We start from the raw sequence: 114,482 nt of genomic DNA on the forward strand, positions 1-114,482 counted from the left end.
TAAATCCAGCTTTTCTGAGATCATCTACACCAGATCCGGAAGTGCTGTATTGATCTACAGCTGATCTCCAGGGAGTGATTCCTGCGATTTCATCAGGTGGATTGGATGACACAAAGTCTTTGGGTCTTTCAGGATCTTCAGGTTTGGTAACACCGGCATCACTATTTCCAGCCAGGAATCCTGGATAAATATAAAGTGAGTCACCTGCGATTACCCTTGCTTCGCTTGGGATACTGAGGTTGGCACCCATTCCTGCTATGATGCCATTTCGCATCAAAACAGTAGCTTTCATACCCTCCTTGCCGGGGGCTGTAAAGACAGTTGCATTTGTAATGGCATAGGTGTCCGTAATCCTACGCATTCCAGTTGGATCACTTTGAGCCCAAGAATTTTGGGAGGTGAACCAAATTGAAAGCATCAGGGTAGAGACAACTAGCCTAGATAGAGTTTTTTTCATGTGTAAACTGATGGTTTTCTTTGCAAGCGAAGCTACGAAATTGACTTCCCGATTTTAGGACTATTATATTTTAAGCGGCTATTTTTTGATCAATGGCTACCAAAGTTGTTTGAAATGCTTTTAAGTGACTTTCAAAAAGACCACAACTCAATTACTTTTACGTCAGCGGTTATCACCACCATTTGAATGGATAATTCATTTAACTGCACCCAACAAATTCTGAAATGAAAAAAATTTTAGTAATAGAAGATGATGCCCTTATTTCCAGCTTGGTTCAGTTTCGCTTGAATAAAGAGGGATACCACATCGTACTGGTACAAGATGGTAATGCAGGTATTCGTGAAATAGAGGAAAATGAATACGATCTGATCATTACAGATGTGATGATTCCTTTTAAAAGCGGATTGGAGATAATTCATTTTGCAAAAAAAATGAGACCGGAAACGCCTATTATTGTTTTGAGCGCATTAGGAGACGAGGAGCGAACGGTTATTGAAGCTTTCCATCTAGGAGTCACAGATTTTATATCCAAGCCATTCAATCCCAATGAGCTTGCGATACGAATCAAACGAGTATTGACTTGATCGCTACTCGGATCATAGTTGGTTTTATGTTGAGCATATGTTTCAGCATATTAATCCAGACCTCTGGTTTTGCACAAGAGGCAGAATATGCTTTTAAGGATCCTGAAGAATTTTTGAATTTTCTTGAGAATCAAGGTGAGATAACCGGGCTCAAGTCCTTTCTTTTAATCCCACATCAAGAAATCCAACAAGATTCGATTTCTCAATTTTTTACTGCTGAGGGCGAAAATTTAAAAAGTCAAAGTTTCGGAAGCATCGACTCGACACTTTCACTGCTGAATTACTTGGAGCTTCCTGTCGATTCAGATTATTTGGTTTTTAAAATTTATCAGGAAAATGGTGATCTCGCTACTGCACAAGAGTTTGTGACTAATCTGCTAAACAGTGAATTGCTATTTCCCAAAGGAGCGAGTGACCAAAGAGACTATATAGGTTTGGCAAGTCGCCAGCCGTACGAACCCGCATTTAGGGAAGGCTTTGGGTTTTTTACCAATTTCAAGGTCTTTTTAATTACAGCAATCACTGCAATACTCTTTGTCGTGGTTTTTGGTATGATTGTTTTTATGCTGATTTTTAAATCAAGGATCAACAAGACTGATCAATTAAGGAAGGAATATGAAGGGCAGATTGCAAATCCACTTTCAGTAATACTTTTTGAGCGGGATTTAGGAGAAATAGAAAGTATTTCTGATGAGGAGCTCTTTACATTTTTCCCCAAGGAAAAAATGAAAAAGAAGTTATACCAAAAGGTGCTTGTGGATCAAATTTTAAGATTAAATAAAAAACTAAGAGGCGAATCAAATGACAAATTAAAAGCCCTTTTCAGGCGATTAGGCTTGCCCAAGACCACTTCAAAACTGCTTCAAGATAGCCAATGGGATTCTAAAGTTTCCGCTTTAGTTCAGATCAATGAAATGGCACTTTACGAGTTTTTGCCAGAAGTAAAGAAGTTTGTCAATAGCCCCAACTTTTACATACGATCTCAAGTGAGTACCACGCTGATTCACCTTTCAGAGGAAGTTGATTTATCTTTTTTAAAGGATATGAGCTATCCACTTTCTGATTGGCAGCAGGTCACGCTACTTCGAACGATCAAATATTCTTACTCTGATAGATCTTTGAGAATCAAAACCTTATTTAACTCTCAAAATCAGAGTGTTAGGCTGTTTGGTATCAAGCTGGTTAGACATTTAGGTAAACTAGAATACCTTGAGCAACTTATTGGACTAGTGCCTACAGCTAGCCCAGTAGAACAAATAGAAATCATCGAAACATTTCAGCAATTAGGTGCCCCATTAGATATGGAGCTGATTGTTTCATTTATGAATTCATCAGTAGCAGACGTTCGTTTGGCAATGGCACGGGCACTTGGTACCGTTGGCGATGAATCCTGTTTGCCTTTTCTCTATAAGGGCTTGGAAGAAGAAGTTTCATTTGATATGAAAAAGGCCATGCTCTCAAGTATGAAAACACTGAGTCAGGGAGGTTATGAGGAGTATGGAATCATTTCTGATGATCCCGAGGTATTGAAAATCCAGCGGCATTTAGACAATAAAATATTGACGCATGTATAACTATCTTTTCTATTTACTCATAGAGTTTTTGGGGATCTTTTTCCTAGTGATGAGTCTCTCTGTGGTGGTTGTGTATGTGATAATCATGATTCTGAGCGCCATTGAAATGAGAAATCATAGACGGAGAAATCGTTTTACTGATTATGAGGATATTATTTCTTCTCCTTTAGTACCCGAGGTTTCCATTGTAGCGCCTGCGTTTAATGAGGCCGAGAGTATCGTTCAAAATGCCAAAAGTCTTTTGTCACTTCATTATGCCAAACTAGAGGTAATTATTATCAACGATGGGTCAAAGGACGATACTTTGGCACGTTTGGTAGAAGCCTTTGATTTAGTGAAGGTGCCTTTTGCCTATGAGGAGTCTATTCCTACGGCACGGGTTAATGGAGTATATAAGTCGCCAAACTCTTCTTTTGAAAAACTCATAGTAGTCGATAAGGAGAATGGAGGTAAGGCGGATGCACTAAACGCCGGAATCAATGTCTCCTCTGGAGAGTTATTGGCTTGCATAGATGTGGACTGTATCCTATCCAGTGACTCTATTCTTAAGATGGTTCGCCCATTTATGTCGGAGGTGAATCGTAAAGTAATTGCCGTGGGAGGAGTGATTGGAATCGCAAACAATTGTGATATTACGGACGGAACGGTAACCAAATATCGCGCCCCTGATTCCTTACTAGGTAGATTTCAAGTCATCGAGTATTTTCGGGCTTTCCTGATGGGTCGAATGGCCGCAAATCGAATAAACGGGTTAATCCTGATTTCTGGAGCTTTTGGTTTTTTCAGACGAGACTTGGTCTTGGAAGTTGGAGGCTACTTGACCAAGACAGTTGGAGAAGACATGGAATTAATAGTTCGTATGCGACGGCATATGGAGGAAAAAGGGGTTCCTTACAAGGTGGATTTTGTGCCAGATCCTTTATGTTGGACCGAGGTACCCGAGACAGTTGATATCCTTTCCAAACAACGAAACCGATGGATTAGAGGCACGATTGAGACTCTTCAACTTCATCAAAAAATCAAATTGAATCCAAAATATGGCGTAATGGGAATGGTATCCTATCCCTATTGGTCGCTCTTTGAGAAATTTGCCCCGATCATTGAAGGGGGAGGAATATTATACACACTCCTTTTAATTTTATTGGGAGATTTTAGCGTCTTCTTTTTCATAGCATTATTCATAGTAATGTACTTGCTCTTCGTGATGGTTTCGAGTTTTAGCATTCTCTTCGAGCAGATTTTTTACAATAACTATAAGGATAAAAAGGACCTCAACAGACTAATAAGAACCATTTTAGTAGAGCCTTTTGCTATTCACCCACAAATAATTTGGTGGGGGATTCGAGGACATTGGGATTTCATAAAAGGCAAAGGCGGCTGGGGTAAGATGATCCATGGTGGATTCAAAAAAGCTGAGGATAAGAAGAAACTTAAAACCACCCAGTTATGAAGAGAATTATAGCTTTTTTCTTAATGGTTTTAGGATCCCAATTAGTTTGGGCACAGGATTCCTTTGATCCTGATCAGATGCTTCTCGACGCTAGGGAGTTGATTTTTGATGGAAAATACGATGAGGGTCGAAAAATTGCCTTCAGAGCTCTGAATGGGTATCCAGATTATGCGGATATCTTGATTTTGGTAGGAAGAAGTTATGCCTGGGAAGGAAAGAACGACTCAGCTAGTATTTATTTAGAGCGCGCCATTGTTGCCGCACCAGCTTATGAAGATGGTTATTCGGCATATCTTGATAATCTGATGTGGGCAAGTGAATACGATGCGGCAAGTCGAATTCTAGATCGAGCGAAAGGTAGTTTAAATCCATTGCCCACTAATCTTAAATATAAAGAAGCTCGACTTTTTTACTACCAAGAAGATTATGATGCTGCCTATGAGATGGCGGACAGTCTTTTTGAGACTGGATATGAAAACAAGGATTTATTAGCCTTTATGAGTAATCTTCAACGCTTGAGGAGTACAAATGCTTTCGGTTTCACCTACGATTACGATAGTTTCTTTGGCGATATTAGTAATTGGAATACAGCGTCGATTTATGGTCGAACTCGTACTAAACTGACTGGAGCATTGATTGCCAGAGTAACTCAAAGCTGGCGATTTGATGATACAGGTACTCTTTTTGAATTAGATGCCTATCCCGCATTATGGAAGAATTCATATGCCTATATCAACATAGGTGGCTCTTCCACAGATTTCTTCCCAAAGTTCAGAACGGGGATATCCATTTATCAAAACCTTCCAAAAGCTTGGGAACTAGAGCTTGGATATCGCTACTTAGGTTTTACAGAGGCGACCCATATTTATACCTCATCTATTGGCAAATACGCGGGAAATTGGTGGATTAATATGAGGGTGAATGTGATACCTGATGAATCAAGTGTTGGAGTATCTGGCAATTTGCAGGCTCGATATTATTTCAGAACAGCGGAAGATTTTTTCAGTATTCAAGGAAGTACAGGAGTATCACCTGACGAAGAAAGCCGTGATCCCTCTCAGCTTTTGAATTCATATCGAGTACGTTTAGGCTATCAGGAATTGATCCGACCTAGGTTTATGATTTTTGGCTTTACAGGCTATAGCCGAGATGAATTGTCAGAAGGTAGATTTAGAAATAATTTGAATATTTCTGTGGGAGCAGAGTTTAGATTTTGATGAGATCCATGATAAACGAAGAATCTAAAGTTTATTTCAAGCGATTTATACCCTTCATTGTCATTTTGATTGGAATTCCTCTGCTGAGCTTTGCATTTTGGTATTTTTATCCAACCACTAAATTCCAAATCCTTGTGGTTGATAAAACGGTTGCTAGCGAAATGCGGCGGGAACATTCTTCTTTTTTCTGGATTCTTGATCATCTGAGATTTGTTAAAGAGGATGGTAATAAATATAATTCCGACAAAGATTATTTTGGTTTTTTTCCAGATGGATCGGCCACTTTTGGTGAATCCAAGGGGTTAGGAGTTTTATCGGAGGCCGAGGTAGTTGAATTAGCCAGATCCAAGGACTTTATATTCTTTGCAGATACCTATGGTGTATTCCAGGATGATTTCATCGAAGGGGAATCTGAGGATATATCGTCTAAGATCTATGGAGGACTATCAGCCAAGGATATTTTACTGATCCGTGAGGCAAGAGCAAATAATAAGACCATAGTGGCAGAATACAATACTATGGCTTCTCCGACTTCACGAAAAAATAGAGTCGAATTTGAAAATCTGATGGGGATCAAGTGGACTGGATGGATTGGTCGATATTATGAGACCTCTGATACCATCCCTAATCCTGATATTCCTGATTGGTTTATACGAGAGTATAAAGCACAAAATCAAGGGAATTGGCTGCCAGAGGGGTCAGGAATCATCTTTGTTCATGAGGATGGACGACTTTTTGCCCTTCAATCAGAAACTGATTATTTAAATAACATTCCAGAAATCCGGACACAGCCCATTAACAAGCATGGTTTCGATCTTCCGGAGATAATGCCGTATCCGGATTGGTTTGATATTGTATTGGTTGAAAGAAGTTATGAAGTGATCTCCTATTATGATATTAATCCTACATCCCAAGGCATGCAAAAGCTAAGAGATATGGGATTGCCTCGGTTCTTTCCAGCGGCGGTTGTCCAGGATACGAGCGAAGGTCAGTTGTATTACCTGTCTGGTGATTTTTCGGATCTGCGCCAAGACCTCGGTTCATCTCACTTTACTGGACTTCCTGGCTTATGGAGAGGATTGCACCTTATTTCGAATTATAATGATCGTGAGGCATTTTTTTGGAACTATTACTACCCATTGATGTCTCAGATTTTAAAAAAGAGCGCATTACGAAAAGCAGAAAAGAAATTACCGAAGAGGTAATAACCTTCGAGTCTCCATCATGTAATTGTTTTTGTTTTTAAACTCCTCAAATTCTCCTAAGAGCTGATTCGATATATTTGGAGCGACTGCGGGATCTATATTTAGGTTGTCTGAGATAACAAAAAGTTCTCCTTCGGAAAGCATATATTCTCCACCTATGTAGTCCAAAAGCTGATTTTTATTCCTCATCAGTGGCATAGCAAGCTTTGCCTGAAAATTAGCCGCTGTATCTAGAACTTGCCCCATCCACGCCATCGAAGTTTCCATTTCCAAAAACCCTTGCCCTTCTAAAAAGGCCAAAAGCGATGGAGTCACCTCAAAGTGGCTAATCATTCCTTTAAAATAGCTAGGTCGATTGATTTTGGGAGAATAAATCATCAGGGGAACATGAAATCGATCCAATCTGGACGCCATTGGGATTTCCGGAAGTCGATGGTCTCCAGTAAATATGAAAATCGTATTTTTAAATTCCGGTCTTTTTTGATATTCATTGATGAATTCTTTAACTGCGTCATCTGCATAAAGAATGGTCATGTAGATATCTTGATAGACTCTGTAATCTTCAATTTGGTCTATAGATAGGCGAAGTTTTTCACTAAGATGTTTTTGGAATTTCTCTGAATAATACGGCCGCTCAGGGACGATGTAAGGGTCGTGTGAAGTTTGGGTCTGAATAATTCGAAGTTGAGGTTTATTAGGAGCTAAAGGTAATTTTTGTAGTGCATCTCTAATTAACTCTTTATCAGCGTACCCCCATGAAAAGCCGTTGTTACTTGGGGATTTTTCAAATTTTGAATCAAACGTACGGATATCATTCAAGTGATCTATTCCTTGGTAATTCAAAAAGGCTCCTTGATGATCAAAGTTGCGATCGGCGCCAATAAAGTAATGTGATTCATAGCCAGTTTTGGCTAGTTGACTAATCAGTGAGTTATGATTTGGGTAATTCTGTTGTAATTCCAAAAATCCCGTGTTTCCATAAGGAAGTCCACTTAAAATTCCCGGAAGTATCCCGAAGGTTCGGCCTGTTGACGAAATCGCATTGGTCCAAACCAAGCTGTGATTCTCCAGACTATCCAAAAATGGAGTAAAGCTTCCCAGATAGGCATCTTTGCCCGAATAGGCCTTGCCTAGACTTTCAATCAAAACAATTACAATGTCAGGAGCCTGATCCAAGCTGTCAAAAAATGGACTCAGTACATCTGGGTAATCTGCTTCAAATGCGAAAGGATAGGAATTGTCTTTAAAATCTTTTTGGACAAAGAGTGCATCATTTGCAGACCGAAGAAAGAAATCAAAGTAATATTCTCCCGGATACATAAAGTAGTCGAAGCTCTCGAAGGCTAAGTATTGAACCTTATTTAAGGTTATATTCTTTCTGTTCACGTTAAGTTCGTCTTGCTGGTATTCCTTTAGCGCAAAACTTGAAATCAGAATAAAAAAAATAGTAATAGAGAGGGTGAGAAGCACTTTAGGCTTGAATTTGAACCATCGAGTCCCAAGATTCAAAAGATAGAAAAGTAGGCCAAAGAGTAAGACGAAAAGGACTCCATTGACAGCATTTAGCTGCCCACTTGCTTGAACTGTGAGGATCAGGTCCTTTCTGCTGTAAGCGAATAAATCCTGTCCTAGGGGTAATAAAGTTTTGGTAAAGTAGAAAGTGAGTAATCCCTGAACAACAAGCTCTAAACACAGGGCTAGCTGAACAAAGAACTTGGCGAATACCGGCGAAATAAAATCGAAAAAAAAGTACAATATCAGCAGCAAACCCAGAAAATATGCGGTCCAATTTATGTCATTCAACAGACATGAAATGAATACCTCAGAAAAGCTGAAATCCAGAACATGGTTTTGAAATACTAGGTAGCTTTCTAATAATCTAAGTGCCAAAGTCAACACTAAGAAAATCAGGGCCATACCCCAAAATTTCTGAAAACTATGTGTGAGTTGAGAAGGAAGCTTTGAGCGGATAGCCGCAACTTGAGCCATAAAAACGGGTCATTTTTTGCTAAAAATAAAGAAAAGAAAGTTCAATGAAGTATCTTCATGTTAATTTAATACACCCATGGGCAAGTCCAATCTTCTGCTAGAGCTATATAGTAATTTATCAACCACAGGAGCATTAACCTTCAGTTCAAAGGCTCTCGTGCAAAAAATGGTAAATACCGTTAGTCTGGACGACGCAAAGGTGATAGTAGAACTGGGTGGGGGAGATGGTAGTATCACTCGTGGCATTGTGGAGCGTCTTCCCACAAATGCACGACTCCTAGTATTTGAAATCAACGAGTCTTTTTGTGAAGTCATGCGTAAGGAGTTTTCGCAAGAAAATGTTGAGATCATTAATGACTCGGCAGAAAACTTGGCCAATTATCTCAATGGAGAGGAGATTGATTTTATTTTCTGTTCTCTTCCCTTTACCCTTATTTCTAAAGAAGCTACTACCCGAATTCTCTCTCAATCGGCCACCCACTTGTCTAAAAAGGGATTTTTTGTCGCTATTTGTTATTCCTATGTTTTGAAGAATCTGTTCAAAAAACATTTCAAAAAGGTGAATGTAGAGTTCACTTTAAAAAACCTGCCACCTGCTTTTGTCATGGTTTGTAACTCTTAGGCGAAAGTTTCTTGGTAGATGCAACTTATCGGGGCAGTAACTAGTTAATTACCCAACTAATTTTCGGGAGTAATGAGTGATTTCTTACCAAAGACTGAAGTAAATGTACCTGCGGGAAAAGAACTGGCTACGTTTGGAGCTGGATGCTTTTGGTGTATTGAGGCCGTTTTTCAACGAGTAAAAGGAGTTGAATCAGTAGTGTCTGGATATTCAGGCGGTTTTGTCCCTGATCCTCCATACCGTGAAGTATGCAATGGTACTACTGGCCATGCTGAAGTTTTGCAAATTGTCTTTGATCCCAAAATTGTAAGTTTTGAGAGCTTGCTTGAGATTTTTTGGGGAACACACGATCCTACTACGCTAAATAGACAAGGGAATGATGTAGGTCCGCAGTACAGATCTGCCATTTTTTATCATTCTGAAGAGCAGCGGGCATTAGCTGAAGAAATCAAACTTTCTTTAGATCAGAAAAATATTTTTCCAATGCCAATCGTAACTGAGATTACCGAGTTTGCCAATTTCTATCCTGCTGAAAATCATCACCAAGACTTTTACAATCAGAATGGGGTTCAACCATATTGTCAATTTGTGATCAAGCCAAAGGTCGATAAACTGAAACGATATTTTACTGATCGTTTGAAGTAGGCAAATTTGCCCTAATTTTGCAGCATGAGAACAAGAGCCCAAGAATCCAGAGCGGCGATAGAACGCCTATATATCACGATGAGACACCTTTTTACCCGGGGTGTTTACAAGCCCATGGGTATTTCTGGTGAAAGTCTCGTAAACTCTCTAATGGTTCTCAGTCCAGAGATTTACGGATCCATCACAGATGAAGAAAAGCTGGAGCTCGATGGTCTACTTTATGTAATGGAAAGACTTCCGAGGGGAATAGAGGAGTGCAGATACATTCGCTTTATCAGTAGAGAAGGCTTTGAACGAACAGATATAGAGGCGATTATTCCACCAAAGCGAAGAAGAAACTGCTATCGCCTCGACGAAGAAGTGATGTATGTGGAAATGACTCGAGGTCGATCGGATATATACGATATCATGACGCACCTGACCTTTCTCTTTATCGAGTCAGCTACAATTCTCAGAAATGCTACAGACCCAAAAGGGAGAATTTCTTCTAATTGGAAGATGTTGGAAAAGATTGTGGCTCAAGAAAAAAGTGGAGAGCCGATTGATAAGGAAGCAGCAAGCGCTTACCTCAGTCATCTTATTGGGCGAACGTTTGAAGAAACGATTCGTGCGGTGGATAAATTTGAAAAAAGCCCAAATTCCAATAGTCTTTTTTCAATAGTTTACCACTTGGGTAAACTTGCCTGGGCTGAAACTCATGATGGTCTTGATCGTGAGATTTCCTTTTCAGCGACCCTACGGGAAAGAATTGGGCATCACGTTTATGGTGAGCAATGGGCGGACAAGATTAAGCAAACCCTAGAGTCCAATGATTTGCTAAACCGTGAGCTACATGTCATCTCTGCCAACCTACATTCTGTAAAGAACACAGTCTATGGTTTTCAGACTTTAAATCTAGCTGGATACGATGATCTTGAGGATGTAGCGATGGACATAAGTCTAGGAGACAAGAAAAAGAATGGCTCGACTATCGATAAATTTGCTTCCAAACATGGCTTTATCAATTTGCCAGATAGCACAGGTACCAATATCGGTGTTCAGATCATCGACACAGCGAAGCTGCCAAAAGCAGAGCTGATTCCAGGTGTGAATTTGGTTGAAGATCTTAAAAAACGGCCAGTGTTTGTCGTAATGGATTACGCTTTTGGCGAGCAGGCGTACGAGTGTTTTGATGAACTTTTAAAGCCTTATGTAACTAAGGGAAAAACCATTCCACTGAATGTAGCTTCGACTGCTATTATGGGTAAAGCTGGGATTTTGCGAGGTGGAAAAGGTGATTTGATGATTCCTGATTCACATGTTTTTGAAGGGACAGCAGATAATTACCCATTTAAAAATGAGTTCAAAAAATCTGATTTTGAGGGGTTTGGATTAGGTGTTTATTCAGGATCCATGGTCACTGTGCTCGGCACATCCCTCCAAAACAAGGACATTTTGCAATATTTTATGGAGTCATCATGGAATGCTTGTGGACTGGAGATGGAAGGTGCGCATTATCAAAAGGCCATTCAATCGGCTTCGAAGATTAGAAAAAGCATCAAATCCAATGTTCGTATATTGTATGCATACTATGCCTCTGATAATCCATTAGAAACAGGTAGCACTCTAGCTTCAGGAGCCTTGGGAATGGAAGGAGTAAGACCGACTTATCTGATCACCTTTAAGATTCTTGAGAAGCTCTTCAAAAAGAAGTGAGTTTCTAGAGTTCCGCTTCCACTTCAATTTCTACGAGGTACTCATCACCGATTAGATCTGCTCTGACCATGGTATTAGCGGGTTGGATTTCACCAAAACGCTGTCCATGAGCACGGGCTATTGCTTCCCAATCGTCTATATTTTTGATGAAAATTCTTGTGCGAACGACATCATGTATCGTTGCCCCTAAGGACTGCAGTGCACCTTCAATTTTATCAATAACAAAATGAGTCTGAGCAGATGGATCTTGTCCACCCATTGCTTTAGTGCCGTGCGTAGCGGTAGTACCTGAAATAGAAATTCTATTGCCTTTTCGTACTGCGCGACTGAATCCTGCGATGTCCTCCCAAACTGTGCCGCTCAGGGCCTTGATTCGGCCATTGCTGCCATGATAGATGGGATAAGGGGCAGGAAAGGAGGAGAGATGATCAGAAAGATCACCAGAAGCCGTTAAATAGGGAGGTTTACGATATTCGTCTCCACAATCACCTGGAATTGCTGAAAACCCTGAGATTAATCCTCGAATTTCAGTCAATTCTTCGTTACTCAGCTCTAGATTCAAAATCCGCTTATTTTCAGCGATATGCTCGCTTTTTCCAAGTCTGGCTCCAATGATGACTGCGCTAACGCCAGGCTGGTTGAGGATAAATTTACTGGCCACATTGGCTAGACCTACTTCATGTTTTTTAGCGATACCATTGAGCCCTTTGAGTAGTCTTTGGAAACCTTCCCAATCACTTGCAGAATCAATGAAGCGCTTATATTTCATTTGCGACCAAGTAAGGGATTCGTTGATTTTTGGTTCAGGAACATCAAGCCATTTTTCCGAAAGAAAGCCTCCAGCAAGCGTTCCGAAAGCAAGAAGATTGATGCCATTGGCTTGGCAAAACTGCCCCATTTGAGAGGCGGCTCTTTGATCCAAAAGAGAATAGCAAACTTGATTGGAAATCACCTCTATTCCACTATTTAACACAATGGAAAGATGTGCAGTGTCAAAATTGGTCAGACCGAGGTTTGCGATGAGACCTTCATTCTTGAGTTCCTGAAGCCAAAATAGCGCATCAACCCAGGATGGGTCAGAGTAATTCCAAGCATGAAATTGCATCAAATCAATTTGATCGGTTTTCATCCGGCTCATTGCCTTAGCTACGGCGGCTTTCACAGTATCCTTGGTAATTGGTCCAGGTTCTGGTACCCATTTGGTAAAGTGCTTGCCGGCATTTTTACCGAAGGTTTGTGCAAACTCTCCTGCAATTTCTTCAGCAGATCCATAATGATCAGCCATATCAAAGGTTTCAAAGCCTTCATCCGCATATTTTTTCATGGCATTTGCCCCGAATTTGGGATCTACCATGGTTCCGTTTCGCTCTAAATCTGCGATTTGCCAAAGGCCAGTGATAATCGGACTGAATGCTTTCTGGTTCAAGTTATTTGTCATTTGAATTACAATTAGGCTTCTGGAAGCTTTGAAAATCTTGATTTTAAATCCACGGATTTTGATTTAAGCGCATTCCAACGAAATGCAAAAATCAAACTTCCTAAACTCATCACCAGTAACCAAACCCAAGTCGACTGGAAATACCAGGCTGAAACATCCGCAGAAAGGTCTTTAGTGATATGGATGAAAAGGAAAAGTGAGAGTAGAATGGACCCTCCAAAGGCCACAAGAATCTGGCTCATTCTGGATTTGAGTAAATGGAACCCAGAAGCGAGTTTTGGGTTTTTGCGCTGAAGAAAAAATAAGGAAAGACAAATCAAAAGAAAGTTTACGAGCATGGAGGTAACCATGATGTCAATTCCTAAAAAGAAATCTCCAGCAAAATGGCTTCCTAAAATCCCAATGGTTGCGACTCCAGTGCTCAATAATATTGCACGCACCGGCGTCTTGTACCGAGGGTGAATTTTAGCCAGAGCAGGAGGGAAGATCTCATCCTCCGCCCAAGAAAATACAAGTCTTGAAACAGATAAAATCATGGCAGGAAGGTCATTAAGCAGGGCAATGGCTGCACCAAAAAGGATAAGTATTCCCAGCCAAGAGGGAAGCAAGTAACTCAAAAGTCCAGCTGCAGTAAGATCAGTCTTCATGGCTTCCTGGGCTACAAACTGCCAAGGTACTGTATGGTACACAGCTAGGGTAAAAGTGAAGTAAAACCCACCTACCACAAGGATGGCCAAACCTATAGCCCGAGGTAGGTTTTTGCTTGGGTTTTTAGCTTCTCCACCTGCTTGTGCGATAGCATCAAAACCTATAAAACTGGAAAAGAGCAATGCCGCAGCTGCTAGGAAGGTTTTCCACTCAAAGGAGGACTCTACTTCCATAAAATCCATACTAGCTTTGGTATCCAATGCTGCAATAAACTCATCTTGTGAATAGCTAAATCCTGAAATAATCACCAAGCCGCCTAGACCAAACATCAGTAGCATGAGTGGGATTAGAGTTTTCTCATAAGTCTTTATTCCTAAGATATTTATAAGTCCAAAGGTCCATAAAAGCATTAAGGAAATACTGACTCGGATCCAACCGATTTCTAGCCAATTAGCTAGTTCCTCTAAACCAAGCCCAAAGAAAAAATCCCGGATAAACGGCACTAAAACATATGAAATCACTCCAATAACAATAGATAAGCCAAACCACTGGGAAAAGCTGGCTATAAAACCCAGATATGGGTGAAGTGCTCGACTCGCATATAAGTAAGAGCCACCTGCTCGAGGCATGGCAGAGGCAAGGGTAGCATAAGCCATTGCAGCAAAGAGAGCAGGCAGTGCTGCAAATAAAAAAGCTGGTAGTACGAAAGGACCGATGCCAGGAACATTTCGCTGAATCATAAATGGAATGACGTAGATCGAGGCTCCAATCATAGAGCAGACGCCAGTAGACATCAGGCCCAGTAGCCCTAGATTTCTAGAAAGATGAGGATGTGATTGTTGCGAACCTTTTTTACTCATGTTATTCTACCTCCACTCTTGTAGAATGAAGCATATCTAGTCTCCAACCGTCTTTGGTTCGGACTGCCGTTGCGCTTTCTAGCCATTTAATATCACGGATGACCTCTCCGTTTTTGCTGATGGTGGCGTAGTTCCAATAGGATGTCCAAGCTCGATTTCCGTCTACTCTGGTTTCAATAAATTCGAAGCGATTTACTCTCTGGTTCGGGTTTGTTTGAGTGGCCCCTTGTTTAAAATAGTTATTGATCATATCCATATCCCAAACCTCTCCTTGTTCTAACAAAATGAAATCATCAGTATAATAGTCTGGGACCTTTTCTATCTGAAAGCTGGAAAAGAGATCATCAAATGAATTTTGGATGAGGTCTTCAACTTGTTTTTGATCTGATTTTTGTTGGGCAAAAGCCGAAAATCCAATGCTTAATATTAAGGTGAAAATGAAAAGTCTTTTGGTCATGATTGTACACGTTCTGGCTGCTTAAAAGTATTAAAAATTCTCAGGTTTTGTTTCTATGCCAAAACCACACTTTCTAAAATAGGGTTTGAATTATTCTTCCTTACAGATTCAATTTATTTGAACCTCGGTTTATAACCGTTGGTAAACAATTATTTATCATTTATTTTTTATAATACTTAAATTAGCTCTGAAGAAGTTTTAGTAAAAAGTGACTTTTATCATGCCAATTGAGTAAACCAATCAGCATTTATTGGTGTTCGTTTAATGTAGGAAGCCCAATTTGATTTGATTGATTTTTAACACCCTTCATAGGTTTTATCAATCGAATTTTGAATTGTATAAACAAGCTTTTTGCTAACTTCAATTTTTGAAACTTTAAATCAAACAATTTTATAAATATGGAAAACCCACATAACGGCTCTTCAAATGGCAACGGAGCCTACAACATGAATGAGGCGGACGCTTCAAAGTGTCCTTTCATCGGTGGCGCAGTAAGTAAAGCTGCTGGAAGAGGTACAAGAAACACGGATTGGTGGCCCAATCAATTGAATCTTTCCATCCTTCGTCAACATTCTGATAAGGTGAATCCAATGGATAAGGATTTCGACTACGCTAAGGAATTCCAGTCTTTGGATTTGGCGGCAGTTAAAAAGGATTTGGCTGATTTGATGACGGATTCTCAAGATTGGTGGCCTGCAGATTATGGTCATTACGGTCCATTTTTCATCCGAATGACATGGCACGCAGCTGGTACTTACCGAATCGCTGATGGACGAGGTGGTGGAAATGCAGGAACGCAGCGCTTTGCCCCACTAAATAGCTGGCCAGATAATGCAAACTTGGATAAGGCGAGACTTTTGCTTTGGCCAATCAAGCAGAAATATGGCAGAAAACTATCTTGGGCTGATTTGTTGATCCTTGCTGGTAACGTGGCCTTAGAAACCATGGATTTCAAAACTTTTGGTTTTGCTGGAGGTCGTGAGGACGTTTGGGAGCCAGAGGAGGATATCTACTGGGGTTCAGAAGGTGAGTGGCTAGGAGATAAGGAGAGATACAGTGGTGATCGTGAATTGGAGAATCCGCTGGGTGCTTCACACATGGGATTGATTTACGTTAATCCGGAAGGTCCAGAGGGTAAGCCAGATCCACTTCGTGCAGCACATGATATTCGTGAGACATTCGGTAGAATGGCTATGAACGACGAAGAGACTGTAGCATTAATTGCAGGTGGTCATACTTTTGGTAAGACTCACGGAGCTGCAAATCCAGATGAATATGTTGGTCCTGAGCCAGAAGGCGCAGCCATCGAAGAAATGGGTATGGGCTGGAAAAACACTTTCGGTTCTGGAAATGCTGGAGATACCATCACTTCAGGATTGGAGGGTGCTTGGACTACAACTCCAACTAAATGGTCAAACAACTACTTTGAAAACCTATTTGGTTACGATTGGGAATTGACCAAGAGTCCAGCAGGTGCACACCAGTGGAAGCCAAAAGGTGGAGCAGGTGAAGGTTTGATTCCTGATGCTTTTGATCCAAATAAAAAGCATGCTCCATTTATGCTTACTACGGATATCGCTTTGAAAGAAGATCCAAAGTATGCGAAGATTTCAAGAGATTTTTATGAAAATCCGGACAAGTTTGCTGATGCTTTCGCTAGAGCTTGGTTTAAGTTAACGCACAGAGATATGGGTCCTATCCAAAGATACTTGGGTCCTGAGGTTCCAAAAGAAGAATTGCTTTGGCAAGATCCAATCCCAGCTGCTACTTATGCTACAATTGATGATGCTGATATGAAGACCTTAAAAGGTCACATTGCTGATTCAGGACTTACAGTGTCTGAATTGGTTGCGACAGCTTGGGCTTCTGCTTCTACTTTCAGAGGATCAGATTACAGAGGCGGTGCTAATGGAGGTCGACTTAGACTTTCTCCACAGAAATATTGGGAAGCAAACAACCCAACTCGTTCTGCAAAAGTGATTGAAGTGTTAGAAGGAATTCAATCTACTTTCAATAGTTCTGCTTCAGGCGGTAAAAAAGTATCAATTGCTGATTTGATCGTTCTTGGTGGTGCAGTTGGTATTGAAATGGCAGCCAAGAAGGCAGGTCATGATGTAACTGTTCCATTTACTCCAGGTCGTACAGATGCTACTCAAGAGCAAACAGATGTGGAATCTTTCGCAGCGTTAGAGCCAGCAGCTGACGGATTTAGAAATTACTACAAGCCAAAGCACAAAGCTTCTGCTGAAGAAATGCTTGTGGATCGTGCTCAGTTGCTTCGATTGACAGCTCCTCAGATGACTGCTTTGTTTGGAGGACTTCGTGTAATGGATACCAACTATGATGGATCCAAGCATGGTGTATTTACCAATAAGCCAGGAGCTTTGACCAATGATTATTTTGTCAATGTATTGGACCTAGGAACTACTTGGGCAGCAGCAGACAGTGGAAAGCATGCCTTTATCGGCAGAGACCGCAAATCTGGTGAGGTGAAGTGGACAGGTACAAGAGTTGACTTGATTTTCGGTTCAAATTCCGAGTTGAGAGCACTTGCTGAAGTTTATGCTTGCGCAGATTCAGAAGAAAAATTCATTCATGATTTCATCGCTGCATGGAACAAGGTGATGAATGCAGACAGATTCGATCTTAACTAATCAAACTTAACACAGCGAAAAGGGGCTTCATTTTGAAGCCCTTTTTATTTTGCTTTATTTCTGGAGCTGTTCGCAAAAAATAAGACTCCTGCCAGCTATTAATTATTTTTTTAAAAAACCCGGATATCAAGGGAATTCAAAAGTGGCTCTTTTTACTTACTCCACCATCAATTTTATACCTTCGTAAAATGAATAGTTCAGATGATCGGCTCATGTTTGACGGCAGAGATTTCCCAAAGCCATTGCGAGAGTCTATTTTTCAATCCTGGTTAGAGAAAGGGCGCGAAAGCAAAATTTCTTATGCCTACATGCTGGTGGTTTGGGATGAAGGCGAGGAGGAGTACATTCCAGTCTACACAGAAGATCGAGCAGATATTAATAGCTACGAAAGATTAGGGAATTCCTATGGAAGGCAATCTTTGGTAGCTGCCTACGACCTATTTTCTGAAGGAAAAGTGGCTTAATGCCACTTTTACGGTAGGGGACACTAAGCCATTAAATCTTTTCTATTTGGTAAATCCAACAGGACTTACTGCAAATTGGAATTTATCGGAGGAGGACCATCTGGTACAAAACCTTTATAGATATAGTCTCCTTTATTTTCTTTGAAATCAGCTTTCACAGCTTCTAATAATTCTGGATTGGTAAAGAGATCAATCATGGTCATCGAAAGCGCTTTGCCAGCGTAGGCCATTCCTTTATGCCCAATGGACATCCCACCTGCAGCCACTACGGCCCAAGAGTGCCAAGGTGTACCGTTGGGTGCGGTTGTGGCACGAAGTCTAATGGTGGGTACCACCCAACTTACATCACCAACATCTGTACTTCCACCCATGGAGTGCTCCTGAGTTTCCTCCATAGGCTCAATTTTGGAGACCAGACCAATTTGAGGCTTTTCGGTAGCTTCTTGAATTTTTCGGGCAAAATCCTGCTCTTCATCCGTATAGCTGATCGGCCCTAAGGTTTCTAGATTATTTTGTAAAGCTGCTGATCCTGTTCGATTCACTAACACTTCGTGTACTCCAGAAATGAGGTTCACCTTGTAGTCTACATTGGCCATAATAGCAGCACCTTCAGCCATGGCTTGAATCCGCTCATAGACTGGAATTAATCCATCCCTGCTGCTATCGCGAACTCTTACCCATATTCTGCTGTAATCTGGTACTACATTGACTACTTCACCGGCAGTTTGGATATGGTAATGAATTCGTACGGTAGGCTTCACGTGTTCGCGATAATAATTTATCCCCGTAGTGTACAGCTCCAGTGCATCTCCTGCACTTCGGCCATTCCATGGGTCGCTGGAAGCATGAGCCGCCTGACCAAAAAACTCGACTTGAAAGTCTACTAAAGCTAATCCTTTTTGTACTGCGGTTTGTGTTTCTGGTCCAGGATGCCAATCCATCACAGCATCCACATCGTCAAAAAGTCCAGCTCGAACCATCCATAGTTTGCCAAAGAATTTCTCTTCTGCGGGAGTACCATAAAAACGAACTGTTCCTTGAATTTCACCCTTGTCAATTAGGTCTTTGATCGCCGCTGCAGCACCAAGACTTGCAACACCGAATAAATTATGGCCGCAACCGTGACCTGGTGCGCCTTCATTTAATGGGCTTTTGTAGGGAACTTTGTTTTGAGAAAGCCCGGGAAGAGCATCAAATTCTCCCAGAATTCCAATAACTGGGCTTCCACTGCCATATTCTGCGACGAAAGCCGTGGGAATTTCAGCTACTCCGCGAGTTACCCGGAATCCTAGCTCTTCCGCATAATCCGCAAGTGCAGCAGAGGATTGGGTCTCCTGAAATGCAATTTCCTCAAAGGCCCAAATTCGATCGCTTAGATCGGTTAGTTCTTTAAATCGCTGATCGATGGAAGCCTGAACTTCCTTTTTCAGGCTTGCTGGGCTTTGACTTTGGGCGACTGTAATGTTGCTTACTCCTAAAAGGAATAAAAAAGGCAAAGACTTTGAAATGTGTTTTAGCATGTGTTCTGAGTTAAGACAGTTTCTAATCTACTATTTTTCGATTGGATTGAGTTTTTTTAATGGGCTCAAAATTTAAATAATTCGCTCTAGGGGACGGGTCAGGCAAGTAGGACCACCACATCCTTTTTGACTAATTTCTTGTCCTTCATATTCTATAACCTCGCATCCTACTTCTCGAAGTCTTTTTGTTGAAATGGGGTTTCCTTTTACAATCAGGCATTTTCGTGGTGCCAAAGCGAGGACATTACAGCCCATACTTTCAAATTCTTCCTCTGGACATTCCACGAGTTGGAATCCTCTTTTGAGCAACTCCTCTCTGAAGTAGATTGGCATCAAAGCAGAATAAACCATAGCCAAATCCTTGTCTAATGGACTGATGATGGACATCAAATGAAACACGTCCGTCGGACCTTTGTAATGTGGCAACTCCACCGTTAGCACTTCTATGCCTTTTGGCTCCAAAAGGGATTTGATTTGTCGGATTCCTTCGAGATTGGTCCGGTAAGTATGTCCTATTGCCAGCGTTTTTTCGTCCAGCCAGCACATATCTCCTCCTTCACAAGTTCCTGGCGATGTTATTTGTCCTAAAACAGGTATGCCCTTTTCTTCACAAAACTCTTGGATGGCTTTTGGTTCGGGTAGTCTTGCCTTTTTTCCCATGGTGCAAAAAATCATTCCATAGTCTGTGGCAAGAGAAGTGTCTCTGCAATAGATCGAATCCAGGCTGGTTTCAGAAGGAGGAAGTGCTAAAATCTGCGAGCCTTGAACTTGAAAGAAATCCATAAAATTTCGGTACTCTTCCAAGGAATCTTCAAAAATAACGGGAGAGAGGTAATTCAATTCCTTCCATTCATTATTGATTTTCATTTGATTCTTGAAAGCAGAATCTGCTGGTTTTAGAATGACTCGATCAATTTGACCGTACTCAGAATGACAAGTTTTCATTTATTCTTTTTGGTATAGTAATAGTAAATAGGAACTCCAGCGAGCAGACACACGCCTGACCAGACTAATATTTCAAGACCTGAGCCTAAAAATACCAGAAGGCAAAAGGCTAAACCAATTAGTGTGATAAGTCCATTTTTTAGACTTCGCGTAAAACCTCGTTCTCGACGATAGGCAAAATACCCATAAACCAAGACTGCTGACAGGTAAAATAGCAAAGAAGTTATGGTGGTGAGCTCAACCATGAATGTGTAGAGGTTTGTCAGCCCTTTGGTCACATTGAGAAGCAAGAGGATAGTGATAAAAACACCTGATACTACAACGGCCACGGCGGGTGAGTCTTGGTCATTCAAATAGGCCATGGGCTTGGCGAGCATTCCATCTTTTGCCATGGATTGGGCAAGTTGTCCTTGAAGGAGAATGTAGCAATTCAATGCCCCAAAGGTGGATATACATGCACCGATAGCCACAAGATAACTTGCCCAAGATCCAAATATCCGGGTGGCTGCATCGCTCAGTGGCGCCGTACTTGCAGCTGTTTCTTCGGGAGATAACACCCCAAAAATCGAAACAGTACTCAAGACATAAAGAAAGACCACTACTAGGACCCCGATAAGGGTTCCTCTAGGGATATTGATACTTGGATTCTTGATATTATCTGCAGGAATAGTGGCAGCTTCGATTCCTAAAAAGGCGTAGAAGCAGAGCAAGGAGGCACCAGAAACTGCTGTAAATGCGGATTCTCCCGAAAGGTTGAAGGGAGTAAAGTGCTCGACATTAAAGAAGAAAAAGCCTCCAATGGCTACGACGATTACAGGGATTATTTTTAGGATAGTAGTGGTGACCTGGATATTCCCTCCAGAACGAACTGAGCGGCTATTTACATAGGTTAAGGTCCAAATAACTACAAGAGCTACTATAGGTGCAAAAAGAGGGGATTGAGAGGTCGAAGGAAAAAACACGCCTAAGTAGCCAGCAAAAGTTAGAGCTACGGCTGCATTGGTACTCCACATGGAAATCCAGTATCCCCAGGCCACAATGAAGGCTGGGAAATCCCCAAAAGCCGCCTTGGTGTATGCGAAAGATCCACCATTTTCTGGGATAACTTCGCTCAGTTTGGAAAATGTCTTGGCAAGTACAATGGCTCCAATGGCGGCAATCAACCAACCGAAGAGGCCTATAGAACCAAATGATGCTAGGGAGGCAGGAAGCATAAATATTCCAGAACCAATCATTCCTCCTGCGACGAGGGAAATAACAGTGATAAGGCCAAACTGTCGCGAAGGAGTTTTATTCAATTGAAAAAAGGTATTGAACCGAAATGATTACTTTAGATCAATTGAAGATAAAGGAAATCTATGAAGAAGTATCAAATCCACGAAGACATAGCCCAGGCAGAGACTTTGTCATCGGATTTCTATAGATCACAAGACGTATTTGACGCACTGATTGAAAAGGTTTTTGCCAAGTCTTGGCAGTGGATAGGGGATGATGCCTCATTGAATTTAGATGGTATTTGTAATCCGAGGGTGTTTTTAGAATTTGGCTTAGAAGAACCCATGCTATTGACGCGAAATAATGGGGAGCTCCATTGTCTTTCAAATGTCTGTACCCATCGAGGGAATATCCTCTGCCATTCGTTGACTAAGGCCAAACAGATCACTTGTGCCTATCATGGCCGAAGGTTTAATCTTGAGGGTGAGTTTTTGCACATGCCCGAATTCAGGGATGCTAAAAATTTTCCTAGAAAGGAGGACAGCCTTCATCGCTTTCCTTTAAAAAAATGGGGGACTTGGCTTTTTACAGCCTTGGAAAATGTGATGGATTTTGAGGTGGTTTTAGAAGCTATGAACGGAAAAGTAGGCTTCTTGCCTTTGGCAGATATGCGCGAGGACAAAAGCCGAAACAAGGATTACCTTGTAAATACGCACTGGGCACTCTATTGTGATAATTATTTGGAGGGGTTTCATATCCCATTTGTTCATGAAAGCTTAAATGCGGCTCTGGACTATGGGAAGTATAAAACGGAACTTTACCCACTTTGTAATGTGCAGATCGGATACTCCAAAGGTGGAGAGCATGTTTTTGACTTACCTCCCGATCATGAGGATTTTGGTGAGCAAATCTCGGCCTACTATTTTTGGGTTTTCCCCAATATGATGTTCAATTTTTATCCTTGGGGTTGTTCAGTCAATGTGGTGAAGCCAATATCCCTTAATCGAACCAAAGTCAGCTTTTACAGCTACGTTTTAGATGAACCCAAATTAGATCTTGGAGCAGGTGTTTCCTTGGATAAAGTGGAAAGGGAGGATGAGTTTGTGGTGGAAGGAGTTTATAAGGGAGTGGGCTCGCGAGTGTATAAAACGGGTCGCTTTTCACCGAAAATGGAAAAGGGTGTTCATCAGTTTCAAAGATTACTCGCCCAATATTTGAATGACTAGTTTTTCGAAAATTTAGATATGTCTAACCAAATGTGTTGATTCTACCTCAGCCTTGGCGAGTTGAGCAGTTTTTTTCTCCGCTTGTAAACTTTTCTTTTTTGCTGCGGCATTCTTCTTCTAATTTCCCGATCTAAACTTTAGACAAATGAAAATTCTATCTTCTTTATTCCTTTTGGGGGCTTTTTTTGTTACAGCTAATGTCACTTTTGCGCAAGAAGCTCCTCCACAAATAGATACCCGGATTTATGAGATTATTGAAAATACATCGGCCGAACGGATTGAGGCAGATATTCGAAAACTGGTGAGCTTCGGTACGCGAAATACCTTTTCGGACACTCTTTCTGATACTCGGGGAATAGGCGCGGCCAGAAGATGGATCAAAGCAGAGTTTGAGAAGATTTCGGCAGAATGTGGCGGTTGCCTAGAGGTTTTTTATCAGAGAGATCTGGTGACAAAAGAAGGAAATAGCCGTGTGCCCAAAGATGCCTATGTGGTAAATGTGGTGGCAGTACTGAGAGGAACTGATTATCCTAACTCCTATGTGATGATGTCAGGAGATATCGATTCCAGAGCTTCCAATACCATGGATTTTGAGATCGATGCTCCCGGAGCCAATGACAATGCTTCCGGAATGGCAGGAACCATTGAGGCTGCTCGAGTGATGTCCAAATATAAGTTTAAGCATAGTGTGGCTTTCGTGGGGCTGTCTGGAGAGGAGCAGGGGCTATTTGGTGGAGCAGGCTTAGCGAAATATGCTCAGGAAAATGAATGGGAAATCGTGGGTGTTCTGAACAATGACATGATTGGAAATATTCAGGGAGTGGATGGTGTGATTGACAATAGAGCATTCCGAATTTTTTCAGAACCTACTCCTGCCAATGAGACTGAGCAGCAAAGAAGAGCCAGAAGATTTACAGGTGGTGAAGTGGATGGAAACTCAAGACAATTAGCGCGATATATCCATAAACAAGTAAAAACCTACATGCCAGAAATGAACCCAATGATGATTTACAGACTAGATCGTTTTGGGAGAGGCGGACATCATCGACCATTTAATGATCTGGGATATGCAGGAGTTAGAATCATGGAAGCGCATGAAAACTATACCCAACAACACCAAGATATCCGTGTGGAGGATGGCATTGAGTATGGAGATGTAATCAAATGGGTAAATTTTGACTATGCAGCAAAATTGACTTCTGTAAACGCTATTTCACTTGCAGGTCTTGCTTGGGCGCCAGCTGCACCTAAGGATGTGCGAATTGGTGGTGCCGTAAGACCAGCAACAACTCTCGCTTGGGAAGCCAGTGAAGATGATAATGTAGCAGGATATAAAATCTATTTTAGAGAGACTACCTCACCTACTTGGGATAATTTTGTGTACGTTTCTGGAGTGAATGAGCATACCTTAGAAGGTATAGTGATCGATAATTATTACTTCGGTGTAGCTGCTGTAGGAAAAGATGGGAATGAATCTCCAGTCGTTTTTCCATTACAGCAAATTCGTAGGAGATAAGAAGCTTTTACTGGTAAAAAAGAGGAAAGAAATTTAAACCTGCTTATGGTAATTTCTTTCCTTTTTTGATAAGCTTCAGACCCCAATCATAGTGACTGGAGGTGGCGGAGATCAGGTAGGCAGCCAAAGAAGTACTTCCAGTCCAGTGATATCTTTTTTTCTTAAAGAGCTCTTCATCACTGTGTTTTTCAATCAAGGCTCTTATCTCTTCATGGGATTTTAGGAAAGCATTTTTCACCTCGTTTAAGTTCGATTTCTGGTACTTCTCAAGAATCCATTTATTCATGTCAGAAGTAGTTTTCCAAGTGTATCCTTTGGCTGGCATTTCGGGTTTTTGCCCTGACATTCCTATTTGATACCATTCTAACATCATCAAGTGCCAGTGATGTAAATGAGCCAAAACATCCCGAATATTTCGATTCATTGTTTCACCATGAAAATCAGTAAGTTGATCCTCCTTGGATAATGCATTGATATAATCTAGAAGCTTCTGAAAATTTTCATGACTTTGAGCTAGTAATTGAACTTTGGTTTTCGGTCTGGGCACACTTAATGGACTTTTTGTTTAACTCCCCAAATAAGTATAAGATTATTTTCCGATAGAGCCAGCATAGACAACAAAAGCTTTACCAGGGTAAGGGTATCACTGGAGCGACGGTCACGCGAAAATGATGTTGAGGACCAAAAGTGTCAGGTGATGCAATATAGTACCAATACTGAGCACCAAATCGAACAGGAACCTTTCCGAATAGAACAACTTTTTGAAATCCTGTCCCCAATGGTAGAGTTAATTTGTTTCCTGATTCTGCTCTATGATTGTAGGCATAGGTAGGAGTGGCATTTATTTGCCATCCATTGGATAGATTGATTGTATAAAAGTATTGACCCGCTGTCACACTTGTATTGGCAGTGCCGTCCGATGCTACCCAAAAATCATCCGGGAGAATAGTAGTGGTAGATGGGTCGGCATCGGACAAATTACCGACTCCAAATGCATGACTAGCTATAAATCCTACGGCTCCAAAATTGGTCAATTTGGCGATCATCATTTCCGGACCTAACGTATTTTGGCGGGATTTTAAGGCTTCGTTAGATGCTGTTCGGAAGCCGGCAAAAACCCCTACAAGCGTGATCCACTTTGAAGGCCATGTCTTTCCTATGGCCAAATCCGCACTTATGTTTCCCAAACCACCTTTTGATTCAAAACCATTGTCTCCAATTACAGGCTGAGAAAGGTAGATTGGGATTAATGGTCTTAAATAGAGGTTTATACCTTCTGAGATAGGAAAAGGTAGCGATGGTTGAAAATTAAGAACATACCCATTTTGCGCAGCATTATCCACTTCACCATTGTATCGAATATAGTCGATCGGAAAAAGCATTTGACCTAGCGTAGCATTAGGGTTCGCTAATTGTTTGGCTAGATCAGCTGAACTCTTTCCTTCTGCGTTTTCAGATTGAGAATATGCGGTAAGACTTATTATAAAGGAGAAGAGGATTAGTCCAAGTGGTTTTAGCTTTTTCATCTGTACTTAAATATTTGTGCCGAAGTATATTTTTAAAACTCAAATTTTGCCATAAACTGAAGGCGAGCGGCATTCCCAAAAGCGTCATTCGCGGTTCTTTGTGCTCCCCACATATATTCTATGCCGGTTGAAAAATTTTTATCATAGTGCTTCACCAGGTTCAAGTGACCGATTCCACCTCTTTTTAAAGCAAAAGGAGCTCTCTCATCTGGTGCTTTAAGCCAGCCATATGCATAATTAAAGTTAGACTCTAACGTGGGTGCCCATCTATGCATAAAACCCACCATGGCAGAAAGCCCTGCTATGGCATCTAATTGACCATTTTCCTTTAAAACCGCATTAGCATTGCTTCCTGCAAATGCAATTATATTTTCCCCATAAGCGTCGCCTGCGCTCACATTAAAGGTGAAATAGTTGTTTTTACTTTTTCCAAAATATTGTCTTCCAGCGATGACGAAAGACAGCTGTGGGATTTGATCACTTGGACCAGTATCACCACCATCCCAGCGTAATTGTGTCAGACTTGCTCCTAGGAAAAGTACTCCTGTTTTCCATCTTTTGTCCAGTCTGAGCGCAAATAGGGGAGTTTGAATGTTAGCTTTTCCATCAAGATTCGTTGGATTTTCGATACCAAGTGAAGCAAGGTATTCTAGACCCACATAAAATTTTACTGACTCGCTTAGAGGTTTTTGATATCTAATCTGTACACTTCTGCCACCGAAAAGCGCATCCCCCGCAGCAAAATCAATCATAAAAGCCATTGATTCTAAGAAAGAAAGCGTAGTCCAAGTCTGACCAATGATAAAACTACCTGCTGTGATATAAGCATGTCGTAATCGAAACCGATTACCCTCTGTGAAGAAATCTCCTTCAACAAAGGCTTGTAAGGGAATCTTATCCTCTGCAAATCTCCTTAAATCAATATTCACCCTGGTTTCTTTTGCAAAAAAAGAAACGTAACCCTCGTCTCCGAACTCTTCTTGTCCTTCGACAGGAATCGTTGACATTAAAAACTGATTCGGATCTCGTGTCCCATCAAAATCATAGACAAAATCTGTTTTCAAGTAACCACCTATTTTCACCCGAATGGCAGTCCCAAACATGGGCCAAGAGCCTTTGAATTCTGGGTATGCCAGCAACTCGCTGGCGGTAACTAAAATTGATTCTTTAAGGTCTCCTTCAGGAATAATGAGGTTTTTCACAGTATCGGGGACCATTCGATTCTGAGAAAAACCATAACCACTTAAACTGTAGATAAGAATCAGTATCGGGAGTAGAATTGATAGTTTTTTCTTGATCATGATTTTGAGTCAATCATACCCAAAGTAAAAAAGGATTTAACTAGGGTTTGAATTTTAGAGGATGCAAGAAAATCGTTTAAAACTCCTCCAGATTATCAAATATTTGATAAAAGAAGCCAATTGATTTTGCATATTCTTCCACTAGAATACGTTCATTGACACCGTGAAATCCTTTAAACTCTTCGGTATTCTCTAATTGGATAGCCGTGATCGTATAGACATCAGGAGCAAAATCTCTCGCTTGAAAGTGCTTTGAATCCGAGCCACCGACCACAAAGAACGGTGATACTATAAGGTCGTTTCCGTAAACCTGGCGGATGGTTTTTTCTAGCATAGTGTAAGCGGCGTTGCCCACCTCGGCAATATTGGTAGCTGGAGTGGAGGCGGATATATCACGAATGCTGATGCGATCGTCTTGTATAGCATTTTTTACATGCTCAATGATTACTTCTGGTGTATCTCCCGGCATGGGTCTGAAATTAACTACAGCAGTAGCTGCAGGAGGGAGGACATTATCCTTAACGCCAGCATTGAATATGGTGGTTGCAATAGTCGTATGCAGCATGGCTCGTGTAACTTCATTTTTTGACATAACATCAATGAATTCTTGTTCCAGTTCGGTCATTTCATCATCTTTTCCGAAAGCCACAGCAGCATATAGAGGCTGATTCGCTTCGTCCAACTCTGGGCCCATGTAGAGATATTGTGAGCGAACGGCTGGATGAATTTTATAAGGAAACTGGGCATCTTCGAGCTTCACTATGGCTTCTGCTAGAATACCAATATTAGATTCCTCTGGTGGCATAGATGAGTGACCTCCGATACCATTTATAGCCAACTCTAGACTGATAAATCCTTTTTGAGCGATCCCAATAAGAGCGGTATTAGCATCAATTCCTGGGAAAATACCAGGGGTTAAAGGAGCTGACTCATCCATTACATAGGCGAATCGCTCAATTCCACGAGCTTCTAGTACATCTGCGATGGCTTTTGCACCTTCTGCACCACCTACTTCTTCATCTTGTCCAAAAACAAAATAAATAGTTCTGGATGGTTGCCAGCCCTCTTTTATTTTCATTTCTGCAGCTTCTAGAATAGCGTGCACCTGATTTTTGTCATCTAAGACACCTCTTCCCCAGATATAGCCGTCTTTTACCGTTCCAGCAAATGGATCTACTTTCCATTCATCTCTGGAATCTTCAGGTACCGGCACCACATCCATATGGGCATAAAAAAGTGCAGGCTCAAGTGATGGGTCTTTGCCTTCCCAGGTATATAATAAACTATAAGGCCGAGGATCTCCGTGAACCTCTTTGCTCAAAGTCTTATGAACTTCTGGATAAGAATCTTCTAAGAATTGATGATAGCTGAGGAATGCCTCGGTATCAAAATCCTCTCTGTCTTGGTTCGAAATGGTTTTGTAAGTTACTGCCTTCGAGAGCCGATCTATGGCAGCATTCAAATCAACGTCTATTGAAATCTGCTCTACTCCTGTCATCTGCTTCGAGGTAAATTCCTCTAGATTAATGGTTTCAGTTTTTTCTGGCTGGCTGCAGTGAAATAAACAAATCGAGATTAGTGAAATGAGTATTTTGCTTTTCATGATTACTATATGTTGCGTTTTCAAAATTATTAAAAATAATGCCTAATAAGTATGACATTTATCAGTTATACCCATTACCTCAAAAATTAAGACAGCAACCTATTAGTGATTTGCACAGCAAAAGGAATAAAAATTACTCATGAGCTAAAACAAGTAGCATTTTTTAAGATAAGATTAAGAGAAAAACTATTTTTCACCGAAGAGCAAGATAATCTAGATCTGACAATGTTTCTTATGTAGAAACAAACAATCACAATTGTTCACTGAATTATTGGATGAATTTTTTGAAAAAATAGCTATTCCCACGGATAGCCGTCTTCAGGGCATAATTTACCAAGCAATCCCATAATCATCCCCATAGTTTGAGCTTCCGCCCCAAAGGGTGCCGTTTTCCCAATCAAACCAAATTCCATTGATCGGACCTGATGTTTTGGACCAAAAATCCATGAGATAGCCCATTTTGGCTAGTTCATTGCGAACCCATGGAGAGGTATCCTCACGTAAGGTCATGGCTCCGGGTTTGATCGCATGATCTCCAAAAGAGCTTTGCATCTGGTAGGTATTGAAGTTGGCAGCTTCGGTGGCCTCTTGTACGTTCATTCCAAACTCCACCACATTCAAAAACATCTGGAGAAGATTTTGATCTTGGGAATCCCCTCCTTGTACAGCAAAGGATAGAAATGGTTTTCCGTCTTTCAAAGCTAGGCTAGGTGTGAGGGTAACTCTTGGTCTTTTACCGGGTTCCACTAGATTGTAGGGATTCAAATTCTCATCCAAAACAAAGCTCTGCATCCGCTGACTCATGCCCACCCCTGTGTTTCCTGCAATTACTGCCGGTACCCAACCGCCGCTTGGTGTGATGGAAACTACCCATCCATCTTTATCAGCTGCTTGAATGGATGTGGTTCCACTTTGGAACTCCAATAAATAGGGATCATCTGGCCCTTGGATGGGTTCTCCGGGAAGATTTACCGCGACGGTTTCCCGCTGTTTGGCCAGTAGATCTTTGAAAGGATTTACACCTCCTTGGAATGGGTAAGGATCACCTGGCCCAATATTAGGGTCATTTGCCTCCATATTGATTTGGGCAGCTCTGGCTTTTGCATATTCCTTCGAAAGAAGTCCTTTCATGGGGGATACTGGATCAAAAGCAGGATCCGAGTAATAGAAGTCCCTGTCTGCGAAGGCCATGCTCATTGCCTGGTAAAGGGTGTGAATGTATTGTGTGGAATTATAGCCCATTGACTTAAGGTCAAAATTCTCCAAAATATTCAAAGACTGAAGTAGCGCAGGTCCCTGAGTCCATTCCTGTAGTTTATAAACTTCGATTCCTTTGTAATTGACCATTAATGGTTCTTCGATTTTCGCTTTCCAAGTAGCCAGATCTTCCTCTGTGAAAAGCCCACCCTGCTCACGAGCTCCACGGACAATTTCTTTGGCGATATCACCTCTATAAAACCGATCATTTGCGGCATAGATCGCTTCAGAGCGACTCTTTCCTGCAGCCAAGGCTGCTCTTTCGGTTTCAACTAGTTTGGAGAGAGTTTGATACAGGTCGTTTTGGATGAAAATTTCTCCAACTTGTGGACCTTCTCTTTCTTCACCCAAGTGAGGCAAAAACACTTTTTTGGAGTAAGGCCATTGTTTTATTCTTTCCTTGCCTCCTTCGATAGCATTCGCAGTTTGGGCTTCTATTGGATAGCCCTGTGCAAGTTTCATTGCTGGCGCCAAAACTTCCTCAAGACTTTTGGTGCCATACTCTGCGAGCATGGTCATCAGGCCTCCTGCAGTTCCCGGAGTCGTTGCCGCTAATGGTCCAAAAGCCGGCGGATAGTCCATTCCTTCAGATTTAAAAAACTCAACAGTCGCACCCGTCGGCGCTACACCCATTGCATTGATGGCGATGACTTTTTTGAGTGTGGGATGATAGATCAAAGCTTGTGTTTCACCGCCCCAAGAGAGCACATCCCACATGGTGGCTGTGGCTGCGAGCATCGCGCAGGCAGCATCCACGGCGTTTCCACCCTGATAGAAGAGTTGTGCACCTGCGGTTGCCGCTAGCGGTTTTCCTGTAATAGCTACCCAATCTTTTCCATGAAGGACGGGTTTCTGAGTGGGCTTGCTACCAGGTGCTTCATTGGGAAGTCGCTGTGCAAAAGTGATGGATGAAGTGATGCAAAGCAGGAAAAGTAGGTACTTTTTCATAGTTCAAATTGAGATTTATTTATCCTCGATTAATTGGGTGATAATAGGGCTAAAGCCAGGAAATAAGGAATTGTATCGGGTGAAGAGCTGAAAAATGTGATTAGGCTCTCGGTGATTCAATCCGTTATCATTTGCAAAGGATTCCATTTCTTCAGCTTTGTCCCCAAAAATTGCGTAGAATTTTTTTCTATTTTTTTCGATTTCTATTACTTCTTTTCCTTTGAGGTAATAGTAATAATTCCTTTTCAGCAGTTGGTCATTTCGTTCACCAACCATGAGGGCCGTGTTATAGTTGGATTCCTTTAAAATGACTTTAGTTCTTCGCATCAGTGGTAATTCACCATCAACCAGTACCTCAAAGAAACCGGATATTGGAGCACCCTCTTCTTTAAAATCCATTCCATTGACAAAGTACCGAGGTACTTTATATGCAGAGTCAACCCAAACGATATTTTGAATTCTTAGCCCAGGCATGATGGAAACCAGATTGTTTTCAGGCTCCATGAGTTCAAACATATTTGAAATCACATTGTAGCGGGCCCGAAAACCCTCTAAAAGTTGCTGATCTCTGTAAAGTAGGATAGAGGCAGAGTTCCATTTATCATCGATATAGGAAGTTCCGACTAATTTTTTTGGTTCGGGAGGAATACCATACACCATATTTCCTCCAATCATATTGGGACGTTCGTTGAATAGTGATGTGATATTGTTTGCGCGGATGGTTTTTTGAATGGCCGCGCCTGTGCCTTCAGCTCCAAATTTCACCAAGAAAATGTCACCCAAATCCAAATCAGATTCTAGTTTTACCACCTGCTCATACAAATTGTATCCATTAAATCGAATAGATAAAACGTAGCGATCAGCCAGTAAGTCAGGGAGCTCAAAGAAACCCCCAGAACTGGTGAGTTCACCATCAGCGTTTCCTCTGATAGTGACACTTGCCCCATCGATAAAATTCTTTGTATCAGCATCCAATACTCGTCCTTTTAGGGTGAATTGCTGGGCCATTCCAGTGAATCCTAGGAAAAAAGCGAAAATAAAAATTGTAAGAATTCGGGCTTTTGAATCAAATGGGTGCCTGATCATGCGATTGATGGGTTATACTATGTAATATAGAGTAAATGTATGGAAGGGGAAAAAAGTTTTTTATTTCTCCTGACAAGTAGTAATCGAGCGCTGAAGCATAGAATTATCTGGTAAAGTGAGTTGAAAATGGTATCTTTGATAGCTAAACTTCTTGTTTAGACGTTTTTTTCGATTATTACCTAATCACCATAACCTTTGGATTTCTCTTCATTCAACTTTGAGCCTTCTCTTCAAGAAGGACTCGATGCAATGGGCTTTGAACAGCCTACCACTATTCAGGAAAAAGCAATACCTGTCATTCTTGACAATAAAGACTTGATCGCTTGCGCTCAAACGGGTACGGGTAAGACCGCTGCTTTTGTACTTCCTATTCTAAATAAAATATCAAAATCAGAGGTTGGAAAGCTAAATACGCTGATTTTGGCTCCCACGCGTGAGCTCGCTTTACAGATCGATCAGCAAATACAAGGCTTTGCCTATTTTCTAGGAATCAGCTCCATTCCCGTCTATGGCGGTGGAGATGGGATCGTTTGGGAGCAACAAAAGAAAGCCCTCGAAACAGGTGCTGAAATTATCGTTGCTACACCAGGTAGACTAATTGCATTACTTGCCGGTGGCAAAATGGACCTCAGTAGTTTACAGCATTTGGTGCTTGATGAAGCCGATCGAATGATGGATATGGGTTTTTCGGATGATATCCTGAAAATCGTCAATTACCTACCGAAAGACCGTCAGACCATTCTCTTTTCGGCAACTATGCCACAAAAGATCAGGCAGTTTAGCATGAAGATTCTCCGAAATCCTGAGGAGATCTCTATTGCCATAGGAAAGACGGCTGCTGGGGTGACTCAGTCTATGTATTCAGTATATGATAACCAGAAAGAGGAATTGGTTAAGCATATCCTTTCTCAGAAAGCCTATGAGGCAGTAATTATTTTCTGTTCGACCAAAGACAAAGTCAAGGCACTCCATCGAATTCTCCGAAGGAAGTTTGACATCGAGGCCTTTCATTCGGATTTAGAGCAGCTCGATCGGGAGAAAATCATGTCTGCTTTCAAAAATAAAACCTTGAAGATTCTGGTAGGTACAGATATTATCTCACGTGGAATTGATGTAGTTGGAATAGAACTCGTAATCAATTATGATACCCCTGGCGATCCAGAAGATTATGTTCACCGCGTGGGACGTACTGCTCGTGCAGATAAGGAAGGAGAGGCGATCACATTTGTCAACCCAAAGGATCAGCAGAAATTTGATCGAATTGAGGCTTTGATAGGTATGGAAGTAAACCGAATGACCTTGCCAGAAGGCTTTGAAGAAGGTCCAGTTTATGCACCAGGCCAGAAAAAAGGTAAAGGCTCAAATTCCAAAGGGAATCATGGAGGACAAGGTCCTCGTAAAGCTGGGCCTAAAGGAAAGCGTCCACCACATCAGAATAAGGGTGGACAAGGCTCAAATAAGCGGAATCATTCTCAAAAACCTCCAAATCAATCCAATCAACAGACTAGTAATTCTCCGAAACCCACTTCAAAGGATAAACCTTCAGAAGGAAGCAAATTTGGGAATCGTAGGAATGTGATTGATTAAGAAGTTTCACTCAAAGCATTTACTTATGATTCAGGATTTGAAATTTTTATTTGACCGTGAGCTGACCAAGCTAAGTCAGGAGATAGAAAGCTATCAAAGTGAAGAAAATCTTTGGAAAGTGGATGGACAGATTACTAACTCGGGAGGAGCACTCTGTGTGCACCTTTGTGGTAACCTTCGGGCGTTTATCGGAAAGGAAATAGGAGGAATCGACTATGTTAGGGATCGGGAATTTGAGTTTTCAGGTATTCCTGTCCCTCGCGAGAAATTAATTGAAGAAATTAAAGAGGCTAGAAGCTGTGTTTCCAAAAGTCTTGATGGGTTGAGCGAGAATCAGCTTCCAGATAAATTTCCTATTCAACCCTTTCCACGAGAATTGACCTATCAAAACTTTTTACTGCACCTGTATGGTCATTTGAATTATCATCTTGGCCAAATAAACTATCACAGGAGATTATTTGATCAAAATTAATCTAAACTTTTATGCATTTGGGCTGTTTTAATTTTATGGAAAGCAGCCTTTTGGTCAATATTATTTTTTTCGAAGCCATTTTGGTTTTCGTCAGCCTGCCTGCTTTTCTTCTAGGATTGAAGTTTGAGGGAAATAGCCCCTCTAAACGCCTATGGTTTGAGCCTGCCGGAATCATGATTCCGATCGTTTGGATTGTTCTTTTTGGTTTGTTGGCCACTTTGCAAAGCAAACTTTTTGGAATGGATATGAGTGAAATGGCATTCAATGTTTTCACTTTAGCACTTGTTTGTGCCATGTATCCTTATTATACCCTTGGTCTTGAAAAAGCCACAGGCATATCTGCCATCAAGTTTGGACTTTTAGGAAATGGTTTGATTTTGATGGTTTCACTTTGGCTTGCTTCCCAAGTAGGGCAGATCTCCCCTCAGTTAGCCTATTTCGTATTTCCTTTAGTCGTCTGGACAGCTTACACCACCTTCGTATTGATTGGTCGAATTCGACTCATGCGAGGCGTTTCCATTGATTAGATTAGATGATTATCCGCAATTAATCCAGTACGGAAAGTTTATTGGGTAAATATCGGGGATAATCGTCCAATGACCACGGTCTACTGTCCACAGAACTTCCAGGTTAACCTCGATCAATAAGATATTCTTTCACTGGAAAGAAAGCTGATATTCATATTAGATTAATATAATACTCTAAATCGTATCGTACCCTGAATAGCCTTGAGATCCTCAATGGCTTCTTTGGAGTAGGCTTTATCAATATCTGTGATTACGTAGCCTATTTTCTCATTGGTCTTGAGATACTGTCCCACAATGTTGATTTCATAGTTGGCTAAAATCTGGTTGATCTTAGCAAGAATCCCTGGTGAATTTTCATGAACGTGAATCAAACGATGCGCATCCACCAAAAATGGCAATTGGATATTCGGGAAGTTTACAGAATTAAACGTATTGCCGGTATTAATATATTCCATGATTTTCCCGGGAACGAAATTGGCAATATTCTCTTGTGCTTCTAGAGTGCTGCCTCCAATGTGAGGGGTTAAGATAGTGTTGGGTAATCCCTTGAGTTCAGATTCAAATGGCTCAGAATTATTTTTAGGCTCTTCTGGGAATACGTCCACAGCGCAACCAGCCAAATGTCCGGAAAGGATGGCTTCTTTTAAAGCATCAATATCCACAACGTGACCACGGCTCAAATTAAGCAGAATTGCGCCTTTTTTCATGGATTTGATTCGCTTAGCATCCATGAGGTTTTTGTTTTCCTTTCGGCCATCCACATGAAGGGATACTACATCACAGGTTTTCAAGAGCTCATCCAGGGAATTTAGCTTAGTAGCATTTCCTAAGGCAAGTTTTTCGACTGCGTCAAAATAAAAAACATTCATCCCCATATTTTCCGCCAAAACAGAAAGCTGAGCACCAATATTTCCATAGCCTATAATTCCCAATTTTTTTCCTCTGATTTCAAAGCTTCCAGTAGCAGATTTATCCCATTCTCCTAGGTGCATTTTGGCCGTTTTATCTGCAAAATTTCGCATCAAGAAAATGATCTCTGCAATGGCCATTTCCACCACAGATCTGGTATTGCTAAATGGTGCATTGAAGACTGCAATTCCTTTTTCCTGGCATGTTTCCAGATCAATTTGATTAGTCCCAATACAAAATGCTCCAATAGCCAGCAAACGGTCTGCATGATCTAAGACTCGCTTGGTCACATGAGTTTTAGATCGGATACCTAAAATTGAAACCGTTTTAATTTTTTCACAAAGCTCATCCTCGCTCATAGCTGAGCTTACAACTTCCACTTGATAGCCTTCTTCGCGAAGGATATTTTCTCCGATTGGGTGGATGTTTTCAAGTAAAAGAACCTTGATTCGACTTTTTGGGTAGGAAAATTTCTTGTTCAAATTATTGACATAAAGGATTTCATCCAAGCTTAGAGCCACGTGATCTGCTTTTTCGGCCACTTTGTCTCTGTGGATGTTTTCAGTAAATGCATAAAATTTATTGGCCAGACCAGAGGCCTTGATTTCGTAATCTGTGTAGCCGTCTCCAATCACATAAATATCCCCTTCGAGATTCAGATTCTTTAAAGTTTCGGCTTTACCTTGATTTTTAGAAAGTGGATTGTCTCGGTTGAAATCGGTGATTTCACCAGCATCATTGAATACAAAATCGTTCGCAAAGACGTTTTCAGGTTTAATTCCATATTCACTTACGATGGGAATAATGAATTCCTTAAAACCATTGGAAAGGATGTAAATGTCTTCTGCATTCTCTCGTAAAAATTCCTGATTACGTTCAAAAGACTTGGAGACATAGTTTCGTAAACTTCCCACCAGTTCTTGAATCTGAGCTTTATTGGCTTTCAGGATATCGAGTCGCTGTTCTAGACTTTCTCTAAAGGTAACAGTACCACCCATCCCGCGATCTGTGATGTCCTTGATGGCTTGAAGTTTTTCTTCCCTTTTTGGGTCGTTGGCTAGGCTTATTTCACCTAAAATATCTAGAGCTTCGACACGGGTGAAGGTACTGTCAAAGTCAATAATAAATCGTTTGGGGCTAGGCATAGGTTGAGAATTCGAAAGAATTAGATGGTAAAATTAGGGGATTGACAACAAATCGGAAGTTTTATTGAAAGAATTGTTGAGATTCTTTTTTAAACTTTTGAATTTAAAAAGATTCTATTTTGGTTGAACGGAGGCTTGGAGGCAAATTTGAAAAGTCATTTACTTTCTAGTCACATTTTTAGAAGCTATTTTTACGACCAATTCGACAGATATATGAAAAATTTTAAAACTCTAGTGGCTCTTGGACTTGTTGTCCTACTCGCAGCTTGCAATGCTGAAGTCAAAGTGGAAAAAACAGAAAAAGCTCCTGAAATGGAATCGCAAGAGGTGCCAGGTAAGTATGGTGTTGAAATTAGCGAAGCAGCTGCGTTGACCACCGCACAGCTAGTTTCTCAATTGAATGAGGGAGAGTCTTTCGAGGGTCAAATTGTAGGAGAAATCAACGAAGTCTGCACCAAAAAAGGATGCTGGTTGACTATGGACCTTCCTGATGGGGAGAGCATGAGAGTAACTTTCAAAGACTACGGATTTTTCGTGCCTACCAATTCACAAGGATTCCCAATCGTCTTAGAGGGCGTAGCAACTATCGTAGAAACTGATGTCGAAACCTTGAGACATTTTGCTGAAGATCAGGGTAAAAGCAAGGAGGAAATTGAACAAATCACAGCTCCAAAGCGAGAGATTACTTTTGAAGCTACTGGGGTCGTAATCAAAGACAAAGCCTAAGTATGTCAATTGCGCTGGACAATCTTCGAGTGGGGAGGAAGTATAGGTTTGTGAATATGGGAGAATCCAGAGTGATTGAAATTATGGATAGGATTTCTGGCGATAATTTTCAAGTCAAAGATTTGGATACCCTTGAGCTTTATACCCTTGAGGAGCTTCTGAGATGGGGTAGAGGAAAGGATTATGAACTGGACGAATACAGTTCCAGATAAAGAATAACTCAATGAGTAAACCAAGTTTAGCCGGAGCCATACTCGGCGGTAAATGCCCCCAGTGTAGGCAAGGATCCATGTTCCCTGTTTCCATTTTTAGCTTTAGAAGGCTGATCGCGGTCAATCATTATTGTGATCATTGCGGGGCAAACTTTCAGCCTGAGCCAGATTTCTTTTATGGCGCAATGTATATCAGCTATGCATTCTCTGTGGCCTTGGTCATTTCTTCGCTTGTGGCGATGAATGTACTTTTTGAAGAGCCAGAGCTTTGGATGTATATTACCACTGTTGTGGTCAGTAATTTATTTCTATTCCCAGCCATGTTGAGGTATTCCAAAATCTTGTATCTCTACATGGTGGGAAAACTGAAATATAAAGGAGATTAAGGGAGATATTTTTTAGGATTAAGCATAAGCAAAACCAAACTTAATGCTGAAAGGAGTAAGATAAAAAATGCAGGTGCACCTCCAATTACTGAGAGCATCCGCACTCCATCCAATCCCGCAAAGGTAATCATGATCCAAGCCAAACCGGCGATGAGGGATCCCCAGAGGACTTTGAGATTAATATCTGCATTAAAGGTGTCCTTACCCGACTTTTTCATACTGATGCTCGCCAAGGCTTCCGTACTAGAGTCAGCCGCCGTAACGAAGGAAATATACATTCCCATAATGAAAAGGATGGAAAAAAAGCTGAAATATCCCATCTCTTTGAATATTTCATATACCACAGATTCTGGGCCCTGGATTTCTAAAATATTTTTATATGTCTCAGGAGAAAGAAAGGCATACTCTATGGTGGTGCCTCCCAAGATTGCCATCCATATCAAGCAAAATATGGAAGGTAAAATCCAATTAAAGATGATGAATTCCCGAACAGTTCTTCCCAAGGCGATTTTACCCAAAAATAGTGCAGTAATCGGTGCCCAAGCTATCCAAACAGCAAGATTGAAGGTGGTATAATCAAAGGTCCATTGATCACCAGCTCCAGATAGTTGAAGGCTTAGGTCTAGAAAATTTGATGCAAACTGCCCCAGGCTGTTGCCGATCATAGTTAGGACGGAGAGGCCAGGACCTAAGCCAACAAAAAGTGTAATCAGGACGACAAAAAAGTAAAAGTTAGCTTTGGATAAATTCTTAATCCCTTTGTCAATCCCCGTCGATGAAGAAATTAAAAAAGTAATCAAGATCACAACAGTAATGATCGCTCTAGCTACGCTATCATTCCAACTGGGAAAGAAGGATTGCAGTCCTCCTGAAAGGCTCATTATCCCTGCTCCGAGTGAGGCTGACATTCCTGCAGCAAGTGCGAAGAGACAAATAGAATCTAGAATTCCGGCCCATTTTTCTCCACCATGATTTCCCAAAACGGGTCTTAATAAGATCTGTAAAGTGTATTTGGGTTTTCTGGCATAAAGCATCAGTCCAAATACCAAGGAGGGAACCACGTACACCGCATAAACTGTGAACCCCCAATGAAATGACAAAGCACCTACAGCGAAATCACCTGCCTCAGAACTCGTGGGTTTGAAATTAAAGAAGCTCGGAGGATTGTAAAAATGAAAAAGTGGCTCAGCGCTTCCCCAGAACAAAATGCCTGTTGCGATGGTGGTACACAACACGATGACAAACCAGCTGAATTTAGATAAGCGAGGTTTAGCCTCTGGTCCGCCGATTCTATACTTTCCCAATGGGGAAAACAGGACGACGACTAAAATGAGAACCAGAAAAAAGGATGTCCAACTAAAGGCAAGAGAAAAATTCATTAAAATCAACTCTTGCAGTCTTTTCACATAGGTGGAAAATACCTCTGGCGTGAACAAGCTCATGAGCACCGCGAAGATCAGAGCTAGAAACGGTGGCCAAAAAACCCAGGGTCTGGTGTTAAGTCTAAAAAAATTGCTTTGTTTGCTCATCTAACAAAACAATATAGAGGGTAATGTCTTTCTAAAAAAACGAATGAGGCAATTACCTTCTATTCAGAATAATAGATTTCACAAAATATGAGTAAGAAATTGATCTTAAATCTACTGAAGTATGTCATGGCCCTGTTTTACTTTTTTGGAGGGGTCAATCATTTTGTATCTCCAGAATTCTACTTGCCTTTGATTCCTGATTACCTTCCTGCTCATGAGTTTTTGAACTGGGTAGCAGGAATAGCCGAGATTTTAGGAGCTATTGGACTTTTGATTCCCAAAACTCAAAAAATAGCTGCTTGGGGAATTGTTCTAATGTTAATAGCATTTATTCCCTCTCACGTTTATTTCATTCAGATAGGATCTTGTATGCCAGATGTTTTGTGTGTGGATGAATGGATAGGCTGGGTAAGGTTGCTCCTTGTGCATCCTGTTTTGGTGTATTGGGCTTGGATATATACAAAATCATAAACTATGGACTCGAAGAATGTATTTGGTCAAGACTTGATCCCCTGTAGTACTAACCCGCTCACAGGCTATTACCGCAATGGATGCTGTGAAACTGGCCCAGAGGATCTCGGTACGCATACCATCTGTGCGAAGATGACAGATGAGTTTTTAGAGTTCTCTAGATCTAAAGGAAATGACTTAATCACTCCAATTCCTCAGTATCATTTTCCGGGTTTGAAGGCTGGAGATTTTTGGTGTTTGTGTGCTTTGAGATGGCTGGAAGGATACCGCGCTGGAGTTGCACCTGCAGTGAAATTAGAAGCTACCAATGAGGCCACTTTAAAAATAATCCCTCTTGAAGTGCTATTGAGCCATGCTTTAAAAGAAAATAGTTAGACTTCATATCTTTTTTGTAAATATTACTAACAAAAATCGAAGGTTTACTAAACTCTTTCTGCTTCATGCCCGTTATAGCTAAAGTTTGCAAAAACGCGAGGCATGGAAAATATCTTAAAAACGTACAAAATAGAGGTGAATTCAAATCTTTATTTGAAGGATCCTTACAGTTCCAGCTTGGGTGAATCCATTGTGATCGAAGGGACAAATTTGATCCAGGAGCTGGGGATGGAGAATTTCACCTTTAAAAAGCTAGCTACAAAAATCGGAAGTACAGAGGCAGCTATTTATCGCTATTTTGAAAATAAGCATAAACTTCTTCTCTATTTAAATGCCTGGTACTGGGCTTGGATGGAGCATAATCTAGTATTTGCTACAGCTAACCTTAAAGACCCGCATGAGCGATTGGTAGTAGGAATTAAGCTGATGGTAGATGGTCCTATTTTTAAAAAAAATGATTACCTCGATCCTGTCAAGCTTCGAAAATTAGTAGTAAACGAATCACTCAAAGGTTATCTTACCAAAGCAGTAGATAATGAGCATGAAAGTGGGATTTTTGCTCAGGTTTACAAATTTGGAGACCGTATTTCTCAAATCATCCGAGAGATCAATCCTAAGTACAGTTACCCAAAAACATTAGTGTCAACAGTGATGGAATCCAGTTTATTGCAATCGTTCAATTCTCAACATTTACCCGGAATGACAGAGTGCAGCTATGATTCCACCAATAGATATACTTTCTTTCATCAACTTGTTATAAACGCCATTAGTAATGAATAGTCCAGTAGGAATTACACCCTTAAAACGGTTCTTTAGTCTTTTGGCAGAGGAAAAAGGCCAAGTTTATGCGATTTACTTTTATGCCATTCTCAATGGTGTGGTGACGCTTTCTCTTCCCCTTGGAATTCAAGCGATTTTGAATTTTATTCTTGGAGGGAGAATTACCACATCTTGGGTGATTCTCGTGATCGTTGTGGCACTAGGAGTAGCCTTTGGTGGATTTCTTCAGATTTCCCAAATGCATATTTCGGAGAAACTTCAGCAAAGAATCTTTACCAAATCAGGTCTTTCGATAGCATACAGACTTCCTCGAGTGAAAACTGAGGTGCTCCATGGGGAATATGCTCCTGAGATTGTAAACCGCTTTTTTGATACTGTTAATCTTCAGAAAGGGCTTTCAAAAATCCTGATTGATTTTTCTACAGCTTTGCTTCAAGTAGTATTTGGACTTTTGCTGCTTTCATTCTATCACCCCACATTTATTCTTTTTGGAATTGGTTTGATAGTCATTTTGGCTTTGATCTTTTATTTCACGAGCCCAAAAGGAATGGAAACAGCGCTTAAAGAGTCGTCTTACAAGTATAAGACGGCGTATTGGCTTGAAGAGGTTGGACGTACACTCAACACCTTTAAGCTTGTCGGAAATACTCGCTTACCAATTTTGAGAGCAGATAAGATCCTTCAAAAATATGTGGAGTTTAGGTCCAAGCACTTTGCGGTTTTGATTTTTCAGTACAAAATCATGATCATTTTCAAAGTCTTGATTGTAACCTCATTACTTCTGGCAGGAAGTTTCTTATTAATAAATGATCAAATCAGTATTGGTCAATTTGTAGCCGCGGAGGTTATTATCATTCTTGTGGTGAATTCTGTCGAAAAGTTGATCCTTTCTCTTGAAACAGTTTATGATACTTTAGTCGCTGTAGAAAAGCTTGGCCATGTAATGGATTTAGAACTCGAGAGATCGGATGAAAGTGACAAGACGCTAGTCGACTCGGATGAGGGACTGAAGTTTGCCATGGAAAATTTGACTTTTCATCCGCAGGATAAAAGAGATCCCATTTTGAAGAATTTGAATTTGACCATTGGGCAGGGGAAAAAGGTTGTTTTCACCGGTAAAAGTGGTAGTGGGAAAACAGCTTTACTTGCTCTTTTTTCTGGATTGTATGAAGAATATGAGGGTACAGTGAAGGTGAATGATCTGTCCCTGGATATGATTCATTTGGAAAAACTAAGAGGAATGATTGGGGATTGTCTGGATTTGGAGCAAATATTCCATGGATCAATTAAGGAAAATATCCTTGTGGGAAGAGACTTTGACCAAGCTCAATTGGATTATATTCTGGAATTGGTTGAGCTAAAAACCCATATTTATCAGTTGCCTGAAGATTTGGATACGATGATTCAGCCAGAAGGCAAAGGCTTGTCTAAGTCGGTGGCTCAGGGGATCATGCTAGCACGAGGCCTAATGGGAATGCCAAAGGCTGTTGTGATGGAAAATGTACTTCCATACATCCATGAAGGAATAAAGAATAAGGTTTTAGACTATATTTTCGGAGGGAAATGGACACTTTTATTGATTTCTGAAGAAGAGGAAATCATGAAGCGAGCTGATGAAATAGTTCTAATGGATGAGGGCAAATTGGCTTTCCAGGGAACATACGCCGATTATCTGAAATTCACATCTAACACTAAGTAAAATGCTAGATATCACACTGAATAAAATCAAGGATTCTATTCCATTTAGTGGTGCCAAAAGTCTAGTGATGACTTTGCCACTTAAAGAGAGTAAGAAACGAGTACGAATTCTCACAAGTATTCTGATCGTTGCTTTTCTTTGTCTGTTTTTACCTTGGACTCAGAATATTCGATCAAAGGGATTTGTCACAGCTTTGAAGCCTGAGCAGAGACCTCAGACGATTCATTCTATCATCGCTGGACGTATTGAAAAATGGTACGTTCAAGAAGGTGCCTATGTGGCTAAGGGAGATACTATTCTACGGATTTCTGAGATTAAGGACGAGTATTTCGATTCCTTGCTATTACCAAGAACGCAACGACAAGTAGATGTAAAATCACTTTCTGTAGATGCATATGGCGATAAAGTTGTGCAATTGCAAAATCAAATTCGAGCCTTAGAAAACAGTAGAGTTTTAAAGCTTCAACAAGCTGAAAACAAGTTGACTATGGCTGATTTGAAAGTGCAGTCCGATAGTATCTACTTCGAGCAAGCCAAGGTGAATTTCAAGATTGGAGAAGATCAGCTTGAGCGAGCCGAGCAATTGTATAAAGAGGGGCTTCGATCCCTTACAGACTTGGAATCTAGACGGTTGAAGTTTCAGGACGTTCAAGCGAAATTGCTTTCTGCTGAAAACGACTACTTGAGTAGTATTAATGGAAGGATTACAGCATTGATCGACTTGGATGCGATAGAAAATGATTTCCAGGACAAATTGGCAAAAGCTCGATCGGAAATGTATACTGCCATGACCTCTCAGTTAGATGCAGAAGGAGCGGTGACAAAGCTAGAGAATCAATATTCGAATTATGAGCAGCGAACCAATTTCCGATATATTTTGGCTCCGCAAAATGGATATTTGGCAAGCGCCATCCAAGTTGGTCTGGGAGAGACAATCAAGGAAGGAGACGCTATTTTGAATATCGTTCCGGCCGAGGCTGACTTGGCTGTGGAAATGTATGTACAGCCTGTGGATCTCCCTTTGATCAGTGTTGGAAACAGAGTTAGGTTCATATTTGATGGCTGGCCAGCAATCGTTTTTTCAGGATGGCCGCAGATTTCCAATGGTACCTTCGGTGGTATAGTTGTGGCTATTGACCAATTTGCAGGACCAAATAATCAATATCGAGTACTTGTCGTGGAAGATCCTGAAGAGGAGGCATGGCCTGATTTGCTGCGAATGGGATCTGGAGCGGATGGTATAGCACTTCTGAATGATGTGCCGGTGTGGTATGAGATTTGGCGACAGCTCAATGGTTTCCCGGCAGATTACTACACGGCAGAAGAAAAAGATGCCAACGCAAAAGGAGGAAAAAAATGAGGAAACTAGGAGTAATTCTTTTATTTCTAAGCCTTTCATTCGTCTCAAAAGGACAAAGTCTAGATACTCTTGACTATCCATCCTTCTTGGAGTGGGTTAGACTTTATCACCCCGTTGCTGCCCAAGCGGAGATTAATCTGCGTATGGGAGATATGGAAGTGAGACAGGCCAGAGGTGGTTTTGACCCACTTCTCTATGGAACGCTTGATACGAAAGAATTCAAAGAAAGTACCTATTACAACAAGCAGGAGGCTGGACTAACCATCCCAACATGGGCCGGTGTGGAATTAATGGGCACTTTTGAGCGAAACTCAGGGGAATTTCTTGACCCTGAGGCCTCTGTGCCATCAGATGGTCTGATAGCAGCTGGAGCAGCTGTAAATCTCGGTCAAGGATTGATCATGGATAAGCGAAGAGCTGCTTTGCGCCAAGCGAAAATCTACCAAGAATCCACCCAAGTGCAGCGCTTACAACTACTGAATGAATTGTATGTGGATGCAACCAATTCCTATTGGAAATGGTCTACAGCGAACGAGGATGTCAATGTGTTGCGGGAAGGGGTCGATCTGGCTGAGCGCAGATTGGACTTCGTTAAGAAAAGCTTTGAGCAGGGTGACTTTCCAGCTATTGATACTGTGGAAGCATTTTCCATATATCTAAATAGACTGTACAAGCTTCAGGAGGCAGAGCAGACCTTATTTGCCGCGACCCAGGATGTGAATACTTTCCTTTGGGATGAGACAGGTAACCCTATGTTTCTAGAAAATGATATAAGCCCTGAATCCTTATTTGGATCTGATATCTTGATTTTGGATCCTGTTGAGTTAAGAACTATCGTGAGTAATCATCCTGATCTGCAAGTAGCTGATTTTGAGTTAGCAAGCTTGGATGTGGAGAAGAAACTGAAAGGTCAAGAGATTTTACCCGTAGTGAAGCTAAAGTATAATTTCCTTACCGAGGATTTGGGAGAGTTTAATTCGCCCTTTTTCGAGAATAATTACAAATGGGGTGTAACGGTTTACTCGCCTTTATTTTTGCGGAAAAGTCGTGGTGCTTTCGAATTGGCAAAGGCCAAAATCGATTTCAAGCAAAATTCAAGAGACTTGAAGGAGCTTCAGCTTCGGGCAAAACTGGAAAGCGAATTAAACAATTATCAAGTGTTAAACTCGCAGGTAAGCGTTTTCAGCCAAAATATTGAAAGTCTAGAATTCCTGTTGAATGGAGAGATGAGACGATTTGAGATCGGGGAGAGTAGCTTGTTTTTGGTCAATAGTCGTGAAGTTTCGGTGTTTTCATCTCGACTTACTTTGAACCAGTTAAAAATGAAACAGCGAGTGGCCTATGCAAAAGCGAGATTTGCTGCGGGTCTAGGTTTTGATGAATAAGTCAGCTCAGTTTTCCTAAAAGCGCTTCTTTTAGCCCTTGAAAACTCCTGAGATCGATATTCCATAAGCCCGAATGGGAAAGTAAAAAATCTGCTTTTTCATTCGGGTTTTTCATTTTCCTAGCTTCGCTAAAAATGGCTTTCACCTGATCGGTGTCCCTGATTCTTTCGGGAGAATCTAGGTAATTGACCAATGCTGAAATCAAGACTCCGGTAAGCTTCCTAGGAATCCTTCCTTCAGCCTCATAAAACGAGATGATTGAATCAATAATTCTAGGATTTAGCTTTGTGATGGTGTTCAGCGATATGTCAGCTAGTTTGTGTTTGACAAATGGATTCCTGAATCGATCCCAAATAGCCTTAGAATAGTCTAAAAGCTCTTCCTGATCTTGAGAAATATAAGGTAAAACCTCCGTTTCTATCATCTCTTTCAGCTCGGAAAAAAGAGAGTCATCTGCCATGAATTCGGAAACAGTTTCTATTCCTTTGGGTAACCCAAGAACCACCATGGCGATGTGCGAGCCATTCAAAACTCTTACCTTTCGTGTGGCATATTCCTGGACAGATTCTACACTCAATACCGGGAAATCTGATTCATAAATATTCAATTTCAATTCCTTGGACAAGTCACTTTGAGTAGCCAAAAGGAAGTAGGGCTCAGCCTGTACAAGAAAAGGATGATCTAAGTGAGTTGAATCATTTTTTAGTAAAGTTTTTTGTGAAGGTTTACCAGGTACTATTCTGTCTACTAGTGTTGTATAGAAATTATTTTCCTGAACTATCCAGTCTAAAAATGCTTGATCTAATCTCCATTTTTTTGCTTGGCCTAGAATCATACCTCTGAGTTTCTTTCCATTTTCCTCGACCAATTCACAGGGAAGAATTTGTAATCCTGCCTGTGGGTCTCCCTTAAAATATTCAAATCGATCAAACAAAAATCGAGTTAATCGTGCAGGAAAACTCTTTGGGAATTTAGTCATATCTTCCTCACTTTCGAGGACAAAGCCAGCTTCCGTTACGTTGGAAATAACCCATTCCAGGTCCTGATTTTTTGCTAGTTCTAAAAATCCCTTTCCATCTTCCGGCAAGGAAAGCCCCATCGCTATGCAATCAATGCTTAAGGTCTCATTGATTAGTTCTCCTTTATCCATTCCCGTAGTCCAAATTGGATACTCAAATTTGGACTTAGCCATGCTTTTAGCTTTTCCTGAACCCGTAGATTCTACAATACAAATTCGAGGATCTGCCAAACCTTTGTTCTTGAGATTTTGGAAAATGGGTTCGATAAAGCCTCGGAGAAAATTTCCCGTACCAAATTGAATCACATTAATTTTTGTAGATTTCATGGGTTAAAAAAACGATTGAAAAATATGCCTGCATTTATTCTTGCTGAAGTGGATGTGACCAATCCAGAACTGTATAAACAATACGCTGCTCAAACTCCGGATAGCCTCAAGGCATTTGGAGGAGAGTTTATCATCCGAGCAAATCCAGTGCAAGTTTTGGAAGGGGAGTGGAATCATGATAGGCTAGTGCTAATTAGATTTGAGAATGCTCAAATGGCTCAAGATTGGTACAATAGCCCTTTTTACCAAGAGATCCGTGGAATCCGTATCCAGGCATCTAAGGGTAAAATACTTTTGATTGAGACCTAAAGTGAAACTCCTCTTTTCCATGGAATAAAATCAAAATTTCTATTGAGTTCTGCTTTAGTCTTTATTTCTCCACTGGCCACCTGAAGCACCAAGTCAAGTAGTTCATCTCCACATTCCTCCACTGATTTTTCCCCAGAAATCACTCCACCTGTACTGAAATCAATGATATCGGGCATTTTATCAGCAACGGCATCATTTGAAGAAACTTTGATTACTGGGCAAATCGGATTTCCTGTGGGGGTGCCTAGACCTGTGGTGAAAAGGATAATGTTTGCACCGGCAGAAGCAAGCCCAGTGGTACTTTCTACGTCATTTCCTGGAGTACAAAGTAGGTTCAATCCTGGACGTTGGATGTATTCGGTATAATCCAGCACATCCGCTACTGGTGCCAATCCGCCTTTTTTTGCCGCTCCTAGTGATTTCATGGCATCTGTGAGCAAGCCATCTTTTATATTTCCCGGGCTAGGATTCATATCAAATCCACTTCCCACAGCTTTAGCGTCAGCATCGTATGTTTTCATTAAGTGGATAAATTTTTCTGCCGTTTCTTTTTCCTTACAGCGATTGATGAGATTTTGCTCCGCTCCGCAAAGCTCAGGAAATTCCGAAAGAATAGCCGATCCATTATTTGAAATGACCAAATCACTGACTCGCCCAAGGACAGGATTTGCAGATATTCCAGAAAAGCCATCCGAACCGCCACATTCCAAACCAATTACAAGTTTGCTAATGGGCTGTAGGCTCCTTTTTACTTGATTGGCACTTTTCAATCCTTCCACTGTTTTCTTGATTGCAAATTGAAGCAGGGCTTTTGTGGTTCCTAAGTCCTGCTGATCGCAGTGTATCAGAGGCTTCTTAGCATCCCATTGAATCTCGTTCAATCTTTCCTCTAGTAACCTAAATTCTGCATTTTGACAGCCAAGACTTAACACGGTGGCACCAGCAACATTGGGGTGATTGACGTAACCAGCCAGAAGCCTGCAGAGGGTTTGGGCATCTCGCCTTGTACCGCCGCATCCCAGTTGATGAGTGATAAATCTTACATCATCAATATTCTCAAATGTGGTATTTAGTCCACTGGATTTGGGCGTAGATTGTATTTTTTCTGAAAAATCTACGGAATGGATTTCGGACAAAATCAGGTCCACGTAAGGGTTGACCTTCTTTTTGCCTAAGGCGATTTCGAAGGCTTCTTGTAGCGTTTGAATGTTTTGGTTTTCACAAAAGACCAGCGGAAAAACTAACCAGTAATTGGCTGTCCCCACTTGTCCATCTTCCCGCAAATAGCCCATGAAGCTTTTGTCTAAAGATGGGAGAGGATTCCACTCATATTGCCCGTATGACAAGGAATAGGGGCTTGCTTTGTGCCTGATATTGGTCAAAGTTATTGGTTCGCCCTTTGATATGGGTTGTGTTGCTTCGCCAATCGTCACACCATACATGAGTATTTCAGAGCCGGTGGATAACTCTTTTAATGCGAATTTATGTTTTGCAGGAATAGCGTGGGTGACGGTATACTTTTCTCCATCCACCAGTATAGCTTCCAGATTTTCAAGATTGCTCAATGCCACTCCTACATTATCTCTTGGGTGCAGTCGAATGGCTTTATTTTTCATTGCTATATTTCATTATCTTAGAATTTCCTCTTTCAAATTAGACAAAAAAGAATCCTGCATGAAAAAAATTGTGACCCTTGGAGAAGTAATGTTACGACTGAGTCCGCCAGACCACCAGCGTTTTTTCCAAACGGAATCTTTTGATGTAGTCTATGGAGGTTCAGAAGCCAATGTAGGATCGGCCTTGTCGTTTTTGGGAAATAAAGTGATACATCTTACCTCATTTCCAGAAGGGGAGCTTGGGGATGCGGCCATAGGAAATCTTCGAAAGAATGGTCTAGATACAGACTTCATCCAGCGTTTTTCAGGTAGGATGGGTATATATTTCCTTGAGCAGGGAGCCATGCAAAGAAGCTCAAAAATCATCTACGATCGCAGTGATTCGGTTTTTGCTAAAAATGGATGTAAAAATCTAAATTGGGATTTGATTCTTGAAAATGTGGATCTACTCCACTGGTCAGGAATTACCCCCGCTTTATCTCAGGAAACTGCCAATTTTACTCTAGAGGCTATTTTGGAGTGCCGGAAGCGAGATATCAAAGTTTGCGCTGATCCTTCCTTTCGTAGCAATCTTTGGAAATATGGAAAGAACCCGATGGATGTTATGCCCAAGTTGCTCGGGCATTCTCAGATTATTATTGGGGGACTAAAGGATTTTAAAATTTGCATGGGGATGGAGGAAAAGGACATGGAATCCCTTGTTCCTCGACTTTTTGAAGTGTTGAATGAATTGGAATATGTGGTGGATACCAATCGTATTTCTCAGAGCTCATCGGTAAATGAATTCTCTGCTGTTCTTTTTTCCAGAACGAGCACCTTGCATTCTAAAAATTACACCCTCAGCCACATTATTGATCGGGTTGGGACAGGTGATGCTTTTGCGGGAGGTCTACTCCATGGTTTGCTCAATGAAGGACCTCAGTCGGCTATTGAACTAGGCGTGGCCGCGGCTGTACTAAAACACAGTGTTCCCGGTGATCTGTTGTTTTGTAGCCTAGCGGAGTTGAAAGAAGTGATAGCTGGAGAAAATATTGGAAAAATTAAAAGGTAAAATGAGAAATCCAGAGTCTTCCTTTATTAGAAAAATGTACCAGGGTGGAATTATGCCCATATTTTTTCATCCCGATGTGGATGTTTGTCTTCGTCTTTTGGAAGTTTCTTATGAAGCGGGAATCCGTGTTATTGAGATGGTAAATAGGGGTAAAGAAGCTCCTGAAATTTTCCCTATTCTAAAAAAGCGTGCAGAAGAAATGCCAGGGCTATTTATGGGAGCTGGAACTATTTATCATCCACATGAAGCGGAGGCTTTTCTAGATATGGGAGCAGAGTTTATTGTCTCTCCGGTGATGAACCCGAAACTTGGGGAATATTGTCAAAAAACAGGAACTCATTTGGTGCCGGGTTGTGCTACCTTGACTGAAATCTTTTTCGCTCAGGAATTAGGATGTGAGCTTGCCAAGGTCTATCCAGCCAATATTCTGACTCCAGCCTTTGTCCCTGCTGTCCATGCTGTGTTGCCAAAGATGGAAATCATCCCGACGGGAGGAGTAGAACCCACTAAAGAAAGCATGCATGCTTGGTTGGATGTGGGTGTTTCCTGTCTGGGAATGGGATCACAATTGATGAGTAAGAAATTAATTTCCTCTGAAGATTTTCCTGGATTAAAGAAAAAAATAGAGCAGGCACTAGCTATTTATTACGCTTATCGAACAAGCCAAGCCCATGATTAAATCTGTTTTTTCTTTTATTCTTCTATTATTGGTTTTTGGCTGTGGAGCAGATAAAAATGTGAAAATCATCAAAATGGGGCACGCCCAGGTCACCTCTCATCCTGTTCATGAGGCGATGGTTTTTTTGTCTGAAAGGTTGGAAGAAAAGTCCAATGGAAGAATCAAAGTAAAAGTCTATCCTAATCAGCAACTTGGAACTGAGCGGGAGCTTTTGGAGCTTCTTCAGATCGGCAGTGTGGGCATGACAAAGGTCTCTTCAGCTTCTTTGGAGGCTTTTTCACCAGATATTCAGCTTTTGGGTTTGCCTTATTTATTTCGAGATGATGCCCATAGGGAAAAGGTACTGAAGGGAGAAATTGGTAAAAATCTTCTCCTCGGTGCTCAGAAGTATTGGCTTCGAGGTTTAGTCTATTATGATGCGGGCAAGCGCAGCTTTTACAGTAAGGATGCACCGATTGAGACTCCAACTGATCTGGCAGGTAAGAAAATCCGAGTGATGGAGTCCAATATGGCCATCAATATGGTTAAAAGTATGGGTGGTTCGCCTACGCCAGTATCCTATGGGGAACTTTATACAGCATTACAGCAAGGTGTGGTGGACGGAGCAGAAAATAATCCTCCAAGTTTTTATAATTCGCGACATTACGAAATCTGTAAGTTTTATTCTATTGATGAGCATACAGCCATTCCGGATGTGGTTTTGGTAAGTACCAAAGTTTGGGAAAAACTCAGCCCGGAAGAGCAGGTTTGGCTTCAGGAAGCCGCAGACGAATCCGCTGACTATCAGTATATGCTTTGGGCAAAATCCGTCGAGGAGTCTCTCCGAGAGGTTGAAAAAGCAGGAGTCACGATTACTTACCCTGACAAGTCAATTTTTAGAGACGAGGTAGAGGAAGTGTATAAAACGCTGGAAGTAGAGCAGCCGCATTTGACTGAGATCATTAAAAAAATTCAAGCCATTCAATGAAACTCAAAGAAAAATTAGATTCCCTTTTGGGATGGTCATTGGCCATGTTAATGGCTGTGATGGTGGTTAATGTTACTTGGCAGGTTTTCTCGAGGTATATTTTAAATGACCCAAGCTCATGGACAGATGAAGTTTCCCGTTACATGTTGGTTTGGCTTGGGCTCCTAGGAGCTGCATACGTTTCTGGGAAAAATGGACACTTAGCCATTGATGTGATTTTGACCAAGCTTAAAGGAAAGAAGTCTTATGTGGTGAATGTCATTATCCACGTATTAATTATTCTTTTTGCGGCTATAGTCATGGTTTGGGGTGGGGGAAATTTGGTGTACATCACCCAGGTTTTGGAACAAAAAACTGCTACTCTTCAAGTTCCGCTTTCATGGATTTACATGATGATTCCGCTGTCGGGAGTTTTTGTCATTTTCTATCATATCTCACACATTTCTACCCTTAAACTTCAGGACTAATATGGAATGGTTGAGCATAGTGATTTTGGTTTTGACTTTTGTAACCCTGCTGCTATTAGGAGTTCCGGTGGCTTGGAGTTTAGGTATTTCTAGCTTTTTCACGCTTTTGGTGACTATTCCTGTATTGCCAGCTTCTACCACTATAGCACAGCGGATGGCTACGGGTTTGGATAGTTTCAGTCTCTTGGCAATTCCCTTTTTTATTTTAGCAGGTGAAATAATGAACCGTGGCGGAATAGCGGGTCGATTGATTGATTTTGCAAAAGCCCTTACAGGAAAGCTTCCTGGTGGCCTTCTTTACGTCAACGTAATTGCCGCCATGCTTTTTGGAGCAATTGCAGGTTCTGCAGCTGCAGCAGCTTCTGCGATTGGGGGAATTTTAGGTGAACGAATGGACGAGGAAGGCTACCCAAAGGAACTGGGTGCTGCGGTCAATATCACTTCTTCTACAACAGGTTTGATCATACCACCCTCAAATATTTTGATTGTTTATTCTTTGGCCAGTGGGGGTATTTCTATAGCAGCTTTGTTTTTGGCAGGTTATCTACCTGGGCTCTTGGTGGGATTTGTTTTGATTCTTACCTCTTCCATTTTCATCAAAAAGAATAAGCTCCCTGCCGGAGACGCAGTTACTTTCAAAGATTTGGCTATTAAGTTTTGGAGAGCACTACCGAGTTTATTTTTGTTGTTTGTGGTGATTGGTGGGATTGTAGGTGGCGTATTTACGGCAACCGAGGCCAGTGCCATAGCAGTGGTGTATACCTTGGTGCTTTCCTTTGCTTATCGTGAGCTCAAGGTCAAAGAGCTGCCTAAAGTTTTGTTGAAATCATCTGAAACTACAGCAGTGGTGTTGCTTTTGATTGCTACATCGATGAGCATGTCTTGGGTGATGAGTTCAGAAAATATCCCACAGATGATATCTGATTTTATGGTGGGATTGAGTGACAATAAGTGGGTGATCTTGATTGTGATCAATTTGATCTTGTTGGCGGTGGGGATCTTTATGGATATCACACCAGCGGTACTCATTTTCACGCCGATCTTTCTTCCGGTAGTGTCCAAAATAGGGGTAGACCCCATTCATTTCGGTATCATGATGGTTTTCAATCTATGTATCGGGCTTTGTACTCCGCCTGTGGGCTCACTTTTGTTCGTGGGAGTCACTATCGCCAAAACTAGTTTGACCAAAGTGCTTCGCCCTTTGATTCCTTTTTTCATTGCGATGATTGTGGCTTTGGCCTTGCTGATGATTTTTCCTGAGATTTCTCTTTTCCTTCCTAGACTATTTGATCTGGTATAGGGCTTTCTAAATAGATTTCGATTTGTGTAGTTATCTTCAAAGAAAAAGTTGAAACCACATTAACTTTGTGAGAAGCTTCTTTTGACCTTTTCAAGATGTATGTTGCAGGATATTTTCTGATTTATTGCCATTTTCGATTTACATGAGTCTTAGTCTATCAAATAATTCAACCCTGCTTATTTTTCAAAAAAACATAGTCCTTGGCCAAGCTAAGACTCGGATTGCAGCAACAGTTGGAGATGAAAAGGCTTTGGAAATCTATCAAAAGCTCATTGCATATACGCATACAACAGTTTCCGCTTTACCTATGGAAAAGTATCTCTACTTCTCAGAGGTCGTGGAGCAGGAATATGTAGGTCCAAATCAGTTTCACTTGACCGTGCAAAAAGGACTAGACCTGGGTGAACGAATGGCCAATGCCTTTCAAAATGCTTTTGATGCTGGTTATTCCAGAGTTATTTTGATCGGAACGGATTGTGGTGAATTGAGTTCAGAGATTTTAGAAAAGGCCTTTGAATGTTTAAATTCTGCCGATTTAGTGCTTGGGCCTGCAAAGGATGGAGGCTATTATTTGATTGGGATGACTGGACCACATTCAGAACTGTTTAGCGATATGGAATGGAGTACAGCAGATGTTTTGGAGCGAACGCTTGAAAAAGCACAAAGAATAAAATTAGAATTCAAACTCCTTCCCTTACTTTCGGATGTAGATACCTATTCGGATTGGATGCAACAAAAGAATCATGTTGAATCGGTTTTGAAACAAGGGTAAAACCGATTTTCCATGAAATCCATCTTAGTTAAAATTTCTTTGCTTGTAGTGCTATTTTTAGGAATAGATGGTTTTGCTAAAGCAAATGAAACCATTCGATATTATGATATCACAGTGGCTGGATTTACCATAGGAGAGCTAAAAACCACACGGGTAGAAAAAGGTGAAATTACCGAGTATGAAGTCAGAAGCTTAGTGAGTATATGGTTTTTTGGAACCCTTAAAATTGAGTTTACCATTAACAGCATTTATAAAAATGGTCAATTTATTTCTTCACAGACTGTTTCTAATTCTAACCGTGGAGTGTTCCTTTCACTCATTGAATGGGATGGGGAAAAGTACCTTATCGATGCAAATAGCTATAAATTCACAAATCAGGAATCTATTTTGACTCCAATTCAATTTAGTACTGCGAAGGCCTTTTTTGTAGAACCAGATAGCTCTGAGCTGTTTTTATCTGAAAATTATGGACTCACTAGCCCCATGAAAAAATCTAGTGATGGCATGGTGGAAATTCAAATTGACGGGAACAGAAACAAGTATTTCTATGAAAATGGGGAATTGGTCAAGGCAAATATGCAAAGCCCAATCAAGAATTATGTATTGAAGCTGAGGAGATGATTTCCTCTCACAAAACCATATCCGTGATTATTCCCATTCTGAACGAAGAGCAAAATTTAAAAAAGCTTTTCCCCTATCTATCCTCGGTAATTGATGAGCAGAATACAGAGTTGATTTTTGTGGATGGTGGTAGTAGGGATGGAGGAATGGGCTACTTGGAAAACGAAAAAGCAAATGTTGTCCTTTCCCCTAAAAAAGGAAGAGCGGCTCAAATGAATTTTGGGGCTAAATTAGCCAAAGGGAAAATCCTTTACTTTCTACACGCTGACACACTTCCGCATGCTTCTTTTGAGTCAGTTTTGATTCAGGCCTTTAATCAAGGCATAGAGTCAGGCTGCTTTCGCTATAGATTCGATTCGGATAGCTTATTATTGAGGATTAATAGTTGGTTTACCCGATTCAATGGGCTCTTCGCCGGAGGCGGAGATCAGAGTCTTTATATTTTGAAAAAGGTATTTGAAGAACTAAATGGTTTTGACGAGAGGCAATGTATCATGGAGGATTTCGAGCTAGTTCGTCGAATTCGAAAGAATTATCTTTTTGTAGTTTTTAAGGAGGAAATAAGAGTTTCTGCGCGAAAATATTCGAGAAATAGTTGGCTTAAGGTTCAATTCGCTAATTTACTGGCGTTTGTCTATTTCCGTTTCAACGTAGATTCGAAAACAATTAAATCAAAGTATAGGTCCATTTTGGACCTTTAGAAGATAAAAAAGAGTATGAGTGAAGCCAAAATTAATGGGATCCAGCAGGTGGGGATCGGAGTGAAAGATGCGAATGAAGCATGGTCTTGGTACCGGAAGGCTTTTAAAATGGATGTCCCGATATTTCAGGATAGTGCAGAAGCCAAATTAATGACTCGGTACACTGCCGGCAAAGTGGAAAAGAGACATGCCATTCTTGCACTCAATATGCAAGGGGGGGGAGGTTTTGAAATCTGGCAGTACACCTCAAAGATACCCATGGCATCTGATCCTAGACCAAGTTGGAAAGACTTGGGGATTTTGGCAGTAAAAATGCGTTGTAGAGATATTGAGGCCACATACGAACACTTGGAAAAGGTTGGAGCTAAAATGCTTCAAAGGCCCATGTCCAATCCAGTTGGAATCAAACACATTTACGTTGAGGATCCATATGGAAATCTCTTTGAGATTGAGGAAAATGGGTCTTGGTTTAATAAGAACAAAGATTTCACTGGAGGGGTGTCTGGAGTGACCATAGGAGTGAATTCCATTGACGCAGCACTTCCTATCTATCAGTCTCATCTTCAGCACCCTCAAAAAATGATGGATGAATCTGCAGTTTGGGAGGATTTCAACTGTTTTGAATTTGGAGATAAGCCATTTAGAAGGGTCATATTAAAAGGTGATGAAGTAGCTTCAGGCGCATTTGGTAAGCTTTTTTGCCAAACAACAGTGGAATTGATAGAAACTGATCAGCCGAATAGAAAACCCATTTTTCAGGGTAGAAACTGGGGTGATTTGGGATTTATCCATGTTTGCTTTGATGTGAGCAATATGTCAGCGATGAAACAAAACCTTGCTCACTCAGGAATTGAACTTACAGTAGATAGCGAAAGCCAATTTGATATGGGTAGCGCCGCAGGTCGCTTTTCTTACCTTGAGGATCCTGACGGCACCTTGGTGGAGATGGTAGAAACTTTCAAAATCCCAATAATGGAAAAGTGGGGTTGGTTTTTAGATCTGACAAAAAGAGACCCACGCAAAAATCTCCCAAACTACATAGTAAAACTACTCAGTCTAAACCGAGTAAAGTCCTAGCTGATTTTCTTGACCAAATCCACTAATCGGTTGGAATATCCTGCCTCGTTGTCATACCATCCTACAACTTTGACTAAATTTCCCTTGGCCGAAGTGAGCTCCGAATCGATTATGCAGGAGTGTGGATTACCTAGAATATCCATGGACACTATTGGATCATCAATTACCTGAAGATATCCGGCTAAGTTAGCTGATGAGGCTTGCTCAAAGGCAAAATTGACTTCGGTTGCTGAGACTTCCCGTTTCAATTCTACAATTAAATCAGTGAGTGATCCGTCTGGAACTGGCACCCTCATGGCAGAGGCTTCGATTTTACCCGCTTGATCCGGCATGACCACATCTAGGGCCTTTCCAGCATTGGTAGTGGTAGGAATGATGGAGTATGCAGCTGCTCGAGCTCTTCGCAAATCCCGATGAGGGGCGTCGTGAAGGTTTTGATCATTGGTGTAGGAGTGAACCGTCGAGGCAAAACCCTTTATGATTCCAAAAGACTCATCCAAAACCTTGATCATCGGCGAGAGGCAATTCGTTGTGCAAGAAGCATTGGAAATAATTTGATCTGAGGGCTTTAGAATATGATCATTTACGCCCAATACCACCATGGGGATGCTTGCGTCATTCGTTGGCGCAGAAATAATTACTTTTTTGGCTCCGGCACTGAGATGCCTTGAAGCCGAAACCTGATCTGTAAACCTGCCAGTGCACTCGATGATGATATCAATATTTAGTTCCTTCCAAGGTAATTTCTCGGGAGCCACCTGCTGGAAAAGCTTTATTTTTTGATTTTTTACAAATAAAAATTCTTCTTTCAACTCGACCTTACCATCCAAAGAACCATGCACGGAGTCATACTTGAGTAAATGAGCGATCGCCTCGGGAGACGCCAAATCATTTATAGCTACGAGTTCTATATCTTCTTGATTTAGTAAGAGTTTGGTAGTGTATCTACCGATTCTTCCGAATCCATTTATGGCTATTCTTGTTTTAGTCATCTGCGTTGATCGATCTTTACGACGCTGCGAAAATAGAAAAAAGCCACTCAATAATGGCCTCGATTGGCAGGTATTATACAGAAGAAATCTCACCGTCCCATAGAAAATTCTGAGCCTAGATTGTGATTGTAATTTTAAGCTTCTATATTTGCACAACCTTTTGGAAAAGCAAGTTTTTCCAAGTCCCAGATGGTCCGTTCGTCTAGGGGTTAGGACGTATCCCTTTCACGGATAAAACACGGGTTCGATTCCCGTACGGACTACAAATAACTGGCTATCAACCAGTTATTTATTTTGAAATACTTACCACCGCATGGTCCGTTCGTCTAGGGGTTAGGACGTATCCCTTTCACGGATAAAACACGGGTTCGATTCCCGTACGGACTACAAAGACTCTCAAAGCTCAATCCCCTTTAAAGTCTTAAACAATTGTTTTATGGTTGTTAGTGGTTAAAGTGAACAAAAACCCAGTCATTTGACTGGGTTTTTTTTATGCCTTTTATTGATTTTTTTATTCGGTCATTTCTGTACCAATGTTTTTCATTATTTTCAAGAAATACCATTTTCTTACTTATGAAATTCACGCAATTTTCAAGACCCATTCTAAGCCTATTCTTTGTCATTATTCTGATTTCCTGTAGCGAACAAGAATCACTTTACGAGGCAAAAACCAAATCATTGACCAAGGAGGAAGTTAACTCCTATGCGGAGCAGATCAATTCTCAAGTCACACCAGATGTGCATCCAGACTTTGAAGTAAATCTTTGGGCGGTTGATTCTATCATGTACGATGCCATTTCTATACAGGCTCTCAATGATGGCTCAGTAATTTATACTCGAACCAATCGTCAAAAGGATGCGGAATTTGACATTAGGGGACATCAAGATTGGGAGATTAGATCTATAGGGCTTCAGTCCATTGAAGACAAGCGAAAATTTTTGCGCGAGGAGCTTTCTCCTGAACGATCCGAATTCAATACATGGCTGACAGATCTTAACGGAGATGGGTCACATGATTGGCGAGATATGACTGTGCCAAAAGAAGAAATTTATAGGCTCTATGATCAGGATGGGGATGGCATGGCAGATTATTCTCAGCGCCTGGTTGAAGATTTCCATGATGAGGTAACTGATGTGGCAGGTGCCTTGATGATGACGGATGAAGCACTCTATGTGGGAGCAGGCCCTGATTTGTGGAAGCTTGTGGACAAAAATGGAGATGGTATAATGGATGAAAAAGAATCTCTCTCGCATGGCTATGGCATTCATATTGGCTTTGGTGCACATGGTATGTCTGGGCTGGAAATGGGCCCAGATGGAAGAGTGTATTGGGGTATTGGGGATATAGGGTTTAATGGAGTAGGTCCAGATGGTCAAGAGTGGAAGTATCCCAATCGTGGGGTAATCGCTCGCGCAAATCCCGATGGGAGTGATTTTGAAATTTTTGCAATGGGCGTGAGGAACACCCATGAATTTGTTTTTGATGAGTATAACAACCTGATCTCTGTGGATAATGATGGAGATCATCCAGGGGAAAAAGAGCGATTGGTTTATCTCACGAATGGCTCGGATTCAGGTTGGCGTACTAATTGGCAGTTTGGAAAATATCGTGATCCAGATAATAATTCTTACAAGGTTTGGATGGACGAAAAGCTCTATTTACCTCGATGGGAAGGGCAGGCTGCATTTATTACACCTTGTATCGCAAATTACGTCAGCGGACCCACAGGAATGGTTTATAACCCGGGGACTGCACTCAGTGAAAAGTACTTGAATACCTTTTTCGTCGTAGAATTTGTAGGGAATGCAAGCAGATCTGCTATTCATGCATTCAAGTTAAAGCCTAGTGGAGCATCTTTTGAACTCGCCTCAACCGAAAAAGTCATCTCAGGTGTGTTGCCAACAGGAATGGACTTTGGGCCAAATGGGGACTTGGTTTTTGCGGATTGGATTATGGGTTGGGGTACCAAAAACTATGGTCGAATGTGGAGACTCAATGCCAAATCCAAGTCATTCGAAAGTATTCAAAAGGAGACCAATACCTTACTCAATCGTGACTTTTCAAAAGTCAATGAGGATGAGCTTGCTACGTTATTGGGGCATCAGGATATGCGCATCCGCAGAAAGGCGCAATTTGAGTTAGCCAAGCGAGATGACAAAGGATCTGAAGTCTTTGTCCAGACCCTTAAATCTTCTTCAAATCAGTTGGCTAGAATTCATGCCATTGTAGGTTTAAGCCAACTAGCTCGAATGGAAGATATGAGCTATGCTAGTGAGATTATGCCTTATCTTTCTGACAGTGATGCGGAAGTTCGTGCGCAGACGGCCAAATGGATAGGCGACATTCGCTATGCTGCTGCGGGTTCTCAATTAATGTCTGGGTTAAGGGATCAAAGCCCTCGAGTAAGGTTCTTTAGCGCTGAAGCTCTTGGAAGAATAGCATACAAAGATGCCACTAATGCATTGATTCAATTGTTGGAGGAAAATAATGACGAGGATGCCTATTTACGTCATGCTGCTACTTTGGCACTGGCAAGAATTGGTGATGAAGCTCCTCTTGCGGCCCTTTCAACCCATCCTTCAAAAGCAGTTAGACTTGGAGCGGTGATCGCTTTACGGAGACTTTCATCACCTGAGCTACGTAGATTTCTCAGTGACTCAGACGAATTTATTGTCACGGAGACGGCAAGAGCAATTCATGATGATTTTTCAGTTCCTGAGGCACTACCAGATTTGGCAGCATTAATAGGAAAGACTCCATTTTCAAATGAAGCTCTCATGCGGAGAATAATCAGCGCAAATCAACGAGTAGGAGGTGAGCAGGACTTTAACCAGACCTTGGCCTTTATTTCAACATCTCAATCAGATCCAAATTTGACTGTAGAAGCGATAGATGCTGTGGGTACATGGGCAAAACCATCTTTGGTGGACCGTGTGGACGGACGATATAGAGGCCTTGTAGAAAGAAATGATGCCTATCTGACGTCCAATGCTGCTAAAATCCTAATCTCTTCTTTATCCAATAACAATCCTGACATTCGGGTGGCTAGTGCCAAAGCCATTGGAAAGTTGAAGGTAAAAGAAGCAGAATCAAATCTTTTGGCTAGTTTGAAATCGGACCCCTCGGTAGAAACAAAAATTCAAGCTTTGACTGCGTTAAAGGCCATGAACTCTCAACTTTTAGGAGAGGGAATTCAGGTGGCCTTGGCAAGTAAGGAATATCCAATTCGAGTTCAAGGTTTGGCATTATTGGGTGAAACTGATTTGCCCAAAGAACAAAAAGTCGCTTTACTTTCTGATGTAATTCTCACACAAACCAATGTTGAGAAGCAATCCGCTTTATTGGCCTTGGGAGGGCTGGAAGGTAGTTCTGAATTTCCTGTTTGGAGCCGAATTTTGAGCGATTTTGAAAATGATAAAATTGCGCAGCCTGTTTGGGTTGAACTAGAGGAAGCGATAGAATTAACCGGATCGCCAGAATTGAAAAGTGAGTTTAATGATATGCTAGCAGAAAAGGCAGGAGAGGAAAAATGGAGAATGTTTGCCGGTGCATTAGCGCAAGGGAACGCTCAGTTGGGCGAATCGGTTTTTCTGGAAAATCAAACTGCACAATGCATTCGTTGTCATGCCTATGACGATATGGGTGGGAATGCTGGCCCTATTTTAAGTGGTGTAGGAAAGCGATTGAGTCGCGAGGAGCTCTTGATCTCATTGATTGAACCAAGCGCTAGAATAGCTCCAGGGTTTGGTCAAGTGAGTATTGAACTTCAATCTGGGGATAAAATATCAGGTACTTTCATATCGGATACCGAAGAAGGAATCCGATATGTGAATGAAAACAAGGAAGAAATGCTCGTGGTAAAAAGTGAAATCAAATCCAGTTCACTTTCCCCATCAAGTATGCCTCCCATGGGTACTTTGCTAAGCAAGAGAGAGATCCGTGATTTGGTAACCTATTTGAGTACTCTGACTAGGTCAGAATGAAAAGACTAAGCCTGGTCATCTTGGCCATAATTGGAGTTACTCTAATCTTCGGCCCATTTGTTCTTATATGGGTGGGTAGGTCAAAGCTTCATAATTCCGATATCAATAAAAAGGATGAATTAATTCCAGAAATGCCAAAACGTCGAGTTTTGGCATTTTTTCCTCACCCAGATGATGAGATCACAGTGGCTGGTACTTTACTGAAGTTGAAAGCATCTGGCCATGAAATATATCTAGTGGTCCTCACAAAGGGAGAAGCCGGAAATTCTCCAGAAAACTATTCTAAAGAGCGGCTGGCACAGATTCGAGTAGGAGAGTTGGAGGAATCTGCCAGGTGCCTTAAAGTAGACGAATTGCATCTGTTGGACTATTCGGATGGAGGCCTGAAAGCGCTGGGATTGGATTCTTTAAAAGCTGTAGCTCAAATGTGGATTGATCGTATCCAACCGGATGTTTTGATATCCTATGACTCCAAGGTGGGACTTTATGGACATGATGATCATAGGCTTACTGGTTTGGCTATGGAATCCCTTTTTTTGGAAAAAAATGGGCAAATTGATTTTACCCCGAATCAGTTGTTTCAAGTAACACTTTCACCAAAGCAAATTGAGGTTGCCTTGCAGCTTTCGGAAGGGTTTCAAAAGAATTATCCTAAGGATAGGGAGCGGGGTCTTCCCAAAGCAGATTTTTCTGTAGACGTTCAATCTGTTTTTTCGACAAAGCTTCAGGCCATGAAGTCACACTATTCTCAAAGGATGGTTTTTAAAGATCTGATGCCTTATCATGATCAGATTCCTGCTGTGATTTATTCCAGGATTTTTGATCGGGAATATTTTCACGAAGTGAAAAAATAAAGGCCACCTCAATAAGAAGTGGCCTTTAAGGGTTGGTGGTTGTTTGTTTTAATTTAAGAACTCATCGAAAGTCAAGCTCACAAAGTACATCGTTCCAACGGTTGGGTTACCCCATGCCTGACGATATCCATTGCCAAATAGGTTTGAAGCACCAAGCTTCAAGATTGACTTTATGCTCTTAAGCTTGTAGCTAACTTGAGCATCGAATGTTCCAAATGCTGGCATCACAGAAAGCTGTTGAGAAGACACGGATGGACCTACAAAAGAGGACTGCCATACGAATTCACCCTGCCATCTGTAAGATACTGCAAATCCAAGGTTGTCAATTACTTCTCTATTAGCAAAGTTCAATACGTAACGATACTCCGGAGTATTGAAGCTTGGCTGGAAACCTGTTTCTGCAAGCTCCTCCAAGTTGGAAAGCGTATTGTATGAGACGTTACCACCCAAGGTATAACCTTTAGCTAACTTATAGTCTAAGCCCAATGCCCATCCCCAAGATTGGATTACTTCACTTCTGTTGGTAGGTAGGGAGTAAACTGTTCTAGTATTTGCACTCAAAAGGTTTAGTCCAAGATCACTCGCTGGATTGCCTGGTTGCGGATTTCTATCCTGTACCAATACTTGTCCACCGATGAAATTTTCAAATCGATTGAAGTATGCATAGGCATCCACAAGCAATCGCTGTCCCAACAATGACTTATAACCAATTTCGAAAGATTTTACTCTCTCCGGCTGGAACTCAGTCAATTCAAACTCCTGAAGAAGGCCTTGATTTGCATTAGCTGCGAAAACTGGTACTAGGGCTGTTGCAAGAGGTCGAATTAATTCAGGCGTTGGAGTTACTCCTTGTGCAAGCAGAATTCTAATTGCTTCGTCTTGCGCAGCTTGTTGAATCGCAGGATCTTGTGCAGAAGTAAATACACCTGCTCCAAATTGCTGAACAGTGGCCAAGGAATAAACTGGATTAGATCCAAAGTTATAGCGATCTCTGAATAAAGGCAATCCACCCAGAAGTCTTGCTTGTGGAGTGAATAGATCTATGTATTGATCTTGAGTTGTTGGAATTCTGAATCCAGTTTGATAAGAAGCTCTGAAGTTGTGGTTTCCTGTAGTGAATACACCAGATACTCTCGGTGACCACTGGCCAGCAAAGTTTTCGTTCTTATCATATCTTACAGATGCGGTAAGCTTGAACTTGTCATTAAACAACTTCTTAGATCCTTGAGCGTATCCGCCATATTCCATGATGCTGAATTCATCACCATTTTCATCCAGCGCAAATAGAGTACCTTCAGAATTCAACTGATAAACTCTATAATTTGCGCCTACAATGAATTCTGCAAATTTGATTTGGTCAGAAAAGTTATAGGAACCTTCTACATGATACAAGTTGGTTTTATCAACAAAACGAGCACCTACGCCTTCTTGGTTACCTGGAATAGGTCTTGAAGTCACATCGGCAAGTGCTTGCCGGAATTCAGGAGTCCCTGGCATAAAACGGCCAGCATCTGCAACACTTCTTGCTTGTTGATGTGCTTGTTCAGGTGAAAGACCCGCTTGTAATGCACCAGCATAAGTTTGTGCATACTGTGGATACCAAGAACCCGCGAGATTATTTCGATCAAGGCTTGGTTTCCAGGCTTCATTGATTCCTTGAGCTGCAATACCCACCGCATAAGAATCACCAGAACGCTCTTGAGTCGTGTATGCTCTCAAATACCAATTTGCTCCTCTTAATTCTGCTTTATATTGGCCAAGGTTGAAGTTGGCGATGGAGTATCTATCAGCTCCAGTGTAGACCGTAGTACCTGTACCATAATTTCCTTGGAAAATCGCTTCTACTCGATCATTGATTCTCCAATGAAGAGCAGCATTTAATTTCAAAGAAGTGGTTCCATAGTCCGCTACGTCTCTTTCATCATACCCAGTTCGGGAAACAAAAGTTCCAGCAGGAATTGCAGGTACTAGGGCATTTAGATCTACTGCATTTTCATCCCCATAAACGTTCACTCCATTATATCCGGGGTTGTTTTCTCTTGTACCACCTTCGATGGTAGATCCATTTAGCAAGGACTGATCTCTGAAATCATTAGCTTCCCAATCGTCTGCGGTCAAATACTCTACATTGACTTTGAAGGCTACCTTATCATTGATGGCCTTCGCGTATCTGGCAGCGAAATTATAAAAACCAGTAGCTGCATTTTGACGGCTACCTTCATTCATAATACCAGTTTTTACGCTAGCGCTTAAACCTTGGTATTGGAATGGGTTTTTAGAGTTCATCAAAAGGATTCCGTTGATGGCGTTTGGTCCATAAAGAGCAGATGAAGCACCTGGGAGCAATTCCACACTTTCTAAGTCTAGCTCGGAAATACCGACGATGTTACCAACTGCGAAATTCAAACCAGGAGCCTGGTTATCCATTCCGTCAATCAATTGCACGGTTCTAACGTTACCATTAGCATTGAAACCACGCGTATTGAATGACTTAAACGTCAATGATTGTGTGCTCATTTCTACGCCCTTCATATTATTCAAGGCGTCGTAGAAACTTGCGTTTGGAGCATCTCGAATCGCAATAATGTCCATTTTCTCAATAGAAACAGGCGACTGAAGCACACTTTCCTCTACTCTGGATGCTGAAACTACTACCTCTTGGCCAAGGATGGTGGACTCAGCGAGCGAAATATTTAGATTTGACATTCCTCCTGTAATTTCCACTTCTTGAGAAGTATACCCCACCATGGAGAAAATTAATGTAAATGGGGGATCTTGATTTACATTTAGGGTAAAGTTTCCATCCAAGTCGGAGATGGTGCCGATTACTTTTCCTTTGACTAGGATATTCACACCTACCAAAGTCTCCTGAGTATCAGCGTCAATCACTGTACCGGAAACGGTGGTTTGTGCAAAAGCACCTGTCAAACCTAAGGAAACTAGCAATGCCAGCGAGAAAACTGACCTGCTCAGAACTCGAGTAAAGTTGCTCATAAGCGATGATTATTATTTAGGTTTAGTTAAATCTGCAAGTAAGGGTGATTACAGATTAGGTCGAAATTTATGTGAAAAAGGGCATATGTGGAGCAGTTTTCTTAAAAAATATTAAATCACTAAAAATTGTAACTAATAGTGACGATGGAAACTCCAGCACTTCAATAAAAAAATGTTAACGAAATATGCTGAGAATTAATAGAATGTAATAAGATGTTAGTATTTGTTGCAAAAACTGTATTTATAGCAGGTTGAATTTTTTTGATTTATGACAAAAAAAAACCTGAAAAATTCAGGTTTTTGTGTGTGAAAAGTAGCCCTATCCCTTCTTATTCTCTTCATTTACATGCTGCACCAAGCGATCACATAGCGCTTTTATTTCCTCCGACATGTATTCGTCTCCTGTACTATTGATGATGGTTTGTGCCATTCCACCCATAATATCAATATAGAAACGCTTCATCTCTGCCACAGACATTTCTTCAGTCCAGAGGTCAATTCTCAAGGTACTATGGTTAAGATTGTCCCAAACGTTCAAGCTGATACTCTTGGTTGACTCTAGTCCGATGGATTCTTTATCTGTTGCTTCCCAAAGGATTTGTTTCGGTAGATTTTGATCGTCTAGATTGACTTGAAATTTTATCTCTGAATTTTTCATTTGCTAAATTTTTCTAGAAACTGATTGCTCTTGGGGATAGTTCATTTAAAACTTCATTTCTGGAATTTCTCCCTCAATAATTAGCTTTCCCGCTGTCTTTTCTTGGATTTCATCTACGGAAACTCCTGGTGCTCGCTCTTTCAAAATGAATCCACCATCTGGATGAATTTCTATAAATGCCAAATCTGTAACGATCTTCTTCACACATCGGATTCCAGTAATAGGAAGGGTGCAAGAGGGTAGAAGTTTGGAATCTCCGGATCTAGAGCAGTGCTGCATGGCTACGATGATATTTTCAGCAGAAGCAACTAGGTCCATGGCTCCACCCATTCCTTTCACCATTTTTCCAGGAATTTTCCAGTTTGCAATGTCTCCATTTTCGGATACTTCCATGGCTCCTAGAATAGTCAAATCTACATGACCTCCCCTGATCATGGCAAAGGACTCTGCCGAATTGAAGAGCACGGAACCTTTCACCATAGTGATAGTTTGCTTTCCTGCGTTGATAAGATCGGCATCCACTTGGTCTTCGGTAGGGAAGGGGCCGATGCCTAAAAGTCCATTTTCGGACTGGAGCACGACATCCAAGTCGTCAGGAATATAATTTGCGACTAAGGTTGGAATTCCGATTCCAAGATTAATGTATTGCTTGTTTTTAACCTCTTTTGCTATTCGCTGGGCAATTTGATCTTTGGTAAGCATGGATTTGGGTTTAAGAGTTTTTTGAAACGGTTCGCTGCTCAATTCTTTTCTCGTAATTCACACCTTGGAAAATTCGCTGAACATAGATGCCTGGGGTGTGAATTGCATTTGGATCCAATTCTCCTGCGGGAACCAATTCTTCCACTTCCGCAATACAAATTTTGCCGGCTGCAGCCATGATTGGGTTGAAATTTCTTGCTGTTCCCTTAAAAATCAAATTCCCCGCATGGTCACCTTTCCAAGCCTTAACAATTGAATAGTCCCCTTTGAGCCAGGATTCAAGAAGGTATTGTTTGCCATCAAATTCTCTTATTTCTTTTCCTTCTGCCACTTCGGTGCCTACACCGGCGGGTGTAAAAAAGGCGGGAATACCTGCACCACCTGCTCTCACACGTTCTGCTAAGGTCCCTTGCGGGATCAAATCTACCTCTAGCTCACCGGCTAATAGCTGTCTTTCAAATTCAGCATTTTCCCCGACATAGCTGGAAATCATTTTCTTCACTTTTCGCTTTCTCAGCAAAAGGCCAATTCCAAAATCATCCACTCCAGCATTATTAGAGACGATGGTCAAATCTTTTACATCGGTTTTCTCGAGGGCAGCGATACAGTTTTCAGGGATACCGCTTAGTCCGAAACCTCCCATCAATAGGGTACATCCGCTAGGAATATCCTTAACGGCTTCTTCGGCATTATTTACACGTTTATCTATCATTGCTTTGGGTTTATAGTATAGTCCTTGCTTCTGCTTGATCAATTCGAAGCTGTGCTTTCAATTCATCTAGATTCGCAAATTTCTTCTCTTCTCTCAAATACTCTTTCAAGTAAAGCGTGACCTGTTTGTCATACAGATTTCCATCAAAGTCAAACAGATGAGCCTCTACAGTTTTCTTGGATCCATTCACGGTGGGTCTCACCCCAATGTTCATCATGGCTTGATGCATTTGTCCATCTACATTTACATCAATGGCATAAACTCCGTCTTTTGGGATCAGTTTGTAGTCATTCGGAATGTGAACGTTCGCAGTTGGAAAACCTATAGACCTTCCGATTTGTTCGCCTTTAATGACTAGCCCATTCAGTTCGTACTTTCTGCCCAGATATCGAGTAGCTGAGGCCACATCTCCAAGTTCGAGCGCATTTCTGATTTTGGTGCTACTTACACCGATGTCATCTACATCTTTACGGGAGATCTCTTCCAACTCAAAACCAAACTGACTACAGTTCTCCTGTAAGTATTCAAATCCTCCCTCACGATTTTTACCAAATCGATGATCATAGCCAATCACAAGCTTTTTTGTTTTCAACTTATCCACTAGCACGGTTTGGATAAACTGCTCAGAGCTCAATTGTGAAAACTCCTTTGTAAAAGGAATACTCACAAGATGATCTATTCCAAACTGCTCTAGAAGCTTAGCTTTCTCTTCAAATGTACTTAGCAGGCGTAAATTATGCTCATTCGGATAGAGTACTAATCTAGGATGCGGCCAAAAGGTGATTAGGACAGTTTCACCATTTTCTTTTTTGGCCAACTCCGAAATCCGAGAAAGAATTTTTTGATGACCCAAGTGAACACCATCAAAGGTCCCGCTGGTAACAACCGGAGATTTGATCGGAGGAATACCTGTCAGGCCTTCATAGATTCTCATTCCTTCTATTTTTGATTTCTTCGATTAGAGGCTCTAATTCCTTTGCCTCACTCAATTTATAGCCACCTATCCTTGTTCGGCAAAGGCTACTCATATACGCTCCTACATTTAAAGCCTCGCCGAGGTCCCTGGCCAAGCTTCTGATGTAAGTGCCCTTCGAGCAGACAATCCGAAAATGAACGGTAGGATTCTCAAATTTAACCAATTCAAAAACGCTTACCTGAACAGGGCGAGGCTCCATTTGCACGACTTTTCCCTTGCGAGCAGCTTCATATACTCTTTTACCACCCACCTTAATGGCGGAGTGCATGGGTGGAATTTGTAAAATATCCCCTCGAAAGTGGGAGATGGCCTTTTCTACATCTGATTCCGTCAAATGGGAGGGATCCGCAACTGGGACAACCTCCTGCTCCAGGTCAAAAGATTCCGTAGTCGAACCCAATTCAAAGGTTCCGGTATACTCCTTTTCTTGACCCATAAATGAGTCAATTTGTTTGGTCATTTTGCCTGCACATACAATCAAAAGTCCCGTGGCCAAGGGATCCAAGGTTCCTGCATGCCCAACTTTTTTGATTTTCAGGGCATTTCGCACCTTCTTCACCACATCAAACGAGGTCCATTCTAGAGGTTTGTTGATTAGAAAAACTTCTCCGTATGGCTCTTCCATTGTTTAAAGATACAATCCCCCGATGATTGCGATGATTCCGACAATAAGGCAATAAATGGAAAAATAGGCCAGTTTACTTTTTCTGACCAACTGGATCATCCAAGTACATGCAATGATTCCTGATATAAAAGCGGCGATGAATCCAGCTGCCAAAAAACCAATTCCTTCTGTTTCGTAGGACAGTGCTCCATCCAGAATATCCTTAGCGATCTTTCCTAAAATAAGAGGAATCACCATTAAAAATGAGAATCGAGCCGCTTTATTTTTATCAATTCCCAACAATACAGAAGTGGAAATCGTAGCGCCCGATCGAGAGATGCCTGGCAAAATAGCAATGGCTTGAGAGATACCGACGACAAATGCTTGCCAAAAGGTGACAGGCTGATTGGTGTATTTGGCCTTATCGGCCAAAAACAACAAGATTGCCGTTAAAATCAGCATACATCCCACGAAGATAATTTGACCACCAAAAAGTGACTCCAATTCTTCTTCGAAAAGGACTCCAACCAAGGCTGCTGGAATCATAGATAAAATGATTTTTCCTACAAAAAGGGTTTCTTCATTTTTCTTGAATTTGAAAAGACCAATTAGAATCTCGGCGATGTCTCTTCTGAAAACGACCATAGTACTGAGTGCTGTCGCAAAGTGAACGACCACAGTGAAGAGTAGGCTTTCTGCCGGAAGGCGACTTTCACCGAGCAAAGCCTTACCGATCTCTAAGTGACCACTAGAAGAAACTGGTAAAAACTCCGTCAGCCCCTGAATGATTCCGAGGATAATGGCATCAATAATTTCCATGATTACTTGTCTTCGCTTTTGGCGAAAATGGCGTAAAATTCAAAAATAAAGCCAGTAAGTGTGACTAATGGTCCGAGCGTAAGGCCTAGAAAACCGTTGCCATTTGGTTCAGAATCTAATCCTATGATAGTGAAGCCAAGTACGATTAGCGCGATACCAATCCACATGAGCCGATAATTGACTTTCGAAAAAGGAAATGCTGATTTGCTCATTTTAATATAATTCGTCCAAGGACATGTTGAGGTATTTATTTACGGCTCGCAAGGTACTGAATACTGACAAAATTCCCCCAGTTAGGATTAATATTCCAAAGAGTGCAAATAGAAGTTCCTGATTCTGAAGTACCGCAAAACCCTCAATATTGGCTTGAGTATATTTTACTAATAGGAAAAGAATGGCTGAAGAAAAAAGACCTGCAAGCAATCCAAATACGAGAGCTCTGGAAAGGAAAGGCTTGCGGATAAATCCTCTGGTCGCCCCGACTAGCTGCATGGAGCGTATCAAAAAGCGCTGAGAAAATAGAGCAAGTCGAATGGTGTTATTGATCAGCATGACCACGGTGATGATCAGGATTAGAATAAAACCTCCCAATACCAAACTGACTTTGAGCAAATTCCGGTTGATCGAATCTACTAGATCTGTCATGTAGGATACTTCAAATACACCCGGGATTTCTTGAAGACCAGCAACAATATCCTCCAATTGCTCGCTAGTTTGGAATTCCTCTGCGATGATAAGTACAAAACTATCCCGAAGGGGATTGTCCTCAAGGAATTGAGTGAAATCTTCCCCCGTACTCACAATAAACGTTTCAGCAGCTTCTTCTTTTGAAACAAACTTCATTGCAAGACTGTCTCCCTTAGTAAGGATAAAGGGTCTGCCTGAAATATTGGCTTTTATTTCCTCAAGCTCATTCGGCTCTAGACTTTTATCCAAAAAGACTTGAAGTTCTACATTTTCTCGAATCAAGGTGGTTAGGCTTTTAGCCTGAATCAGAATGACTCCAAAAAGGCCAACGATAAATAGGGAAAGTGTAATGCTAAAAAGAACGCTACCGAATTTGAAGTAGCCTAGTTTTTTCTTTTTTCTTGGATTCTTTGCCATGGAGGATTTTGATTCAAACAAAAGTAACCTAATGCAAGGATTTTGCCAATCCTAGTTCAGTTCAAATTCAATCACTCGATCTGGTGTGACAGCGAATACCTTTTCACTTGCTGAAGGCTTGATCATAGCGAGTCCGGTGAAATTGCCGAAGGCTGGTAGAATCAATTGAGAGGAACGAAGATAAAAACAAGGAAACCGCAGGGATTGTCTAGCTCTGGCCCTCATTCTCATCCCGGGGTGAATGTGTCCGCAAATATTTAAAAATCCTTCTTTTACCTCATTTTCAGGTTCATGTGAAAGTAGAAGTTCAGCTAAGTACATGGGTTTTTGATGAATAGTAAAACAGGATTCTTTATAAAACTCATCAGATAGTACATCATGGTTGCCCAGTACCAAGTGGCAAGTGAGAGCTTCGAATTGGCTTAAAAAACTATTCAAAATGGTCCATTGGTCATTCCAATCACTGTGAAAAATATCTCCTAAAAAATAAATAGAATTAGGCCTAAGCTCTGAAATCAATTGATTTAAAATCAGTAAATCGCTGTCGTGGATGGGCTCGGGGATGGGAATTCCGGACTTTCGAAAATGTGCCGCTTTTCCAAAATGCAAGTCAGCGATAAGTAAAGTTTTTAGTTCTTTGACCCAAACAACCTTTTCCTTTCGTAGTTCTAAAGTCAAACCAGCGTGAATTAACTTTACTGAATTCTCAATCATTTTGTATTTTTACTTATTCAATTAAGTGGCCAACATTTATCCGCAAGATTAACTATGAAACTTTCTTTATCCGCTTTATCTCTATTTTTTTTCTTAGCAATGACATCAAATGTCAAAGCTCAAACTGAAGATGCGATTCTAGGGACTTGGTATAATACCGAGAAATCCGCCAAAATTCAGATCATGAAAAATGGTGGAGAATATTTAGGTAAGATTATAGCCCTAACTCGCGAAGATCAGGGTGAGGGGCCATTTCTTGACGTAGAAAATTCGGATCCAGAATTGAGAAATCGACCTTTGATGGGACTAAGCATTTTGAAAGGCCTGAAATACAAAAAAGGAGCCTGGGAAGATGGTGAAATCTATGACCCAGAGTCAGGAAAAACCTATTCCTGTGAGGTGAAGCTTAAAGGTGATTCAGTGCTCGAGGTCAAAGGATATATAGGTTTTTCCTGGGTAGGTCGTACTGTTGAGTGGACTCGTATTAAGTGATATTAGCTTTTTTGCTCTAGGTAGAAAGAACCGATATAGCTTGATAATTGCTCAAATTCAATCAAAAAGGCATCGTGTCCTGCGTCAGAAAGGATTTCCTTGTAAGTCCCTCGTTTAGCGTGAGAGCTGATGAACTGGGATTCTTCTGGAAGGAAGAGCAGGTCTGAATTTACACCCACGGCTAATACTCTTGCCTTAATTTCTGAAAGTGCTTTTGCGCTACCCCCTCTTTTTCTTCCCAAATCATGACTATCCATGGTTTTGCTCAGTAGCCAATAGGAGAGCGCATTGAATCTCTTTGCCAATTTTTCTCCTTGATATCTCAAATACGAAGACGCTTTGAATCGATCCAGTTTTTCTTCCGTATCTGATTGTTTTCGTTGAAAATCCTTGGGGTGTCTGTAACTCAACATGGCAATGGCCCGAGCAGTTTTTAAGCCTACCTGACCAGCATTTGGAATCTCTTCGCCCCAAGTCACATCAGACTCGATGCTCATACGCTGAGTCTCATTAAAGCCTATGGTCCAAGGTGATGTTTTCGCCGTACTGGCTAAAACGATGAGGTTTTTTAGACTATCACCCAGTTCCCAAGCCCACTCTAATGCAACCTGTCCACCCAAAGAGCCACCTATGAGGGTATGAATCTTCCTAATCCCAAGATGTAAACGAAGTCGCTCCAAGCTTGAGGCGAGATCTCTTGTGGTTAGTTCGGGAAACTCATAAAAAAAGCTTTTATCCGAACCTGGTTTTTTGCTCAAGGGATTAGTAGATCCATAACATGAACCCAAGAGGTTTGCACAAATAATGAAGTCTTTTGCGGGATCATAAAATTTATCCTCACCAATTAAACCACTCCACCATTCTGCAGCGTTTGAGTCACCTGTCAATGCGTGTACTATCCAGATGACATTGCCCCCATCAGGAGCAATCTCACCATAGGTAGTATACTGAATATCAAATTCTTCAAGCCTTTCACCAGACTCTAATTCTAGCTCTTCTGCAGAATGAAATATTTCCTGTTTCATTGGAATCAACGCCACTTGACTTTGTAAATTCATTGATCAATTAAAGTTTTGAAAAAGCTTGGGTAAGATCATTCTTGATATCCTCCACATGCTCGAGCCCAACGGATAATCTTAAAAGGGTGGGAGTCACTCCAGCTGCCAACTGCTCGGCATCGGAGAGCTGTTGATGTGTGGTGGCTGAAGGCTGAATAATCAAAGTTTTTGCGTCACCCACATTCGCTAAATGAGATATCAGGTCAAGATTATTAATGAAGGAAGATGTGGTTTCTTTATCGCCTTTCAGGACAAACGAGAGTACACCACCGAAGCCATTTCGCAAATACTTTTTGGCCAAATCATGGTAAGGTGAAGAGGCAAGACCAGGATAGTTTACCTTTTCAACTTTCGGATGATTTTCAAGCCATTTGGCTATTTCAAGGGCATTATCAACCGTTCGCTGTACTCGCAAGGAGAGCGTTTCAATTCCTTGCAAAAGCAAAAATGAATTAAATGGACTTAACGCTGGACCAAAGTCTCGTAATCCTTCAACTCGCGCACGGATGGCAAAAGAGATGTTTGGTAGACCTAGTGGGTTTCCTTCTCCAAACACTTCCCAAAAATTCAAGCCATGATAGCCTTCGGATGGCTCTGAGAATTGTGGGAATTTGCCATTTCCCCAATCGAAGTTGCCTGAATCTACAATGATTCCACCAATGGAGGTACCGTGTCCCCCAATCCATTTCGTAGCAGAGGAGGTCACAACAGCTGCACCATGTTCGATAGGGCGGAAAAGAAATCCACCCGCTCCAAAGGTATTATCCACCACCAAGGGTATGTCGTGCGCCTTGGCTACTGCCGCAATCGCATCAAAATCGGGGATATTAAACTCAGGATTCCCAATGGTTTCGAGATAGATCGCTTTGGTATTCTCATCAATTAATTTCTCAAAATCAGCTGGTTGTGGTCCTTCTGAAAACCGGGCTTCAATACCAAGGCGCTTAAAGGCGACCTTGAATTGATTGTAAGTACCACCATAGAGATAGGAGGAAGACACGAAATTATCACCAGCACCCAAAATATTATTTAGTGCTATAAACTGGGCTGCTTGACCTGAAGCCGTCGCAACTGCCGCTACACCACCTTCAAGGGCGGCTATCCGCTTTTCGAAGACATCCGTTGTGGGATTCATGATTCGCGTGTAGATATTTCCAAATTCCTTTAATCCAAAAAGATTGGCGCCATGTTCGGCTGAATTAAAGACAAAGGATGTGGTCTGGTAAATAGGAACTGCTCTTGAGTTCGTGGTTCCGTCTGGTTCTTGTCCAGCATGAAGCTGAAGTGTGTCAAAATGATAAGTAGACATTTTTTATGGGGTTTATAGGTTTATGTGATACAAAGAGATTGTTAAAAAGCAGGGCATAGCCTGAGAAAGCCAAAAATGAAGCTTCAGGGGCATTGCAATCGAATTACGAAGTGTTGATTGGGTACTTGGGTAGAAAATCCTATTCATCGTCACAAAGAATTTATAGTTCCAAATAAGACCATCTTATTTGGCAGGAATTGGCACCTTGGATTTTCCAGGTTGCCAGAGGGTCATCGAGCCTGTCTCTTACCTCTTCTTTATAAATCCTTGCGCAAAAATCCGCGAAAGGATGAAGCAAATAAAAAGGGGATTACTTTAAAATCAAAGCAAAACCCAGCAAATTATTTTTTTAGCCTATGAAATTAAAGCCTTAATCGAAGAATCAATTTTCTGAAAATCAAAGGATTGAAGGGCTTTGTCCATTTTTCTTTGGATTTCTTCCAATCCAAGATTTCCGATACTCCCTTCATGCGTATGCTTCAATTCGTTTTGATTGGGAGCGAATTCTCCGCGCTCAATAGCTCTTCCCACTTGCTTATAAGCATCGCGAAAAGGTGTGCCCTGAAGAACCAATTCATTCACCACTTCCACAGAGAATAGATGTTTGTAAAACTCATCCTGAAGAATATTTGATCGGACCTTGATGGACTTTAGCATAAAAGTAGTCATCTGAATACAATCCCGAATCTGTGAAATCGCCGGAAAAATCTCTTCTTTCAATAGCTGTAAGTCGCGATGGTAACCTGTGGTCGTATTGGTCAAGAGGAGGGTTACGTTAGCTGGAACTCCTTGAATTTGATTTGTTTTGGCTCGAATTAATTCGAAAACATCTGGATTCTTTTTATGTGGCATAATGCTGCTTCCAGTCGTCAGCTCATCCGGAAATGAAATAAATCCGAAGTGTTGGTTCATAAATAAGCATACATCAGCAGACAGACGATTTAGAGTCCCCGCAAGGCCTGAAAGTGCAAATGAGATGGTTTTTTCGGTTTTTCCTCTACTGTTTTGAGCGTTAATGACGTTTTGATGAAGCTCTGCAAAGCCCAATAAGTCTGCCGTCATGCTTCTGTTTAGCGGGAAACTTGATCCATATCCTGCAGCAGAACCTAAGGGATTTTTGTTAGAAAGATCAAATGCCGCTTTAAGAAGACCCAAGTCTTCGGTAAGGCCTTCGGCAAAAGAGCTGAACCATAAACCAAAGGATGAAGGCATGGCAAGCTGGGTATGCGTGTATCCTGGCATGAGGTCATTCTTATGCTTTTCGGACAATTTGAGTAAAAAATCAAAGAGCTCACTTGTATCTTCCACAATTTCACGAATGCCAGCCCGATAGAAAAGCTTGAGATCTACAAGGACCTGATCATTTCTACTGCGTCCGCTGTGCAATTTTTTACCTACCTCACCAAGACGCTCGGTGAGAAGAAATTCCACTTGCGAGTGAACATCTTCTACGCCTTCAGGGATTTGAAATTGCCCTTTTTCGATTTCGAAATAGATATCCTTCAATCCTTTCTGAAGTTCCAGGTTTTCTTCAGCAGTGAGTAAACCAATCGAAGAAAGCATTTGCGCATGAGCCATAGAGGCAATCACATCAAAAGGCGCAAGTAGCTGATCAAACTCCAAATCCCGGCCAACAGTAAACTTTTCTACTTCCTTAAGGCTAGTTTTATCCTTTTGCCAGAGCTTCATGCGATTTTGATTTTAAAAGATTGAAATACATTTCTAAGATGTTGACGTAGTTGGTAATTCCCGAAGAAATCTCCTCAACGTAAATAAATTCATCGGCCATATGCGATCTTGCTGAGTCTCCAGGGCCAATTTTTACAGAAGGATAGGGGATGAGTGCCTGATCTGAAAGGGTAGGACTTCCATATTTTTCAATACCTAGGTTATCCAAGACCTTCTGAATTAGGTGATCTTCTGGGAGAAATGATGGCTGCAGCCGCATAGATCTTGGAGTCAACTCAGATTTTAATTTTGAACTCAATTCAACAAATGCCTCTTCCAAAGTATAGGCGTCAGTGAGCCTTACGTCTAGTACAAATTTGCATTGATCTGGCACGACATTATGTTGTTCTCCTGCTTGGATTACGGTTGCCGTTACCTTGGATTTGCCGAGGAATGGCGATTCTTTTTGAAATTCAAACCCGCGAATGGTCTCTAAATCTTCAAGAGCCTCATAAATCGCATTGACGCCTTCGTTTCGAGCCGCATGCCCTGCCTTTCCATAGGTGATTGCATCAATTACCATCAGGCCTTTTTCGGCTACAGCAGCCATGTTTAAAGTTGGCTCTCCCACGATGGCGAGTTCGCAGGCCGGAAGTTCCTCAATAATGGAACTGATACCGTTTTTACCAGAGATTTCTTCTTCTGCACTTGCTATCAGAACAAGATTCGCAGGAATTTCTTTTTCGTAGAAATATAAAAATGTCGCCATAAGGCTGACCAAACATCCGCCTGCATCATTTGAACCGAGTCCGAAAAGCTTCCCGTCTTTTTCAATAGGAGAATAAGGGTCCAAGGTATAACCTGCATTTGGTTTGACTGTATCATGATGGGAATTGAGCCAAATGCAGGGCAAATTGGTGTTAAAATCCTTTGGATAGGCAATAACATTATTCTGAATTCGCTTGATTTCAATACCTTTTTGGGTAAAAAAATCAGAAATCAAGCCTGCAGTCTGATCTTCTTCTTTGGAAAAGGACTGCGTACTTATCAAGCGCTTCAGTAAACCGAATGCTTCTTGGCTATATGAATCCAAATCTTCCATCAATAAAGATCATATCGATGTTTTTCGATGATTGTACCAGAGAGCTTGCCCTTGGAGGCAAAAATTAGATTTTCTGCTTTGCCGATCCAAACATTATTTACGCCTTCTTCTAATGCCTTGAAAGCATTGTCAAGTTTTGGAATCATGCCAGAATGAATGACATTTTCCTTTTTTAGCTCATTATAAATATCCTCGTTGATCAGCGGAATAATTGAATTTTCATTTTTTTCATCGATCAAAACTCCAGCCTTATTGAAGCAATAATAAAGATTAACCTCATGCTCCTTTGCCATAGAAGTAGCTAAGGCTGACGCTATGCTATCCGCGTTCGTATTGAGTAATTGCCCTTTTTTATCGTGTGTGATGGCATTTACCAAGGGTACAAGTCCAAGTTCGAGCAATTGCCCCAGGAACTTGGTATTGACCTCAATGACATCTCCAACATATCCATAGTCAATATCCTTTACAGCACGTTTTGCTGAACGAATCAGATTCCCATCAGCACCTGTCAGACCAATAGCATTTTGTTTGAGTTCCTGTAGCTTGGCTACCATGTTTTTATTGATCAACCCGGCATACACCATAGTTACAATATCCAGGGTATCCCGATCGGTGATTCTTCTACCGTCGACCATTTCAGGCATTACTCCCATGGACTCACCGAATCGAGAAGCCATCACACCACCGCCATGAACCAGAATTTTATGTCCTGGAAATCTTGAAAAAAGCTCCAGAAATTCATCCAGTTTTTCAGGATAGTCAATGACATTTCCACCGATTTTTATAATGCTAATTTTCATGGTTTCATTCGGTTTAGATGTCTAACAAATGACTTAAAACTGCCTGAGCAGCAAAAACTCGATTAGCTGCCTGTTGCTGAATCAATGCTCTTGACCCATCTAGAATTTCATCAGAAAGTTCTACATTTCTTCGAACAGGGAGACAGTGCATCACATGCGCATCTGGAGCATTTTTTAAACTATTCTCAGTGAGCATCCAGGTAGGATCTGTATGATGAATTTTCCCATAATCCTTGAAAGATGACCAGTTTTTAACATACACAAAATCAGCATTTTGAAGTGCTCTACTTTGATCATATTCTATCTTTGCTCCTTGAGTAAATTGTTCATCCAATTCATATCCCTCTGGATGAGTGATCGTTAAATCATAATCCATTCCCAGCGTCCATTCTGCAAAGCTATTTGCTACAGCATGCGGGATGGCTTTAATATGCGGTGCCCAAGTCAACACAACCTTTGGCTTAGTCGTTTTAGCTTTTTCTTTAATGGTCACCTGATCTGCCAAGCTTTGCAAAGGGTGTCTCAGCGCGGATTCCAAGCTAATAATTGGCCTTCCGGTGTATTTGATAAACTTATTGATCACCTCATCAGCCATATCCGCAGATTTATCGGTGAGTGTGGGAAATGCTCTCACCGCTAGAAAGTCAAAATAGCTACCCAAAACTCCTGCGGCATCTTTGATGTGCTCCACAGTATTTTTGTTCATCGTGGCACCTTCCTCCATTTCCAATGCCCAAGCCTCCTTATCCATATTCAGCACCACCGATTCTATCCCAAGATTACTGGCTGCGATTTGTGTAGATACACGCGTACGCAAGGATGGATTTAGGAAAATACAGCCTAGTCGCTTCCCTTTGCCTTTATTTTGATCGGCAAGTGGATTTGTCTTGTAAGCCAGAGCCGATTCGATCAACTTGCTTGCTAAGGTTTTACCAGGGAATTGAGTGTAATTGAATTCAGATGGGGAAATTTTCATCTGGAAGGGAATAGGTTAGGAATTGATAAGCTGTTTTAATGCGGTTACAAACGAATTTAGATCATTCATTTGGATATTTAAAGCTGGAAGCAAACGAATCGTATGTTTTTTTGCAGCACTTCCAGTGAAAATATGGTGTTTTTGGACTAATTCCGAACGAATAGGTCCTGCTGGCATCGGCAAATCTAGACCGATCATTAAGCCACGTCCACGAACCTCTGTGATTTCTGGAATCTTCTTTAATTCGGAGATAAGCCAATTACCAAGCTGTTCAGAATGAGCAAGTAGCCCTTCCTCTTCGATCACTTCCAGCACAGCCAAGGAGGCTGCACATGCCAAATGATTTCCACCAAAAGTGGTGCCTAGTAGGCCATGACTCGCTTCAATATCGGGTGAAATCAATATTCCACCGATTGGAAAACCATTACCCATTCCTTTGGCCATACTGATAATATCTGGTCTAAGTCCTTCGATCCATTGATGAGCAAAGAATCGCCCTGTTCGTCCAAAACCAGCCTGCACTTCATCTAAAATTAGTTTTGCTCCATACTTTTTAGATAATTTGGATAGTCCAGACAGGAATTTATCTGAAGCCACCATTATTCCTCCCACACCTTGGATGGCTTCAATAATGATCCCGGCGATATTGCCTTTCTTCAACATCTCTTCAGTGGCCTCTAAATCCTCCCAAGGCAGAATGTGAAAATCTTCTCGATGATTGGCTGGAGCTACTATTTTGGCATTGTCTGTCGCGGCTACAGCTGCAGAAGTTCTTCCATGAAAAGCTCCGGTAAAGGAAATGATCCCTGATTTGCCTGTGGCGAAAGAAGCTAATTTGATCGCGTTTTCATTGGCTTCTGCTCCAGAGTTGCACAAAAACAGTCCATAGTCATCGTAACCTGAAAGTTGCCCTAATTTCTCAGCAAGCTGATTTTGGATTGGAATCTGAATAGAATTCGAATAGAAGGCCAAATTATCCAGCTGATCCTTTATTCGTTTGACAAAGTGCGGGTGAGTATGTCCAACGGAAATCACAGCATGACCACCATATAAATCTAGGTACTCCATCCCATGGTCATCCCAAAGCTTGGATCCCTGACCCTTGGTGATGGTCACTGGCATTAAAGGGTATACATCAAATAAATTCATCGAATCAAATTAAAATGCTATGCTTTTGAGGTATAGTCCTGATTTTTCATCTAGACCAAAAACCAAATTGAAATTTTGAACGGCCTGACCCGCAGCTCCTTTGAGAAGGTTATCTATGGCAGAGTAGACAACGAGTTGTCCAGCTTCTTTTTGTATGGATACAAAGCATTTGTTTGTACCCACCACTTGCTTTAAGGAAAGTTCTTCGGTGGTAATATGAGTAAAGGCTGCGTCTTTGTAGAAATCTGTATATGCCGACAAAGCCTCATCTAAACTTCCCGAAAAAGGAAAGTAACTCGTAATCCAGATTCCTCGTGTAAAATTGCCACGATAGGGGACAAAGAGGATTTCTGGTACAGATGGATAAATCTGTCCAAAGCTTTGCTTGATCTCCTTAAGGTGCTGATGCGTAAATAGCTTGTAAACTGAAAAATTATTATTTCTATAGCTGAAATGAGAGGTTTCGGAAAGCTTTTTACCTGCACCCGTACTTCCAGTGACTCCACTCACATGTACGGTCTCAGTAGCCCACCCTTGGTGAATGGCTGGTAAAAGTCCCAATTGAATAGCTGTGGCGAAGCAGCCGGGATTCGCTATCTTTTTTGCAGCAGAGATTTTGGCAGAGTTTAGCTCTGGGAGGCCATAAATGAATCCGTTTGACTCGTCCCGAAAATCTGTGGAGAGATCTATGATCACTGTACTTTCTGGAAAAGGATTTTCATCCAAAAACGCTCGGGTTTGTCCATGTGGCAAGCCGAGAAAAACAGCATCTAATCCTTCTGTTTGAACTTTATCGGTGAAAATCAGATCACAATCCCCCAACAAATCAGGATGAACCGCACTCACTGTTTTGCCCACCTGACTATTGCTATGAACATATACTAGTTCACAATTCGGGTGGTGTATTAATAGGCGCAACAATTCTCCCCCTGTATAGCCGGCAGCACCGATAATTGCTGTTTTCAGTTTATTCTTTGACATCGTTTACTTGGTGGTAAATGGCAGTTTGATTCCCGAAAATCCGGGTAAATCCTTTCACATCATCTGCAGTATAGCCTTTGTTCATTTCCCCGTAGCTTCCAAATTTGGTAGCCATCAAGTCATGAGCTGATTCAATACCCAAAAGGGTAAAGTTATAAGGCCGGAGAAGCACTCGAATGGTTCCTGTGACACAGCTTTGCGTATCTTCTAAAAAAGCCTCCATATTACGCATGACCGGATCTAAATAGTGCCCCTCATGTAGGTGATTGCCATAAAATTCGGCTAGCTGATTTTTCCAAAAGAGCTGCCATTTGGTCAAAGTATGCTTCTCAAGAAGCTGATGTCCCTTGATCAAAATCAAAGGAGCTGCTGCTTCAAAACCCACGCGTCCTTTAATGCCGATAATGGTGTCGCCTACATGAATATCTCGTCCTATACCATAAGGTCCTGCTAGCGACTGAATCTCTTGGATCGCGTCTACAGGATTTTCAAAATGAGTTCCGTTGACTGAGGCAACTTCGCCGTGAACAAATCCAATTTCAATTTCCTTAGGCTCACTTTGAGTTACTTGTGTAGGCCAAGCCTCTTCAGGCAAGTACTCTCTTGAATTCAAGGTCTCTTTGCCACCTACTGATGTACCCCAGATACCTTTATTGATTGAATAGGCCGCTTTTTCGAAATTCATCTCTACTCCATGAGCTTTCAAATAGTCAATTTCCTCCTGACGGCTAAGCTTCAAATCGCGAATAGGAGTGACGATAGTAATATCAGGAATGATGGTTTGGAAAATCATATCAAAGCGAACCTGGTCATTTCCTGCACCCGTAGAACCATGAGCAACAGCTTTTGCCCCTATTTTTTTGGCATAGTCGGCCAAAGACTTGGCTTGTAAAATTCGCTCAGCTGATACAGAAAGAGGATAAGTTTGGTTTTTTAAGACATTCCCAAACACCAAATACTTGATCACCTGCTGGTAATAAGTATCCACCACATCCAAAATAGTGAAGGAAGCGATTCCCAAAGTTTTGGAACGATTTTCAATATTTTGAAGCTCTTCTGATGAGAAGCCACCTGTATTGACTAACACGGCATGCACCTCGTAGCCCAGATCTTTGGATAAATGAAGGGCGCAATAGGTCGTATCTAATCCGCCACTATAGGCTAAAACAATTTTCTTTTTTTCTTCCATAACTTCCTTAAAATAGCTTCAATCCACCGGTTTTCGGCATTTTCATTTTTAATAATACAAACTTCTTTAATCTTACCCAGCGATCGAAAAGCTTCACGCTGGTTTTGAAATCATCTCTTAGTGCAATCTCTTCTACATGGTGTTTGTCTCCCTGAGGATCAAATAGCATTGCGGTGCAGATACAGTTTTCGCGCTTCTTTGCCATTAGAATTTCATAGTTGACACAACTCTGGCAACCTTTCCAAAAGGCTTCGTCATCCGTCAGATCGGAGTAAGAAACTGGGATGTATCCAAGTCTTGAATTGATCTTCATGACTGCAGCTCCGGTGGTGAGACCAAATATTTTTGATTCGGGATATTTCTTTCGCGAAAGCTGAAAAATCTCTTTTTTGATTTGCTTCGCTAATCCATATTTCCGAAAGGGTGGAGATACGATCAGACCGGAGTTGGCCACATACTTCCCATGACCCCAGGCTTCAATATAGCAGAAGCCAGCCCATGTACCATCTTGGGTAAGGGCTATGACCGCCTTACCCTCTTCCATTTTTGTTTCTATGTACTCGGGCGTACGCTTGGCTATTCCGGTTCCCCGGGCCTTTGCAGACTCTTCCATTTCGTCTGTAATGATCTTAGCGTAAGGCTTGTGTGTTGGATCAGCAACAATGATTTTAAATTGGATATCGTCCATTAGCAATGAAGGATAATTTCCCTGAGGGGAATAGGTGTAATGAAAATATGAGCTAGGAAAACGTCAATCACGTAGACTGACCAAAAGAGATATAGGGCTAGACCCTATAGAAAAATCTACTTGACCTAGAAGTAGGGAAAGGCATAACCGCAGGAGCAGGTGCAATTTGCAACCAGCCGCTGTGAGAGATTTGCGATATGATTTGTGCCTTTTTCATTCTTTGACCATACAAAACTGAATGGATTCGCAATCAATTCCAAGTATTATTGTGAAAAAAATCAAGGATAAGATAGAAAATTGAATGATTCTCCATATTTGCCTTGAGATTATTGCAAATCTTTTATTTACAAATAGGGTCTGAATTCTATTTGCTAAAACTAAACTTGACCTGACATTTCTTTTAGCGCAAATACAAAATGATCCAAATCCTTTTCTGAAGTGTAGAGATTGGGGCAAATCCTGCATCCCCTTACACCCACACTATCAATTCCGACGGTATAAATTTGGTATTTTTTCATCAGGGTTTCTGCCATTTCCTTCGGGGTCATCGCGGTGAGCCCGACGTTGCCTATTCCGCAGGATCTTGCTGGGTCCGCAGGAGTGTTGACTTCAATGCCTGGTAGATTTCTCACTTGATCCGACCAATACCGCTGTAAGTATCGAAGCCGGTCTTCTTTTCGCTTAGTGCCAATTTTATCCTGAAAATCTATGGCATCAATTACTGCAAGGTCAGTGGCCACCGGATGTGTACCGATATGATTTAAGTATCCTATGGTTTCCAGTTTCAGGTCGAAAGGAGCCAAAAGAGGCTCTAGTTTTGCTATTCTGTTGTTTTTGACATAAAGCATTCCACAACCTAGAGGTACCGAAAGCCATTTGTGAAGGCTTGAGCCATAGTAGTCCACATCCAGCTCGCTAATATTAAAATCAAAATGTCCTACCGCATGGGCTCCGTCCACCATGACTTCCACTCCATAAGAATGCGCCATTTGAGCTATTTTTTTCACAGGTAAAATATGACCAGTGATATTCACGATATGAGGCACCATCAGCAACTTAGTTTTGGGAGTGATGACTTTTTCGTAGGCATTCACTACTTCTTCATCATTTTCCGGGTGCATTGGGATGTCGATGCGATTAATTTTGATGCCACTGCGTTTAGCTTGCAAATCAAACATGGAAAGCATACTGCCATAATCTTGATTGCTTGCCACAGCTTCGTCACCAGGTTTCCAAGGGTAACCAGAAATCACCAGGTCTAATGACTCTGTGGTATTTCTGGTCAACACCAATTCCTCTGGACTAACACCGACCAATTTACTCAAGCGCTCCACACTTTTCGCCTTATTTTCCCATTGAACAGTCCGCATGTAATAAGAGGCTTGATAGTTTACCTCACGAATATGAGCAATGTATTTTTCAAGCGTTTCTTCGGGCAAAAAGCAATAATAACCGTTCTCAAGATTCACATAGTCCGGTTTGAGTCTATAGGAAGCCCGAATTTGTTGCCAAAGATCGTTTGAGGAAAAATCTAGATGATCCAAGGTCGAAAAAGGACTTGCTTTGGCTTGTAGGAAAGATCCTGTACCTAAACCGAGTACTGCCAGATTTTTGAGGAAGGAGCGCTTTTTCATTGCGAAGTATTATAGGATGAAACTCAAAATAAACACGATCACCAGAAGAATAGCCACCCATGTGATCCAGGGTGATCGTTGTGGAAATTCAAATTTGCAGATGGGACAAATTTTTTCCTTTTCGTCAATCTCCATGGCGCAGGAGGGGCATTCTTTGGTTTTCAAGGTTTTGTTGAACTCTTTGGGTAGAAAATCTATTTCATCATAAGTAAAGAATTTTGACATGAAAATAGAAATATGGTCGGATGTAGTTTGTCCATTTTGCTACATCGGTAAACGAAAATTAGAAAAGTCATTGGCTCAGATGCCATTTGCAGATCAGGTGCAGATTGAGTGGAAAAGCTTTCAGCTGAATCCAGATCAAAAAACCGATCCAAGTGTGAGCACTTTGGAGCATCTTGCCCAATCCAAAGGTTGGTCTATGGATCAAACACGCCAAATAACAGAAAATGTGATGGAGATGGCCAAAGCAGAAGGCTTGGATTTTGATTTTGAAAAAGCTGTCGTTGCCAATACTAGAAATGCACATCGCTTGATTCACCTGGCCAAGAAAAGTGGAAAAGGAAATGAGATGAAAGAGCATTTGCTTTCAGCTTATTTCTCCGAAGGAAAAAATGTAGATGATTTTGATACTTTAGTAGAATTGGGTATTGCGATAGGACTAGATTCAAAATCTATAATAACCATGCTGGAGTCCAGTGCCTTTGATCAGGAAGTGGACGAAGATATTTATGAATCTAGACAGATTGGGGTGAGAGGTGTTCCGTTTTTTGTCTTAGATAGAAAGTATGGAATCTCAGGAGCTCAGCCTGATCAGGTGTTTAATGAGTCTTTGACAAAAGCATGGGCTGAATACCAAAAGGCAAACCCTTCACTTGAGATTTTATCTAGCCAAAATGGAGATGCCTGTGATATAGATGGAGATTGTTAGTTTAGTCAATTAGTCCATTCTTTGATTTCATTCCTGTATCTCTTCAATTTTTATTTCTTTAAGCAAAAATTCGCCTGATTCAGAATAAAGGCTTAACATAAAAGATTTCTCCCCTTCATCAGATTCAAAATTGTCGCTAAAGGTAACCCAGTCTTCGTGCTTTTCCTGTGTTCTCGAAATGGGCGGATTGCCATTAGTTCCAGCTAAGGTACTACTTCTAACCATGGTTTTAGGGTTCGACCAAAATGAGTATAAAATGAGCGGATTAGCAGTTTCATTTTTCATGGTTACAGATAATCGATACTTCTTTCCTTGGTCAATTTCAGCCTTACCTCTAAGTGAAAACTCATCACCAACTTGAATTTTATAGTACTCTTCTTGATTCTCCTTTTCTGAAATTTTATGAATTTCGTTTTTCTCATCTGCAGCAAGTGTGAGCATTAGATTGAGATCATTTGTTGTTATCAGATTGGATAATTCGTGATTTTCTACGATCTCAGAGCAACTAGAAATCAGTAAAAGCAGAGTAATTCCGATCGTGATGATTTTTACAAAACCCCATTTACTTTTTAACATTCTAGAAACTATTTAATTAATTGATTCTAAGATTACTCAAATCTTAGAATTTGAAATAGCTTATTACATCCTCAAGTTTTCCATTTCAAGTTGCGGAGCGAATGGTTGCTCATAGTATCGCTTACCTGTTGCTTTATACAAAGAGTTGGCCACGGCAGCAAAAACAGGAGGGAAGAGTGGCTCTCCTAATCCTGTAGGATCCTCATTGTTTTGTACAAAATGCACCTCGATTTTCTTCGGCGCTTCTTTTTGACGAATCATTCGATAGGTATCAAAGTTGCTTTTTGTAGGCTGGCCATTTTCAAAAGCCATTTCTCCAAAAAATGCATTTCCAATTCCATCAACAATCGCTCCTTCCCCCATATTGGCAGCTGCATCTGGGTTGATCACAATCCCACAATCCACAGCAGCATAGACGTTTTCTACAACAGGCTGATTATTTTTTATCACCGTATCTACTACTTCAGCTACATAAGAATTGTGGCAGAAATAGGCAGAAACCCCTCGATGTACATTTTCAGATGAGTTTCCCCAGTTAGATTTTTCCTTTACTAATTTCAAAACTCCTGCATAGCGCTTTGCATCATAATCATTTCTCTCACCGACAGGGTTGGTTTCGGCTCGTTTCAAAAGTTCTAGACGGAATTCGATGGGATCTTTACCCATTTCTTCAGCCAGCTCATCCAAGAAGGATTGCTCGGCCCCTGCGATAAAATTTGATCGTGGCGCTCGAAATGCTCCAATGGTGATGTTGGATTCGATTTCCCAACCTTCAGCCAAATAATTGTCAATTGATCCTGCAGGAAATCTATTCGCATAAACTGGAGACTCTGGTATTCCACCTCCTTTGACGTGGATGGCCAAAAGTTCATTGTTTTCGTCTAGGGCAGCTCGATACGTTGCAGAATAGGTAGGTCTATAAACCCCAGAAGTCATGTCGTCTTCTCGGGTGTAAACCATTTTCACTGGTTTCTGAATTTTTTGAGAAATCAAAGCAGCTTCGGTCATATGATGGCTGTAAGCTCTTCTACCAAATCCTCCTCCCATACGAGCGAGATTGATCTGAATTTTCTCTTCAGGGATTCCCAAACTACTCGAAAGCGTTTGCCTGATCAATTCTGGAGCCTGGGTAGGTCCGTAAATTATAGCTTGATCTCCTTTCACATCCGCGAAGCAATTCATGGGTTCCATGGTATTGTGTGCCAAAAATGGAGCTGAATAGGTTCTTTCTAGAACTTTAGCCGCCTTCTTGAACGCACCTTCAGGATCTCCATCTCTTCTCAATACATTTCCAGGTTTTTGGATATACGCAGCCATTTGCTCCTTATGAGTTCTGGTGTTTTCAAGACCTGAAGGAACTTTAATGGCCATGGCATTCCCACCTCTTCCAGCCATTGGGAATGTGGATTCAGGAGCTTTTTCCCACTCCACATTTAACGCTTTTTTGGCTTGCATCACTTCCCAAGTTGAATTGCCAACAATGGCTACAATCTCAGGAAATGTCGTGGTATCAAAAAAATTCCGATTATAATCTTCTTTAAAAATTGAAATCGAAAAAACATCATCAATCCCTGGCAAAGCACTTACCGAAGACTTATCAAATGATTTAAGTTTCATTCCAAAAGCAGGAGGGTGCACGATGGCGGCATATTTCATCCCTTCTACCTTGTGATCAATTCCAAACATGGGTTGACCCGTCACGATATTCTTTCCATCCACATTCTTTTTCGAGGTGCCGATGATTTTGAAGTCTTTGATATCTTTCAAAGCAACTTCCTCGGGTACTTCTAAAGTACCTGCCAAAGAGGCCATTTCCCCATAATTGGCTTTTTTCCCTGATGCTGCATGTTCTATAACTCCTGCCGAAGTCGTGATTTCTCCAGCAGGTACTTGCCATGTCTGGGCCGCTGCTAAAACCAAGAGTTGGCGAGCTGTGGCTCCTGCAGTTCGTAGCGGCAGCCATCCCTGTCGAATTCCTTGACTTCCTCCGGTAAATTGTCGGTCGTATCTCTCAGGATAAAAATCAGCTTGCTCCACAAAGACATTTTTCCAGTCCGTGTCAAGCTCTTCAGCCAAAATCATCGGCATGGAGGTTTTTACATTGGAGCCAAATTCAGGGTTTGGAGAGAAAAGTGTTACTGCTCCATTTTCACCTATTTTGATGTAACTGTTCAGCTCAAACCATTCTTTTGGCATGCCCAACGTTTCCTTTGCCGTGGGTTTACATCCCGCTAGCCAGCTAAAGCTTAGCATCATTCCTCCTCCAGCCAGAGCAGAGACTTTCAAAAAGGATCGGCGATCTAGTTTGTTGTTTATTTTAGTCATGATTTTTTTGGCTTAGCTTTTTTGCGCTGCAGTCTTGATAGCAGCCTTGATTCTCAAATAGGTTCCACAACGACAAATATTTCCGTTCATGGCATTTTCGATTTCTTCGTCGCTTGGATTCGGGTTATCTTTTAAAAATGCGGCTGCATTCATAATCTGACCAGCCTGACAATATCCACATTGAGGAACGTCATGTTCGATCCAAGCTTGCTGCAGGGGATGATCACCATTTTTAGAAAGACCTTCGATCGTGGTTATTTTGGCTCCTTCTGCCGACGAGACAGGAAGTGAGCAAGACCTTACAGCTGTCCCATCTAAATGAATGGTGCAGGCGCCACACTGAGCAATACCACAACCGAACTTTGTGCCGACTAAATTGAGGTGATCACGCAAAACCCATAAAACTGGTGTGTTGGGGTCTACATCCACTTGTTGGGACTTTCCATTAATGTTGAGGGTATATTGTGCCATATTGATTGTATTTGAAAATTAAATTTAAATAATTTTAGGTTCGATTGCTTACGAAATTCAAATAAAAGCCTCTGATAGTCAGGCTATCTACGGTGAAAAGGACCAATGAACATCAGGTCTTCAGTTGATTAATGTAAGGTTGATCTGTAAATCGTTTTCCCGTAGCTCTGTAAAGCGAGTTTGCCAAAGCCGCAAAGACTGGGGGATAGGCAGGTTCACCTAGACCGGTTGGATCAACAGTATTTTCTACAAAATAGGTATCGATTCGCTTAGGAGCTTCTGGCATTCGGATCATTCGATACCCGTCAAAATTTACTGCGCTTGGTTTGCCTTCATTAAACTTCATCTCACCAAAAAGCGCCGTTCCTATTGCGTCCACTACAGCACCTTCACAGAGATTTTTTGCTGCATCAGGATTAATTACAATTCCACAATCCAATACACTGATGACTCGATCTATTTGAACAATACCGTCCGTAACCTGAGCATCTAATGCTATGGCTGCATAACTATTATGGCAGAAATAGGCAGAAATTCCTCGAAAATTGCCTGATTTTACCGAGTTTTCGTTTGTCTTTGCTTTCAGTAATTCCAGGACTTTAATGAATCGATCAGCGTCGTAATCATTATTCTCCCCGACTGGATTACTCTTTGCTTTTTTAAGCAGATCGAGTCTGAAATCGATTGGGTCTTTGTCAGAAGCTTCCGCTATTTCATCCAGAAAGGATTGCTCTACTGCGGCCATGAAATTGGATCTTGGGGCACGGAAAGAGCCCGTGGTGATATTGGATGGAACTTCCCAGCCTTCTGCCAAATAATTGTTTACTGCACCTGCTGGAAAACGATCAGGGTAGATGGGGTTTTCGGGTAAGCCACCTGCATTGACATGAAATCCTATCAACTCATTATTGGAATCTAAGGCAGCACGGTAAGCCGCCTGATATCTAGATCTATAAATGCCTCCAGACATATCGTCTTCTCGCGTGTAGATTAACTTGATTGGAGCATTCATTTTTTGGGAAATCACTGCTGCTTCTATTAACCAATGCGCATAAGATCTTCTACCATAACCTCCGCCTAGTCTAGTCATTCCTATTTCTATATTTTCAATAGGAATACCAAGACGGATAGAGAGTGCCTGCTCTGTAAGCTCAGGTTTTTGTAGAGGTCCTGCGCATTCTACGCGGTCTCCTTGTACATGAGCGAAAAAGTTCATTGGCTCCATACAGTTATGCGCCAAAAATGGGCCTGTATAGGTTTGCTCAATTATTTTGGCTGCCTGATTAAAGGCGTTTTTAGGATCTCCGTCCTTTCTTATTTCTTGCGGCGAGGCTGCCGCTTGATTCATTTTATTCTTTTGGCTTTCCTCGCTTTCTAGACCTTCGGGAACGATTCGGCTTTCCGGTCTTCCAAACCTATCTCGCTTTTCAATATATCCTGGATGGACCTCCCATTCAGCAGTTATGGCTTTTTTAGCTTGCATCACTTGCCAGGTGCTTTCTCCAACTATAGCAATCAGGTCTGTAAATTGTGCCGTATCAAAAAAGGTTCGAGCATATTCATCTTGTAAAGACTTAATCTGAAAAACATCCAGAATTCCATCCATCTGTTTTGCTTGATTTGCATCAAAGCTTTTTAATCTCAACCCAATAGCGGGTGGATGTATAATCATAGAATAGCGCATACCTTCTTTTTGGTAATCTATTCCAAAAAGAGGCTTACCCGTCACGATTTTCTCCAAGTCCACATTCTTTTTGGAGGTACCGATAATTTTGAAATCTTTGATTTCTTTTAAGGGAACATCTTCTGGTACTGGCATGGTCGCAGCAAGAGAAGCCATCTCGCCATAGTGGGCCTTTCTATTACTTATTTGATGAACCAAAACACCTGGTTCCGTCGAAATTTCAGATTCAGGCACATTCCAAGTTTGAGCTGCTGCCAAAATCAAAAGTTGTCTTGCTGTAGCACCCGCCGTTCGCAGAGCGGTCCATCCAAGTCGGATGGCTTGGCTTCCTCCAATAAACTGACGTGTAAAATTCTCAGTGTCTAGGGGAGCTTGTTCTACAATAACTTTAGCCCAATCAGCATCTAATTCTTCCGCAACAATCATGGGCATGGAGGTCTTGATATTTTGCCCCCCCTCTGGATTAGGTGACATTAAGGTAATAAGTCCATTTTCACCAATGCTGATATACCCATTCACTCGAAACCATTCCTTAGGCATGGTCATTAATTCTTCGGCAGTGGGTTTACAACCTGCAAGCCAGCTAAAACTTAGCATTAACCCGCCACCTGCAAGTGCAGAAGCTTTTAAAAATGATCTTCTGCTTAGTTTAGATTGGGAAGTACTCATGAGATCAATTTATTTTTTCAACCTATTAAGTTACTCAAGAAATTTTAGATAGGCCTTTAATCAATAGTCTTGAGTGACAAATCATTCAACCATTTTTTAACTTCTTCCTGAGCTTGCCTTTCTTTTTCTCCTTCCATCACAAATAGAATCCCATCTCTTTCAATACCTCCTTTTATCGAAAATCCTTTCAGAATGGTACTTTTTGGACATAGTTCCTTCACTTTATCAAAGCTACTTCCAACTCCATATCCCGCATTTGTATTGAAGGGGATGATTGTTTTTCCACTTAAATCTGAGGAGGATAGAAAGCTTTTCATAGGAGGGGGGAGTTGCATTCCCCATGTTGGAAAGCCTATGAAAACAATATCATAGGAAGCCAAATCTTCGATTTCGGTCTTCAATGGCGGCAAAAAACCTGTATCATTTTCCTTGCTAACTTGAGCTACGATAGCTTGGTAATTTTCTGGATAAGGATCAATTAATTCCAACTCCACTAAATCACCTCCGACTTCAGCTTTGATCATTTCCGCAACTGCTTTTGTGTTTTTAGTCCTTGTAAGATAAACAATGAGAATCCTGTCTGTAGCAAGTTCATTTCGACCGAATTCAATCATTGGCCGAGATTGACTATTGCAACTCAAGGCGCTGAAAAGGAGAACAAAAAGCAGACAGTATTTCATTCGCTTGTTGAATTGTTCCTATGATCTAAGAATCATTCGATGTCTAAGAAACTAAAGTAGAAAGCTGTTGACTTTATCGGTCACCAGGTCCCATCAATTTGGTAAAAGAGAGTGAGCCTAATTTCCAACCATCGGCTTTTTTAATGTAAACTTCTGTGACTTCAAAGGGATTAGTGACTTCATTTCCGCCTACCTCAGCCAATAGAGTAATTCGATTCAATAAAATAGCTGTGTTATCAATGATTTCTACTGAAACCTCATGGATATCGGCTTTCTTATACCAGATTCCACCACTTCTGATAATATTGACTTCTCGCTCTTTTCCCCAAGATCCCCCCATATGAACGAAGACGGATTTGTCATCAAATAGCTCAGCGAGTTTATCAGCATCTTTATCAGCCATCCATTGCCACTTTGCTTTTGAAAGCGCCTTTATTTCCTCTTTTAATGATTCTTCTTGGGCAAAACCAAAATGTGTCATTAATAAAAGAATAGAGAAAATCGAAGTAAATTTTTTCATGGAAATAAATCTCTTAATGTTCAATCTCATGTGTATCCCTTACACTACTAAATGTGAAAACGAGCATTTTCCAATCATCTCCCTGCTTTTGATACACTTCGGTAACAGTAAATTCATTTTCTACATCATTTCCTCTTACAAATGCAGTCAGCGTAATTCTATTCCAGACTACAGCTGTATTTCCTGAAATTTCGATCGCTGTATCATGTACCTCTGCATTTTTGTACCAAATACTTCCGGTTTCTATGATTTCCATTTCACGATCTTTTTTCCAGCTTCCACTCATGTGGACGAATTTTGCCTTATCATCAAACAATTTTTCAAGCTTTGCCACATCCTTGTCGGCCATCCATTGCCACTTGTCCATGGATAGTTTTTTGATTTCCTTTTCAGTTTCTGATTCTTGAGCTTGCACAAAAGCGATAGAAATTGAGAATAGGAATACTAATGTAAATAACCTTTTCATGTTGTCTAGTTTATGTTTAGACCATAAATTTAATTAGCCTTTGATTCAATAACTTACATAAATCAAACAAAGTACGTGAGTGGGAGAGTCGTTTCTTGTAAAGTAGAGACTCTGGAGAATGAAGTTAGAAAATCACAATTGCCTTCATTATCCTTTAATAAAAATAAAAAAAGCTGACCCGTGTGAGTCAGCTTTCGTTAATTGGTTCTTTTAAGTCTTATTGAGGAAGCAAAACAGCGTCAATAACGTGTACTACGCCATTTGAACCCGCAAGATCAGCCGCAACAACGTTAGCACCATTGATTGATACTTTACCGTCTACAATGCTTACTGTCAAAGTCTGACCATTAAGAGTGGTAACAACTTGTCCATCGCTTAAATCTCCAGACATTACATTTCCAGATACTACGTGAAAAGTCAAGACACCTGTAAGAGCATCCTTGTTCTCTGGCTTCAAAAGGTCTTCTACTGTTCCTTCTGGCAAAGCTGCAAAAGCAGCGTTGGTTGGAGCAAAGACAGTAAATGGTCCATCACCACTTAAAGTTCCAGCCAATTCAGCAGCCTGAACAGCCGCTACAAGAGTGGTATGGTCTGGAGAACCTACAGCGATATCAACTACTGTGTTGGAAACGACCGGTGTTTCTTCGACTACTTCCATTACTTCTTCAGTAGTTTCTTCTTTAGGTGCACTGCAAGCAGTCCATAAGCTCACTGCGAACAGCATAATTACTAAGGATAAAGATTTGATGTTTTTCATTTTTGATTGGTTTTGATATTCGCTACTGAAACAAGAACAGATCGTCATTGTTTAGAAAAATTTTTATCTCAAATTCAAATGATGCTGATACCCTTGAAAGAGGTATTATAGAGATGAAATAATTTAAGGCTTATAAAATTTGTCAAACCAAAATTTAGTGTAAAGGCTTGATTTTGAGATAAATTAAAAAGAGTGGGTGCCAATTTTTTCTTTTTAATGATATAGAATTACTTCAATTGAAGAAAAGTAAAATAGAAATCTGGTCAAATATCTGTGTTTCTGGATTTTATTTTCGGTCTGAGTTTTGATACAGATTTTATACTTAACACAAACTGACCCGAAATGACAGAATCTATACTACTAGATCTGACCAAAAAGAAATTTGAAATTTGGCAGAATCAAGACAAAGAACAGCTTCAAAAATTTTTTGATGAACACGGTTTATTTTTTGATCTGGATGGACAAGTTGAAACTAAAGGACAAATTGCTGAAAAAATGATATCTGATAAATGTGTCCTCAGAGGAGCCAATTATCAAAAAACCATAGCCAGGGTTTATGGTAATTCTGCTGTGGTTCATGGAGAAGGTGAGTTTTCGCTTAGTATAAAAGGGGAGCTCAAGGCCTTTCTGCTAAGTTTTCTTGATGTCTGGATGGAACGCGAGGATGGATGGAAATTGGTTTCCACACATTATAGCTTGGCGAATTAATATAAGCGTCTCCAGTTCCTAGATTAGAGCCCATGGGCTGTCAATATTTGGAAAGTATAAGTATTCATTTGAATATCGTTCCTTTAATGTTTTACCATTTTAGAAATTTGTAAGGAATGAAGACGATCGGATAAAAGCTCCTTACTTTTTGATTCCGAAAAATTTTCTTTGGCTTTTGCTATCAAAAATTATTGGCCAGAAGCATCAAGGGTGACTTCCTAAGGGGTTTAAGCCCAGCTTATGATTTTGCAAATAGCTATCAAAAACAATAAACTAGAGCATGGAAAAATCAGAATCTTTAGAAGAATTCTACAAGAGAAAGTTTAATTGGCTCCCAGAAGACTTAAAAAAGGGGATTGGCCATGTGAATATCTTTCGGATACAACCTGATTTTGATAGCCCCGGAAAATCAATTCCCTATCGGCGACGAGATTTTTACAAACTCATGCTTGTAAAAGGACAAAGCCGAGTTCATTATGCGGATCGGGTTTATGAAGTGAAAAAACAAGCACTTTCATTTTCTAACCCCATGGTACCGTATAAATGGGATTCCAATCATGCGCAATTAGAAGGAGTTTACTGCATCTTTAACCCACACTTCTTTGTTGATTTTGCCAATATTCAACGCTATGAAGTGTTCCAACCCAATGGAACGCATGTTTTCGAACTTACTGATGAAGAGGCTTTTGAAGTAGAAAATATTTTTGAAAAAATAGAGACTGAATTTAACTCCGAATACAAGTATAAATTTGATGTGATCCGAAATCAGCTCATGGAGCTTGTTCATTTTGGGATGAAACTTCAGCCAGCAAATCTGCAAATTGAACATAAGGGTAATGCTTCTCTGCGCATAACTTCTATCTTTTTGGAATTGCTTGAACGACAATTTCCTATTGATCAGAGTCATAAATCAATTTCAATTAGAACTCCGGCAGATTTTGCAGCCCAGCTAAATGTCCATGTGAATCACCTCAATCGTGCGGTCAAAGAGATGACAGAGAAAACAACCAGTCAATTGATAGCAGATCGAATCCTAAAAGAGGCAAAGATACTGTTGCGAAATAGTCCTTGGAATGTCTCAGAGATTGCCTATTCTTTAGGATTTTCAGAGGTTCCTCATTTCAATAATTTTTTCAAAAAGCACACCGCAAAGAGTCCCACTCAGTATAGAAAAGGAAACTAAAAGGCAAACTCGAATAGACCTTGATATTTTTACCAAACTCCCCTTACCTTCATTTTTAAGGTATATACAGCATCCGTTGCCGTAATAAACAAAGTTCGTCGATCTAGTGCACCAAAGACCACATTGGCAGTCCATTTAGAAGGAACAGCAATATGTGCAATTTGATCACCTTTTTTGTTGAAAACTGTGACCCCGTCTCCAGTAAGGTAGACATTGCCTTTTTCATCTGTGGTCATACCATCGGAACCCATTTCACAGAATAAGGTCTTATTGATCAAATATCCGTCTTCACGGATATCGTATTTATAGGTCTTTTTAGCACCAATATCTGCTACGTAGAGTGTTTTACCATCCGGCGTACCCACGATTCCATTTGGCTTTACCAAGTCTTCGTCTACTCTAAAAAGCTGTGCCCCATCTTCGGAAAGGAAGTAAACATGTTCTCCGTCTTGTTGCATTTCCGGATCACGCTCCCAATAGGGACGTGCATAAAGTGGATCAGTAAAATACAGGCCGCCCTTAGGCACCACCCAGATGTCATTGGGTCCGTTAAGTTTTACCCCTTTGAAAGAAGAAACGAGTACCTTTTCTTTCTTACCATCTCTGCTTATCGCCCAAAGCTCATTGTTTTCATCCGCAGCGGCGATGAGTGTTCCATCCAACTTGAAGTACAACCCATTAGCCCTTCCGGTATTTTCCATAAAAGGCCTGATTTCATTAGGGCCTGCCGCCCACATGTAGATTTTGTCATTAGGTTGATCTGTGAAAAAGACATCGCCCATGCGATTGACAGCTGGACCTTCCGTGAAGGAAAAACCATCTTGAACTTTCACTAATTCTGCATTTTTGGCAACAATCGCTTTTCCGCCTTCTATTTGAGCAAAAGCTCCAAAAGAAAGACAAAGAAGCAGGGCTATGGATAAGGTGATTTTTTGCATATACTATTTTCTATTCATTGCATAAACTAACACATTCAAATCGGCACTATAAGCCATTCGAGTGATATTTTCATGAGTTTCACTGGGTAATGTAGCAAGTAAGGTCCATTCATTTTTACGAACATCACGAATAAATACTTGATCTCCTCGACCCATCAAGATATGGTTTTTATCTACCCAAATAAAATCAGAAGAACCCATCAATGCTGAACCGAATGGTGTTTTTTGTTTACTTTTGAGATCGTATACATTTACGGTACTCGGATCACCTTCATTCGAGGAGTTCCTTAGATAGCCCATCTGAGATGTTTTTGGACGTAGTTTTACTGATCTTCCTATATTTTCATCAAGTTCCCAGATGTCTTCGCGTCCATTGGCATAGACCAGTGAATTGGGTTCGCCTAGGACAAACATTGCAGCTTTATTGTCATACCAATCGTAATAGCCCACGGGCTCGATATCATCATAAAGAAGCTCTGCCGGTTCAAAATTGGTAGGATAAAGCCAAAGTCGCTGCCGCTTATCTGCTTCCATTACCACAGCAGCAATGTACTGTCCGCAATCTGTGATACTTGGGGAAAATTCACTTCGATCATCCGTCTTGCTCAGGTTGGTGAATTTTTGATTCTCAAAGTTGTAGACAATAATGTCGTGGTTTCCTTTTTCATCTGCAGCAGAAAAAACAAGCTGGTATTCATTGATAAAACTTGGCTGTGAATCGTATTCTTTACGATCTGTGAGTTGCTTGACAGTTTCAGTAAGCAGCTGAAGTTTCCCGCCTTTGGCAGCAGTATTTACTACAAAGAGGTCGGGATTATTTTGGCTAAAAGCCGAAAAAACCAGAAAATACAGAGCAATTGGCAGTAAGTGATTGATTTTCATTTAAAACGCTTTACGGTCAACCAAATTACAAAAACTCGGTTACATAGGAGTGGATAAATTAAGCTTATATACAAACGGAAATCTTGATGCGCTTCGAGATAGAACTGATCCACTTGCTGATCAGGCCGTTGTGGCGCTGATTCAAAACCCGGAGCTCAATTCGATAATGAATTCTTGGGATCAAATTCCTGGGGATTTACCCCAAGATTGGCCTTTGGAGTTGCTTAATTTCTTGAATTTCTATCAAGAAATTGAAAGCAAAGCTCCCGTAGCCCTTTTGAAAAATGGGCAGAAATTTTTTCAGGAAAAAGGTGATTTGTATTTGGCTATGCTCGGCTTTTATTCATTGCCGTATTGCTATGCTTTTGCAGATGGGGCAGAGGTTTTAGTTCGTTCCAATCGGATCGTAAATCAAATCGGAGAGCGACTTGGAGAGACTGGTAGCTTTTTGCTTGAGTTGTTTCGACCAGGAGCTTTTTTTACTAATAGGGTGGCTTATTGGACTTGTGCTAAGGTTCGCTTGATCCATGCCTTCAGTCGATATTTCGTGGAGCGATATGCACGTGATTGGAATCCCGACTTTGGGAAACCCATCAATCAGGAAGACCTGATAGGAACTAATCTTGCTTTTAGCCTTATGGTTCTTCGCGGTTTTCGCAAGATGGGAATCAACTTATCCACTCAAGAATCTACGACTGTATTAAATTACTGGCACTGGGTAGGGCAGTTGATGGGCTTGGAGGTGCAGTTTTGGCCGGTCACTGCGAAAGAGGCCTTCGAATTGGAGCGTTTGATCCGAAAGCGCCATTTGAAATATTCTGAGGCAGGACATACCTTGATTTCCGCCTTGATAAAATTTTATGAAGATTCTATTCCAGATCCTGTACTTTCAAAGCAAGCAGAGAGCATTGTTTCATTTTTTGTGGGCGAAGAGGCTTCCAAAGCCTTGGGCTTGAATCAAACTTTATCCATTCAGGGAAACTTGCTCGGGTTACTGTTTCGGTTTACCGGTTTTCAGACGTATGGAGGTAAAAAAGATTTTCGCTCAATCGAAAATCAGTTTCGAGCAAATCAATTGGAACAATTTGGTAAAGTGCTACAAGTACAGTTGCCTAGCTTAAATCGTTCATAATCGTACACTTTTTTGTACGTTTCTCACACAAGTATTCTGTTAAATAGCCTTAAATAATCTTAAAAGGCACATTTTTGCATATGGCATTCTTTTGGCACTTTTGGTAGCAATGAAAGAAATTACCAACTGGCTACAAAGAGTACCACTGGAGCTGATCTTTTGGATAGGAAGTTTGATTTCTATCCTTATGATCAACCCAGACTCAAGTACACACTTTACCCTGTGTCCTTTGAGTCAATTAGGGTTCGAGTGGTGCCCAGGATGTGGTTTGGGAAGGTCGATGAACTTACTAGCTAGAGGTCATTTGGCTGAATCCTGGTCCATGCATCAACTCGCAATGCTAGCGTATGTGGTAATCTTTTCCAGAATTTGGACACTAATTAAAAACCTTAAACACACACACAACTATGGCTAATGTATTGAGACACCTTCCTGAGCTGGAAGGAATGGAACTGGGATATATCCAGGGATTGATGAAAACGATGAATGAAGACCAAGCATCTTTATTTGCACAGGTTTACCGAGCAAAACGTAAGGACTCTCAAATGATTCTCATTCTGACCTTGATTGGATTCTTTGGCTTTGCAGGATTGCATCGATTTATCCTCGGACAGATCGGGTTGGGTATTTTATATTTCCTTACCGTGGGTCTTTGCTTTATCGGTACCATTGTGGATTTGGTAAACTATAAGAGTTTGGCTTATGAATACAACATTCGAGTAGCAAATGAGACGATCAACTTGCTTTCGATGAGTTTTCCTGAAGACTCAGGAAATAATTCAGGTCAAACTTCGTAATAGATATATTGAAGACTAAACCAACTTGGGCCGGCGATTTCGTCGACCCTTTTTATTACCAATCGTCGGAATCATCGCCTGTAGAACCTGATTCTTTGGTAAAGACAAAAATATCTCCATAGAGTTGTTCACCTTCTGGTGAAAGAGTGACTTGGAAAGAGGTGATTTTTTTATACAAATCTTCCAAGGCTTCGAAACTTGCCTGAGGAACGTGAAATGGAAGTGGGTAAAGGCTGTCATCATTTTTCTCAAAAGGGGGTAAAACTTCAGAGTCAAATAGATAAGGCCAAAGTGTTTTCCCACAACTAATTCCCCATCTGGTCATCGCAAAGTCTGTTGAATATCGATTTAAGCGCTCATTGATTTCCTCAAAAAATAGCTTGGTACTTTCTAACCTAACTCGTGAACCTGCCCTTGATTTTCCCTTGGTTTTCAAGTGTTTAATTTGACTTTTGCCCTGCTTCTTGCGCACCATGTATGCTCTGAACACTTTATGGTCGATTAAAACCCCATTGTGGAAACAGCCTGAAACAGCCTGTCCAGCTTTAATCACTAGCATCCCAAAGTAAAAATCATCGATCGTTTGAATTCCTGTGGCTATGTCAAAGGATTGATCAATAGGCAAATAGATTCGACCAAGTGATTCTTGATCCTTCCAAAATTCAATCCTATGCTTTTTGGACTGATACTCATAGGAAAATTCGGGTCTCCCCAATCTTTCAATTAGTTGATCAAATTGACTTTTACTTATTGATTGAAGATTGCCAGAAGGGATCACGAGTGGTTTATTTCGGGTATATTTGTACAAATTAACTCAAAAATTATGGATGAGAAGCTAGTAGCCTATTTAGAGAAAATGATTGATCCTGATGAAAAGGAGGCATACTACTTTGCTGATAAGCTAGGGGAAAAAGCAGATGAAGAAGTAAAGGACAAATTATTAGTCTTACTTCGAGGAGATCATTGGGAACATGCCTATTTAGCATCTCGCGCCTTAGCTAAAAGTCCTTTCAAAGAGGAAGGGTTAGAAGCTACGATAGAGGCTGTCTTTGATAAAAAATTTAAGAGTGTACAGGGAGCATTCGCTCAGGTACTTGAATTGTACAATCTGGAATTCAAATTCGTGGACATTTTGAAAATCTATCTTTTTGGAAATTTCAAAGCTTCCCAACTCGCTGAAGGCTATCTCAACGAAGTGGAATTTGATATTTCTCCACGAACCATTAGAAAAGCAGAAAAGCATTGGAATCATTATTTGCACAATCCCGAGGATGACGGCAGCCTTCAAATCAAAAAGGATTTCGTTGAACCTATCTTGTTGGAAATGAAGGATTTATTCTCTGAATAAAACACAACAATAGAATTTTTTTGCTGTTTATATTATGTGCGGCAAATTGATTTAATACATAGACAAGCAGATTTCTTCGGAGACTTTGGGTTTTCCTTAGACCCAAAATTGCTTGTGTTTAAAAAAGCCATACCTAAAGGTGCTCAGTTGATTTTTATCCATTATACGCCCTACAGCGATGGGGCCTATTTGGAATACAATCTGGGAATTCGGATAGATGAAGTGGAATATATGATTCACAAATTTCTTCCCTCCATGCACGGCTATTCCGACAATTCGGTGACTTTGGTGCAAACGCTGGATAAAATCGGTAAAGAACTCCCCAAGCGTTTTTTTGTAGAAAATGATGGAAGCCTGGCTAGAGTGTTGATGAGCGTTGAGAAGTTTTTTGTTTCAAATGGATTTGCCTGGCTAGATCAAATGAGTGATCCATTGAATCTTGAGAAGGCTTTTGCTGGTCGAAAGGAGCGCAAGTTTAAAACCCAAAATTTCATCTATAATGCCTTTCGAGGGACGGCATTGAGCAAACTTTATAAGCCCGAGGATTACCCAATTTTGCGTGAAACCTATCTTGGATTAGTCAAGCAAAATAGCGCCACACCCTTCAATATTGCTTCGTATTTGAAGTTTTTGAATTATCTCGACGAAGATTTCACCCATGATTCTTCTTTTTGACTCCGCGAACAGCCTGTGCGGTAAGTGGATTTTCCGGCCATTCGTGTTTGGGATATCGACTACGTAATTCTTTACGCACTTCGAAATATCCATTAGCCCAAAAGCTTTTTAAATCTTGAGTTAATTGCACAGGTTTATAGCCAGGAGAGAGTAATTGAATCAAAAGTTTGATCTTACCTTGATTTACAGTTGGAGTTTCCAACAAACCAAAGGTCTCCTGTAGCCTTACGGAAAGGAGTGGAGTGCTCCCATCATCTTTATATTCGATTCGAATTAATGAAGAAGAAGGCACTTCAAGCTTTTCTGGTGCCAATTCATTTAATTCATTTTGAAGTCCAAAGTCCAATGAGTGATAAAGAATATTCGAGAGATCTAACTTGAGCAGATCCTCATTTTTACGAATATCAGAAAGGTATGGACTCAACCAATCTTCTATGTTACTTAGAAGGTTTTCCTGACTCCAGTTTGGCCATTTGTTGTCTTTATTCCAGATTCGAAGGGATTGAACGCGGTACATTAACTGCAAGACTTTTTCGTCCCAATTCAACATGAACTGGCCTTCGTTTCGGAGTACCTTAATTAAAGCTTCATGGATTTGATCATGTTTGAGATCCTTGAGGGGTCGTTTTCCAAGAATTATCGCCCCAATCCGTAATTCAGTTTCAGCAATGAGTCCATTCCCTTTTCGATCCCAACGAACTATCTCCGTGGATTTAAGCATTGGCATAAGATCCTTGGGATTAATTGGAGCAGCAAGCCAAATTTTGCCCAGTCCTTCTCGAGCATCCACATGAGCCACAGCCAACCACGATTCATGGGCAAGATCATCTTTGTGACCTATTTGAGCAATGCTGCCATTGGCCAGCTGAAATTGCGCATTATTCCCTGGACGGGCCGAAGCAATACGCTCTGGATAAGCATAAGCCAATAAAATACCCGTTTGCCAAGGGTCGAACGGATCATTGTTTTCCTTCACTTGCATCATCTTTCTATAGATGCCGGCGACCTGATCGATCCGCTTGATTCGAGGAATAGCTACACCATCTTTTCTGTAACGGCGAAGTGCCTCTATGCGCAAATTAATATCAACACCTGCCTCCTTGGGCAATGGATCACGCTCCTCCAAAATTGCTGCTAAGTCAGTTGCTAAAGTTAAAGCTCCTATTTTTTCAGCTTCAAGAAGTAAATGAGCAATTCGTGGATGGCATGGTAGTCTATGAACTTCCTTGCCGTGTGAGGTTAATTTCCCGGCCTCCAAGGCCTCTAAACTTTCCAAAGTAGATTGTGCTGAAATCAAGCTTTTCTTGGGAGGAGGAGTGAGCCAGGCCATTCCTTCAATATCCTCTTTTCCCCAAGCAGCCATATCCAGCACCATGGGTGTCAAATCCGCTTCTTGGAGTTCCGCAGGCCGATATGGGATTAGGTTTTGCTGTGTGGCCTTCGTCCAAAGCCGGAAGCTTTGACCGGCAGTCAGTCTTCCAGCTCTTCCTGATCTTTGATCTGCAGAATCGGCACTAATTCTGTGCAAAACCAATCTGGAAAGACCGCTTTTTGGATCATATTTCGAGGATTTGGCATAACCTGAATCCACGACAACTTTGATACCTTCTATTGTGAGAGAGGTCTCAGCGATGTCTGTGGATAGTACTATTTTTCTGCGGTTGGACGGATCAGGAAATATGGCCTTTTGCTGTGCACCATATGGGAGTTGACCATATAGCGGAAAAATGGCATAATCAGGAAACCTATTCCTAAGGATTTTTTCAGCTTCCTTAATTTCTCCCTGTCCAGGGAGGAAAGCAAGAATATCTCCTTCCGTCTTTTCAGCTATAGTTACGATTTGCCTTGCCGTGTCTTGACCAATGGCGTAAGTATCCACCTCATTGGAGTGGTGTACTTCTACGGGATATTGTCGACCCTCACTGAGTATTACTTCGGCATCAATCAGCTTAGAAAGCGATTCTGTATCTATAGTCGCCGACATAAGCAGGAGTCGGAGATCTGGCCTGAGAATGTCTTGAATTTCTCGACAGAGCGCCAAACCTACATCTGAGTGCAAATTTCGCTCGTGGAATTCATCAAAAATCACCAAGCCTATTTCTTCTAAGGCATTATCAGAATGGATCATACGCGTGAGAATTCCTTCTGTAATGACTTCAATTTTGGTTTTTTCAGAGACCATTTGCTCGAAACGAATCCGGAATCCGATTTCATCGCCAAGCTTGGTGGCCGTCATATCTGACATTCGCCTAGCGATGCTTTTGGTAGCCAGTCTTCTCGGCTCGAGCATAAGAATTTTCTTTCCTTTCAGCCACTCCTCTTCCACCAAACTCAAAGGTAAAAGTGTGCTTTTTCCTGCTCCAGGAGGTGCTTGTATGATGGCAGTACTACGACTTCGGAGTGTATTTTTTACTTTTTGGATCACCTCAGCTGCCGGAAGATCGAAAGAGTAAGGGTCAAAGTTTTTGAAAAATGGCATGGACAAAATTAGGGCTTATCCTTCACTAGAAGGTACATAACAAAAAAAATCCACAAGGTTTACCTTGTGGATTCTTCTCAAATTGAGTTGGATTACTTTGAAAGCTTAGCTGAAGCTTTACCGTATTCCCAACGAAGTTCGAAGCTGTCGGCTTTCACTTCATAAACTAGACGCTCTTCCATAGTGGAAGTCTGCTGAGAAGGTACATTCACGCGAAGTACATCTTTGCTTGAGTCATAATTCATGGATCCCCACTGCTCAGCTACTGAGTTGAAAATCAAGGTAGATTCGTACTCACCTGGGATCACGAAAAAGGAGTAAGTTCCGGCTGGAAGCTTTTGTCCTTCTACCATAATATCAGAGGTAGTGGTGAATGTTGTTGCTTCGTTGGCCCCAGCTCTCCATACCTGACCTAGTGGTACGAGATCACCCCAAATCATTCTACCTTTTACAGCGGGAGAAGAATAATTGATGGTGATTTTAGCATCTCCAACTGTTCCTTCAGCGGTTTTGGCTGGACTGGCTTTTTCTTGCGCAAATGCCGCTAGGGCAAAAAAGCTCATTAAGGCGAGCGAAAAGATGGTTTTTTTGAAATTCATAATTTTAGTTTTTGATATGTGATTTAATAAAGGTAATGCTTGTTAAATACTCAAATGTGGGTAGAAAGGTTCTGCTTGCTAAACATTAACCCAAGCTTGCTTTTTGTTGCTTTCAACAATTCGATCCCCGATGATCAATTCTCTCAAACCACTAGCAAAGGTAGGGAAGGGAGCATCTTCTGGCTGAGCGCCAGCTCTTACCGCTGCATACACTTCCTTAAAAAGTTGCTTGGAAGTATCAGGAAAACCTTCATTATGGCCTCCTGGGAAACTTACTAGTGCTGATGCTTCAGGATAAAACAATCCAGGATCTTTCATTAAAACTGCATTTGCAGAATCTCTTTTTCCAACCCAAAGTTCATTTGGTCTTTCGGTGTTGAATTCAAAATTCGACTTTGAGCCAGCAATTTCAATATTCAAACGATTTTTACGCCCTGCATTCACTTGACTTACCGTAATTGACCCGGTATTTCCATTGTCAAATTTCAAAAGAACTGTAGCATAATCTTCAGAATTTACTGGATACTCTTTGTAATCTGAAGGATCAAGAGCTTTACCTGAGAAAGTCTCGATAGCTTTGAGGGGCTTTAGACGTGTTTTGTGTACCGTAGAAAAATTGGCCATTACAGAGGTCACCTTAAGTCCGGTAACATACTCAGTCATATCGAGAAGGTGAGAACCTATATCCGCGATAGCCCGAGAGTCTCCAGATTGATCTGGCTCTAGCCGCCAATTGTAATCGGTCTTGTGAAATAGCCAATCTTGCAAATAGGATCCCATGACTGCATACACCTCTCCTAGATCGCCTTTCATTCTCATGGTGCGCATCTGGCGAACCATAGGGTAGTATCTGAGATTAAAATGCACGGCATTGACAAGGCCTTTTTCTTTTGCCAAATCTACCAACTCTTCCGCTTCAGCGGTAGTTACGGCAAGTGGTTTTTCGCAAATAACATGCTTTCCTGCTAAGAGGGCTGCTTTCGTTTGAGGAAAATGAAGGAAGTTTGGCGTACAGATATGCACCACGTCGATACTTTTATCTTCAAGCATCGCTTCAAAGGTATAAGCATTTGGAATTCCAAGCTCAGCTGCCTTTTGATCTGCTACTTCTTGATTTACTTCTACAAGCGCTGTGACAAGTACATTTGGTAATCTACGCAACGCTTCTAAGTGAGCTGGGCCGATAAAGCCTGTTCCTACAATCGCTGCATTAATGGTTTGAGCCATGATTTTTTAGGTTTAAGGTTAAAAATAGAAGGCTTAAAATAGCGAATTTGATTCAATATTTGGGTAAAAATTGCAAAGAGGTGATTCCCTTTAAGTTATTTTTGAACCCACCAAGTCTCATTTTCAATAAGACTTCCAAGTTCTATGAATTCACCTATTTTTGGTAAAGCAAGAGGCAACCCAAGTTCCTCCGCTTTTTTGCTTACTCTCTCCACTGGATCTGTCCAACTATGCATGGCCAGACTGAAAGCGCCCCAATGAATTGGCATTCCAAGCTTGGCTCGTACATCTATACCTGCCATGGCTGTTTCTTCAGGTGACATGTGGATTTCCTTCCAGTTTTCATTGTATTGGCCACATTCCAGCATTGCAAAATCAAAAGGTCCATACGTTTCACCGATTTCTTTAAAGTGTGGACCATATCCTCCATCACCTGAAAAATAGATGTTATCCTGAGTTCCCTGGATGATCCAAGATCCCCAAAGTGTAGAGAATCTATCTGTAGGGCCCCGTCCAGAAAAGTGTCGAGAAGGTGCAAAAACTAACTTCACAGAATCCAATTCTACTTCTTGCCACCATGCCATCTCTTGTATTTGCTTTGGATCTACACCCCAACGCTCAAAGTGGGCCCCAACACCCAAAGGCACATAAAATGCTTTGGTTTTATCCTTCAGTTTTTGAATGGAGCCGTAGTCTAAGTGATCATAATGATCATGAGAAATAATGATAAGATCAATCTGTGGAAGTTTTTCGATTTCAATGGGAAGCTCTTTGCTAAAACGTGGTTTACCAAGCATAGGATTGGGTGCAGGTACATTTCCAAGCATGGGGTCAATCAGTATATTCAATCCATCTATTTGTAGCAGAAAGGCAGAATGACCAAACCAAATCAGCCGGCTTCCAGCTTGAGTTTTGGTTAATTCTAGCGAATCCCTTTTTTCCACGGGGATCTCAAAGCTTGGTATCCTAGTAGGATCATTTGCAAAGAATTTCGGAATCATGGTGATGGTTTTCCCAATGCTCATACTCATTTCGGTTGGAATGAGATTGGTAAATTTTCCTTCTGAAAAATAGGGTAGCTGCTCGTATTCGACGATTTGCTCCTTACTCGGAGATCCTCCAAACTCTGGGCTAAGGGTAATAAAAAGAATTCCGATCAGAATTAGTATGAGGAAAAGCGCTAGTATTCCTGTTAGCATTTTCGCAAGTATTTTAAAGGCTTTGGAAATCATTCAGAAATTATGATTGCATTAGAATACTTGATAAACACACTTCGGGACAAATGGTGCAAAAAATTAAGCGAAAGTTTGCCAATCTTCTCCAATGAGCTGTAATTCAGTAATTTCCTCGTCAAAATGAAAAGAGATCTTCATTTTCTCTTTTTCTCGATCATCAATTCCTAAACAAAGATTGAAATAGGCTACATCAAATTCAACAGAGAAATAACCAGAATCCGGTGATTTGAAAACAGGGGAATTGATCAATCGAATATTTTCAGCTGTGGCACCTTTGCTTCGGACATAGTAAGACAGAAAAATCCCAAACTCTTGACTGTGGCTTTCTAAAAATGAAACCAGGCCTTCTAAGGAAAGCCTGGCGGTATTTTTGAATTTCCAATTTTCTTGCATGGATCAAAATCTCAAATTGATTATCCCGCCAAGATTACATCAGCTTGCTTCGCAATCGTAAACGGCTGATTGTAGTATCTCGTGCCCGTGGCTTTGTACAGGGCATTAGCCACAGCACCCATAACAGGAGGGAGGGAGGGCTCACCCAATCCTGTAGGATGAATACCATTGTCCACAAAGAAAACTTCGATTTCTGGCGCTTGTGGATTTCGAATCAAATCGTATTGATGAAAGTTTTCCTGCTCGGGTTTACCATCCTTGAAAGTCAACTGGCTATACATGGCATGTCCAATTCCATCAATAATTCCACCTTCAATTTGGTTTATTGCACCTTCTTTATTGATCACAATACCGCAGTCTGCAGCGCACCAAACCTTTTGAATGACTGGTTTTCCATCCTTTTGAACCACATCTACAATCTGGGCGACATAGGAATTATGACAGAAATATGCAGCTACTCCACGAGACACGCCTGGCATAGGTTGATCCCACTTTGCTTTTTCTCTGACCAACTTCAAAACTCCAGCGTACCGATCGGCTTCGTAGTCATTATTTTCTCCGACTGGATTATTTATCGCACGATCAAATAATTCCAATCTTAAATCTATTGGGTCTTTACCCGCCGCTTCTGCTATTTCATCTATAAATGATTGCTCAGCACCGGCGATAAAATTGGACCGAGGAGCTCTCCAAGCACCTGTAGAAATGTTACTTGGAACATTGACAGCGATACCCTGATAGTTATCTACCGTTCCTGCTGGGAATCTATTTGCAAAAAGTGGGCTTCCAGGAATTCCTGCTGCTTTGGCAGAAAAGGAAGTCAGATTATTGTTCTCATCAAGTGTAGCTGTGTATTTCACACGGTACGCAGGTCGATATGTCCCTTGGGTCATATCATCCTCACGCGTATACACTAGCTTAACAGGTTTTCCAGCTTTCTTTGAAATCAAGGCGGCTTCCAAACCGAAATTACCATAGAGTCTTCGGCCAAAACCACCTCCCATTCGAGTCATTTCTATTGTAACTTGCTCCTCGCTCATCCCCAAAGCTTCCATCACCGTACTTCTTAGAGATTCTGGTGTTTGAATAGGTCCAGCTAGCTCAGCTTTGTCTGCAGTGACATGAGCGAAAAAATTCATCGGCTCCATGGTGTTGTGTGCCAAGAAAGGTGCCGTATAAGTCTTTTCGATCACTTTTGCTGCTTTCCGGATCATTTCGTATGGATTACCATCCTTCCTCAAAACATTTCCTTCCTCGCGCTCAACGGCATTGTAAAGTCGATTGTAGTGATCCTCACTATTTTCTAAAGGACTAGTCGATTCCCATTCGGCGTTGATTGTTTTCTTTGCTTTCATGACCTGCCAAGTCGTAGCACCAGTCACCACAATGAGATCATTAAATGCGTTAACATCAGACCAATTGGGTTTTTCTAAAGCTGTGTTTACTACGAAAACATCTTCTATGCCCGGCATCCCTTTGGCTTCTTCAGCATCATATGATTTTAGCTTCATACCAAATGCTGGTGCATGAATTAGCATAGCAATCACTTGGCCTTCGCGCTGATAATCGATCCCAAAAAGTGGTTCTCCCTTGATAATTTTCGGACCATCCACATTTTTGACGGCAGTACCGATGAGCTTAAAGTCCTTTGGATCTTTTAAGGGTACTTCTTCTGGCATAGGCAAAGAAGCTGCGGCAACGGCCACTTCTCCAAACCCAATTTTTTTACCTGTTTTAAGGTTTACTAATTCGCCATTTTCAGTACCGACTTGGTCCAAATCAACTTTCCATTGTTCGGCGGCGGCTTGTCTGAGCATATGACGAGCTGTGGCACCGGCTTTTCGCAGACCTTCCCAGCTAGCTCGAATCGATTGACTTCCACCTGCAACCTGTCGGTCGTATTTGATGGTATTCAAATCTGCCTGCTCTACAATCACTTTTTTCCAATCCACATCGAGCTCTTCAGCCACGATCAATGGCATAGCTGTTTTGATATTTTGGCCGATTTCTGGATTTGGAGAAAAAATAGTAACCAGTCCGTTGTCAGCAACTTTGATATATGCATTGATGTCCGTCCAGGATTTTGGCACACTCATTTCCGGACTTGGAGTACATCCAGAAAGCCAGCTAAATCCTATCATCAGTCCAGTGCCTCCGGCAGCTGATACTTTTAGGAAATTTCTTCGGTTCATTTCTTTATTCAGTTTCATGATCGGACAGTTTATGATTTTTTAGCAGCTAAAAGTATGGCCTTATTTATTCTGGTGTAGGTACCACATCGGCAGATGTTTCCTTTCATAGCTTCAGAAACTTCTTCGGCTGTCGGATTCGGGTTTTTATCCAAAAAAGCAGCGGCATTCATTATTTGTCCCGCTTGACAATAGCCACATTGTGGGACATCCACCTCAATCCAAGCTTTTTGTAATGGATGGTCACCATTTTCTGAAAGCCCTTCAATCGAAGTGATATTCATATCCGCAACAGATGAAATAGGAGTGGAACAAGATCGAATAGCCGTTCCGTCCGCATGCACGGTGCAGGCTCCACATTGGGCGATGCCGCATCCATATTTTGTACCAAGTAAATTTAAGTGATCTCTTAAAACCCATAAAACAGGAGTGTCTGGATCCACATCGATTTGATGATTTTTGCCGTTTACTTTTAAGTTTATTGCCGCCATTTTTCTAAGATTATTATACCCTTAATATACTTATTCTAAAGTGAATATCTTTTCTAAATTAGCCTAAGTGCATTTATTTTATCCAAATGGCCGTGGACATTGTTAATTGGTCCCGGGTCATCATATTCTCTTTTGGTAGTATGACACCACAATTCTCTAAGTAAATCGAGTAATGAAATGAGATCATGCTGGATGTTCAAAGAGATTTATTGCGTATAATCGAAGGCTAATTTAATTCACATGACAAAGTTCACCCTCGTTCTTTTATGCATTTTCATCATCGGGATTAACCCTAGTAGGGCTCAATTGGATCGAGAACAGATTAGAATTGAATCGAGCAAGGAATTGCGGAGCTCATTACTTGAGTTTAGAAGCTTCTTAAGTATTCCCAACAACGGAAAGATCCCTGCTGATATTGATGCGAATGTGGTGTGGGTCCGTGAAGCACTAAAGAATCGCGGCTTCGAATCTAAAGTTTTGGTAGAAGGAGGAGTAAAACATGTTTACGCCTCCGGCAAAAAAGACTCGAAGAAAAAGACTATCCTCGTTTATTTTCAAGTAGACGGGCAGCCAGTAGACTCGTCTGAATGGAATCAAGAGAGCCCATATATCCCTGAATTAATGGAGAAAATAGATGGGAATTGGGAGATACTAAATTGGAATTTCATTGATGGAGATATAAATGAGGATTGGAGAATTTTTGCCCGATCTGCATCAGACTCCAAAGGTCCGACTATGACTTTTATGTCAGCTTTAGATATTCTAGCTTCCAAAGGAATGGAGCCATCTGTTAACCTGAAGCTTATCTTTGATTTTCAGGAGGAAATTAGTTCCCCTCAACTCGCGAAGCTGATCGAGAAGAATAAGGAATTGTTTGAGGCAGATGGTATTCTCATCATGGATGGAACCCGACATTTATCTAATCTTCCAACTTTGGCCTTTGGTGCCAGAGGAATATCAACAATCACGCTAAGGATTTTTGGAGCGGAGCGAGATCTACACAGTGGCCAATACGGCAATTTTGCTCCTAATCCAGTTTTTAAGGCTGCAAGTCTACTTACCGCAATGAAGGATGAAAGCGGTAGAGTCTTGATTCCTGGATTTTATGAGGGAGTTAATTTTACTGAGGAGGATAGACGAGTCATGGCGGCAGTTCCTGAGTCGAATGAAGAAATCGAAAAGGAATTGGGATTTGCCAAAATGGATCAAGTGGGTAATTCCTATCAAGAAGCTATGCAGTATCCTTCTTTGAACGTGAGAGGAATTCAAGCAGCTTGGGTGGGCGAGGAGGTTCGAACCATCATTCCATCGGAAGTGATCTTGGAAATAGATATGCGCACAGTGGCGGAAACTCCAAATGAAAGACAAGTCAAGCTGGTTCGTGAGTTTATAGAAGTGCAAGGATATCACTTGATAGAAGGGGAACCAACTGCTGAAGAGAGACAAACTTATCCTAAGCTCGCCTCTTTTGCCTATCGAATCGGTTCACAGCCATTTCGTGCTGACTTGAATTCAAATTTTTCAAATTGGCTAAGCCAAGGCATGAATGCAGCTTTTGGGGATAATTTTATTAAAATGAGATTGACAGGAGGGTCACAGCCTATGGCTCCTTTCATTAATGTGCTTGGAATTCCTGCCGTGTCTGTAAGAATCCCGAACCCTGATAACAACATCCATGCTCCAAACGAAAATATTAGACTTGGGAATTATTTGGAGGGTATTCAGACCTGTCTCGGACTTCTGACCCAGCCGTTTGAATGATAGACTTTGAAAATATCATAGCCACAGGGATAGTGGCGCTCACGCTGCTTTTTGTGATTAATATTAGCAAAGCAAAAAGTCGGATGGTGCAGGGTATTCTAGATTGGTTTCCAGCCATACTTTTCGCCTATGTCATTCCTGCCGGATTCACGCATGCCTTTGGTTGGGATCTTTCTGGGGTTTGGCTTCATAACTTAAGCAGAAACTGGATTATACCCGTGACTTTGCTGGCAGTGATGAGTGCGCTTCCTATTAAGCAATTAGCGCTTGTGGGAGCTAGACCTTTGATTCTTTTCTTTTTAGGTTCCGCCTTGATTGCTATACTTCCTATTGTTTTAGTCCTGAGTATTTCGGCCCTTGATTCTTCGACCAATGCACTTTTCATAGGAGATGCCTATTGGAAAGGTTTGGTACCCATTGTAGGGGGATGGATCGGAGGTAGTACTAGTCAATTGATCTTGAAAGAGTTGGCGAGCACGCCTGAGGCTTTGTTTTTGTCTGTACTGGTTCTCGATAATATTTTGGTGAATATCTGGACCATTCTCATGTTTCAATTCATCAAAAAGGCGGAGTTTTTAAACACCATTTTCAAAATTCAAGACCCAATTCCACAAGAACTTGCCAAGCAAGAAACCGGTACTGGGAGAAAAATTTTTCCTTGGGCAATCGTGATAATTTTTCTAGGGTTGGCAGCGACGGTGTTTCTTTTGAATCTATCCTTCCTAGGAATGGTCGTCGCTCTATCTTTGCTTGGGTTGGCTCTTGGGAATTTCATTCCCAATTGGAATGCAACTTTCGCTTTGAAATTGGGAGGTATTTGTATTGTATTAGTGATGGCAATTTTGGGCTTAAAGCTAGATTTCTCTAACCTGAGTTTGCCTTGGGAATTTGTGCGGTTGGTTTTGATTTGGCTTGTTCTACATTTTTTGGGAATGCTTTTGGTAGCAAAACTTCTTCGGCTCAACTTAGTTTGGGTACCAATTGCCTCCATGGCTAATCTAGGAGGTATATCCACAGCGCCTGCCGTGACTGCTGCTTATCGAAAAGATTTGATGCCGCACGCGGTGCTTTTGGCCATTCTCAGTATGGTGACAGGTACCGCTTGGGGCTTGCTCACTATTTTCTTATTTCAATCTCTTTAAAGTCAAAAAACAGATGAAGTTTCCGAGCCTCGCTCAATTAAAAAAAGAACTTAAACTTCTAGATGAATCAGAGCTTCAGGACTTGCTTGTCGACCTGAGTAAATTTAGCAGAGACAATAAAGCCTATCTGTTTTTTAAGCTTAATGAGCGCGAACAGCCCAATTTATATGTGGAGATGGTTCAGGAAGAATTGGAAAATGAATTTAGTAATGCCCGGTCTGATCATTACTACTATGCTAAAAAATCCGCCCAAAAGATCCGGCGCAAAATGAATAAGCTTCTCAAACTAACGAAGGACAAATCACAGCAAGTGGAAATCATTTTATATTTCTGCGAAAGATTGAAGGAGGAGGGATTCTTAAATCACCATAGTACGGTGATGGATAATTTATATCAAATACAGCTCAATAAGGCCAAAAAACTCGTTTCTAGCCTTCATGAAGACCTTCAGTATGATCTGGAAATGCGATTTAATGAATTAGAATAATTTTATTTGAAAATTAAGTTTTTCCGCGAAAGTTTGTATCTTCCTAAGAATCAATTTTTTACTTAACACACTTTTTATGGAAACTTATCAAAAAGAAGGAATTACTGTAATTAGAACCTTAGAGCTGAAAGAGCAGGATGTGGTAATTACCTATGAAATTAACGCAAGTGCACTTTGGAATGCAACAGACCTTGGAAAATCAGAAATAGAGGCTTTTTACAATATTATCAATTCCACGCATACATGGGGAAGCGGCAAAGATTTCGAAACTGATGCCTGGGTGGGCAGTTTTGTCACTTGGAAACTGGTAGTGGTAGGTAATGACGGGTACGATTATGCATTGGAAATTGATGAGATAGAATTTAAGGAGGGAGAGTCGCCATTTCGTCGGCATACTATTAGAGGCAAAAGTAGGTCAAGGCTTAGAAAAAAGGTGAGGAATCATAATCCAAGTGTGCCGGACCCTGAATATTCTTTGTCCTTTTTCTTAATTCAGGAGAGAACTGGTGATACAGTTGGGGGCAAGAAGCGATTCACCATAGATCCTAAGATTCGATTAAGAAATATCCATATTTAATCCAGTTAAACAGAAATTTAATTTTATTTCATGCTTTAAATATTTTTTTCATATTCTTACAAACAAATCATACAAACAACTTCACTATGCAAAAGAACAATTTTTTCTTCGCCTTTTTGATCATCTCTTTTTTCTGGTCAAATGCTGTTTTAAGTCAGAATGCTCGAGATATTCATATAAAGTTTAGCGTAAATGCTGAAGTTATTTTCAATGGAGGCAATGTTGGAGATAATTCAGTTCTAACGGATGATAATAATGGAACAAGTCAAAATGGGAGACCCTCTGACTTTGAGTCTGAAGCATATCCCTCTAAATTCGTTCATTGGGAAATAGCGGATTTGAGTGCTAATGAACAAGACTATCAGCTAAAGTTTTTAGACTTTCCTTGGTCGGGAAGTATTGCCGCATTTGCCCAGAATCCAATCCCGGGA

109 protein-coding genes, 2 tRNA genes and 1 riboswitch (2 of these 112 only partly in view) are annotated in these 114,482 nt (G+C 41.1%); of the genes, 52 read left to right on the top strand and 59 right to left on the bottom strand.

Annotated elements, in window-relative coordinates; translation table 11 throughout:
* A protein-coding gene (locus tag ACFOSV_RS12770) for an amidohydrolase family protein (protein ID WP_377906401.1) crosses the window boundary here: on the bottom strand, positions 1-457 show its start. 1,238 nt of this gene lie to the left of the window's left edge; 457 of the gene's 1,695 nt are visible here — the first part of the coding sequence; its start codon is at positions 455-457; its stop codon lies beyond the left edge, outside the window.
* Between the two features lie 224 nt (positions 458-681).
* Between ACFOSV_RS12770 and ACFOSV_RS12775 the strand changes: the two genes are divergently transcribed.
* From ACFOSV_RS12775 to ACFOSV_RS12795, 5 genes are read left to right on the top strand one after another with little or no spacing between them, the layout of a single operon-like run.
* Entirely contained in the window at positions 682-1,041 is a 360-nt protein-coding gene (locus ACFOSV_RS12775) for a response regulator transcription factor (RefSeq protein WP_377906402.1), read from the top strand.
* A gap of 26 nt (positions 1,042-1,067) precedes the next feature.
* The gene (locus ACFOSV_RS12780) at positions 1,068-2,615 is read left to right on the top strand and encodes a hypothetical protein (protein WP_377906403.1); all 1,548 of its coding nucleotides are present in this window, start codon (positions 1,068-1,070) and stop codon (positions 2,613-2,615) included.
* Positions 2,608-4,065, top strand: coding sequence for a glycosyltransferase family 2 protein (locus tag ACFOSV_RS12785; RefSeq protein WP_377906404.1), 1,458 nt, complete (start codon positions 2,608-2,610; stop codon positions 4,063-4,065). The genes ACFOSV_RS12780 and ACFOSV_RS12785 overlap by 8 nt, the downstream gene beginning before the upstream one ends.
* Complete coding sequence (locus ACFOSV_RS12790; RefSeq protein ID WP_377906405.1) at positions 4,062-5,282, top strand: YaiO family outer membrane beta-barrel protein; 1,221 nt, start codon at positions 4,062-4,064, stop codon at positions 5,280-5,282. Before ACFOSV_RS12785 ends, ACFOSV_RS12790 begins: the two co-directional genes overlap by 4 nt.
* An 8-nt stretch (positions 5,283-5,290) precedes the next feature.
* Entirely contained in the window at positions 5,291-6,487 is a 1,197-nt protein-coding gene (locus ACFOSV_RS12795) for a hypothetical protein (RefSeq protein WP_377906406.1), read from the top strand.
* Here the strand turns inward: ACFOSV_RS12795 and ACFOSV_RS12800 are convergent.
* On the bottom strand, positions 6,473-8,476 hold the full coding sequence (locus ACFOSV_RS12800; protein ID WP_377906407.1) for an LTA synthase family protein: 2,004 nt from the start codon (positions 8,474-8,476) through the stop codon (positions 6,473-6,475). The genes ACFOSV_RS12795 and ACFOSV_RS12800 overlap by 15 nt on opposite strands.
* 76 nt (positions 8,477-8,552) lie before the next feature.
* On the opposite strand from ACFOSV_RS12800, the gene ACFOSV_RS12805 reads away from it, so the two are divergent.
* The 3 genes from ACFOSV_RS12805 (at position 8,553) to ACFOSV_RS12815 (ending at position 11,438) form a co-directional block, all read left to right on the top strand.
* A complete protein-coding gene (locus ACFOSV_RS12805; RefSeq protein WP_377906408.1) occupies positions 8,553-9,098 on the top strand; it encodes a class I SAM-dependent methyltransferase in 546 nt (181 codons plus the stop codon).
* Between the two features lie 72 nt (positions 9,099-9,170).
* A complete protein-coding gene (gene msrA, locus ACFOSV_RS12810) occupies positions 9,171-9,743 on the top strand; it encodes a peptide-methionine (S)-S-oxide reductase MsrA (protein ID WP_377906409.1) in 573 nt (190 codons plus the stop codon).
* 24 nt (positions 9,744-9,767) lie between these two features.
* Positions 9,768-11,438, top strand: coding sequence for a DUF6909 family protein (locus ACFOSV_RS12815; RefSeq protein WP_377906410.1), 1,671 nt, complete (start codon positions 9,768-9,770; stop codon positions 11,436-11,438).
* 4 nt (positions 11,439-11,442) lie between these two features.
* On the opposite strand, the gene ACFOSV_RS12820 is transcribed toward ACFOSV_RS12815, so the two are convergent.
* The 3 genes from ACFOSV_RS12820 to ACFOSV_RS12830 are packed head-to-tail and all read right to left on the bottom strand — an operon-like array spanning position 11,443 to position 14,841.
* A complete protein-coding gene (locus tag ACFOSV_RS12820) occupies positions 11,443-12,876 on the bottom strand; it encodes an aldo/keto reductase (RefSeq protein WP_377906411.1) in 1,434 nt (477 codons plus the stop codon).
* A gap of 11 nt (positions 12,877-12,887) precedes the next feature.
* Complete coding sequence (locus ACFOSV_RS12825; RefSeq protein WP_377906412.1) at positions 12,888-14,384, bottom strand: APC family permease; 1,497 nt, start codon at positions 14,382-14,384, stop codon at positions 12,888-12,890.
* 1 nt (position 14,385) lies between these two features.
* Positions 14,386-14,841 (bottom strand): DUF4440 domain-containing protein, encoded by a 456-nt coding sequence (locus ACFOSV_RS12830; RefSeq protein ID WP_377906413.1) that lies wholly within the window; start codon positions 14,839-14,841, stop codon positions 14,386-14,388.
* 446 nt (positions 14,842-15,287) lie between these two features.
* Between ACFOSV_RS12830 and katG the strand changes: the two genes are divergently transcribed.
* On the top strand, positions 15,288-17,495 hold the full coding sequence (katG, locus tag ACFOSV_RS12835) for a catalase/peroxidase HPI (RefSeq protein ID WP_377907308.1): 2,208 nt from the start codon (positions 15,288-15,290) through the stop codon (positions 17,493-17,495).
* A 188-nt stretch (positions 17,496-17,683) separates the two neighbouring features.
* Entirely contained in the window at positions 17,684-17,959 is a 276-nt protein-coding gene (locus ACFOSV_RS12840) for a hypothetical protein (RefSeq protein WP_377906414.1), read from the top strand.
* A gap of 65 nt (positions 17,960-18,024) precedes the next feature.
* On the opposite strand, the gene ACFOSV_RS12845 is transcribed toward ACFOSV_RS12840, so the two are convergent.
* The 3 genes from ACFOSV_RS12845 to ACFOSV_RS12855 all read right to left on the bottom strand — a co-directional run bounded on the left by ACFOSV_RS12845 (position 18,025) and on the right by ACFOSV_RS12855 (position 21,722).
* Complete coding sequence (locus ACFOSV_RS12845) at positions 18,025-19,479, bottom strand: amidohydrolase (protein ID WP_377906415.1); 1,455 nt, start codon at positions 19,477-19,479, stop codon at positions 18,025-18,027.
* Between the two features lie 72 nt (positions 19,480-19,551).
* Complete coding sequence (locus ACFOSV_RS12850) at positions 19,552-20,424, bottom strand: dimethylarginine dimethylaminohydrolase family protein (protein ID WP_377906416.1); 873 nt, start codon at positions 20,422-20,424, stop codon at positions 19,552-19,554.
* Positions 20,421-21,722 carry an APC family permease gene (locus ACFOSV_RS12855; RefSeq protein WP_377906417.1) on the bottom strand — a complete coding sequence of 434 codons (1,302 nt, stop codon included), beginning with the start codon at positions 21,720-21,722 and terminating at the stop codon, positions 20,421-20,423. Before ACFOSV_RS12855 ends, ACFOSV_RS12850 begins: the two co-directional genes overlap by 4 nt.
* A gap of 60 nt (positions 21,723-21,782) precedes the next feature.
* Between ACFOSV_RS12855 and ACFOSV_RS12860 the strand changes: the two genes are divergently transcribed.
* Both ACFOSV_RS12860 and ACFOSV_RS12865 read left to right on the top strand, forming a co-directional pair.
* Positions 21,783-22,865: an aromatic ring-hydroxylating oxygenase subunit alpha gene (locus tag ACFOSV_RS12860; RefSeq protein ID WP_377906418.1), complete on the top strand. Its 1,083-nt coding sequence runs from the start codon at positions 21,783-21,785 to the stop codon at positions 22,863-22,865.
* 145 nt (positions 22,866-23,010) lie between these two features.
* A complete protein-coding gene (locus ACFOSV_RS12865; RefSeq protein ID WP_377906419.1) occupies positions 23,011-24,381 on the top strand; it encodes a M28 family peptidase in 1,371 nt (456 codons plus the stop codon).
* Between the two features lie 43 nt (positions 24,382-24,424).
* On the opposite strand, the gene ACFOSV_RS12870 is transcribed toward ACFOSV_RS12865, so the two are convergent.
* The 6 genes from ACFOSV_RS12870 to ACFOSV_RS12895 all read right to left on the bottom strand — a co-directional run bounded on the left by ACFOSV_RS12870 (position 24,425) and on the right by ACFOSV_RS12895 (position 32,102).
* Positions 24,425-24,928: a ClbS/DfsB family four-helix bundle protein gene (locus ACFOSV_RS12870; protein ID WP_377906420.1), complete on the bottom strand. Its 504-nt coding sequence runs from the start codon at positions 24,926-24,928 to the stop codon at positions 24,425-24,427.
* Between the two features lie 79 nt (positions 24,929-25,007).
* Positions 25,008-25,907 (bottom strand): hypothetical protein, encoded by a 900-nt coding sequence (locus ACFOSV_RS12875; protein ID WP_377906421.1) that lies wholly within the window; start codon positions 25,905-25,907, stop codon positions 25,008-25,010.
* A gap of 32 nt (positions 25,908-25,939) precedes the next feature.
* A complete protein-coding gene (locus ACFOSV_RS12880) occupies positions 25,940-27,208 on the bottom strand; it encodes a DcaP family trimeric outer membrane transporter (protein WP_377906422.1) in 1,269 nt (422 codons plus the stop codon).
* A gap of 76 nt (positions 27,209-27,284) precedes the next feature.
* Positions 27,285-28,811 carry a M20 family peptidase gene (locus ACFOSV_RS12885; RefSeq protein ID WP_377906423.1) on the bottom strand — a complete coding sequence of 509 codons (1,527 nt, stop codon included), beginning with the start codon at positions 28,809-28,811 and terminating at the stop codon, positions 27,285-27,287.
* A gap of 330 nt (positions 28,812-29,141) precedes the next feature.
* Positions 29,142-31,016: a gamma-glutamyltransferase family protein gene (locus ACFOSV_RS12890; protein ID WP_377906424.1), complete on the bottom strand. Its 1,875-nt coding sequence runs from the start codon at positions 31,014-31,016 to the stop codon at positions 29,142-29,144.
* Positions 31,017-31,031: 15 nt separating this feature from the next.
* The gene (locus ACFOSV_RS12895) at positions 31,032-32,102 is read right to left on the bottom strand and encodes a carboxypeptidase-like regulatory domain-containing protein (protein WP_377906425.1); all 1,071 of its coding nucleotides are present in this window, start codon (positions 32,100-32,102) and stop codon (positions 31,032-31,034) included.
* Positions 32,103-32,297: 195 nt separating this feature from the next.
* Here ACFOSV_RS12895 and ACFOSV_RS12900 point away from each other — a divergent pair, with 195 nt between their 5' ends.
* The 3 genes from ACFOSV_RS12900 to ACFOSV_RS12910 are packed head-to-tail and all read left to right on the top strand — an operon-like array spanning position 32,298 to position 34,688.
* Positions 32,298-33,689, top strand: coding sequence for a DEAD/DEAH box helicase (locus ACFOSV_RS12900; protein ID WP_377906426.1), 1,392 nt, complete (start codon positions 32,298-32,300; stop codon positions 33,687-33,689).
* Between the two features lie 25 nt (positions 33,690-33,714).
* Positions 33,715-34,161, top strand: coding sequence for a DUF1572 family protein (locus ACFOSV_RS12905; RefSeq protein WP_377906427.1), 447 nt, complete (start codon positions 33,715-33,717; stop codon positions 34,159-34,161).
* 35 nt (positions 34,162-34,196) lie between these two features.
* Positions 34,197-34,688 carry a hypothetical protein gene (locus tag ACFOSV_RS12910; protein ID WP_377906428.1) on the top strand — a complete coding sequence of 164 codons (492 nt, stop codon included), beginning with the start codon at positions 34,197-34,199 and terminating at the stop codon, positions 34,686-34,688.
* Positions 34,689-34,849: 161 nt separating this feature from the next.
* Here ACFOSV_RS12910 and serA read toward each other — a convergent pair whose 3' ends face one another.
* Positions 34,850-36,742, bottom strand: coding sequence for a phosphoglycerate dehydrogenase (gene serA, locus ACFOSV_RS12915; RefSeq protein WP_377906429.1), 1,893 nt, complete (start codon positions 36,740-36,742; stop codon positions 34,850-34,852).
* Positions 36,743-36,955: 213 nt separating this feature from the next.
* Here serA and ACFOSV_RS12920 point away from each other — a divergent pair, with 213 nt between their 5' ends.
* The 3 genes from ACFOSV_RS12920 to ACFOSV_RS12930 are packed head-to-tail and all read left to right on the top strand — an operon-like array spanning position 36,956 to position 38,066.
* Entirely contained in the window at positions 36,956-37,468 is a 513-nt protein-coding gene (locus ACFOSV_RS12920; protein ID WP_377906430.1) for a DUF4920 domain-containing protein, read from the top strand.
* A gap of 2 nt (positions 37,469-37,470) precedes the next feature.
* Positions 37,471-37,680, top strand: coding sequence for a hypothetical protein (locus ACFOSV_RS12925; protein WP_377906431.1), 210 nt, complete (start codon positions 37,471-37,473; stop codon positions 37,678-37,680).
* Positions 37,681-37,691: 11 nt separating this feature from the next.
* Complete coding sequence (locus ACFOSV_RS12930) at positions 37,692-38,066, top strand: DUF983 domain-containing protein (RefSeq protein ID WP_377906432.1); 375 nt, start codon at positions 37,692-37,694, stop codon at positions 38,064-38,066.
* Here the strand turns inward: ACFOSV_RS12930 and ACFOSV_RS12935 are convergent.
* Positions 38,063-39,595, bottom strand: a complete 1,533-nt coding sequence (locus ACFOSV_RS12935) for a BCCT family transporter (protein ID WP_377906433.1) — start codon at positions 39,593-39,595, stop codon at positions 38,063-38,065. The two genes, ACFOSV_RS12930 and ACFOSV_RS12935, sit on opposite strands and share 4 nt — an antisense overlap.
* An 87-nt stretch (positions 39,596-39,682) precedes the next feature.
* On the opposite strand from ACFOSV_RS12935, the gene ACFOSV_RS12940 reads away from it, so the two are divergent.
* From ACFOSV_RS12940 to ACFOSV_RS12965, 6 genes are all read left to right on the top strand, one after another.
* The gene (locus tag ACFOSV_RS12940; protein ID WP_377906434.1) at positions 39,683-40,066 is read left to right on the top strand and encodes a DoxX family protein; all 384 of its coding nucleotides are present in this window, start codon (positions 39,683-39,685) and stop codon (positions 40,064-40,066) included.
* A gap of 3 nt (positions 40,067-40,069) precedes the next feature.
* Positions 40,070-40,441 carry a DUF2237 family protein gene (locus tag ACFOSV_RS12945; RefSeq protein WP_377906435.1) on the top strand — a complete coding sequence of 124 codons (372 nt, stop codon included), beginning with the start codon at positions 40,070-40,072 and terminating at the stop codon, positions 40,439-40,441.
* A 102-nt stretch (positions 40,442-40,543) separates the two neighbouring features.
* Positions 40,544-41,221: a TetR/AcrR family transcriptional regulator gene (locus tag ACFOSV_RS12950; RefSeq protein ID WP_377906436.1), complete on the top strand. Its 678-nt coding sequence runs from the start codon at positions 40,544-40,546 to the stop codon at positions 41,219-41,221.
* Positions 41,214-42,920: a peptidase domain-containing ABC transporter gene (locus ACFOSV_RS12955; protein ID WP_377906437.1), complete on the top strand. Its 1,707-nt coding sequence runs from the start codon at positions 41,214-41,216 to the stop codon at positions 42,918-42,920. The genes ACFOSV_RS12950 and ACFOSV_RS12955 overlap by 8 nt, the downstream gene beginning before the upstream one ends.
* 1 nt (position 42,921) lies before the next feature.
* Entirely contained in the window at positions 42,922-44,280 is a 1,359-nt protein-coding gene (locus ACFOSV_RS12960; protein ID WP_377906438.1) for an HlyD family secretion protein, read from the top strand.
* Complete coding sequence (locus ACFOSV_RS12965; protein ID WP_377906439.1) at positions 44,277-45,665, top strand: TolC family protein; 1,389 nt, start codon at positions 44,277-44,279, stop codon at positions 45,663-45,665. Before ACFOSV_RS12960 ends, ACFOSV_RS12965 begins: the two co-directional genes overlap by 4 nt.
* Position 45,666: 1 nt before the next feature.
* Here the strand turns inward: ACFOSV_RS12965 and ACFOSV_RS12970 are convergent, their stop codons facing one another.
* Positions 45,667-47,010, bottom strand: coding sequence for a tagaturonate reductase (locus ACFOSV_RS12970; RefSeq protein ID WP_377906440.1), 1,344 nt, complete (start codon positions 47,008-47,010; stop codon positions 45,667-45,669).
* A 24-nt stretch (positions 47,011-47,034) separates the two neighbouring features.
* On the opposite strand from ACFOSV_RS12970, the gene ACFOSV_RS12975 reads away from it, so the two are divergent.
* Positions 47,035-47,319 carry a DUF1330 domain-containing protein gene (locus tag ACFOSV_RS12975; RefSeq protein ID WP_377906441.1) on the top strand — a complete coding sequence of 95 codons (285 nt, stop codon included), beginning with the start codon at positions 47,035-47,037 and terminating at the stop codon, positions 47,317-47,319.
* Here ACFOSV_RS12975 and ACFOSV_RS12980 read toward each other — a convergent pair.
* The gene (locus tag ACFOSV_RS12980; RefSeq protein WP_377906442.1) at positions 47,316-48,935 is read right to left on the bottom strand and encodes a UxaA family hydrolase; all 1,620 of its coding nucleotides are present in this window, start codon (positions 48,933-48,935) and stop codon (positions 47,316-47,318) included. The two genes, ACFOSV_RS12975 and ACFOSV_RS12980, sit on opposite strands and share 4 nt — an antisense overlap.
* Positions 48,936-48,993: 58 nt before the next feature.
* Between ACFOSV_RS12980 and ACFOSV_RS12985 the strand changes: the two genes are divergently transcribed.
* The 9 genes from ACFOSV_RS12985 to ACFOSV_RS13025 all read left to right on the top strand — a co-directional run bounded on the left by ACFOSV_RS12985 (position 48,994) and on the right by ACFOSV_RS13025 (position 56,570).
* Entirely contained in the window at positions 48,994-49,986 is a 993-nt protein-coding gene (locus tag ACFOSV_RS12985) for a sugar kinase (RefSeq protein WP_377906443.1), read from the top strand.
* 1 nt (position 49,987) lies between these two features.
* Complete coding sequence (locus ACFOSV_RS12990; RefSeq protein WP_377906444.1) at positions 49,988-50,665, top strand: bifunctional 4-hydroxy-2-oxoglutarate aldolase/2-dehydro-3-deoxy-phosphogluconate aldolase; 678 nt, start codon at positions 49,988-49,990, stop codon at positions 50,663-50,665.
* Positions 50,658-51,632: a TRAP transporter substrate-binding protein gene (locus ACFOSV_RS12995; RefSeq protein ID WP_377906445.1), complete on the top strand. Its 975-nt coding sequence runs from the start codon at positions 50,658-50,660 to the stop codon at positions 51,630-51,632. Before ACFOSV_RS12990 ends, ACFOSV_RS12995 begins: the two co-directional genes overlap by 8 nt.
* Positions 51,629-52,099: a TRAP transporter small permease gene (locus ACFOSV_RS13000; RefSeq protein WP_377906446.1), complete on the top strand. Its 471-nt coding sequence runs from the start codon at positions 51,629-51,631 to the stop codon at positions 52,097-52,099. The genes ACFOSV_RS12995 and ACFOSV_RS13000 overlap by 4 nt, the downstream gene beginning before the upstream one ends.
* Position 52,100: 1 nt before the next feature.
* Complete coding sequence (locus tag ACFOSV_RS13005) at positions 52,101-53,399, top strand: TRAP transporter large permease (protein WP_377906447.1); 1,299 nt, start codon at positions 52,101-52,103, stop codon at positions 53,397-53,399.
* 142 nt (positions 53,400-53,541) lie between these two features.
* The gene (locus ACFOSV_RS13010) at positions 53,542-54,171 is read left to right on the top strand and encodes a TIGR04282 family arsenosugar biosynthesis glycosyltransferase (protein WP_377906448.1); all 630 of its coding nucleotides are present in this window, start codon (positions 53,542-53,544) and stop codon (positions 54,169-54,171) included.
* A 12-nt stretch (positions 54,172-54,183) separates the two neighbouring features.
* Complete coding sequence (locus ACFOSV_RS13015) at positions 54,184-54,792, top strand: DUF6134 family protein (RefSeq protein ID WP_377906449.1); 609 nt, start codon at positions 54,184-54,186, stop codon at positions 54,790-54,792.
* A complete protein-coding gene (locus tag ACFOSV_RS13020; RefSeq protein WP_377906450.1) occupies positions 54,789-55,493 on the top strand; it encodes a TIGR04283 family arsenosugar biosynthesis glycosyltransferase in 705 nt (234 codons plus the stop codon). Before ACFOSV_RS13015 ends, ACFOSV_RS13020 begins: the two co-directional genes overlap by 4 nt.
* 15 nt (positions 55,494-55,508) lie before the next feature.
* Entirely contained in the window at positions 55,509-56,570 is a 1,062-nt protein-coding gene (locus ACFOSV_RS13025) for a VOC family protein (protein ID WP_377906451.1), read from the top strand.
* Here ACFOSV_RS13025 and gap read toward each other — a convergent pair.
* Positions 56,567-57,562 carry a type I glyceraldehyde-3-phosphate dehydrogenase gene (gene gap, locus ACFOSV_RS13030; protein ID WP_377906452.1) on the bottom strand — a complete coding sequence of 332 codons (996 nt, stop codon included), beginning with the start codon at positions 57,560-57,562 and terminating at the stop codon, positions 56,567-56,569. The two genes, ACFOSV_RS13025 and gap, sit on opposite strands and share 4 nt — an antisense overlap.
* Before the next feature lie 191 nt (positions 57,563-57,753).
* On the opposite strand from gap, the gene ACFOSV_RS13035 reads away from it, so the two are divergent.
* The 4 genes from ACFOSV_RS13035 (at position 57,754) to ACFOSV_RS13050 (ending at position 62,400) form a co-directional block, all read left to right on the top strand.
* A tRNA-Glu gene (locus ACFOSV_RS13035) sits at positions 57,754-57,825 on the top strand.
* A 52-nt stretch (positions 57,826-57,877) separates the two neighbouring features.
* Positions 57,878-57,949: transfer RNA gene (locus ACFOSV_RS13040), tRNA-Glu, on the top strand.
* Positions 57,950-58,135: 186 nt separating this feature from the next.
* Positions 58,136-61,546 carry a HEAT repeat domain-containing protein gene (locus tag ACFOSV_RS13045; RefSeq protein ID WP_377906453.1) on the top strand — a complete coding sequence of 1,137 codons (3,411 nt, stop codon included), beginning with the start codon at positions 58,136-58,138 and terminating at the stop codon, positions 61,544-61,546.
* Complete coding sequence (locus ACFOSV_RS13050) at positions 61,543-62,400, top strand: PIG-L deacetylase family protein (RefSeq protein ID WP_377906454.1); 858 nt, start codon at positions 61,543-61,545, stop codon at positions 62,398-62,400. Before ACFOSV_RS13045 ends, ACFOSV_RS13050 begins: the two co-directional genes overlap by 4 nt.
* 48 nt (positions 62,401-62,448) lie before the next feature.
* On the opposite strand, the gene ACFOSV_RS13055 is transcribed toward ACFOSV_RS13050, so the two are convergent.
* The 10 genes from ACFOSV_RS13055 to pdeM form a co-directional block, all read right to left on the bottom strand.
* Complete coding sequence (locus tag ACFOSV_RS13055; RefSeq protein WP_377906455.1) at positions 62,449-65,394, bottom strand: TonB-dependent receptor; 2,946 nt, start codon at positions 65,392-65,394, stop codon at positions 62,449-62,451.
* 319 nt (positions 65,395-65,713) lie between these two features.
* Positions 65,714-66,052, bottom strand: a complete 339-nt coding sequence (gene gldC / locus ACFOSV_RS13060) for a gliding motility protein GldC (protein WP_377906456.1) — start codon at positions 66,050-66,052, stop codon at positions 65,714-65,716.
* A 45-nt stretch (positions 66,053-66,097) separates the two neighbouring features.
* Positions 66,098-66,754, bottom strand: a complete 657-nt coding sequence (locus ACFOSV_RS13065) for a 3-oxoacid CoA-transferase subunit B (RefSeq protein WP_377906457.1) — start codon at positions 66,752-66,754, stop codon at positions 66,098-66,100.
* A 10-nt stretch (positions 66,755-66,764) separates the two neighbouring features.
* Complete coding sequence (locus ACFOSV_RS13070; protein ID WP_377906458.1) at positions 66,765-67,466, bottom strand: CoA transferase subunit A; 702 nt, start codon at positions 67,464-67,466, stop codon at positions 66,765-66,767.
* Between the two features lie 10 nt (positions 67,467-67,476).
* Complete coding sequence (locus ACFOSV_RS13075) at positions 67,477-68,400, bottom strand: bifunctional riboflavin kinase/FAD synthetase (RefSeq protein WP_377906459.1); 924 nt, start codon at positions 68,398-68,400, stop codon at positions 67,477-67,479.
* The gene (gene truB / locus ACFOSV_RS13080; protein WP_377906460.1) at positions 68,387-69,067 is read right to left on the bottom strand and encodes a tRNA pseudouridine(55) synthase TruB; all 681 of its coding nucleotides are present in this window, start codon (positions 69,065-69,067) and stop codon (positions 68,387-68,389) included. Before truB ends, ACFOSV_RS13075 begins: the two co-directional genes overlap by 14 nt.
* Positions 69,068-69,070: 3 nt before the next feature.
* Entirely contained in the window at positions 69,071-69,865 is a 795-nt protein-coding gene (locus tag ACFOSV_RS13085) for an undecaprenyl-diphosphate phosphatase (RefSeq protein ID WP_377906461.1), read from the bottom strand.
* A gap of 2 nt (positions 69,866-69,867) precedes the next feature.
* Positions 69,868-70,077, bottom strand: a complete 210-nt coding sequence (locus ACFOSV_RS13090; RefSeq protein ID WP_377906462.1) for a DUF3098 domain-containing protein — start codon at positions 70,075-70,077, stop codon at positions 69,868-69,870.
* A gap of 1 nt (position 70,078) precedes the next feature.
* Entirely contained in the window at positions 70,079-70,969 is an 891-nt protein-coding gene (locus ACFOSV_RS13095; protein ID WP_377906463.1) for a cell division protein FtsX, read from the bottom strand.
* A gap of 51 nt (positions 70,970-71,020) precedes the next feature.
* Complete coding sequence (gene pdeM, locus ACFOSV_RS13100) at positions 71,021-71,683, bottom strand: ligase-associated DNA damage response endonuclease PdeM (RefSeq protein WP_377906464.1); 663 nt, start codon at positions 71,681-71,683, stop codon at positions 71,021-71,023.
* 54 nt (positions 71,684-71,737) lie between these two features.
* On the opposite strand from pdeM, the gene ACFOSV_RS13105 reads away from it, so the two are divergent.
* On the top strand, positions 71,738-72,175 hold the full coding sequence (locus ACFOSV_RS13105; protein WP_377906465.1) for a DUF2147 domain-containing protein: 438 nt from the start codon (positions 71,738-71,740) through the stop codon (positions 72,173-72,175).
* A gap of 2 nt (positions 72,176-72,177) precedes the next feature.
* Here the strand turns inward: ACFOSV_RS13105 and ACFOSV_RS13110 are convergent, their stop codons facing one another.
* The 12 genes from ACFOSV_RS13110 to ACFOSV_RS13165 form a co-directional block, all read right to left on the bottom strand.
* Complete coding sequence (locus ACFOSV_RS13110) at positions 72,178-73,233, bottom strand: homoserine O-acetyltransferase family protein (protein WP_377906466.1); 1,056 nt, start codon at positions 73,231-73,233, stop codon at positions 72,178-72,180.
* 7 nt (positions 73,234-73,240) lie between these two features.
* Positions 73,241-74,542, bottom strand: a complete 1,302-nt coding sequence (locus tag ACFOSV_RS13115; protein ID WP_377906467.1) for an O-acetylhomoserine aminocarboxypropyltransferase/cysteine synthase family protein — start codon at positions 74,540-74,542, stop codon at positions 73,241-73,243.
* A gap of 157 nt (positions 74,543-74,699) precedes the next feature.
* Positions 74,700-74,808: riboswitch (SAM riboswitch) on the bottom strand.
* Positions 74,809-74,896: 88 nt separating this feature from the next.
* A complete protein-coding gene (gene argH, locus ACFOSV_RS13120) occupies positions 74,897-76,231 on the bottom strand; it encodes an argininosuccinate lyase (protein ID WP_377906468.1) in 1,335 nt (444 codons plus the stop codon).
* Positions 76,209-77,312 (bottom strand): M20 family metallo-hydrolase, encoded by a 1,104-nt coding sequence (locus ACFOSV_RS13125; protein WP_377906469.1) that lies wholly within the window; start codon positions 77,310-77,312, stop codon positions 76,209-76,211. Before ACFOSV_RS13125 ends, argH begins: the two co-directional genes overlap by 23 nt.
* On the bottom strand, positions 77,312-78,112 hold the full coding sequence (gene argB / locus ACFOSV_RS13130; RefSeq protein WP_377906470.1) for an acetylglutamate kinase: 801 nt from the start codon (positions 78,110-78,112) through the stop codon (positions 77,312-77,314). The genes ACFOSV_RS13125 and argB overlap by 1 nt, the downstream gene beginning before the upstream one ends.
* 13 nt (positions 78,113-78,125) lie before the next feature.
* Complete coding sequence (locus tag ACFOSV_RS13135; protein ID WP_377906471.1) at positions 78,126-79,088, bottom strand: acetylornithine carbamoyltransferase; 963 nt, start codon at positions 79,086-79,088, stop codon at positions 78,126-78,128.
* Positions 79,089-79,103: 15 nt separating this feature from the next.
* The gene (locus ACFOSV_RS13140) at positions 79,104-80,237 is read right to left on the bottom strand and encodes an aspartate aminotransferase family protein (RefSeq protein WP_377906472.1); all 1,134 of its coding nucleotides are present in this window, start codon (positions 80,235-80,237) and stop codon (positions 79,104-79,106) included.
* Between the two features lie 9 nt (positions 80,238-80,246).
* Positions 80,247-81,218, bottom strand: a complete 972-nt coding sequence (gene argC, locus ACFOSV_RS13145) for an N-acetyl-gamma-glutamyl-phosphate reductase (protein WP_377906473.1) — start codon at positions 81,216-81,218, stop codon at positions 80,247-80,249.
* Positions 81,205-82,407, bottom strand: a complete 1,203-nt coding sequence (locus tag ACFOSV_RS13150) for an argininosuccinate synthase (RefSeq protein ID WP_377906474.1) — start codon at positions 82,405-82,407, stop codon at positions 81,205-81,207. The genes argC and ACFOSV_RS13150 overlap by 14 nt, the downstream gene beginning before the upstream one ends.
* A 7-nt stretch (positions 82,408-82,414) precedes the next feature.
* Positions 82,415-83,095: a GNAT family N-acetyltransferase gene (locus ACFOSV_RS13155; RefSeq protein ID WP_377906476.1), complete on the bottom strand. Its 681-nt coding sequence runs from the start codon at positions 83,093-83,095 to the stop codon at positions 82,415-82,417.
* Between the two features lie 377 nt (positions 83,096-83,472).
* Positions 83,473-84,729 (bottom strand): aminotransferase class V-fold PLP-dependent enzyme, encoded by a 1,257-nt coding sequence (locus ACFOSV_RS13160; RefSeq protein ID WP_377906477.1) that lies wholly within the window; start codon positions 84,727-84,729, stop codon positions 83,473-83,475.
* 9 nt (positions 84,730-84,738) lie between these two features.
* Positions 84,739-84,954, bottom strand: a complete 216-nt coding sequence (locus tag ACFOSV_RS13165; protein ID WP_377906478.1) for a hypothetical protein — start codon at positions 84,952-84,954, stop codon at positions 84,739-84,741.
* On the opposite strand from ACFOSV_RS13165, the gene ACFOSV_RS13170 reads away from it, so the two are divergent.
* On the top strand, positions 84,953-85,660 hold the full coding sequence (locus tag ACFOSV_RS13170) for a DsbA family oxidoreductase (protein ID WP_377906479.1): 708 nt from the start codon (positions 84,953-84,955) through the stop codon (positions 85,658-85,660). The genes ACFOSV_RS13165 and ACFOSV_RS13170 overlap by 2 nt on opposite strands.
* Before the next feature lie 27 nt (positions 85,661-85,687).
* On the opposite strand, the gene ACFOSV_RS13175 is transcribed toward ACFOSV_RS13170, so the two are convergent.
* The 8 genes from ACFOSV_RS13175 to ACFOSV_RS13210 form a co-directional block, all read right to left on the bottom strand.
* On the bottom strand, positions 85,688-86,101 hold the full coding sequence (locus ACFOSV_RS13175; RefSeq protein ID WP_377906480.1) for a hypothetical protein: 414 nt from the start codon (positions 86,099-86,101) through the stop codon (positions 85,688-85,690).
* A gap of 198 nt (positions 86,102-86,299) precedes the next feature.
* Positions 86,300-88,561, bottom strand: a complete 2,262-nt coding sequence (locus tag ACFOSV_RS13180) for a xanthine dehydrogenase family protein molybdopterin-binding subunit (RefSeq protein ID WP_377906481.1) — start codon at positions 88,559-88,561, stop codon at positions 86,300-86,302.
* Between the two features lie 12 nt (positions 88,562-88,573).
* A complete protein-coding gene (locus ACFOSV_RS13185; RefSeq protein WP_377906483.1) occupies positions 88,574-89,032 on the bottom strand; it encodes a (2Fe-2S)-binding protein in 459 nt (152 codons plus the stop codon).
* Between the two features lie 112 nt (positions 89,033-89,144).
* On the bottom strand, positions 89,145-91,385 hold the full coding sequence (locus ACFOSV_RS13190; RefSeq protein WP_377906484.1) for a molybdopterin cofactor-binding domain-containing protein: 2,241 nt from the start codon (positions 91,383-91,385) through the stop codon (positions 89,145-89,147).
* A gap of 56 nt (positions 91,386-91,441) precedes the next feature.
* On the bottom strand, positions 91,442-91,999 hold the full coding sequence (locus ACFOSV_RS13195; RefSeq protein WP_377906485.1) for a flavodoxin family protein: 558 nt from the start codon (positions 91,997-91,999) through the stop codon (positions 91,442-91,444).
* Between the two features lie 139 nt (positions 92,000-92,138).
* Entirely contained in the window at positions 92,139-92,585 is a 447-nt protein-coding gene (locus tag ACFOSV_RS13200) for a nuclear transport factor 2 family protein (protein WP_377906486.1), read from the bottom strand.
* A gap of 13 nt (positions 92,586-92,598) precedes the next feature.
* Complete coding sequence (locus ACFOSV_RS13205) at positions 92,599-93,051, bottom strand: nuclear transport factor 2 family protein (protein WP_377906487.1); 453 nt, start codon at positions 93,049-93,051, stop codon at positions 92,599-92,601.
* 217 nt (positions 93,052-93,268) lie between these two features.
* Positions 93,269-93,775, bottom strand: a complete 507-nt coding sequence (locus ACFOSV_RS13210) for a fasciclin domain-containing protein (protein ID WP_377906488.1) — start codon at positions 93,773-93,775, stop codon at positions 93,269-93,271.
* A 375-nt stretch (positions 93,776-94,150) separates the two neighbouring features.
* Between ACFOSV_RS13210 and ACFOSV_RS13215 the strand changes: the two genes are divergently transcribed.
* Together ACFOSV_RS13215 and ACFOSV_RS13220 are read left to right on the top strand one after the other, a co-directional pair.
* On the top strand, positions 94,151-94,516 hold the full coding sequence (locus ACFOSV_RS13215) for a nuclear transport factor 2 family protein (RefSeq protein ID WP_377906489.1): 366 nt from the start codon (positions 94,151-94,153) through the stop codon (positions 94,514-94,516).
* Between the two features lie 280 nt (positions 94,517-94,796).
* Positions 94,797-95,699 (top strand): helix-turn-helix domain-containing protein, encoded by a 903-nt coding sequence (locus ACFOSV_RS13220; protein WP_377906490.1) that lies wholly within the window; start codon positions 94,797-94,799, stop codon positions 95,697-95,699.
* Positions 95,700-95,728: 29 nt separating this feature from the next.
* Here the strand turns inward: ACFOSV_RS13220 and ACFOSV_RS13225 are convergent, their stop codons facing one another.
* Positions 95,729-96,637 carry an SMP-30/gluconolactonase/LRE family protein gene (locus tag ACFOSV_RS13225; protein ID WP_377906491.1) on the bottom strand — a complete coding sequence of 303 codons (909 nt, stop codon included), beginning with the start codon at positions 96,635-96,637 and terminating at the stop codon, positions 95,729-95,731.
* Positions 96,638-96,640: 3 nt separating this feature from the next.
* Entirely contained in the window at positions 96,641-97,519 is an 879-nt protein-coding gene (locus tag ACFOSV_RS13230; protein WP_377906492.1) for a TolB family protein, read from the bottom strand.
* A gap of 49 nt (positions 97,520-97,568) precedes the next feature.
* Between ACFOSV_RS13230 and ACFOSV_RS13235 the strand changes: the two genes are divergently transcribed.
* The 3 genes from ACFOSV_RS13235 (at position 97,569) to ACFOSV_RS13245 (ending at position 99,448) form a co-directional block, all read left to right on the top strand.
* The gene (locus ACFOSV_RS13235) at positions 97,569-98,651 is read left to right on the top strand and encodes an oxygenase MpaB family protein (RefSeq protein ID WP_377906493.1); all 1,083 of its coding nucleotides are present in this window, start codon (positions 97,569-97,571) and stop codon (positions 98,649-98,651) included.
* 109 nt (positions 98,652-98,760) lie between these two features.
* On the top strand, positions 98,761-99,066 hold the full coding sequence (locus ACFOSV_RS13240; protein ID WP_377906494.1) for a DUF2752 domain-containing protein: 306 nt from the start codon (positions 98,761-98,763) through the stop codon (positions 99,064-99,066).
* On the top strand, positions 99,059-99,448 hold the full coding sequence (locus ACFOSV_RS13245; protein WP_377906495.1) for a TM2 domain-containing protein: 390 nt from the start codon (positions 99,059-99,061) through the stop codon (positions 99,446-99,448). Before ACFOSV_RS13240 ends, ACFOSV_RS13245 begins: the two co-directional genes overlap by 8 nt.
* Before the next feature lie 55 nt (positions 99,449-99,503).
* Here ACFOSV_RS13245 and ACFOSV_RS13250 read toward each other — a convergent pair whose 3' ends face one another.
* Entirely contained in the window at positions 99,504-100,163 is a 660-nt protein-coding gene (locus ACFOSV_RS13250; RefSeq protein WP_377906496.1) for a hypothetical protein, read from the bottom strand.
* Between the two features lie 108 nt (positions 100,164-100,271).
* Here ACFOSV_RS13250 and ACFOSV_RS13255 point away from each other — a divergent pair, with 108 nt between their 5' ends.
* Together ACFOSV_RS13255 and ACFOSV_RS13260 are read left to right on the top strand one after the other, a co-directional pair.
* Entirely contained in the window at positions 100,272-100,796 is a 525-nt protein-coding gene (locus ACFOSV_RS13255) for a HEAT repeat domain-containing protein (RefSeq protein WP_377906497.1), read from the top strand.
* A gap of 36 nt (positions 100,797-100,832) precedes the next feature.
* Complete coding sequence (locus tag ACFOSV_RS13260) at positions 100,833-101,471, top strand: hypothetical protein (protein WP_377906498.1); 639 nt, start codon at positions 100,833-100,835, stop codon at positions 101,469-101,471.
* Here the strand turns inward: ACFOSV_RS13260 and hrpB are convergent.
* The 7 genes from hrpB to ACFOSV_RS13295 form a co-directional block, all read right to left on the bottom strand.
* Positions 101,449-103,950 carry an ATP-dependent helicase HrpB gene (hrpB, locus tag ACFOSV_RS13265; protein WP_377906499.1) on the bottom strand — a complete coding sequence of 834 codons (2,502 nt, stop codon included), beginning with the start codon at positions 103,948-103,950 and terminating at the stop codon, positions 101,449-101,451. The genes ACFOSV_RS13260 and hrpB overlap by 23 nt on opposite strands.
* A 92-nt stretch (positions 103,951-104,042) precedes the next feature.
* Positions 104,043-104,549, bottom strand: a complete 507-nt coding sequence (locus ACFOSV_RS13270; protein WP_377906500.1) for a DUF2911 domain-containing protein — start codon at positions 104,547-104,549, stop codon at positions 104,043-104,045.
* A gap of 78 nt (positions 104,550-104,627) precedes the next feature.
* Positions 104,628-105,776: a Gfo/Idh/MocA family protein gene (locus tag ACFOSV_RS13275; protein ID WP_377906501.1), complete on the bottom strand. Its 1,149-nt coding sequence runs from the start codon at positions 105,774-105,776 to the stop codon at positions 104,628-104,630.
* Positions 105,777-105,871: 95 nt separating this feature from the next.
* Positions 105,872-106,975, bottom strand: a complete 1,104-nt coding sequence (locus ACFOSV_RS13280; RefSeq protein ID WP_377906502.1) for an MBL fold metallo-hydrolase — start codon at positions 106,973-106,975, stop codon at positions 105,872-105,874.
* 96 nt (positions 106,976-107,071) lie between these two features.
* Positions 107,072-107,404, bottom strand: a complete 333-nt coding sequence (locus ACFOSV_RS13285; protein WP_377906503.1) for a hypothetical protein — start codon at positions 107,402-107,404, stop codon at positions 107,072-107,074.
* Between the two features lie 20 nt (positions 107,405-107,424).
* Positions 107,425-109,614, bottom strand: a complete 2,190-nt coding sequence (locus ACFOSV_RS13290; protein WP_377906504.1) for a xanthine dehydrogenase family protein molybdopterin-binding subunit — start codon at positions 109,612-109,614, stop codon at positions 107,425-107,427.
* Positions 109,615-109,625: 11 nt separating this feature from the next.
* A complete protein-coding gene (locus ACFOSV_RS13295; RefSeq protein ID WP_377906505.1) occupies positions 109,626-110,084 on the bottom strand; it encodes a (2Fe-2S)-binding protein in 459 nt (152 codons plus the stop codon).
* A 240-nt stretch (positions 110,085-110,324) separates the two neighbouring features.
* On the opposite strand from ACFOSV_RS13295, the gene ACFOSV_RS13300 reads away from it, so the two are divergent.
* The 5 genes from ACFOSV_RS13300 to ACFOSV_RS13320 all read left to right on the top strand — a co-directional run.
* Positions 110,325-111,845, top strand: a complete 1,521-nt coding sequence (locus ACFOSV_RS13300) for a M20/M25/M40 family metallo-hydrolase (protein ID WP_377906506.1) — start codon at positions 110,325-110,327, stop codon at positions 111,843-111,845.
* A complete protein-coding gene (locus ACFOSV_RS13305; protein WP_377906507.1) occupies positions 111,842-112,987 on the top strand; it encodes a DUF819 family protein in 1,146 nt (381 codons plus the stop codon). The genes ACFOSV_RS13300 and ACFOSV_RS13305 overlap by 4 nt, the downstream gene beginning before the upstream one ends.
* Before the next feature lie 13 nt (positions 112,988-113,000).
* Positions 113,001-113,474 (top strand): hypothetical protein, encoded by a 474-nt coding sequence (locus ACFOSV_RS13310; protein ID WP_377906508.1) that lies wholly within the window; start codon positions 113,001-113,003, stop codon positions 113,472-113,474.
* Between the two features lie 76 nt (positions 113,475-113,550).
* Positions 113,551-114,051, top strand: a complete 501-nt coding sequence (locus ACFOSV_RS13315; RefSeq protein ID WP_377906509.1) for a hypothetical protein — start codon at positions 113,551-113,553, stop codon at positions 114,049-114,051.
* Positions 114,052-114,137: 86 nt separating this feature from the next.
* Positions 114,138-114,482 carry the 5' portion of a hypothetical protein gene (locus ACFOSV_RS13320; protein ID WP_377906510.1) on the top strand. The gene runs 150 nt beyond the window's last position, so the window shows 345 of its 495 coding nt (coding positions 1-345); the start codon lies at positions 114,138-114,140; its stop codon lies off the right edge, out of view.

It is taken from the genome of Algoriphagus namhaensis, assembly GCF_042649705.1.
GTDB lineage: Bacteria > Bacteroidota > Bacteroidia > Cytophagales > Cyclobacteriaceae > Algoriphagus > Algoriphagus namhaensis.

Bases quoted from the DNA above. Each gene is read 5' to 3' on its own strand.
- ACFOSV_RS12995 (WP_377906445.1), top strand. From the start codon at position 50,658: ATGATTAAATCTGTTTTTTCTTTTATTCTTCTATTATTGGTTTTTGGC.
- serA (WP_377906429.1), bottom strand. From the start codon at position 36,742: ATGCCTAGCCCCAAACGATTTATTATTGACTTTGACAGTACCTTCACC.
- ACFOSV_RS13245 (WP_377906495.1), top strand. From the start codon at position 99,059: ATGGCTAATGTATTGAGACACCTTCCTGAGCTGGAAGGAATGGAACTG.
- ACFOSV_RS12990 (WP_377906444.1), top strand. From the start codon at position 49,988: ATGAGAAATCCAGAGTCTTCCTTTATTAGAAAAATGTACCAGGGTGGA.
- ACFOSV_RS12860 (WP_377906418.1), top strand. From the start codon at position 21,783: ATGAAGAAGTATCAAATCCACGAAGACATAGCCCAGGCAGAGACTTTG.
- ACFOSV_RS12925 (WP_377906431.1), top strand. From the start codon at position 37,471: ATGTCAATTGCGCTGGACAATCTTCGAGTGGGGAGGAAGTATAGGTTT.
- ACFOSV_RS12945 (WP_377906435.1), top strand. From the start codon at position 40,070: ATGGACTCGAAGAATGTATTTGGTCAAGACTTGATCCCCTGTAGTACT.
- argC (WP_377906473.1), bottom strand. From the start codon at position 81,218: ATGTCAAAGAATAAACTGAAAACAGCAATTATCGGTGCTGCCGGCTAT.
- ACFOSV_RS13105 (WP_377906465.1), top strand. From the start codon at position 71,738: ATGAAACTTTCTTTATCCGCTTTATCTCTATTTTTTTTCTTAGCAATG.
- ACFOSV_RS13230 (WP_377906492.1), bottom strand. From the start codon at position 97,519: ATGAAAATCAATCACTTACTGCCAATTGCTCTGTATTTTCTGGTTTTT.
- ACFOSV_RS13005 (WP_377906447.1), top strand. From the start codon at position 52,101: ATGGAATGGTTGAGCATAGTGATTTTGGTTTTGACTTTTGTAACCCTG.
- argB (WP_377906470.1), bottom strand. From the start codon at position 78,112: ATGAAAATTAGCATTATAAAAATCGGTGGAAATGTCATTGACTATCCT.
- ACFOSV_RS12930 (WP_377906432.1), top strand. From the start codon at position 37,692: ATGAGTAAACCAAGTTTAGCCGGAGCCATACTCGGCGGTAAATGCCCC.
- ACFOSV_RS12825 (WP_377906412.1), bottom strand. From the start codon at position 14,384: ATGAGTAAAAAAGGTTCGCAACAATCACATCCTCATCTTTCTAGAAAT.
- katG (WP_377907308.1), top strand. From the start codon at position 15,288: ATGAATGAGGCGGACGCTTCAAAGTGTCCTTTCATCGGTGGCGCAGTA.
- gldC (WP_377906456.1), bottom strand. From the start codon at position 66,052: ATGAAAAATTCAGAGATAAAATTTCAAGTCAATCTAGACGATCAAAAT.
- ACFOSV_RS12965 (WP_377906439.1), top strand. From the start codon at position 44,277: ATGAGGAAACTAGGAGTAATTCTTTTATTTCTAAGCCTTTCATTCGTC.
- ACFOSV_RS12985 (WP_377906443.1), top strand. From the start codon at position 48,994: ATGAAAAAAATTGTGACCCTTGGAGAAGTAATGTTACGACTGAGTCCG.
- ACFOSV_RS13015 (WP_377906449.1), top strand. From the start codon at position 54,184: ATGAAATCCATCTTAGTTAAAATTTCTTTGCTTGTAGTGCTATTTTTA.
- ACFOSV_RS12795 (WP_377906406.1), top strand. From the start codon at position 5,291: ATGATAAACGAAGAATCTAAAGTTTATTTCAAGCGATTTATACCCTTC.
- truB (WP_377906460.1), bottom strand. From the start codon at position 69,067: ATGGAAGAGCCATACGGAGAAGTTTTTCTAATCAACAAACCTCTAGAA.
- hrpB (WP_377906499.1), bottom strand. From the start codon at position 103,950: ATGCCATTTTTCAAAAACTTTGACCCTTACTCTTTCGATCTTCCGGCA.
- ACFOSV_RS13160 (WP_377906477.1), bottom strand. From the start codon at position 84,729: ATGAAAAAGCGCTCCTTCCTCAAAAATCTGGCAGTACTCGGTTTAGGT.
- ACFOSV_RS13075 (WP_377906459.1), bottom strand. From the start codon at position 68,400: ATGAGAATCTATGAAGGCCTGACAGGTATTCCTCCGATCAAATCTCCG.
- ACFOSV_RS13200 (WP_377906486.1), bottom strand. From the start codon at position 92,585: ATGAAAAAATTTACTTCGATTTTCTCTATTCTTTTATTAATGACACAT.
- ACFOSV_RS13225 (WP_377906491.1), bottom strand. From the start codon at position 96,637: ATGCAAAAAATCACCTTATCCATAGCCCTGCTTCTTTGTCTTTCTTTT.
- ACFOSV_RS13190 (WP_377906484.1), bottom strand. From the start codon at position 91,385: ATGAGTACTTCCCAATCTAAACTAAGCAGAAGATCATTTTTAAAAGCT.
- ACFOSV_RS13310 (WP_377906508.1), top strand. From the start codon at position 113,001: ATGAAGTTTCCGAGCCTCGCTCAATTAAAAAAAGAACTTAAACTTCTA.
- ACFOSV_RS12970 (WP_377906440.1), bottom strand. From the start codon at position 47,010: ATGAAATCTACAAAAATTAATGTGATTCAATTTGGTACGGGAAATTTT.
- ACFOSV_RS12785 (WP_377906404.1), top strand. From the start codon at position 2,608: ATGTATAACTATCTTTTCTATTTACTCATAGAGTTTTTGGGGATCTTT.
- ACFOSV_RS12960 (WP_377906438.1), top strand. From the start codon at position 42,922: ATGCTAGATATCACACTGAATAAAATCAAGGATTCTATTCCATTTAGT.
- ACFOSV_RS12780 (WP_377906403.1), top strand. From the start codon at position 1,068: ATGTTGAGCATATGTTTCAGCATATTAATCCAGACCTCTGGTTTTGCA.
- ACFOSV_RS13070 (WP_377906458.1), bottom strand. From the start codon at position 67,466: ATGATAGATAAACGTGTAAATAATGCCGAAGAAGCCGTTAAGGATATT.
- ACFOSV_RS13285 (WP_377906503.1), bottom strand. From the start codon at position 107,404: ATGCAAGAAAATTGGAAATTCAAAAATACCGCCAGGCTTTCCTTAGAA.
- ACFOSV_RS13305 (WP_377906507.1), top strand. From the start codon at position 111,842: ATGATAGACTTTGAAAATATCATAGCCACAGGGATAGTGGCGCTCACG.
- ACFOSV_RS13095 (WP_377906463.1), bottom strand. From the start codon at position 70,969: ATGGCAAAGAATCCAAGAAAAAAGAAAAAACTAGGCTACTTCAAATTC.
- ACFOSV_RS12845 (WP_377906415.1), bottom strand. From the start codon at position 19,479: ATGCTAAAACACATTTCAAAGTCTTTGCCTTTTTTATTCCTTTTAGGA.
- ACFOSV_RS13175 (WP_377906480.1), bottom strand. From the start codon at position 86,101: ATGCTCACACTTGCTGCAGATGAGAAAAACGAAATTCATAAAATTTCA.
- ACFOSV_RS12800 (WP_377906407.1), bottom strand. From the start codon at position 8,476: ATGGCTCAAGTTGCGGCTATCCGCTCAAAGCTTCCTTCTCAACTCACA.
- ACFOSV_RS13165 (WP_377906478.1), bottom strand. From the start codon at position 84,954: ATGTCAAAATTCTTTACTTATGATGAAATAGATTTTCTACCCAAAGAG.
- ACFOSV_RS13240 (WP_377906494.1), top strand. From the start codon at position 98,761: ATGAAAGAAATTACCAACTGGCTACAAAGAGTACCACTGGAGCTGATC.
- msrA (WP_377906409.1), top strand. From the start codon at position 9,171: ATGAGTGATTTCTTACCAAAGACTGAAGTAAATGTACCTGCGGGAAAA.
- ACFOSV_RS12875 (WP_377906421.1), bottom strand. From the start codon at position 25,907: ATGAAAAAGCTAAAACCACTTGGACTAATCCTCTTCTCCTTTATAATA.
- ACFOSV_RS12865 (WP_377906419.1), top strand. From the start codon at position 23,011: ATGAAAATTCTATCTTCTTTATTCCTTTTGGGGGCTTTTTTTGTTACA.
- ACFOSV_RS13085 (WP_377906461.1), bottom strand. From the start codon at position 69,865: ATGGAAATTATTGATGCCATTATCCTCGGAATCATTCAGGGGCTGACG.
- ACFOSV_RS13110 (WP_377906466.1), bottom strand. From the start codon at position 73,233: ATGAATTTACAAAGTCAAGTGGCGTTGATTCCAATGAAACAGGAAATA.
- ACFOSV_RS12880 (WP_377906422.1), bottom strand. From the start codon at position 27,208: ATGATCAAGAAAAAACTATCAATTCTACTCCCGATACTGATTCTTATC.
- ACFOSV_RS12830 (WP_377906413.1), bottom strand. From the start codon at position 14,841: ATGACCAAAAGACTTTTCATTTTCACCTTAATATTAAGCATTGGATTT.
- ACFOSV_RS13280 (WP_377906502.1), bottom strand. From the start codon at position 106,975: ATGCTAACAGGAATACTAGCGCTTTTCCTCATACTAATTCTGATCGGA.
- ACFOSV_RS13090 (WP_377906462.1), bottom strand. From the start codon at position 70,077: ATGAGCAAATCAGCATTTCCTTTTTCGAAAGTCAATTATCGGCTCATG.
- ACFOSV_RS13020 (WP_377906450.1), top strand. From the start codon at position 54,789: ATGATTTCCTCTCACAAAACCATATCCGTGATTATTCCCATTCTGAAC.
- ACFOSV_RS12905 (WP_377906427.1), top strand. From the start codon at position 33,715: ATGATTCAGGATTTGAAATTTTTATTTGACCGTGAGCTGACCAAGCTA.
- ACFOSV_RS13180 (WP_377906481.1), bottom strand. From the start codon at position 88,561: ATGACTAAAATAAACAACAAACTAGATCGCCGATCCTTTTTGAAAGTC.
- ACFOSV_RS13315 (WP_377906509.1), top strand. From the start codon at position 113,551: ATGGAAACTTATCAAAAAGAAGGAATTACTGTAATTAGAACCTTAGAG.
- ACFOSV_RS13125 (WP_377906469.1), bottom strand. From the start codon at position 77,312: ATGGAAGATTTGGATTCATATAGCCAAGAAGCATTCGGTTTACTGAAG.
- ACFOSV_RS13205 (WP_377906487.1), bottom strand. From the start codon at position 93,051: ATGAAAAGGTTATTTACATTAGTATTCCTATTCTCAATTTCTATCGCT.
- ACFOSV_RS12815 (WP_377906410.1), top strand. From the start codon at position 9,768: ATGAGAACAAGAGCCCAAGAATCCAGAGCGGCGATAGAACGCCTATAT.
- ACFOSV_RS13150 (WP_377906474.1), bottom strand. From the start codon at position 82,407: ATGGAAGAAAAAAAGAAAATTGTTTTAGCCTATAGTGGCGGATTAGAT.
- ACFOSV_RS13155 (WP_377906476.1), bottom strand. From the start codon at position 83,095: ATGGACGATATCCAATTTAAAATCATTGTTGCTGATCCAACACACAAG.
- ACFOSV_RS12790 (WP_377906405.1), top strand. From the start codon at position 4,062: ATGAAGAGAATTATAGCTTTTTTCTTAATGGTTTTAGGATCCCAATTA.
- ACFOSV_RS13290 (WP_377906504.1), bottom strand. From the start codon at position 109,614: ATGAAACTGAATAAAGAAATGAACCGAAGAAATTTCCTAAAAGTATCA.
- argH (WP_377906468.1), bottom strand. From the start codon at position 76,231: ATGAAGCTCTGGCAAAAGGATAAAACTAGCCTTAAGGAAGTAGAAAAG.
- ACFOSV_RS13185 (WP_377906483.1), bottom strand. From the start codon at position 89,032: ATGGCACAATATACCCTCAACATTAATGGAAAGTCCCAACAAGTGGAT.
- ACFOSV_RS13275 (WP_377906501.1), bottom strand. From the start codon at position 105,776: ATGGCTCAAACCATTAATGCAGCGATTGTAGGAACAGGCTTTATCGGC.
- ACFOSV_RS12940 (WP_377906434.1), top strand. From the start codon at position 39,683: ATGAGTAAGAAATTGATCTTAAATCTACTGAAGTATGTCATGGCCCTG.
- ACFOSV_RS13115 (WP_377906467.1), bottom strand. From the start codon at position 74,542: ATGTCTACTTATCATTTTGACACACTTCAGCTTCATGCTGGACAAGAA.
- ACFOSV_RS13065 (WP_377906457.1), bottom strand. From the start codon at position 66,754: ATGCTTACCAAAGATCAAATTGCCCAGCGAATAGCAAAAGAGGTTAAA.
- ACFOSV_RS13050 (WP_377906454.1), top strand. From the start codon at position 61,543: ATGAAAAGACTAAGCCTGGTCATCTTGGCCATAATTGGAGTTACTCTA.
- ACFOSV_RS12950 (WP_377906436.1), top strand. From the start codon at position 40,544: ATGGAAAATATCTTAAAAACGTACAAAATAGAGGTGAATTCAAATCTT.
- ACFOSV_RS12820 (WP_377906411.1), bottom strand. From the start codon at position 12,876: ATGACAAATAACTTGAACCAGAAAGCATTCAGTCCGATTATCACTGGC.
- ACFOSV_RS13055 (WP_377906455.1), bottom strand. From the start codon at position 65,394: ATGAGCAACTTTACTCGAGTTCTGAGCAGGTCAGTTTTCTCGCTGGCA.
- ACFOSV_RS12975 (WP_377906441.1), top strand. From the start codon at position 47,035: ATGCCTGCATTTATTCTTGCTGAAGTGGATGTGACCAATCCAGAACTG.
- ACFOSV_RS12955 (WP_377906437.1), top strand. From the start codon at position 41,214: ATGAATAGTCCAGTAGGAATTACACCCTTAAAACGGTTCTTTAGTCTT.
- ACFOSV_RS12935 (WP_377906433.1), bottom strand. From the start codon at position 39,595: ATGAGCAAACAAAGCAATTTTTTTAGACTTAACACCAGACCCTGGGTT.
- ACFOSV_RS13270 (WP_377906500.1), bottom strand. From the start codon at position 104,549: ATGAATTTCAAAAAAACCATCTTTTCGCTCGCCTTAATGAGCTTTTTT.
- ACFOSV_RS12910 (WP_377906428.1), top strand. From the start codon at position 34,197: ATGGAAAGCAGCCTTTTGGTCAATATTATTTTTTTCGAAGCCATTTTG.
- ACFOSV_RS12885 (WP_377906423.1), bottom strand. From the start codon at position 28,811: ATGAAAAGCAAAATACTCATTTCACTAATCTCGATTTGTTTATTTCAC.
- ACFOSV_RS13025 (WP_377906451.1), top strand. From the start codon at position 55,509: ATGAGTGAAGCCAAAATTAATGGGATCCAGCAGGTGGGGATCGGAGTG.
- ACFOSV_RS13210 (WP_377906488.1), bottom strand. From the start codon at position 93,775: ATGCTGTTCGCAGTGAGCTTATGGACTGCTTGCAGTGCACCTAAAGAA.
- ACFOSV_RS13295 (WP_377906505.1), bottom strand. From the start codon at position 110,084: ATGGCGGCAATAAACTTAAAAGTAAACGGCAAAAATCATCAAATCGAT.
- ACFOSV_RS12775 (WP_377906402.1), top strand. From the start codon at position 682: ATGAAAAAAATTTTAGTAATAGAAGATGATGCCCTTATTTCCAGCTTG.
- ACFOSV_RS12805 (WP_377906408.1), top strand. From the start codon at position 8,553: ATGGGCAAGTCCAATCTTCTGCTAGAGCTATATAGTAATTTATCAACC.
- ACFOSV_RS13135 (WP_377906471.1), bottom strand. From the start codon at position 79,088: ATGAAAATTTCCCCATCTGAATTCAATTACACTCAATTCCCTGGTAAA.
- ACFOSV_RS13140 (WP_377906472.1), bottom strand. From the start codon at position 80,237: ATGAATTTATTTGATGTATACCCTTTAATGCCAGTGACCATCACCAAG.
- ACFOSV_RS12890 (WP_377906424.1), bottom strand. From the start codon at position 31,016: ATGAAAAAGTACCTACTTTTCCTGCTTTGCATCACTTCATCCATCACT.
- ACFOSV_RS13010 (WP_377906448.1), top strand. From the start codon at position 53,542: ATGAGTCTTAGTCTATCAAATAATTCAACCCTGCTTATTTTTCAAAAA.
- ACFOSV_RS13220 (WP_377906490.1), top strand. From the start codon at position 94,797: ATGGAAAAATCAGAATCTTTAGAAGAATTCTACAAGAGAAAGTTTAAT.
- ACFOSV_RS12895 (WP_377906425.1), bottom strand. From the start codon at position 32,102: ATGATCAGGCACCCATTTGATTCAAAAGCCCGAATTCTTACAATTTTT.
- ACFOSV_RS12920 (WP_377906430.1), top strand. From the start codon at position 36,956: ATGAAAAATTTTAAAACTCTAGTGGCTCTTGGACTTGTTGTCCTACTC.
- ACFOSV_RS13170 (WP_377906479.1), top strand. From the start codon at position 84,953: ATGAAAATAGAAATATGGTCGGATGTAGTTTGTCCATTTTGCTACATC.
- ACFOSV_RS13300 (WP_377906506.1), top strand. From the start codon at position 110,325: ATGACAAAGTTCACCCTCGTTCTTTTATGCATTTTCATCATCGGGATT.
- ACFOSV_RS13255 (WP_377906497.1), top strand. From the start codon at position 100,272: ATGGATGAGAAGCTAGTAGCCTATTTAGAGAAAATGATTGATCCTGAT.
- ACFOSV_RS13195 (WP_377906485.1), bottom strand. From the start codon at position 91,999: ATGATTGAATTCGGTCGAAATGAACTTGCTACAGACAGGATTCTCATT.
- pdeM (WP_377906464.1), bottom strand. From the start codon at position 71,683: ATGATTGAGAATTCAGTAAAGTTAATTCACGCTGGTTTGACTTTAGAA.
- ACFOSV_RS12980 (WP_377906442.1), bottom strand. From the start codon at position 48,935: ATGAAAAATAAAGCCATTCGACTGCACCCAAGAGATAATGTAGGAGTG.
- ACFOSV_RS13000 (WP_377906446.1), top strand. From the start codon at position 51,629: ATGAAACTCAAAGAAAAATTAGATTCCCTTTTGGGATGGTCATTGGCC.
- ACFOSV_RS12850 (WP_377906416.1), bottom strand. From the start codon at position 20,424: ATGAAAACTTGTCATTCTGAGTACGGTCAAATTGATCGAGTCATTCTA.
- ACFOSV_RS13215 (WP_377906489.1), top strand. From the start codon at position 94,151: ATGACAGAATCTATACTACTAGATCTGACCAAAAAGAAATTTGAAATT.
- ACFOSV_RS12840 (WP_377906414.1), top strand. From the start codon at position 17,684: ATGAATAGTTCAGATGATCGGCTCATGTTTGACGGCAGAGATTTCCCA.
- gap (WP_377906452.1), bottom strand. From the start codon at position 57,562: ATGACTAAAACAAGAATAGCCATAAATGGATTCGGAAGAATCGGTAGA.
- ACFOSV_RS13045 (WP_377906453.1), top strand. From the start codon at position 58,136: ATGAAATTCACGCAATTTTCAAGACCCATTCTAAGCCTATTCTTTGTC.